The organism is Vibrio sp. Vb2880 (assembly GCF_033337975.1).
Lineage (GTDB): Bacteria > Pseudomonadota > Gammaproteobacteria > Enterobacterales > Vibrionaceae > Vibrio > Vibrio alginolyticus.
This window is the reverse complement of sequence record NZ_JAWORT010000012.1, coordinates 1-115,343: the sequence shown is the minus strand read 5'-3', so window position 1 is coordinate 115,343 and position 115,343 is coordinate 1. Positions and strand designations below refer to the sequence as shown.

The window sequence follows — 115,343 nt, the reverse complement described above, 5'->3', positions numbered from 1 at the left end:
AGTGGCATCTATCATGATTGCAGCTGCGTTTGCTTCATTCTTTACAGGTGTAACAGAACCACTTGAATTTGCATTCATGTTCCTTGCTCCAGGACTGTACGTTCTTCACGCAGCGCTGACTGGTCTATCAGTTTATATCGCGGCATCAATGCAGTGGATTGCAGGTTTCGGTTTCTCTGCTGGTTTAGTCGACTTAGTATTGTCGACTCGTAACCCGCTAGCGGTAAACTGGTACATGCTCATTGTACAAGGTCTTGGTTTCTTTGCGGTTTACTACTTCGTGTTCCGTACCGTGATTGTTAAGTTTGGCCTTAAAACACCGGGACGTGAAGATGATGAAGAAGCTTCATCTAACGTGGCTGGATCAAGCAATTCTTCAGAGCTTGCTCGTCAGTACTTGAAAGCACTTGGCGGTCATGACAACCTAAGTTCTATCGATGCCTGTATTACTCGTTTGCGCCTTTCTGTGAAAGATATGAGCGTTATCAATGAGAAAACTCTGAAAGATCTTGGAGCTATGGGAGTTGTGAAGCTAGGTACAAACAACCTACAAGTTATCCTTGGTCCACTAGCAGAGATTGTTGCTGGTGAGATGAAGAATGTATCTAAAGATGAAGACTTAAGTGGTGTTCAGCTACCAGCTTAACTGTTTAATAGTGGTGTGATTGTTTGTTATTGGTATTGCAAACAATTGATACTACAACATCGCAAAAGGCCTCCGCAGGAGGCCTTTTTTCGTTTAGGCCCTTTGAATCTGCTTTGCTTTCACGCTAACTCGATAAATATTGTCGTTTTAGAGCGAGTTCTTGTTGTCTAATTGCTTAGAATTGTGGATCATTAGGAACAATGTACTCTGTGAAACCATACTTGGATACAGGGTTCCGTTTTCTCTGACAATACTAATATTTTTGAGGTGCTATAGATGAGTGAAGCTGATGCTCGTCCATCAAACTTTATTCGCCAGATCATTGATAAAGATCTAGCGGATGGTAAACACACTAGCGTGCATACTCGATTCCCGCCGGAGCCAAATGGCTACCTGCATATCGGTCATGCTAAGTCTATCTGTTTGAACTTCGGTATTGCTCAGGACTACCAGGGTCAATGTAATCTGCGTTTCGACGATACAAACCCTGAAAAAGAAGACATCGAATACGTTGAGTCTATCAAGAAAGATGTAAACTGGTTGGGCTTTGAGTGGAGTGGTGAAGTATGTTACTCATCAAACTACTTCGATAAGCTTTACGAATATGCAATTGAATTGATTAACAAAGGCTTAGCGTACGTAGATGAGCTAAGTCCAGAGCAAATTCGTGAATACCGCGGCACACTAAAGGCGCCAGGTAAACCAAGTCCATACCGTGACCGTTCTGTTGAAGAGAACTTGGCGTTGTTTGAAAAAATGCGCGCTGGTGAATTTGAAGAAGGTAAAGCGTGTCTTCGTGCTAAAATCGACATGGGTTCTTCATTCATGGTCATGCGCGATCCAGTTTTATACCGAGTGCGTTTTGCTACGCACCACCAAACTGGTGATAAGTGGTGCATTTACCCAATGTACGACTTTACGCACTGTATTTCTGATGCATTAGAAGGCATTACGCACTCTATTTGTACGCTTGAATTCATGGATAACCGTCGTCTGTACGATTGGGTTCTAGACAACATCACGATCGAAAGCCGTCCACATCAATACGAGTTCAGTCGTTTAAACCTTGAATACACAGTGATGTCTAAGCGTAAGCTTAACCAGCTAGTTACTGAAAAACTGGTTAATGGTTGGGATGATCCACGTATGCCGACTGTCTCAGGTCTGCGTCGTCGTGGCTTCACACCTGCATCTATTCGTGAGTTTTGTAAGCGTATTGGTGTAACGAAGCAAGAAAATATGATCGAGTTTAGTTCATTAGAATCTTGTATTCGTGATGACCTAAACGAGAACGCTCCGCGTGCAATGGCTGTACTGGATCCTGTTAAAGTTGTTATCGAAAACTTTGAAGCAGGCGCAGTAGAAAACTTGACAGTTGCCAACCACCCAAATAAACCTGAAATGGGCGTGCGTGAAGTGCCATTCACGCGTGAATTGTGGATTGAGCGTGAAGACTTCCGTGAAGAAGCGAACAAAAAGTACAAGCGTTTAGTGCTAGGTAAAGAAGTTCGTTTACGTGGTGCTTACGTGATCAAAGCTGAGCGCGTTGAAAAAGATGCCGAAGGCAACATCACAACGATCTTCTGTTCTTACGATGCAGATACGCTAGGTAAAAACCCAGCAGATGGTCGTAAAGTGAAAGGCGTTATTCATTGGGTGTCAGCTGATAAAGCTCTTCCAGCGGAAATTCGTCTGTACGATCGTTTATTTACGGTGCCAAACCCAGGCGCAGCGGAAGATTTTGCTTCTACTATCAACCCTGAATCATTAGTTGTGATCAATGGCTTCGTCGAGCCTAGCCTAGCTTCTGCAGAAGCAGAAAAAGGTTACCAGTTTGAACGTATGGGTTACTTCTGTGCAGACTCGAAAGACTCTTCAGCAGATAATCTAGTATTCAACCGCACGGTTGGTCTACGTGATACCTGGGCAAAAATTGAGAATCAATAATCTCAATTAATGCTGAGAACGATGAAAAAATGCCAGCAAACGCTGGCATTTTTTATACCTAATCCCACAGAGTGCTATATAGATGTGCAAAACTGTGGAGAAAAAAGATGGGTGTTTAGTAGCTTTTGTTCTGTAACCAAAGTACTGACGTCTAAGGTACTGACTTCTAGAAACAAAAAACGCCAGCATGTGCTGACGTTTACTTTTTAAATTAACAAACCCTTATTTTTTCGGTTTGTGTGCATCTGGATTGTCTTTACAACCACCATCGCTACACTTGCCGTACAAGTATAAGCTGTGGTTTGTTAGTGTGACATTGTACTTAGCTGCAATCTCTTTTTGACGTTCTTCAATAAGATCGTCAGAAAATTCAATTACCTCACCACAGTCTAGGCACACTAGGTGGTCGTGGTGATGTTGAGTCGATAATTCGAAGACTGACTTTCCACCTTCAAAGTGGTGACGAGTTACAATACCAGCATCGTCGAACTGGTTTAGAACTCGGTAAACAGTTGCTAGGCCAATTTCTTCACCTAGATCAATCAACTTTTTGTACAAATCTTCAGCACTGATGTGCTGGCAGTCTGGCTGCTGAAGTACTTCTAGAATTTTTAGCCTCGGAAGGGTTACTTTTAAACCCGCATCCTTCAGCGCCTGATTATTATCTGACATATACTTTCCCGTTGGATCATCTGCAGCGATTTAACAGAATTCAATCTTCCTACCATTATAGGATAAGCGTTCGGAACATTAAACCACGAACTTCAAAGGGTTAATAGAATCTTTTTGTAAATTAGAAACAGGTCCATTATATTACAGCTCTGACCAGTTACAATTGTGTAACATTAAGCTTGGAGAGGGCAGGGATAGCGATGAATAGGCGACTAGCGAAGATATACAAACCAGGAATTGTAAAGTTCGCACTCAATATTTGGCCTCCTTTTTGGGGGGCGGGTATTAAAATCTTACATATTTCTCAAGACTTCCGTACTGTAAAGGTACGTTTAAAGCTTCGCTGGTGGAATAAAAATGCCAATCGCACCCAATATGGCGGCAGTATTTTCTCTTTAACTGATCCTATTTACTCGTTGATGCTGATGGGGATTCTACGAGAGGAATATTATGTGTGGGATAAAGAGGCAAGCATTAACTTTATTAAGCCGGGGCAAAGTGATTTGTTTGCAGAATTTGAGGTCACTGAAGGGATGCTGGAAAACATTTATCAAATGACACGGAATGGAGAAAAGTGTTTTCCTGAGTTTATTACTCATGTAAAAGATAAACAGGGGAATGTGGTTTCAGAGGTTCAACGCAAGCTTTATGTAAGAAAGAAACCTCAGTATCGCGAAGAGGAAGTACTTACCGATGCTGTGTGACAATACATACAAAAAGACCTCCAAGTGGAGGTCTTTGCATCATTCAATTTGATTAGCCTTCTAGCTCAGCTAAACACATCTCTTCATAGATCTGTTTAACCCAGCTTTCAACACGCTCGTCAGTCAATTCTGGTTGGCGGTCTTCATCAATACATAGACCTACGAATTGGCTTTCGTCACCTTCAACAAGTGCTTTAGACGCTTCAAATTCGTAGCCTTCTGTCGAGGTATGGCCAAGAATTGTGCCGCCTTTAGATTCAACGATATCACGGACTGTGCCCATCGCGTCACAGAAGTATTCTGCGTAGTCTTCTTGGTCGCCACAGCCAAAGATAGCCACTAGCTTAGTAGAGAAGTCGATTTGCTCAAGCTCAGGGAAGAAGTCATCCCAATCACATTGTGCTTCGCCGTAGTACCAAGTTGGGATACCTAGAAGAAGAAGATCGAAGTTATCAATGTCTTCTTTGCTGCTTTTCGCGATGTCTTGAACGTGAACTAGATGTTTACCTAGTTGCTTTTGAATCATCTTTGCAACGGCTTCAGTATTACCTGTGTCGCTACCGAAGAAGATACCTACACTTGCCATAGAGTCTATACCTTTACATTGTTTGTTATTGGCGATGCTACTAAGGGTTTAACCTAACCCTGAGCCTTCCCAAGTTAGCTGAATTACACCTTTTGCAATAAAGCCAGCACAGCCTAGGAAAAGGACTAACCACACAATACGACGACCAAAAACAGGTACATTGCCTTGCTTTAGCACATCTTTTATCGCCATCCCGATGAAAAAAAAGATAGCAGCAAAAAGAAGATCGAGTCCAATAGACTCGAGCATATCCATATAGTCGTAAAGCATTTTAGCCCTTCATGCCGAAAAATCTTGGGCGCACTATACCACTGTTAAACGGTAAAGTTAATGCACTACAAGAAGGGTTATTTCAATAATCTAGTGTTGCTTTTCGAATTTGTTAACTCGAAATGTATTTTCGAATGACTCTCATTACTTCTGTCGGTTTCTCAGCGTGTAACCAGTGACCAGTGCCAGCGATAATGTGTGCTTTAGCATGGTTAAATTGTCGTTTCACTGCCGGCTGATGTTCTGGCATTAAGTAGTCAGAGTCGCCGCCTTTGATAAATAAAGTTGGGATATCTGTTGGTGTGATTTCTTGCCAGCCAATAATTTGGTCATAATTCTCAAAAAGGCTCGGTACGTTAAACCGCCAATCCATCTTATCGCCATTTTTGTACAGTGATTTAGAGAGAAATTGTCTTACACCATCGAGTTCAATATGTTGAGCTAGGATATCCATGGCTTGCTGTCGATTTGCTGGTTTTTCATTAATAACAGCATGTAAGCCGTTAAAAACATTATCGTGACGGTTCGTAGTGTAGGCTACAGGCGCCATGTCGAGAACGACTAACTGCTTGACTACATTTGGAGCAATGTCCACAAGAGCCATCGCGACTTTTCCGCCCATGGAGTGACCAATAACAATAGATGGCTCAACGTTTAAGTGCTGAAGGAGCTGAGCCACATCTTTTGCCATATCGGTATAGTTATGGACTTCGGAGTGGAAAGAGAGGCCGTGATTTCTCAGATCAATACTGATCACCGTGTGATCTTTAATAAGATCGCGGGCGAGTAGACCCAGATTACTTAAACTACCAAACAATCCGTGAATCAAAACAACTGTTTGGCCTTGGCCTTCCTGCTTATAGTTGAGTAATGCTGACATTTTATCTTATTCGTGATGGGTTTAACGTGGAGTATCCGCGTGGATCTCGTTATAATCCCCCAGAGTTTAAACATTGAGAATGTGAAAAGCGAATGAAAACAATTGAGGTTGATGAGGATCTATACCGTTATATAGCTAGTCAAACTAAGCATATCGGTGAAAGCGCCTCGGATATTTTGCGACGCCTTTTAAACCTTGATGGTCAGTTGCAGGAAGCTAAAGCCGCGCCTGTAGTAGAGAAGCCACAAGGGATTGTAGTAAGTAAAGATGCGGGTAAAACGGAATCTGTTGATGTAGTGAAAGAAATGCGTTCGCTGCTTATTTCTGATGAGTTTGCCGGTCTAAAAAAAGCGATTGATCGCTTTATGTTGGTATTATCGACCTTACATAAATTGAATCCAGAAGGTTTCGCCCAGGCTACGAATGTAAAAGGACGCAAACGCGTGTACTTTGCAGATAATGAAGAAACCTTGCTAGCAAACGGTAATACGACCAAGCCAAAAGCCATTCCTGGCACACCGTTTTGGGTTATCACGAATAACAATACAAGTCGTAAAAGACAGATGGTTGAACAAGTGATGGCACACATGGGGTTCCAACCTGACTTAATAGAAAAAGTAACAGGTTCAATCTAAGAAACCTGATAGAAGCCTCATAATGCGTCGCAGTGAGCGGATATTATGAGGCTTTTTTAATTTTATTTGTATTGAAAGAAAGGATGTCAAACATGGCTATGCACCCTCGTGCTGGGCAAAAAGCGCAGCAGGAAGATCTTCACAATATCCCAGCACTCGTTGCTAACTACTTCTTACTTCAACCAGACGCGGCAAACGCAGAACACAAAGTTCAATTTGGTACTTCTGGCCACCGCGGTACTGCAGACAAGCACACTTTTAACGAAAACCACATTTTAGCGATCGCTCAAGCGGTAGCAGAAGTTCGTTCTGAGCAAGGCACAATTGGCCCGTTGTTTGTGGGTAAAGACACGCATGCGCTATCTGAGCCTGCTTTCTCAAGTGTGATTGAAGTACTGATTGCAAATGGTGTGAAAGTGATTGTCCAACAAGACAACGGTTACACGCCAACACCGGGTATTTCACACGCGATTCTGACTTACAACATCAAACACGATGAAAAAGCAGACGGTATCGTTATTACTCCATCACATAACCCACCACAAGACGGCGGTATCAAATACAATCCGACACATGGTGGTCCTGCAGAAGCTGAGTTGACTCAAGCTATCGAAGATCGTGCGAACGAACTGATTGCTGAAGGTTTACAAGGTGTGAAACGCCTACCACTAGCAGAAGCAAAAGCATCGGATCTGTTTGTAGAGATGGACTTGGTGAAGCCATACATCGATGACCTGGTGAACGTTATCGATATGGAAGCAATCCAAAAGGCGAACCTGAAGATTGGTGTAGATCCATTGGGTGGCAGCGGTATCGATTACTGGCGTCAAATTGGTCAGGCATACAACCTAGACCTAACGCTAGTAAGTGAATCGATCGATCCTTCTTTCCAATTCATGTCGCTAGATAAAGACGGCGTTGTGCGTATGGACTGTTCTTCTCCTTACGCAATGGCGGGTCTATTGGCACTGAAAGACGAATACGATTTAGCATTTGGTAACGATCCTGACTACGACCGTCACGGTATCGTTACGCCAAAAGGTTTGATGAACCCGAACCACTTCTTAGCCGTTTGTATTGACTACTTGTACCGTCATCGTGACGCGTGGGGTAAAGACGTCGCTGTTGGTAAAACACTAGTTTCAAGTGCGCTGATTGACCGTGTTGTTGCGGATCTAGGTCGTGAGCTATGTGAAGTGCCTGTTGGTTTCAAATGGTTTGTAGACGGTCTGTACACTGGTAAGTTTGGTTTCGGCGGCGAAGAAAGTGCTGGTGCGTCTTTCCTTCGTAAAGATGGCACACCTTGGTCAACAGACAAAGATGGCATCTTGCTATGCCTTCTAGCAGCAGAGATCACTGCGGTAACGGGTAAGAACCCTCAAGATTACTATGAAGAGCTAGCGGCGAAGCACGGTGAGTCGAAGTACAACCGTATTCAAGCTGTAGCAAATGGCCCACAAAAAGACGTATTGAAGAAGTTGTCACCAGAAATGGTTGCGGCTGAAACTCTAGCAGGTGATGCGATCACTGCTCGTCTAACGCATGCACCAGGCAATGGTGCTGCGATTGGTGGCCTTAAAGTAACGACGGCTAACGGTTGGTTCGCTGCTCGTCCATCAGGCACAGAGGACATCTACAAGATTTACTGTGAAAGCTTCAAAGGTGAAGAACATCTGAAACAAATCGAAGCTGAAGCACAAGAGATCGTTAATCAAGTGTTTGCAGCCGCTGGTTTGTAAAACATCCAATGGTCAATGTATCTAGCAAAGGGTTGATGTGAAAACATCAACCCTTTCATGTTTAAGTGCCCCGAACCGCTTTATCTCCGGGCCATGAATCTGGTACCACAAACCAGAATTGACCGTCTTCCGTTTGTGCGTGTATGAATCGATCTAAAGGCTTTTCAATAGGTTGAGAGAAATCGTCTGTACCGGTCGCCCAGCATGGTTTATGTAAATGATAAAGGGGTTTACCAATTAAATCCCATTGACGTTGATAGCACCAGTAACCACTAATCTGACTTGGATTTAATTCATAACCCAAGCACTCCTTAGGAGTTGGCTCTGGAGTAAACGGATTAATATAGAGTCGTCCTTGCATCATTAGGCGCTCTTCTGGAGAGTCGTTTAAAGGAATTATTTTTTGAAATTCCGGGCGATCGCTCATTTTCAGCTGATGCGTGAGCATTCTATCCAATTTTACATGTAACTGGTCGTGAGCATTCGGGCCATACCAAATGCCGTTGTAAAGAAGATAAAACTTAATCGCCACTTCCCAATGTTCTATCTGATTTGATTCTGTATTCCTCAACACTAAATCGACAGCACCAATGGTCTTACCTTCCGCGTCGTTTAACTGAATTTCTTCGGCAATAATCTGATATCGTTCTGAATTAGAAAGAGCCGCAGTGCATAGGTGCTGATATAAAAAACCCAGTCTCGGATTACCATTGTATTGTTCTGAGCTATTCAAAGGTTTGACCGAGATATCTTCTAAGGTTGCAAACGGAGGGGTTAACTTGAAAAGCGGAGGTGAAGTGGCGATCCATTGGTAAAAGCGTTGCAGTTGGTTCATCCGTATCCCTAAATTTATGGTGAGGCGACAAGCTTTGTTATTGTAACTAAATTTGCTTTTGAGGGTAGGGTGGCTAGCATCGATATTAGGGTTCGAGATACACTTTAAAGACCTAAATGATATCAAGGTGCCAGATGTCAAAACGTTGTTGTATCAACTAGGTTGCATTCTTTCGTCTGATTCCATCAAGAGGTTATTTAGGTTTACATGCGCTAGAAATTGGAAGTAATAATGAATAACTTAAAGCTAGAACAGATTCTTAATGACAAACTGTCACCGCAGTTAATTAAAGATTACGCACCAAATGGGTTACAGGTAGAAGGGAAATCAGCGGTAAAGCGTGTTATCACTGGCGTAACCGCCTCTCAAGCCTTAATCGATAAAGCGATTGAGCTTAATGCAGACGCATTGCTTGTTCATCATGGCTATTTTTGGAAAGGTGAGCCTGAGCCAATTCGTGGCATGAAAGGTAAACGAATTCGTAGTCTGATCAAAAACGATATCAACTTATATGGTTATCACCTTCCTCTAGATATTCATCCAGAGCTAGGCAACAACGCTGAATTAGCTCGCTTACTTGAAATCGAAGTAGAAGGTGGGCTTGAAGGGCACCCTCAGTCAGTTGTTATGTTTGGGCGCTTGAAAAAGCCGATGTCTGGTGTTGAATTTGCGAGTAAGATCAACCAAGTTCTTGATAGAGAGCCTCTGCATATCGCTCCAGAGAATACCGATAAGATGATTGAGACAGTCGGCTGGTGCACTGGTGGAGGGCAGGATTTCATTGAACTTGCTGTACAGCACGGGCTGGATGCATTTATCTCTGGAGAAATTTCAGAGCGCACCACTTATACCGCTCGTGAAATGGACATTCATTACTTTGCTGCAGGTCATCATGCTACTGAGCGTTATGGTGTTCAGGCCTTAGGCAAATGGCTAGCGGATGAATATGGCCTACATGTGGAGTTTATCGATATTGATAATCCGGTTTAGCGTTCTCCATTAATAACGTTAAACGCAAAAAAGAAAAAAGGGTTGAGACGAAAATCTCAACCCTTTTGTTTGTCTATCTTCGTACTAAAAGATCATTCACGTTCGTGAAGTGGAGAAAACTCACGTTGTGTTTCGCCAGTGTATAGCTGACGAGGACGACCGATGCGGTTCAGTGGATCGCTGTGCATTTCGTTCCAGTGAGCAATCCAGCCGATGGTACGAGAAATCGCGAAGATAACCGTAAACATAGAAACTGGAATACCAATCGCTTTAAGAATGATACCTGAGTAGAAGTCTACGTTCGGGTACAGCTTCTTAGACACGAAGTACTCATCAGAAAGCGCAATGCGCTCAAGTTCCATTGCAACGTCTAGCAGAGGGTCTTGAATGTTTAGCTCTTTGAGAACTTCATGACACGTTTCGCGCATTACTGTCGCACGTGGGTCGTAGTTCTTGTAAACGCGGTGACCAAAGCCCATTAAGCGGAATGGGTCATCTTTGTCTTTCGCGCGGTCTACATATTCAGGGATGTTATCGACGCTGCCAATCTCTTCTAGCATTCTCAAGCAGGCTTCGTTTGCACCACCGTGAGCAGGTCCCCAAAGGGATGCAATACCAGCGGCAATACATGCAAATGGGTTCGCACCAGAAGAGCCAGCTAGGCGTACAGTTGATGTCGACGCATTCTGTTCGTGATCCGCGTGTAGAGTGAAAATCTTATCCATCGCACGGGCAACCACAGGATTTACTTCATACTCTTCGCAAGGGTTTGCGAACATCATATGCAAGAAGTTCTCAGCGTAGCTAAGGTCGTTACGAGGGTAAATAAATGGCTGACCGATAGAGTATTTGTAACACATCGCCGCCAGTGTTGGCATTTTTGACAGCAGACGGTACGCTGCAATTTCGCGGTGTTCGTCGTTGTTAATGTCAAGAGAGTCGTGATAGAAGGCTGCAAGTGCTCCAACTACACCACACATTACCGCCATTGGGTGAGCATCGCGTCTGAAGCCATGGAAAAAGCTTGCGATTTGCTCGTGTACCATTGTGTGACGAGTAACGGTCGTTTTGAATTGCTCGTATTGTTCTCGGGTAGGGGCTTCACCATAAAGAAGGATGTAACATACTTCTAAGTAATCTGCGTTATTGGCTAATTGATCAATCGGGAAACCGCGGTGCAAAAGAATACCTTTGCCGCCATCGATGTACGTGATTGATGATTCACAAGATGCAGTGGCAAGAAAACCTGGGTCAAAAGTAAAGTAACCATTGGCTCCCAGCTTACGAACGTCAATTACAGGTGTACCTAGCGTACCGTCCATAATTGGCAGTTCGATTGGCGCTTGACCTTCAACATGAAGGGTCGCTTTCTTATCCGCCATAACAATCTCCTTTGTTTATTATTTAATCCGTCCAGGATGTTTATGTGCCATTTTTGTACTGTTGTTAAAGCTTAAAGTCAATTTTTCTCCATCTTTGTGTGCACTTGTTATGATTTTTCTCATGAAAATCGTTAAAAATCTGTTCTATGTAGCATAATTTGTTACACCAATTGTATTAGAATGTTGCTCGCCGTATATTGGCAAAGAAAATTTTAGTTAAATCCTTATAAATTCGGGGCTAGAAACAAAGAGTGAGGTTTGTTGCTGGATTCCGTTTGTTAACAACTTGTTTACAATTATCTGAGTGGTTACTCGCGATATTTGTTAAATAGATGTTAACTTTTGTACGTTTGGAAGCTGAAATTGGTTATAACAATAAATGCTCAATGGAGCTGAGTGAGCAAGCCCGTGAAAGAAAGAAAGTCAAGACCTGTTAATTTAGATTTACAGACCATCCACTTTCCTATCACAGCAATCGCATCCATCCTACACCGTGTGTCTGGGGTAATTACGTTTGTTGCGGTGGGTATATTACTGTGGTTACTATCCATTTCTCTGTCATCCCCAATGGGTTTTATGGAAGCCGCTGACATCGTCGATAGCTTCTTCGTAAAATTCATCCTGTGGGGAATTCTTACTGCACTTGCCTACCACATCGCAGGTGGTATCCGTCACTTATTGATGGATCTAGGTCACTTTGAAGAACTAGATTCAGGCACGATGAGCGCTAAAGTCGCGTTTGGTGCAACAGCAGTATTATCATTATTGGCGGGGATCTTGGTATGGTAAAACACGTATCTTCATTTGGTCGTAATGGTGTACACGATTTCCTACTAATTCGTGCAACTGCAATCATTATGACGCTATACACGATTTATCTGATTAGCTTCTGTGCATTTTCAGATATCTCTTACGCATCTTGGACCCAATTCTTTGGTGGTACCTTCACTAAAGTATTCACCATGTTGGCACTTGTCTCGATCCTGATTCACGCTTGGGTTGGTTTGTGGCAAGTATTAACTGATTACATTAAGTGCGCGAAACTACGTGGCGCACTACAACTTGGTGTTATTGCCGTGCTATTCGGCTATGTCTTCTCTGGTCTATTTATTCTGTGGGGTGCGTAAGTGTCTATTCCAGTTCGTGAGTTTGATGCCGTAGTAATCGGCGCTGGTGGTGCAGGTATGCGCGCTGCACTACAAATTTCAGAGCAAGGCCTATCATGTGCTTTGTTGTCAAAAGTATTTCCAACACGTTCTCATACTGTGTCTGCACAGGGCGGCATTACCGTTGCTCTGGGTAACTCGCACAAAGACGATTGGCAATGGCACATGTACGATACCGTTAAAGGTTCCGACTACATCGGTGACCAGAACGCGATTGAATACATGTGTAAAAATGGTCCTGAGTCAGTTATCGAGCTTGAAAAAATGGGTCTTCCATTCTCTCGTTTTGATAACGGTACCATATACCAACGTCCATTCGGTGGCCAATCTAAAGAGTTTGGTGGTGAGCAGGCTGCTCGTACAGCCGCTGCTGCAGACCGTACTGGTCACGCACTTCTTCACACGCTTTACCAGCAAAACGTAAAACACAAAACAACCATCTTCTCGGAGTGGTACGCTTTGGATCTTGTGAAAAACCAAGACGGCGCAATCATGGGTTGTACTGCGATTTGTATGGAAACGGGTGAAATCTGTTACTTCAAATCGAAAGCAACCATTCTAGCTACAGGTGGTGCAGGTCGTATTTACGCATCGACCACTAACGCGCACATCAACACGGGTGATGGCGTTGGTATGGCACTTCGCGCAGGCGTTCCAATGCAAGACATGGAAATGTGGCAGTTCCACCCAACAGGTATTGCTGGCGCGGGTGTTCTAGTGACGGAAGGTTGTCGTGGTGAAGGTGGTTACCTTCTAAATAAAGATGGTGAACGCTTCATGGAGCGCTACGCACCAAACGCGAAAGACCTTGCTGGTCGTGACGTGGTTGCTCGTTCAATGATGATTGAAATTCGTGAAGGCCGCGGCTGTGATGGTCCTTGGGGTCCACATATCAAGTTGAAACTTGATCACCTTGGTAAAGAAGTACTTGAATCACGTCTACCAGGTATCTGTGAACTGTCTCGTACATTTGCACACGTTGACCCAGTGAAAGAGCCAATTCCAGTAATTCCAACTTGTCACTACATGATGGGTGGTGTACCTACTCAAGTCTCTGGCCAAGCAATTAAGCAGAAGGCCGACGGTAGCGAGATGGAAGTACAAGGCCTTTACGCATGTGGTGAGATTGCTTCTGTATCGGTACACGGTGCTAACCGTCTGGGCGGCAACTCATTACTAGACTTGGTCGTATTTGGTCGTGCTACTGGCTTGCACCTTGGCGAAACGCTAGCAGCGCAAGCAGAAGCTCGTCCTGCAACAGAATCTGATATTGAAGCGTCTCTAGCGCGTACTATGCGTTGGGAAAACAGCACTGGTGGTGAAGATCCAGTTCAGATTCGTAAAGACCTACAAGCATGCATGCAAAACAGCTTCTCGGTATTCCGTGAAGGCGATGCGATGGCAACCGGTCTAGAAGAGTTGAAAGTGATTCGCGAACGTTTGAAAGATGCGCATCTAGCGGACAAGTCTTCAGAGTTCAACACGCAGCGTATTGAGTGTCTAGAACTTGATAACCTGATGGAAACCGCGTTTTCAACTGCCGTTGCAGCAAACTACCGTACAGAGAGTCGTGGCGCACATGCTCGTTTCGATTTCCCTGAGCGTGATGATGAGAACTGGCTATGCCACTCTATCTACAATCCGGAAACAGAAGCGATGACTAAGCGTGATGTGAACATGACGCCAACGCATCGTGAAGCTTTCCCGCCGAAAGTACGTACATACTAAAGGGAGGATACGACTATGAAATTAAACTTCTCTTTATACCGTTACAATCCGGATGTGGATACCAAGCCTTACATGAAAGAGTATACCCTTGAGGTAGACGAAGGCTCAGACATGATGGTGCTTGATGCATTGATTCTGCTAAAAGAGCAAGATCCAAGCATCGCGTTCCGTCGCTCATGCCGTGAAGGGGTATGTGGTTCTGATGGTTTGAATATGAATGGTAAAAACGGCCTAGCGTGTATCACACCGTTATCTGCTCTACAAGGCGATAAGATAGTTATTCGTCCACTACCAGGGTTACCTGTCGTGCGCGATCTTATCGTTGACATGACGCAGTTCTATGATAACTATGCGAAAGTTAAACCATTCTTGATTGATGATGGTGCATTACCACCATCACGTGAGAACCTACAATCGCCTGATGATCGTGCGCATTTAGATGGATTGTACGAATGTATCATGTGTGCATGTTGTACAACGTCTTGCCCATCATTCTGGTGGAACCCTGATAAATTCATCGGCCCAGCTGGTCTTCTCGCAGCGTACCGTTGGCTAATTGATAGCCGCGATACGGCAACAGATGAACGTTTGTCTGATCTTGATGATGCATTTAGCGTTTTTCGTTGCCATGGCATCATGAATTGTGTAAGTGTTTGTCCTAAGGGATTAAATCCGACGAAAGCCATCGGTCACATTAAGTCGATGTTGGTTAATCGTTCGGTTTAATTTACTCGCTCTTAGGAATGTCGCAGTGTTGCGGATCACCCGATATGACCGCTTCACTGCTTCAGTAATATTCGAGTAAAGAATACAAAAATTGCCGACCGTATTTTTAGTCGGCTCTTATAGCTCGGCAAAGACCGAAGCAAACGTGAAAACTACTGGTTAAGGGAAAATATGCACAACGGCGTGATGAAGGCATGGCTCGAGTCTTCACACTTGGCTGGCGCCAATGCAACGTATGTAGAGGACCTCTACGAACTGTATCTAAGTGATCCCGATCTGGTAAGTGAGGAGTGGAAACGTGTTTTTGAAGGCTTGCCTAAGCCATCAGAAGAAGTGGCAGAACAACCACATTCACGTGTCCGTGACTACTTCCGACGACTCGCTAGAGAAACAAAGCATTACAATGTCCAAGTTAGTGACCCAGATGTCGATGCAAAACAAGTAAAAGTTCTACAGCTAATCAACGCATACCGTTTCCGCGGGCATGAAGCTGCAGAATTAGACCCACTAGGTCTATGGCAACGCCCAACAGTGGCGGAGTTAGACCCTGCTTTTCATAATCTTACCGAAGATGACTTCGAAGAAACTTTCAACGTAGGTTCTTTTGCTGTTGGGCAAGAAACCATGAAGTTGAAAGATATCTATGAAGCCCTCAACAAAACTTATTGCGGTTCCATCGGTGCTGAATACATGCACATGACTGACACAGAGCAAAAGCGTTGGATTCAGCAACGCCTTGAGTCTGTCGTAGGCCAGCCATCATTCAACAAAGATGAGAAGCGCACATTCCTAGAAGAGCTAACAGCCGCTGAAGGTTTGGAGCGTTACCTCGGGGCGAAATTCCCAGGTGCAAAACGTTTCTCTTTAGAAGGTGGTGATGCGCTGATTCCGATGACGAAAGAGTTGATCCGTCATGCGGGTACAAGTGGAATGCGTGAAGTGGTTATCGGTATGGCTCACCGCGGTCGTTTGAACATGCTGGTGAACGTACTTGGTAAGAAACCTCAAGACCTGTTTGATGAGTTCGCCGGTAAACACGACGAAACTTGGGGTACGGGTGATGTGAAATATCACCAAGGTTTCTCTGCTGATTTTGCGACTCCTGGCGGTGATGTTCACTTAGCACTTGCATTTAACCCGTCGCACCTAGAAATCGTAAACCCAGTAGTCATGGGCTCAGTTCGAGCACGTCAAGATCGCTTGGGTGATAATCAAGGTAGCAAAGTGCTTCCTATCACCATCCACGGTGATTCTGCAATCGCTGGTCAGGGTGTGGTTGCCGAAACGTTCAACATGTCTCTTGCTCGTGGGTTCCAAGTTGGTGGTACGGTACGTATCGTCATCAACAACCAAGTAGGCTTTACGACGTCTAATCCTCGTGACACGCGTTCTACGATGTACTGTACCGATATCGCGAAGATGGTGCAGGCGCCAATTTTCCATGTAAATGCAGATGACCCAGAAGCAGTTGCTTTTGTTACTCGCATTGCATTGGATTACCGTAACGAGTTCAAGCGCGATGTCGTGATTGATCTTGTATGTTACCGTCGCCACGGCCACAATGAGGCGGATGAGCCAAATGCGACTCAGCCTTTGATGTACCAGAAAATCAAAAAGCATCCTACACCACGCAAATTGTATGCAGATGTTCTGATCGATAAAAATGAATCAGATATCGAGACAGCGACTCAGTTAGTCAATGAGTATCGCGATGCATTAGATCGCGGTGAAGTGGTTGTTAAAGAATGGCGTCCAATGGCGTTGCACTCTGTAGACTGGTCCCCTTACTTAGGGCACGAATGGGATATGGAGTGGGATTCAAAATACGACAAGACACGCCTTATTGAGCTAGGCAATCGTCTGTGTCAGTACCCAGAAAGCCATAAACTGCAAAGCCGTGTTAATAAGCTATACAACGATCGTCTAGCAATGATGACCGGTGAAAAAGCCATTGACTGGGGTATGGCTGAAACATTGGCGTATGCTACATTGGTTGACGATGGCAAGCGTATTCGTCTTTCTGGTCAGGACTCGGGTCGTGGTACTTTCTTCCACCGTCACTCGGTTCTTCATAACCAAACCGATGCAAGCACTTACATTCCATTAGCGAATATTCATGACAACCAAGGGCCATTCCAAGTCTTTGACTCAGTATTGTCAGAAGAAGCAGTGTTGGCGTTTGAATACGGTTACGCAACAGCCGAACCAGGTGGTTTAACTATCTGGGAAGCACAGTTTGGTGATTTTGCCAACGGTGCACAAGTTGTTATCGACCAGTTTATCTCGTCAGGCGAGCAAAAGTGGGCGCGTTTGTGCGGTCTTACTATGCTTCTACCTCATGGTTATGAAGGTCAAGGTCCTGAGCACTCATCTGCACGTTTAGAGCGTTACCTTCAGCTTTGTGCTGAGCAAAATATGCAGGTTGTGGTTCCTTCAACACCGGCTCAGGTGTACCACATGATTCGTCGTCAGGTTGTACGCCCAATGCGTCGACCTCTCATTGTTATGTCACCGAAATCTTTGCTGCGCCACCCTCTATGTACTTCAACGATTGAAGACTTGGCGGATGGTACATTCCAATCTGCAATTCCAGAAGTAGATGATTTAGAACCAAGCAAAGTGAAACGTGTCGTGTTCTGTGCTGGTAAGGTTTACTTTGACCTACTAGAGCAGCGCCGTAACAACGAGCAAGACGATGTTGCTATCGTGCGTATTGAACAGCTTTACCCATTCCCAATGGAAGAAGTACAAGCAGCAATTGCTCAATACACTAACGTTGAAGACTTCGTGTGGTGTCAGGAAGAACCTCAGAACCAAGGTGCTTGGTACTGTAGCCAACATAACTTCCGTGCCGCTATTCCTGCAGGTGCAAATCTTAAATACGCAGGTCGCCCAGCTTCTGCTTCGCCAGCAGTTGGCTACATGTCGGTGCACTTGAAACAACAAAAAGCGTTGGTTGAAGACGCTCTGAACGTGAACTCAAAAACTTCGAATTAAGAACTAGAAGTTAAAGGAAGAAACAGATATGACAATTGAAATTCTGGTTCCAGATTTACCTGAATCAGTTGCTGATGCAACCGTGGCGACATGGCACAAACAACCAGGCGACGCAGTAGAGCGTGACGAGGTTTTGGTTGACATCGAAACAGACAAAGTTGTGCTAGAAGTTCCAGCTCCGGAAGCTGGCGTTTTAGAAGCTATTGTTGAAGCAGAAGGTGCGACAGTACTTTCTAAACAAATCATTGCTAAATTGAAGCCAGGCGCAGTTGCAGGTGAACCAACTGCAGACAAAACAGAAGGTACTGAAGCATCTCCTGATAAGCGTCACAAAGCTGCGCTTAGCGAAGAAAGTAATGACGCATTAAGCCCAGCAGTGCGCCGTTTGTTGGCTGAACATGGCTTAGAAGCAAGCCAAGTGAAAGGCACTGGTGTTGGTGGTCGTATTACGCGTGAAGATATTGAAGCGCATCTTGCGAACGCTAAATCTGCGTCAAAAGAAGACTCGCCAGCAGTGGTTGACGTGCCGGCAGCGGCTCGCAGTCAGAAGCGTGTTCCAATGACTCGCCTTCGTAAGACAGTCGCTAACCGTCTGCTAGAAGCGAAGAACAACACGGCAATGCTAACGACGTTTAACGAAGTGAACATGAAACCAATCATGGACCTTCGTAAGCAGTACAAAGATCAGTTCGAAGAGCGTCACGGTATTCGTTTGGGCTTCATGTCTTTCTACGTGAAAGCAGTAACAGAAGCGCTTAAGCGTTACCCAGAAGTAAATGCTTCGATTGATGGCGATGACATTGTTTACCACAACTACTTCGACATTAGCATGGCGGTATCAACTCCACGTGGTCTAGTTACACCTGTCCTAAAAGACTGTGACAAGCTTGGTTTCGCTGATGTTGAAAAAGGCATCAAAGAGCTGGCTATTAAAGGTCGTGATGGCAAGCTAACGGTAGACGAGCTAATGGGCGGTAACTTCACTATCACAAACGGTGGTGTGTTCGGTTCACTAATGTCTACACCAATCATCAACCCACCTCAATCAGCGATTCTTGGTATGCATAAGATCCAAGAGCGTCCGATGGCAGTGGATGGCAAAGTTGAAATCTTGCCGATGATGTACCTAGCGTTATCTTACGATCACCGCCTAATTGATGGTCGTGAATCAGTTGGCTTCCTAGTAACGATTAAAGAGTTACTAGAGGACCCAGCACGTCTCCTATTAGACGTTTAATATCGCTAAAACGTCTAGTTATCGTAGGTAGCTAGACGTTAAAAATTTCAATGGCTAGACTAGCTCAACGTTTGGCCTTCATTTTAATCCTTCAGTAAGAGTACTCGTTATGAAGGATTGATTTGAGAAGACCCTACAGACGTACAAGCAGCCAAGACTGCAGCGTTATGGAAATAATAAATCCCTTAAGGGAAAAACAAACGGAATATCGAAATGAATTTGCATGAATACCAAGCCAAACAGCTGTTTGCAGAATTCGGTTTGCCTGTGCCAGAAGGCTACGCGTGTGATACACCACAAGAAGCTTTTGAAGCCGCAGGCCGTATCAGTACAGCCAAGAAAGTAGTTAAATGTCAGGTTCACGCTGGTGGCCGTGGTAAAGCGGGTGGCGTAGAGCTACACGATACAAAAGAAGGCGTTAAAGAGTTTGCACAGAAGTGGTTAGGTAAAAACCTAGTAACTTACCAAACAGACGCAAATGGTCAGCCAGTAACAAAAATCCTTGTTGAAGAAGCTTCAAATATTGCGAACGAACTATACCTAGGTGCGGTAGTTGACCGTGCTAGCCGTAAGATCGTTTTCATGGCTTCTACCGAAGGTGGTGTGGAAATTGAAAAAGTTGCGGAAGAAACGCCGGAACTCATCCACAAAGCAGCAATTGACCCACTAGTAGGTCCACAAGCTTACCAAGGTCGTGAGCTAGCGTTCAAACTTGGTCTTGAAGGCGACCAAATCAAACAATTCGTTAAGATCTTTATGGGTCTTGGCACTATGTTCTCCCAGTACGATCTTGCTCTGCTAGAGATCAACCCACTTGTGATTACTGGCGAAGGCAACTTGCTATGTCTTGACGGTAAGATCAACATCGACTCAAACGCACTGTATCGTCAGCCTAAGCTTCGTGAAATGCATGATCCTTCACAAGAAGATGAGCGTGAAGCACACGCAGCTCAGTGGGAGCTGAACTACGTAGCACTAGACGGTAACGTTGGCTGTATGGTTAACGGTGCAGGCCTAGCAATGGGTACGATGGATATCGTAAACCTACACGGCGGCAAACCAGCTAACTTCTTAGATGTAGGTGGCGGCGCGACGAAAGAGCGTGTTGCTGAAGCATTCAAGATCATCCTATCTGATGACAATGTGAAAGCGGTACTTGTTAACATCTTCGGTGGTATTGTACGTTGTGACATGATCGCAGAAGGTATTATCGGTGCGGTTAAAGAGGTAGGCGTAAGCGTACCTGTTGTTGTTCGTCTTGAAGGTACTAACGCTGACCTAGGTCGCGAAGTTCTTGCTAATTCTGATGTTGATATCATTGCTGCTGAGTCGCTAACTGATGCTGCTCAGAAAGTTGTTGCTGCTGCGGAGGCTAAATAATGTCTGTATTAATTAACAAAGACACTAAAGTAATCTGTCAGGGGTTCACTGGTGGTCAAGGTACTTTCCACTCAGAGCAAGCTATCGCATACGGTACGCAAATGGTTGGTGGTGTGTCTCCAGGTAAAGGCGGCCAAACTCACCTAGGTCTTCCTGTATTCAACACAGTTCGTGAAGCAGTAGAAGCGACTGGTGCAACAGCGACAGTCATCTACGTACCAGCACCTTTCTGTAAAGATGCAATCCTAGAAGCGATTGACGCGGGTATCGAGCTAATCGTAACGATTACTGAAGGTATCCCTACTACAGATATGATCGACGTGAAAGTGAAGCTAGAAGAAACTGGCGTTCGCATGATCGGTCCTAACTGTCCGGGTGTTATCACTCCTGATGAGTGTAAGATCGGTATCATGCCTGGTCACATTCACAAGAAAGGCAAAGTAGGTATCGTATCTCGTAGCGGTACTCTAACTTACGAAGCAGTTAAACAAACCACTGACGAAGGTTTCGGCCAGTCTACTTGTGTTGGTATCGGTGGTGACCCAATCCCGGGTTCAAACTTCATTGATATCCTAAAACTGTTCCAAGAAGACCCTGAGACAGAAGCGATCGTTATGATCGGTGAGATCGGTGGTACTGCAGAAGAAGAAGCAGCAGCATACATTAAAGAAAATGTAACGAAGCCAGTGGTTTCTTACATTGCTGGTGTAACTGCACCTCCTGGTAAGCGTATGGGCCATGCTGGTGCGATTATCTCTGGTGGTAAAGGTACTGCTGAAGACAAATTTGCTGCACTAGAAGCGGCTGGCGTTAAAACTGTGAAATCTCTAGCAGAGATCGGCCAAGGTCTACGTGAAGTGACGGGTTGGTAATCGACCACACTACTTAATAAGTATTAAAAAGCCTGCGACTTCGCAGGCTTTTCTTTTTCCGTTCCCGTGGGTTTATGTTTGTTGTTAGCAAGGTCTTTCGCGTTTAATACTCAATGCGATTATGCTTTGCTTTTAATCAGCTGGCTCAGCATAAATAAGGATGTTGCGCTGATCACTACGGAAGGGCCGGCCGGTGTATCGAAGTGCCATGATAGGCTAAGCCCCATCAGTACTGCCACTGAGCCAATAATAGATGCGAACAATGCCATTTGCTCTGGTGATGAAGAGACTTTACGTGCTGTTGCTGCTGGGATAATTAGGAGCGAAGTCATGATCAACGCGCCAACGAACTTCATACCTACTGCGATTACTACACCCACCATTAGCATTAACACCAATCTAACTAAGTCTGTATTCACGCCCTCAACAGCGGCAAGTTCTTCACTAACAGTGCTAGAAAGCAGTGGGCGCCAGAAGACGTACAAACACGCACTTACCGCAACAACACCTGCGTAAATAAACATCAGATCTTGTGGAGAGACGGCAAGTAAGTCCCCAAATAGGTAGCTCATTAAATCGACGCGCACGTTTTCCAAAAAGCTAACCGATACTAAACCGATAGAGAGTGCACTGTGTGCCAAGATACCTAACAACGTGTCTGTAGCCACAAGTTGTTGCTTTTGCAGAGTGACAAGCAAAACGGCCAGAGCTAAACAGCAGACGAGTAGCGCAAGGTAGAGATTTACGTCGAGCAAGAAGCCCAGCGCTAGGCCCATTAACGATGCATGAGCTAGGGTATCTCCGAAGTAAGCCATTTTACGCCAAACGACAAATGACCCAAGTGGACCGGCAATGATCGCGATACCAATACCAGCAAGAATAGAAGGTAGGAGAAACTCAATCATGATGGTGATGTCCGTGTTTATGGTGGGAGCATGATGTCGCATCACCGCTTACTGGCGTTCCGGATAAATCGTGATGATGGTGCTCATGGTCGTGATGATAAAACGCGAGAGACTCTCTCGCAGCATTGCCAAATAGTGCGATGTAAGAAGGGTGCTGAGTAATAGTGGCAGGTGAACCTGAGCAGCAAACATGGTGATGCAGACAAATAACATCGTCCGTTTTCGCCATCACTAAATGTAAGTCATGCGACACCATAAATACGCCACAATCAAAGCGGTGACGAATGCTCTCAATTAAGTCATAGAGATCGATTTGACCTTGGATATCCACACCCTGAGCTGGTTCGTCTAATACCAACAGCTGAGGACGCTGAAGCAGAGCGCGCGCCAGTAACACTCGTTGGTTTTCACCACCGGATAAGCGATGCATATTACTATTAAGTAAATGTTCAGCGCCAACAAGCCGTAATGCATCAATGCACTCCTGCTTACTGTATTTTCCTGCTAAATTTAGGAAGCGGGTTACATTCAATGGAAGGGAGTCATTGAGCTTCAACTTTTGAGGAACGTAACCAATTTTCAGTTTTCTTTGTCGGTTCAACTTGCCGCTAGTCGGCTTTTGAAGACCTAAGATAACTTTGACTAACGTTGATTTTCCCGCTCCATTGGGACCAATTAGGGTAGTTATTTTGCCCTTTTCTAATTCCATACTAATGTTATCGAGAACTCTGCGGCCATCGAACTCGACGCATAACTGCTCAAGATGGACTAAGGAAGACATGAATGAAACTCATTTGCAAATCAATAATGTTATAATGTAACATTATCTCACTTTCCACGCCATATCCCAAGTAAAACTATGAAAAGAGCATTAATTCTTGCTGCCTCAGCAATGTTAACACTGCCAGCACAGGCGGTAACGGTACTGACGAGTATCAAACCTATTCAGTTGTTAGTAACAGAGCTTACTCAAGGAGTAACTACACCAGACGTGCTATTGCAGTCTAACACATCACCCCATGACTATGCTTTGCGTCCATCGGATGTTAAAAAGGTCGCTTCGGCTGATTTGGTTATCTGGTACGGACATGATCTTGAACCGTTTCTAGAGAAAGTTGTTTCGGATAGATCGAATACTTTGACTATTAGTCAAATTCCAAATCTAGAATTGCGTGAATTTGATAGTGAGCACAACCATGACCATGATGGGCACGATCATGGCTCACATGATCCGCACTTTTGGCTAGGTGTAAGCCAAGCACAACAAGTGGCCAAGGCTGTTGTGAATCAACTTGTATCACTTGATCCGGAAAATGCAGCTCAATATCAAGCGAACCTCAAAAAGTTTGAACTCGAGCTAAAAGACACTGACCAACAGATAAAGCAGAAGCTGGCACCAGTAAAAAACAAAGGTTACTTTGTATTCCATGATGCTTACGGTTATTTCGAAGATCGTTATGAACTAAATCAAATGGGGCATTTTACTGTGAGCCCAGAACGCAAGCCAGGAGCGAAGACCTTAATTCAAATTCGTCAAAAGCTAAGTGGTGGAGATGTGGCTTGTGTATTTTCTGAACCTCAGTTTACCCCGGCTGTCGTTCAGAGCGTAATGAGAGGCAGTGATGTCGCTAAAGGCGAGCTTGACCCGTTAGGGAGTACAATTGAAGCAAAACCTGGCAGTTACTTTACTTTTCTCAACAATATGGCGAATAGTTTTGAGCAATGCTTGAACAAAAAGTCAGATTAAGTGCTGTCGTAATGTAGGAGTAGTCTTTTTAACGTGATCCAGTAGTAAGAATTACAACCTTTGGTAAGGCGAGCCTTTTCTCAGAAAGTAATTGAGATATCATTACCAATAATTATCAGCTCAAAATAACCGTATCAATCCATGTTTTACAAACGATGAACGGTCACTTTCAGAGCACAAATTGATACAAAAGGTTTTCGTCTTGCTACGCCAATTAGCCCTTGCTCTGTTGGGCTTTGTCTTATCCTACCAAGCATTTGCGCTTCATAATGCAAATGCAATCTTTTACCCTTTGCCAACTCAGGCAAAGGGTACTTTTATCGCGGCTAAAAAGTTGTTCTTGGGTGAAAAGGGCGGTTTGTGGATTCATGACGTACACGGGAGAGTCCTGTTTTACGATGGTCAAACTATATTGCCTAAATCAGGTAGCTTCCTACAAACGTCGGCCAAGCAGTTGGCCTATCATAAAGGTGCTTTTTGGACCTTTATTGAAAATGAGGTCTATCGAACTTATCCAAATCAGGAGCGACGTTTAGTCTTTAGTTTAAATCCAGGCTCACAAATAAGAAAAATAGGGTCTTCAAAGAACTATATTTGGGTGAGTGATGGCGCGCATTTCTATACCTACAATATCGACACTAGCGAGTTAAACTCTTTCTCTCTATTGCAGCTCTATCAACATAGTAATAATAGCTACGTTTACATTAATGATGCGGTGCTAGTTGAAACGAAGTGGGCACTAGCAACGACTTCCGGCTTCTATCTTTCTGAAGGTGATAAGTTTGACCATGTCGCTGCCTCAGGTCAAAACTACATTGAGAAAGTCTATTATTCACACACGCGAAGAGAAATTTTGATAGGTACATTGCGTGGCGCTTTAATTTTCAACATTTACCAGCCTGATAAAGAAGTGATTAGAATTGGCGGCTCACATGTTTTGACATTCGCAGAGACAAATCAAGAGTATTGGGTGGGGACAGAGCATGGCCTTTATTTGTACTCATTTTTTTCAGGTGAGGTCACCGAAGTCGCGCCTGCAAGTTTTCTTGAGTTAGAGTTAGATAACACGAAGATTTATTCGTTGTTGAGCGACAATATGGGAGGGATGTGGATTGCGACTAACCAAGGTATTCGTTATTACTCGCTATCTAGTAAAAAATTTGAACGAGTGACCTTTAGTAGTTATGACTCACACACCCTGTCAGGACGAATTCGGCAAACTATTGAAGGTCCTGATGGTGCGCTTTGGTTTGCTGATGACCGAAAGGTTTATCGTTCAGGAAAGAGTGGGATTAACCAAGTCTTAGAGTTGGAGTCGCAGATCAATGAATTTGCGTTTCAAAACGGCATGCTTTGGCTTGCAACCTCAAAAGGGCTGGAAATATTTGAGCTAAATGGTCTCAACAAGATTACATTTCCTTATTTACAGGTTATGGCTGGACATGCAGTAGAGCATGTGACCGTTGATGGTGATGACCGTCTTTGGGTATCAAGCGGATACCATCTTTACAATGTTGATACTGCTGCACAAAGCGTACGAAACTTTGGAAGTGAGTGGCTAGTAAGTCAGTATTTGCCTGCTAAGGTTACGCGCCTATATGATACTGAAGATGCCCTATTAATAGGCACCGATCATGGCGTATACCAATACAGTAATGACAACATCCAGTTTATCCGTTTTTCAGAAAAGTTTGGTGAATCATTAGACATGACCACGGCGGTTGATGGCAGCCAGTGGTTTGCTTCATCTTATGGTGTGTTTAAAACAGATACACGAAGCGATGAAAAACGTGTTGTTGAAATGAGTGAGCCCAACGCCAGACCTGCTTGCTTGATCAGAGACAGGCAAGGTGTATGGTTAGCTTCCTCTGTTGGTTTAAGCTATTACCACCTTTCGGGTGAGTTAGTGAAACATTACTCATCGTCATCAGGCTTAATGAACAATGAGTTCCTCCCTGGTATTTGTAGCGTTATACAGCAGACAGAAATTGGTGAGCGAGAGCTTGTTCTGGGGTCGAAGTACGGACTCGTAAAAGCAGAAGCATCCAAGCTGCTTGTATCTAATCCCCCAGAGTCTAAGTTTATTGTTAGCCAAGTTGTGCTTGAAAATGAAGTTCTGCAAGTTGGTAGTGCCGATCTGAATGGGATCACACTGCCATATGGATCTTCGCTGAGTTTTTTATTCGGTGTGATGCCAAAACCAGACAGTCAAAATTTGTACTATCGATTGAACAACGATGACCCATGGCAAACGTTAGAGGGGGGCCAACTGACACTCGAGCACCTTAGTTCCGGTGAATATCACTTGCAGGTCAGTAATGAGTCTCAAGTTGCCGCTGGAGTCGTTGGTTTAGAATCTCACTTTATCGTCCTTCATCCTTGGTATCTATCGCGATTTGCTATTTTAGGCTTTGTCGTAGCTAGTATTGCGGTCGTCGCATTACTTGTTTTCTGGCGCTCTCGCTACGTTGTACAGGCTAACCGTGATCTAGCAGCTCAAGTGACTCTCAAAACGAATCAGTTAAGACATCAAAGTAGAGTGTTGCTTACGAGCAACCAGCAATTACGTAAACAGATTCAAGTTAGAAACCTACTCGTAGACCATGTAGCTCTATCCATAAAATCAAGCGTCGACTTTATTGTGGCGAAACTACCTATGCCTCTCGATACTGCGACGGAGGATCATTTGGCTAAAACGAATTGGCAGTTAAATGAACTCAAAAGCGTTCCAAGTGATGTAAGTGGTGGGAGTCAGAACTACAACTTGAGTCAGATAACTCAGTCAGTGGTTGATGTATGGCAAGATGACTTTGCAAAAGCGGGTATTTTGGTAGAGCTAGAAGATGAGAGTAAGCAGAGCCGGGTTGCTCTGGAAAGCTTTAATCTTGATGTTATTTTCAATAGCATTTTTGCCAATATCATCAAGCGCTCTTTCCGGGGTCAAACGGTTAGAATTATGCTAGAAAAGGGGCATGATATTGTGTCATTGAGCTTTCTTGATTACGGGACGCAATTACCTAATAAAGTCGCGACTGGGCTTCCATCTAACTTAAATCACTCTGAGTTGAGTATTGACCACCTTGCCCAACTAGTGACAACGAGTGGTGGTTATTTGGCTGTCTTCTCTTCTGATGCTCAGAACAAAGTCGAGATCACATGGCCATCTGCGAAGGAAAGGAGTTATTTGGATGAACCGCAGCAAGAATTCAATCCTGTAACTATTGCAGAAGATCAAGTCACACCAGAGAAAGAGTGGTTGCAAAAAGTCTATCAATTAGTGGCAGAGCATTACCATGATCCTGAATTTGGCACTGCGTCAGCCGCTAAAATGCTGTATATGTCTGAACGTTCTTTGCAGAGACGTTTTAAATCTGCCTCGTCAAGAACGTTAAAAGACTATGTCACAGAGGTTCGTTTGGAAACGGCGTGTGAACAGTTATTGGCGGGTGAGAAAATCAGTGAAGTCGCCTTTAACTGTGGCTTTAATGATCCATCTTACTTTAGCCAAAAGTTTAAGCTACATTTTGGTTTGCCCCCGTCCAAGTTTGCTTTGACTCAAGAAAGCCAAGAAATTAACTAGAAAACCTTCATTATACGCTCCCTAGTTAATAGTTAAGATGCTGGGGAGCTGCTTACAGTGCTCTATTATTGCTGCAGTTGCTAACGCAGTAAGTTTCATTGTTTCTTCATCACATCTAGCCTACAAATCCATTCTCAACACGTAAGCACGATCACGTTCTATCTGTTAGTCGCGATGTTCATAGCAATAAGCATAAATGGCTTCAAGAGAATGATTTACTTATAGTTGCGACAAATAAATGACAGTTGTATTGCTGTATCAAAAGAGCGTTGTTCATTTGGGTGAATGATGGCATGCGACATTCGTGAAAACGAAAACTGTGTTGAAAAGATGGATAAGGTAAAGAAGTTTTGAAAGAGGTGAAAAAAATATCGTGGTATAGCCGGGGGGACTATACCACGGGTGTCAAGGACACCTTCGCTTGCTGCCGGAGTGACATGTTGCTATGCCACCTCTGGAATTTATTAGAGAGGTTGCCCTCTCGATGGAGTAACTATACGAGAGGTTACTTATTTTTCTTATAAAAATAACGCCATGTTTATATGAGAAAAGCGACAATGTTTGGTTTTTTAATTAAACCATTGTTTTAATTTGAATTTTTTGTTTTCTGTCTTGGTTTGTGACATTTTTGTTTCGTTAGGTGTCATTTTTAATTGTTAATTTTGACGTAAATAACGAGAGGAAATTTACGAAGTTAACGTTTGAAAGCGTGAAAACATTTACGGAATCTTTGATTTCACACAAGGATTGAAGGGGTATAGGGGAGTAATATTGGCAACCTAAACTTATTAAATAATAATATTTCTCATTAGCAATACTCTTAAGGGCCACTATGAAGTTATCAGAGATTAATCCTGGCGATACGGTGACGATTCGGTTGTTAGATGGTCTTTCATCAGATATCAGAAAGAAACTCATGGTAATGGGGCTGCTTCCCAATACAGAAGTCAAAGTGATTCGACGTGCGCCAATGGGCGATCCTTTACAAGTCGAAGTCCGTGGTGTGTCTGTCGCATTGCGAGAAACAATTGCTCAGAAAATTGAAGTGGAGCGAGTGTAATGCAATATCAAGTGCTAACCGTAGGTAACCCTAATAGTGGTAAAACGACGCTATTTAATGGTTTAACTGGCGCAAAACAGCAAGTTGGTAACTGGGCAGGCGTCACGGTTGAAAAGAAAACGGGACAATTCAAGCATGCTGGGGATGAGTTTTTGCTCACTGACCTTCCGGGTATTTACTCATTAGACAGTGGTAATGATAGTAATAGTATTGATGAATCCATCGCATCGCGTGCGGTTCTAACTCATCCTGCTGATCTCATTATTAACGTGGTGGATGCTACAAGTTTAGAGCGCAGCTTATATATGACGCTGCAACTTCGCGAACTTGGTCGCCCTATGATTGTTGTCCTCAACAAGATGGATGCGCTAAAGCGTGAACGTCAGATGATTAACGTTGCAGAGCTTGAGAAAACGTTAGGTTGTCCGGTTGTCAGTTTATCTGCAACCAATAAAACTCAAGTGGCAGAGTTTAAAGAAAAGCTTCATAAATCCATCGTTCAAGGAGTGCCACTTAAGGAATTGTCTTTGCATTACGGTGAGAGGATGGAGTCGGCAATTCAAACGGTTTCCGCACTTTTTAACGACCAAACCGTCGCTCATCGTGCACTAGCGATTCGTGCGCTTGAAAAAGACACAATGGTGCTCAATAGTCTTTCTGATATTGATAGAAGCAAAGTATTGGAAGTCATTACGACGTTAGATTTGGATATCGATTTGCATGTCGCGGATACTAAGTACACGCATCTGCATGAACAGTGTAAAAAAGTTCGCCGAAGCGAAGGCAAGTTAAGTCGTAGTGTGACTGAAAGACTCGACCAGTTTATTTTGAACAAGTGGATTGGAATTCCTTTCTTCTTTGTTGTTATGTACCTGATGTTTATGTTCTCGATTAACATCGGTAGTGCATTTATCGACTTTTTTGACATTGGTGTGGGCGCATTGTTGGTTGATGGTGGGCATCACTTGTTAGACGGTCATTTGCCTGTGTGGTTAGTGACGGTTCTTGCTGATGGTATCGGTGGTGGTATCCAGACAGTTGCAACCTTCATTCCGGTTATCGCGTGTTTGTACCTCTTCCTAGCGGTACTTGAGAGCTCAGGTTACATGGCTCGTGCAGCATTCGTACTAGATAAAGTGATGCAGAAGATCGGCCTACCGGGCAAAGCATTTGTACCGTTGGTTCTTGGTTTTGGCTGTAACGTTCCGTCAATCATGGCAACTCGCACTCTAGACCAAGAACGTGAGCGTAAACTTGCTGCATCTATGGCGCCATTTATGTCATGCGGTGCTCGTCTGCCTGTATACGCACTATTCGCTGCGGCATTTTTCCCTGGTTCTGGTCAGAACATTGTATTCGCACTTTACCTACTTGGTATTGTAGCAGCGATCTTCACAGGTCTTTTCCTTAAGCACACGCTTTACCCAGGTAGCAGTGACAGCCTAGTAATGGAAATGCCTGATTACGAACTTCCGACGCTACAAAACGTGGTGATCAAAACTTGGCAAAAGCTAAAGCGCTTTGTACTTGGTGCAGGTAAAACCATCGTGATCGTTGTTGCTATTCTGAGTTTCTTCAACTCATTGGGTACTGATGGCAGTTTTGGTAATGAAGACAGCGAAAACTCGGTGCTTTCTAAAGCTGCGCAAGTTGTAACTCCAGTATTCGCGCCAATCGGTGTTCAAGAAGATAACTGGCCAGCGACGGTTGGTATCATTACCGGTATCTTCGCAAAAGAGGCGGTAGTTGGTACGCTTAACAGTCTATACACCACGCCAAGTGACGGTGAAGACGCAGAATTTGATCTAATGGGCAGCCTAGAAGAGGCAGTAATGAGTATCCCTGAAAACTTAGCCGGTTTGAGCTACTCAGATCCACTAGGCATTGAAGTGGGTGACTTAACTGACTCAAATGCCGTTGCCGAAGAACAAGAAGTCGATGCTTCTATCTTCGGTAACATTAAATCGCAGTTTGCTTCTGGCAATGCCGCATTTGCTTACCTAATCTTTATCCTACTGTACACTCCTTGTGTGGCGGCGATGGGGGCTTACGTACGTGAGTTTGGTCATAAGTTCGCACGCTTTATCGCGGTTTGGACAATGGGCTTGGCTTACCTATGTGCGACGTTCTACAACCAATTGACGCATTTCGCAGATAGCCCAGTAACAAGTGGTATTTGGATGGCTGTGATCGTAGCTATCTTCTTTGGCACATACCGTGTGTTCAAACAAGTTGGTAAGAAACAAAACGGTGCATTAGAGGCGCAAATAGCATGATTTTAAAAGAGCTTTATCAATACATTGCAGACAAAGGAACCGTCTCCCAGTCAGATCTGGCTAAACAGTTTGGGATGAGTGAAGATGGCGCCGACGCGATGTTAAACGTGTGGATTAAGAAGGGCAAAATTAGCCGCTTAGTTGACACTAATAAAGCTCATGACGTGACTCGTGTTCGCTACTCAGTGACTAAACAAGATGGTTTGTCTCTGACAGTCACCATGTAGCGACTATCAAAATTAGTCACCTAAAAATTATCACGTAAAAACGACAAAGCCGCATCAGCAATGATGCGGCTTTTCTTTTGCTGGTTATTGTTTGTGAATACAGCGAAATTAATGCTCTTCAGAGTGTTTAGTCGCGCCTAACCCTAGGAACTTCAAACCAAGACTTAAAACTAAAATCGAAATAGGTAATGTTAAGATCGTCCAATCTAAGCTGTTGAAGTTAATCAGCACGAGCTCTAAGAATTTCACAAACAAGATCACGATGATGACTTCAGCCAAAATGTTTTTTAGATGGCCGATGTTTGGGGTTCTGATCCAATGCAAAACCGACTGCTCTTGTGTTTTCGCTTTAGCTTTGTTGGAAATAAATAGTGTGTAGATGCCGTGAGCAAAGATGAACAAAACTAGTGCGACAAGAAACGTATCCAGTGACTTGATCAAATAAGCGATCGCGATGTCTGCTTTATCTAAATGTGCGAGTGCTTCTGGAGGTGTTTGATTGAGAATGAAGACCGCAAATGCCGAATAGGTTTTTGCTGCACCCATAAGAAAAAGCAAGAATGAAGCAGCCATAGAACAGATGATGGCGATCCAGCTGACGTATCGGAATGTGTTGAAGACTTGTTTCATGATGACCCTCTCTAACTGAGCTGGTAGTCTAAACAAGTTTTATTTTAGTGATAATCCCAGAAAAATGAGAAAGATTGTTACAAATACGTATTAATCTTTCTCTGTCTATTTCAGCCGTATTCAAAGGCGAATTATTTTCGCTTACAGTGCTTATGCTTTTTGGAAAATAGAGCTCAGTGATAACACGTTCTTAATACGACCAAGCAATTCGTTTTGCTCTTCTTCTGTACGGAATTCACCTTTGGTATTACCCCAAACCGGTCCCGGCCATGCTATGTCATCTTTGAAGCGAGCGATATGGTGAATGTGCAGTTGCGGCACCATGTTACCTAGTGCACCGAGGTTTAACTTGTCTGGACGGAATGTTGCTTCCAGTGCTTGGCTTACCGCTTGAGACTCTAGCAAAAACTGTTGCTGTTCTTTCATTGGCAAGTGGTGAAGCTCTTTTAGGTTTGCACGTTTTGGTACCAAGATAACCCATGGCACAGCATTGTCTTTATGCAGAAGCGCCACACACAGAGGGAAGTGGCCGATAACGGTGGTGTCTTTTGCCAGTTGAGGGTGCAGTTCAAAACTCATTATGTTGTCCGATTTGAATTGAATGACATCAGTATACGCCAGATAAAACAAAAGGTTGACGCTTTCACGTCAACCTTTGTCATCATTTAGCTTGTGCTACTTAAGCTACCTACGTAAAAGCGGATTACATACGCTCTAGAGTATCAATACCTAGTAGAGACAGACCTTGCTTGATGGTCTTCGCTGTTAGCGCTGCTAGTTTCAGACGGCTTTGTTTCACAGCTTCGTCTTCAGCAACTAGGATAGGGCACGCTTCGTAGAAACTAGAGAACTGACCTGCTAGTTCGAATAGGTAGCTACACATGATGTGCGGTTGGCCTTCGCGAGCGACAGATTGAACCGCTTCTTCGAACTGCATAAGTTTAGCAATAAGTGCTTTCTCTTTCTCATCAGTGATTTTGATGTCACCTTGGAGAGTGTCCATAGCAACACCAGCTTTAGCGAAAATAGAAGCTACGCGAGTGTATGCATATTGCATGTATGGTGCTGTGTTACCTTCAAACGCTAACATGTTGTCCCAATCGAACACGTAGTCCGTGGTACGGTGTTTAGATAAGTCAGAGTATTTAACCGCTGCCATTGCAACTGTTTTAGAGATCTTCTCTTTTTCTTCCGCATCTAGTTCAGGGTTTTTAGATTCGATCAGTTGTGCTGCACGAACTTCTGCTTCATCTAGAAGGTCGGCAAGACGAACGGTACCACCCGCACGAGTCTTGAATGGCTTACCATCTTTACCAAGCATCATGCCGAACGCGTGGTGCTCAAGAGATACTGACTCTGGTACGTAGCCTGCTTTACGAACAATTGTCCAAGCTTGCATTAGGTGCTGGTGTTGACGTGAGTCGATGAAGTAAAGCACACGGTCTGCGCTTAGCTCTTCATAACGATATTTTGCACATGCGATGTCTGTTGTTGTGTATAGGAAACCGCCATCGCGTTTTTGAACGATAACGCCCATTGGTTCGCCATCTTTGTTCTTGTATTCATCTAGGAATACAACTTGCGCGCCATCATCTTCAACGGCAAGACCTTGTTCTTTTAGGTCTGCAACGATCTTAGGAAGCATGTCGTTGTACATGCTCTCGCCCATCACGTCGTCACGAGTCAGTGACACGTTTAGACGGTCGTAGTTGCGCTGGTTTTGGATCATGGTTACATCAACGAGTTTTTTCCACATTTCTGCACAGTACTCGTCACCGCTTTGCAGTTTCACAACGTAGTTTCGCGCCTTTACTGCGAAGTCTTCATCTTCATCGTACAGCTTTTTCGATTCGCGGTAGAAGCCTTCAAGGTCCGCAAGTTCCATAGAAACTTCGCCAGACTCTTGTTGTACACGCTCAAGGTTTGCGATGAGCATACCGAACTGAGTACCCCAGTCGCCGATGTGGTTCGCACGGATCACTTTGTGACCTAGGAACTCAAGAGTACGTACTACCGCATCACCGATGATGGTTGAACGTAGGTGACCAACGTGCATTTCTTTAGCAACGTTTGGTGCAGAGTAGTCAGCAACGATAGTTTGAGCTTCGTCTGCTGCAACGCCAAGACGTGAGTCAGCCAGCGCTGCTTCCGCTTGTTTTGCTAGGAACTCTTCGCTTAGGAAAATGTTGATGAAACCAGGACCAGCGATTTCTGTCTTGCTTGCAATACCATCTAGGTCTAGAACATCCAGTACTTTCTGTGCAAATTCTCGTGGGTTAGTACCCAGTTTTTTAGCAACGCCCATTACGCCGTTTGCTTGGTAGTCACCAAATTGTGGCTTTGCTGATTGGCGTACTGCCGCAGGACTGCCTGCAGGTGCGCCAGCGGCTTCTAGAGCCTGAGATACTTTGTCATTAATAAGTGCTTGGATATTCACACGCGTTTCCTTCAATTCAAGGACGAAGAACTCGGCGAAGTAAGTGCCGAGTTCTGTTGGAGTTCACAAAAATGGGGCTAATGATAACAACTTTATTGCTTTTCATACAGAGAGGAATTGGGGAAATTTATACTTTTTCGATTGAATGGAAATGTGGTTTGGTTTGCGTTTACTATTGCGCTCAGAGTAATGAGATAAATCGCCCCAAAAGAGAACCACAATGACGACTCAACTAGTTGAAAAACGCCTAGCGCCTAAATTGATGATCCAAGATCTGGATGCATTTATGGCGAAGATTGAAGAGCTTGCATCCCTGTTAAAACTGGATCTGAGCTTTGCTCAAGCTGACCATATTGCGCTGCGAATTAATGATACTGAAACAGCAAAAGCCGCGCATGAAGCATGGAATCAATACGGTAAGGTGATTTCACAAGCGAAAATCAACGGTCGCCCAATCATCGTTATCGAATTCGATAAAGCGTTGGAAAGTCGTGGCTGGAAGATTGAGTGTCTGGAACTGCCATACCCTGCGGAAGGCAAAATCTACCCAATTGAAAGCTGGGAACATGTGGAGTTTGTGATTCCGTCTCATGCCGAAACCGCAGATGAGTTTCTTGCTGATTTGAAACACACTTACCCAGCGTTTGGGGCGCGTTTTAATGAGTTGGAAGAGCTGGGTGTGAAGATCAAACTGTCGAGCCCGAAAGGGGATGGCGAACGCTTGAATAACCCAACGGTGGCGTTTAAGTACCAAGACATTTGTATCAAACTGCACCCGCATTCACTTAAGCGTATTGTGGAGTCTGAGCAGGCGTAACTTGCTTTACGTCGTGCGCTGTTAGTCAGAGGGGTCACTTAAACTCACAGTGTGCGGATATGAGATTCCTGATCTCGCTTAAGCTCGTCGGAATGACGCGCTTGAGTTGTTTGCGTTTGGTTAAGTGATGCGTACTAATTAGCTTTCATGCTCATGCTCATGCTCATGCTCATGCCTCATTTACGTCATTCCCGAAAGCGACGAAGGAGCGTAGTCGGGAATCTCTTACAAGCACTTCAATAAAACATCCACCGACAGATAAAAAACGCGTAACGAAAAGACAATGCCTTCTCAAATTACGCGTTTTTAGCAGCTAGCAATCAGCTGCGAATTTAAAGAATAACCGTCTTATTGCCGTAAACAAAGACGTGGTCATTGATCACTTTATTCAAAGCCTTACTCAATACGTTCTTCTCTACATCCCGTCCCGCTTGCGCCATATCTTGGGCATTGAATGTATGGTCGACAGGAATTACGTCTTGCTTGATGATCGGCCCTTCATCTAAATCATTAGTCACGAAGTGTGCTGTTGCACCGATGATTTTCACACCGCGATCGTAAGCTTGTTGATATGGCTTCGCGCCAATAAAAGCAGGTAAGAAGCTGTGATGAATATTAATGATTTTGTGGTGGTATTTCTCAACAAACGTCGGCGTCAATACGCGCATGTATTTAGCTAGCACCAAAAAGTCAGCATCGTATTGATCGATCACTTCTAGCATCTTCTGCTCGTGTTCTTCACGGCTAAGGTTTTCATGGGTCACATGGTGGTAAGGAATGTCGAAGCGTTCAGTGAGAGTTTGCAGTTTGTCGTAATTCCCCACCACAGCGGCGATCTCAACATCTAGGCTTCCATCGTAGGTTTTCATCAGAATATCGCCTAAACAATGCGCTTCTTTTGTGACGAGAATGACGATGCGCTTACGGCGAGAGCCAACCAATTTACGCTTAGCACCTTGCGGGAGAGCTTGGTCCAAGTCGGCAAGAAACGTTTGATCGTTGAAGTATCCCTCCAGCTCCGTCCTCATGAAAAAGTGGCCACTGGTATTATCAACAAATTCGTTATTGTGAACGATGTTGAGTTGGTGCTTGTAACAGATATTAGTAATTTTCGAGATGAGACCCGGGGCGTCAGAACAGTGGGTCAACAGTGTTTTCTTTTCCATAAATCAGGTACTTCCATGCATTAATATTTTAGCGTACGAATTTGTTATTATTCCCTGGCGGGTGTAACTGTACTGCCATGTTTCACCATAAATAATCTATTCTTACGTTGGTTTCAACAAAATATCCGCGTGTCGCCGCAAGCTGGTCAGATTGTGGGCTGATGTCACTCCTATTCCTCTGATATACTCTCGATAATTTTTCAAACTCAATACCAAGCATGATCGCAAAAACTTTTTCCTCTGATGGCGCGTTAGGTAAGGCCATTCCTGGCTTTCAAGCTCGTCAGCCACAAATCGATATGGCGGAAGCCGTCAGCAGTGCGATCAAAGATCAAACCCAGTTGGTGGTGGAGGCAGGAACCGGAACCGGTAAGACCTTCGCATACCTAGTCCCTGCGCTGTTGAGCGGTAAAAAAGTGATCATCAGTACAGGCTCGAAAAACTTGCAAGAGCAGTTGTACCATCGTGACTTACCGCTCATGGTCAATGCGCTTGGTTTTTATGGCCAAGTGGCGTTATTAAAAGGGCGTTCTAATTATCTGTGTTTGGATCGTTTGAGCCGCCAAATGGTCGAAAGCCACACTAATGAATCTGACCCGACGTTATTAACTCAACTGGTTAAAGTGCGTACTTGGTCATCAGAAACCAAAACAGGTGACCTTGGTGATTGTGATGATCTGCCAGAAGACAGCATGATCATTCCGACTATCACCTCAACCAATGATAACTGTTTAGGTAAAGAGTGTCCGAGCTACACCGATTGCTTTGTATTGAAAGCGCGTAAGCGAGCCATGGATTCCGACATTGTTGTGGTGAACCATCACTTATTTCTTGCTGATTTAGCGATCAAAGAGACAGGATTTGGTGAACTGATTCCAGAAGCCGATGTGTTTATTTTTGATGAAGCTCATCAGTTGCCAGATATTGCGAGCGAATATTTCGGCCAGTCAGTTTCAAGCCGCCAAATTCACGATCTTGCCAAAGACATTGAAATAGCCTATCGCACCGAAGCCAAAGATATGCGTCAATTGCAAAAAGTGGGCGACAAACTCATGCAAAGCGCAATGGACATGCGGATTGTATTGGGTGAGCCAGGCTTTCGTGGCAACTGGCGTGAGGCGTTGCAATCAGGTTCTATTAAGCGAGAATTATTGCGCTTAACTGATAGCCTCGAATTGGCGATTGATGTACTCAAAATAGCTTTAGGGCGCAGTCAATTACTGGATACGGCCTTTGAACGAGCCAATTTGATCAAAGGCCGTATAGACCGGGTATGTGATGTCGATATTACCGGTTACTCATACTGGTACGATACCTCACCTCGTCATTTCGCTCTGCACATTACGCCTCTTTCTGTCGCGGACAAGTTCCATGAGCAAATAGAGATTAAACAAGGCGCGTGGATTTTCACGTCAGCAACCTTAGCCGTATCGGGCGATTTCAAGCACTTTACTGAGCGCCTTGGCCTCAAGCCTACAAAGCAATTTTCTCTGCCGTCCCCCTTTGATTATCAAAAACAAGCGCGCCTTTGTGTGCCAAGGTATTTGCCAGAGCCAAACAGTAACGGCTTAGCGGATAAGTTAGTCCGAATGCTTGCTCCGGTGATTGAAGAAAATGATGGTCGCTGCTTCTTTTTATGTACCTCGCACAGCATGATGCGTGAACTAGGTGAGAAGTTCCGAGAAGTACTTGAGCTGCCTGTGTTAATGCAAGGGGAGATGAGTAAGCAGAAAACCTTGGCGGAGTTTATGGAACTGGGTAACGCTTTACTCGTGGCGACAGGCGCCTTCTGGGAAGGGATTGATGTTAGAGGTGATGCGCTGAGCTGTGTTATTATCGACAAATTACCGTTTACCGCCCCTGACGATCCGTTACTCAAAGCCCGTATCGAGGATTGTCGATTACGTGGCGGTGAACCATTTGCTGAAGTACAAATCCCGGATGCAGTGATTACGTTAAAGCAGGGAGTCGGGCGATTAATTCGAGATCAGAAGGATCACGGTGCGTTGATCATTTGTGATAATCGCCTCGTCACGCGAGACTATGGTGGTATTTTCCTCGGAAGCCTACCACCTATCCCAAGGACGCGAGACTTAGATGGAATCAAAGCATTCCTGAAAGCAGAACAATCTGTCACAGACGCAAGTGCTGAGGCATAACCCAATAAATGAAAGTTGTAGAGAGTTAAATGAGCGCAAAAATTCTTGCTATCGATACAGCGACTGAAAACTGTTCAGTTGCGTTGTTGGCTAATGATCAAGTGATTTCACGTAGCGCGGTTGCACCACGCGATCACACCAAAAAAGTACTGCCAATGGTTGATGAAGTACTCAAAGAAGCTGGCCTGACTCTACAAGAGCTGGATGCGTTAGCGTTTGGACGTGGTCCAGGTAGCTTTACTGGCGTTCGTATCGGTATTGGTATCGCACAAGGTTTGGCGTTCGGTGCTGACTTACCTATGATCGGCGTTTCAACGCTGGCTGCAATGGCTCAAGGTAGCTATCGCTTACATGGTGTGACCGATGTCGCTGTGGCCATTGATGCACGTATGGGTGAAGTTTACTGGGCACGTTACACTCGCCAAGCAAACGGTGAGTGGGCAGGGATGGATGCAGAGTGCGTAATTCCACCAGCACGTCTCGTTGAAGAAGCACAAGCAGACGACAAAACGTGGACGACAGCAGGTACTGGTTGGGATGCTTACCAAGAAGTATTAGCAGGCCTACCGTTTAATTTGACGCATGGTGACGTTCTGTACCCTGATTCACAAGACATCGTGATTCTTGCTGAACAAGAATTTAAAAAGGGTAATACCGTGCCGGTCGAAGATTCGAGCCCTGTTTATTTACGTGATAATGTGACATGGAAAAAACTTCCTGGTCGCGAATAGTCCGTTTTTCATTAACCTGACAAAAAGCAGGGCGTTTGCCCTGTATTTTTATGGAGTGCTATGGCGTCGATTAATGGCTTGCCTCCTTCTTTGATTCCTGGTGCAAATCGCACTAATAAAGCCAGTCAAAAGAAGCAGGTAAATAAATCACAAACAAAGCAGCCTGTAGGTCAGCCTTCAAAGGTTGCTAACGCCGTGGCGCACTCCATAAAACACGTGGATGAGTCCCAAATTCACCGAGCTCAAGTGCAATATGACCTTCCTGAAGGGGGCGCACGTAAAGCAATGGAGCAGTACATGGATGTCATGAATCGAGCTAAAAAAGAGGAACTGGCTCAATTACTTGGTGTCGATATTTACGTGTGAGATCTCCCCAGCTTGGGGTTACTAATATTGAAAGGTGGTTTATGAAGGTTTTTGGACGGTTTTTTCTCGCATTATTTGCTACGGTTGGTTTGTCTGCGTGTAGCTCGTTGCCAGAGGAGCTAAATGCAAGCACAGAATTGGTCGTTACAGACTATAAAGCTTTTGCTGAGTCTCAGGGGCAAGTGAGTGAAGATGTTCGCCTTGGTGGAATCATCGCTAAAGTGGATAACTTTAAAGATAAAACGCGTCTAGAGATTGTAAACCTTCCTATCAGTAAGTCTGGTAAACCTGATATTGATGAAGAGCCTACGGGGCGTTTTGTCGCCTATTTTGATGGCTATTTAGAGCCTGTCGCCTTTAGTGAAGGCCGTTTGGTGACGGTTGTAGGCAAAGGAGCAGGGGAAGAAGAAGGAAAGATCGGTGAGCACGGTTACATCTTCCCGGTAATTAAGGGGGAAGGGTACCGTTTATGGAAAATTGAAGAACGTGTACGCATGTATGACTCGCCAACCTACTTTTACCCATGTTACTCGATTAACTGCCGCATGTGGCGTAATGATTTCCCACAAGACGGTAAAGTGATAAAACAGGTCAAATAATCTGCGATGCATGAGCGTCAATTCGAGCTTCCTGCCGGCAAAATGGCAGCCCTTGAGATAGGGAACGAGAAAACGGCTGACTTGTCAGTCGTTTTTCTTCATGGGTGGTTAGATAATGCGGGCAGCTTTAAAGCGCTCATGGAGCAGTTGAATCAACTTAATCCTCACTTACACCTCCTCGCCATCGATCATTTTGGTCACGGTTTATCGAGTCATAAATCTCACGATAATTATTACCCCTTTCACGACTATATTGCCGATTTGTATCAGTTTTTGGATGAATTATCACCAAACAGACTGATATTAGTAGGGCATTCACTTGGTGCTTTAATCGCAAGTTGCTATAGTGCTGCGTTTCCAGAGCAGGTCGAAGCTCTTGTGCAAATTGAGGGGGCAGGACCTCTTAATGAAGAGCCTACTAACAGTTTGCCTCGTCTTCGCGATGGCGTTTTAAGTCGAATAAGACAGCAAAACAAGCCAGAGCGAGCCATTGCCTCCTTCGATCTGGCGTTAAAATTACGCATGCAAGCCAACCAATTAACCGCTGAGCAGCTTCTACCGATAGTCGAGCGTGGAACAGAGCAGCGAGGAGATAAATGGTATTGGCGGCATGACGCCAAGTTAAAATGTGCGTCGCTTTACCGAATGGCGCAAGCGCATGCTAACTCGATTACCAGCCAAATACGTTGTCCTCATTTGATTGTATTAGGCGATCAAGGATTTCAGAATTTACCATCTAACCAAGCTGATTGGGGAGAGAACCCACCGCAAGTGGTGTCTGTCAAGGGTGGTCATCACTGTCATTTAGAGCAAATACTCGAGGTCGCAACGCGAATTCTTGGTGTAGTTAACAAAATTTAAACAAGTGTTTGAGAGTTGCGTGCTCAAGCACGTTCGCTGTGCTGTAATAGCTTTCAAAATAAAAAGGACGCTATTTTTTAGCCAGTTATAAACGAGGAGTAACATCGTGGATAAACCATGGCTTTCACGTTATCCAAGTGACGTACCTGAAACCATTAATCCAGAGCAATATGAGTCTTTGGTAGAAATGTTTGAACAGTCTGTACAAAAATATGCAGACCAACCAGCATTCATGAACATGGGCTCGGTTATGACCTTCCGTAAATTGGAAGAGCGTAGTCGCGCATTCGCAGCGTATCTGCAAAACGAGTTAAAACTGCAAAAGGGTGACCGCGTTGCTCTGATGATGCCAAACTTACTGCAATACCCAGTAGCATTATTTGGTATTTTGCGTGCAGGTTGTATCGCCGTAAACGTTAACCCACTTTACACTCCTCGTGAACTTGAACACCAATTGAATGACTCAGGTGCGACGACGATTGTGATTGTGTCTAACTTTGCGAACACGCTAGAACAAATCGTCGATAAAACACCAGTCAAACACGTAGTGTTAACCAGTCTTGGTCAAATGCTGCCACGAGCGAAAGGTACGATTGTCGATTTTGTCGTGAAGTACGTTAAGGGCATGGTGCCTAAGTACGATTTACCTGGTGCAATCTCAATGCGTCAGGCTCTACGTAAAGGTCGTCGTCTACAATACGTTAAACCGTTTATGTCTGGGGATGACATTGCATTCCTGCAATATACGGGGGGGACGACAGGTGTCGCGAAAGGCGCGATTCTGACTCACCGCAACATGATTGCGAACGTTCTACAGGCAAAAGGCGCGTACGGACCGGTTTTATCTCCGGGGCGTGAATTAGTCGTAACAGCATTACCGCTGTATCACGTATTTGCTCTTACCGTAAACTGTCTGCTGTTTGTCGAAATGGGTGGTCGTAACTTACTTATTACCAACCCTAGAGATATTCCAGGGTTCGTGAAAGAGCTACAAAAGCATCCGTTTACTGCGATTACGGGCGTGAATACCTTATTTAATGCATTGGTCAACAATGAAGACTTCCACGAGTTGGATTTCAGTAATCTACGTTTAGCCGTTGGCGGCGGCATGGCAGTGCAGCGCTCAGTGGCAGAAAGATGGCAAAAGACCACGGGTTGCTATTTGCTCGAAGGTTACGGTCTAACAGAGTGTTCTCCGTTGGTGGCGGCATATCCGCATGATCTTGTTGAATACAATGGCTCTATTGGTCTGCCGGTACCATCAACAGAAGTTCGTATCGTGGACGAAGAAGGCAACGCTCTTGCGAATACTGAAACTGGTGAACTTCAAGTTCGTGGTCCTCAGGTTATGCAAGGTTACTGGCAACGACCTGAAGCAACGAAAGATACGATTAACGAAGACGGCTGGCTATCAACTGGCGACATCGTTAAGTTCGATGACGAAGGCTTCCTGCATATCGTTGACCGTAAGAAAGACATGATCTTAGTATCAGGCTTTAATGTTTACCCGAATGAAATTGAAGACGTTGTAGCACTACACGGCAAAGTACTTGAAGTTGCTGCTATTGGTCAGCCGCATGAAGTGTCTGGTGAATTAGTGAAGATTTATGTCGTGAAACGCGATCCGAGCTTGACCAAAGACGAAGTGATCGCGCATTGTCGAGAACACCTAACTGGCTACAAAGTTCCGAAGTTGGTTGAATTCCGCGAAGACTTACCTAAAACCAATGTCGGTAAGATCTTGCGTCGTGTTTTACGCGAAGAGAATGACGCTGAACTTGCGAAGAAAAGCGCATAAGCCGATTTCGTCGAGTCGAGAGATTTAAAAAATGATAGAATGCCAGCGTTTTGCTGGCATTTTTTATAGCGAGAAGTATGTGAATTATCAAATTATTACTAAAAACAAAGACCTAGAAGAGGTTTGCACTCATGCCCGAGAGGCAGACGTAGTGATGCTGGATACCGAATTCGTTCGTATTCGCACTTTCTACCCGCAGTTAGGTCTGATTCAGCTTTTCGATGGTAATCGCCTCTCGCTGATTGATCCGACTGAATTAACGGATATGACGCCGTTTGTAGCGCTATTAAAAGATACTTCTGTGCTAAAAGTGCTGCACGCATGTGGTGAAGATTTAGAAGTTTTCCAAAACGCTTTTGGTTGTACACCACTCCCTATGGTGGATACGCAGCTGATGGCCGCTTTTCTCGGTCACGGCCTATCGACAGGCTTCGCATCGCTGGTGGAAGAATATTTAGGCGTAGAGCTCGACAAAAGTGAATCACGTACCGACTGGATGGCTCGTCCACTGACACAAAAGCAATTAGATTATGCTGCCGCAGATGTTCATTACTTGTTACCGTTATACGAAAAGCTGTTCGATAAGGTGACGCAAGCAGGTTGGTGGGAAGCTGTACAGCAAGAAAGTGATTTACTCGTTTCGAAACGTATTCGCGTAACCAATGAAGAGAATGCCTACCTTGATATTAAGGGCGCTTGGCAATTAAAACCTTCTGAGCTGGCGATTTTAAAGCCATTGGCGACGTGGCGTTATCGTGAAGCAATCAAACGAGATTTAGCGCTGAACTTTATCTTCAAAGAAGGTGATCTATTAACGGTCGCTCGTCTTGGTTTAACGAACTTTAAGAAGATGGAAGCAGAAGATATTGATATCCGAGCGATTAACCGCCATGGCGCGAAGATTGCCGCGATTGTTAAACAAGCGAAGCAAACACCTTCTGAAGAGTATCCTGCGAAAATTGAGCGTTTAATGGACTATCCGGGTTACAAGCAGGTCTTCAAAAATATGAAAGACTTGGTGAAATCGGCTTCGCAGAAGTCAGGTTTAGCCACGGAGTTCCTTGCCTCTAAAAAGCAGATCAATCAGTTGATCAGTTGGGTTTGGAAAAAAGATCGTGACCCAGAAGTATTGCCTGATTTGATGCAAGGGTGGCGTTTGGATTTACTCGGCGACAAGATGAACAAAGCATTAAAGTAATGAAAGATGAAAAAGGTTGGCCTCGATGCCAACCTTTTTCGTTCTAATTAGAGCATTCGTCTTGCGAGAGAAACTGATTACTTTTCTTCGTCTGGTAGCTTCACATTCAGCTCAAGAACTGAGATATCGTCGTCTTTGTGCTCAAATGTTAAGTCAACCATATTTGGATCAATTGCCACGTACTTGCTGATCACCTTCAAGATGTCTTCTTTTAATTGAGGCAAGTAAGACGGCGCAGGATCATTTTGGCTGCGGCGCTCTGCGACAATGATTTGCAAACGTTCTTTAGCTAGATTCGCAGAAGTTTTCTTCTGTGGACGGAAAAATTCTAATAATGACATGTCTAGCCTCCAAAGAGTCGTTTAAAGAGTCCTTTCTTCTCCTCAGTAAGGAAACGAAATTCAACCTGATTGCCTAATAAGCGATCAACGGTGTCAGAATAAGCCATACCCGCATCGGTGTTATCGTCAAAAGTGACTGGCACACCTTTGTTTGACGCGTTAAGCACGGCTTGGCTTTCTGGAATCACGCCCAGTAGTGGAATATGTAAGATCTCCTCTACGTCTTCAACGCTTAGCATTTCGCCTTGAGTGACGCGAGATGGGTTGTAGCGAGTCAGTAGAAGGTGCTGTTTTACTGGCTCTAGCCCTTGTTCTGCACGCAGTGACTTGGAATCTAAAATACCGAGAATGCGGTCAGAGTCACGCACAGAAGAGACTTCTGGGTTCGTTGTGACAATGGCTTCATCGGCATAGTACAAGGCCATTAACGCGCCTTGCTCGATACCTGCTGGTGAATCACAAATAATGAAATCAAAGCCCATTTCATCAAGTTCGCCGAATACGCGCTGAACACCATCTTTTGTCAGTGCGTCTTTATCACGAGTTTGAGAAGCAGGAAGAATAAATAGGTTGTCCGTGCGCTTATCTTTGATCAGCGCTTGGTTTAATGTCGCTTCGCCGTTAATGACGTTTACAAAGTCATACACGACGCGGCGCTCACAGCCCATGATTAGATCGAGGTTACGCAAACCGATGTCAAAATCGATCACCGCGGTCTTTTTTCCCTTAAGAGCTAGACCAGAGGCGATGGCTGCGCTTGAAGTGGTTTTACCAACGCCACCTTTACCAGACGTTACTACAATAATGCGTGCCATTTTTTTTCCTTTTTAGATTAAATCGCGAGAACTTCTAAATGTAATGATTCATCGGCTTTACTGATCATTACTTTCTTTTGCCAGTACTCGCTTTCAATTTGATCGCTTAACCAGTAGTCACCCGCAATGGATACCAGTTCTGCTTGTAAATCGTGGCAAATAATACGCGCTTCCTGCTGACCACTTGCTCCTGCAATCGCACGACCTCGAAGTGTGCCATGGATATGAATAGAGCCGTCAGCAATGACTTCAGCACCTGCACTTACGTGCGCTAGCACCACCAAATCACCATCTTTTGCGTAGATCTGTTGTCCTGAGCGGACAGGCGTACGAACTACTTTCGTTGGTGCCATTTTGGCAGGTGCTTGGCTTGGCGATTTGCTCGCCGACATAATGGCGAAGCCAGCTTCGGAAGCAAGGTTTTGTACACGCTTGTCTTTACAGCCCGTTACACCGACCGGAATAAAACCGGCATCTGAGATGCCTTGTTTAAGCTTAGGGAAATCAATGTCGCCTTGTACTTTTGCTATATTGATTACCAAAGGCGCGGATGCAAAAAAAGAAGGTGCTTGAGAAACTTTTTCTTGCAAAAATTCGACAGTCTTTGCGATCTCATTGTCAGAAAGGTGTAAAACTGACAATGTAAAACTGCTACCTTTAAGGTCTGGTGAATGGGTCATCGTGGACTTCTTGCCTTTATTGAAAGAGCGTTGCCTTAAACTAGGTATGTCATGTTATATTTCATCCTTTGACGCAGCAAGTTCTCTCGTGGGCAAATAGGTGAATTAATCTCAAATTTGCTATTAAGTTTGCGAGAATTTGACGTTTTCAACCTAATCCGCACTCAACGCGGCTAAATCAGCATAAAAGGCGTGTCATGCTTTGTTCTATTTATAAAAGCTCGAAAAAAGAAGGTACTTATCTCTATATTCCGAAAAAGGATGATTTTTCACAGGTTCCTGACACCTTAATGCAGATGTTCGGTAAGCCTATCGCTGTCATGACGATTAAACTTGATGGCCGTAAATTGGCACAAGTTGATATCGAAAAAGTGAAGGCTTCATTACAAAATGATGGCTTCTTTCTTCAGGTTCCACCGCCGCCGGAGAACCTATTAGAAAAGTACAAAGAACAAAAAGCCCAGCAGAAAGGCGAATAACGTCATCGTTTTTCATCTGGGATTTCTGCCTTGCTCAAGGAGGGCAATATGAAAAAAATACTGGCTACCATGCTTAGCGTTGGTATGTGTACCTCGGCTTTTGCAAGTAGCGAGGGTTTTGATGAATACTTGAATAAGCTGCGTGCTGAAGCTCGTGATAAAGGTATCTCAGAGCAGGTCATTAGTGCTGCTTTTGCTAATGTTGAGTACAAGCCCCGAGCAGTAAAAGCGGACCGAAACCAACCAGAAAAGAAACTGACATTGGATGAGTACATTCCTCGCGCGGTGCCTGAATGGAAGGTGAAGCAAGCCAGACAACTCTACAAAGAGCATTACACTGAGCTAAAGCGTATAGGCGATGAGTACGGTGTCCACCCGCGCTTTATTGTGGCACTTTGGGGAGTTGAAAGTAACTTTGGTAAGTTTACCGGCAACTTTAAAGTGATTGATGCACTATCCACAATGGCATTTGAAGGCCGTCGTGAAGAGTTTTTCCGTAAAGAGGCCATGTCGGCACTGCAGATCCTCGATCAAGGCCATATTGAGCTAGAGAACTTTAAAGGCTCATGGGCTGGTGCGATGGGTCAATGCCAGTTTATGCCAAGCTCTTTCCTTCGTTTTGCTGCTGACGGCAACGGTGATGGTAAAAAAGACATATGGCAATCTGAAGCGGACGTGTTTGCATCAACCGCTAACTATTTGAGCAAGTCTGGTTGGGATGATAAATATACCTGGGGTCGCCAAGTTAAGGTTCCTAAAAATATTGATCGCAGCCTGGAAGGGCGCACGGCTGAAAAAGGCAAATACCTTCAAGAGTGGAGCCAATTAGGTATCACAAAATATGACGGTAGCCCGTTGCCAAAACTGGATGAAGACATCAAAGCATGGTTGATCATGCCGGACGACGAGAATGGTCGTACGTATCTGGTTTACAATAACTACAACGTATTGATGAAGTGGAACCGCTCTTACTACTTCGCACTTGCTGTGAGCCACTTGGCTGACCGCATTAAATACTGATCTGCCACAAACAATTCGGCATCCAGTCTTCAATACAAGGGCTCTTCGGAGCCCTTTGTTTTTTCTATAACCAAATCGAGGTAAAGCGTGTTATCTGAACGTGCCGCACAAATGGTGATTTTCTCCGCTCTTCTTAAACACAAAAGCTTCACAGCTGCTGCAAAGAGCTTAGGCGTGTCGGTGTCTCATGTGAGTAAACAGTTGAGTCAGTTAGAAGCGTCTCTTGGTATCAAGCTTGTTCAACGCACTACGCGAAGCTTTACGCCGACAGAGGCAGGGAAAACCTTTTTTCATCACTGTGAGCAAGTGGTACAAGCGGTGAGCAGCGCCACATTAGAGATGGAAACCCAGCGGGATGAAGTGGCAGGTTTGGTACGTCTTGGGTTGTCGCAATCATTTGGTACCTTACACATTATTCCAGCGATTCAAGAGTTACGCGAACTGTATCCTCAACTTCAAGTGGAAGTACATCTGTTTGACTATAAGGTCGATATGTTAGCCGAAGGGCTCGATTTATGGGTAACCAACAACGAGCATTTGCCTGAAGGTTACATTGCGCAGCGTTTGACGGATTGCCAGTTTGTTGTTGCGGCATCGCCAGATTACTTATTGAAACATGACACGCCAACAGAACCGGATGACCTATCTGCTCACAACTGCCTCATATACAGAAGCTGGGAGCGTGACTATACGGGGTGGGCGTTTACCAAAGATCAGCAAGAATTGAACGTAAAAGTCTCGGGTAACTATTCAGTGGATCTGGCAGAAGCCGTCCGGGACGCGGCTATTGCAGGTTGGGGTATTGCCTACCTTGCCACTTACTTGCTGGGTGATGAGTTCAGAACGGGTAAGTTAATACAGCTGTTACCTGACTGGAAAGCCAGCCAGTCGATGCCGTTTTATGCGGTATACCCAAGCCGCCAACATATGCCAAAAAAAATATCCGCAGTGATTAACTTTATCAAACAGAAGATCGGCAACCCTTGTCATTGGGACCAACGTTTGGCGCCTTACATCTCTATTCCTAAATAACAGGATCAATGACGTTGTAGAACGACACATAAGGTGATTCACTTCACAAAAATTTTTCCTGAATCAGAAACATATTTTCCATATGGAAATAATTAAAATAAGCAAACGTTTATCTTCAATAAATTCAATTGGTTATTTTGTTGGTCAGTTATTGGTCGCTTAAACTTTTCACACTGTTAACATCCTCAACTTGCAGCATTTTGAGTCCGCTATACAATCCGGTGCCTTCCATATCCCCCTTCTGTCGGATTCATTTTATGAACTCAATTATTGGTATCGTAGCCATACTATTCCTAGCATGGCTACTTTCTACAAATAGAAAAAATATAAAGCTGAGAACGGTGTCGTTTGCGTTTGCTTTGCAGGTACTGTTTGCGTTGTTGGTTTTATATGTACCAGCAGGAAGAGATGCGCTGAATTCAGTGAGCAGTGTTGTGTCGAATTTGATCAACTATGGTCAAGAGGGCATTGCGTTTTTATTCGGTAATTTGGCGACAGGGGGCTTCACCTTTGCGATCAATGTTCTGGGTATCATCGTTTTCTTCTCCTCTCTTATCTCAGGTCTTTATCACATTGGTGTGATGCCAAAAATCATTAACTTTATCGGTGGTGGTATTCAAAAGCTGCTAGGTATCGGTCGTGCTGAGTCTTTGTCTGCTACGGCGAATATCTTTGTTGGCACCATTGAAGCACCATTAATGGTAAAGCCTTACCTAAAACACATGACTGACTCGCAGTTCTTTGCAGTTATGACAGGTGGTTTAGCGTCAGTTGCTGGCGGAACGTTGGTTGGTTACGCATCACTGGGTGTCGACCTCAATTATCTTATTGCTGCTGCATTTATGTCGGCACCTGCCGGCTTGTTGATGGCAAAAATTTTAATGCCAGAAGATACGGATAAAGCAGCAGATATCGACATTAGCCAAGTTGAAATTCCACGTGCAACCAACGTAGTAGAAGCATTAGCCGATGGTGCCATGGCGGGTGTACGCATTGCTGTATCGGTCGGTGGTACGTTACTGGCGTTTATTAGTGTCATTGCAATGCTAAACGGCATGTTAGGCTGGATAGGTGATCTGATTGGGACACCATTAAGTTTTGAGCTCATCCTAGGTTTTGTGTTTGCGCCAGTCGCTTGGTTGTTGGGTATACCATGGCAAGAAGCAACCACAGCAGGCTCGCTGATTGGTAACAAGATTGTGGTGAATGAGTTCGTCGCTTTCATCCAGCTTGCAGAAGTGAAGTCTCAACTTAGTGAACACTCACAAGCAATCGTGACGTTTGCTTTGTGTGGTTTTGCAAATATCTCAAGCATGGCGATGCTGATTGGTGGGTTGGGCTCTTTGGTACCAGAAAAGCGTGCATTTGTCTCTAAGCATGGTTTCCGTGCGATTATCGCTGGTGTCATGGCGAACTTAATGAGCGCTTCTATTGCGGGCGTGATTTTAAGTCTGTAATTGAAATAGATATCAACAATTAGCAAAAAGGCTCCTTGCGGAGCCTTTTTCGTATCTGAAGTTTTACGTTATTTGTCTGTGTGGAACTGTTCGCAAGCGAGCATCGTGTTCTCAATTAAACTTGCGACGGTCATTGGGCCAACGCCACCAGGAACAGGAGTAATAAAGCTCGCACTTTCACGTGCTTTGTCGTATTCCACGTCGCCAACTAGTTTGCCTGAATCAAGACGGTTAATACCGACATCGACCACCACTGCGCCTTTTTTAATCCACTCACCAGGGATGAAGTTAGGCTTACCAACCGCCACCACGACAACGTCAGCTTGACGCACATGACTCTCTAGGTCTTTGGTAAAACGGTGACATGTTGTTGTTGTGCAGCCCGCAAGCAGCAGCTCAAGTGTCATTGGACGACCAACAATGTTTGATGCGCCAACCACAACCGCATGTTTACCACGTAGCTCAATGTTGTAACGGTCGAGTAGGGTAATTATGCCCTTTGGCGTGCAAGAGCGAAGCTTTGGAATACGTTGCGCAAGACGGCCAACGTTATAAGGGTGGAAGCCATCCACGTCCTTCTCTGGGTGAATGCGCTCTAAAACATGTGTTGTGTCTATGCCCGCAGGAAGGGGTAATTGCACTAGAATGCCGTCAATTTCATCATCGTTGTTTAATTCATCAATCAGAGCTAGTAACTCTTCTTCTGAGCTAGACGCAGGAAGGTCAAAAGACTTAGAAACAAACCCAACTTCTTCACATGCGCGGCGTTTGCTACCGACATAAACCTGAGAAGCAGGATCTTCACCAACTAGAACCACTGCTAAACCAGGAGCACGTAGCCCAGCTTCAACACGTGCTTTAACACGTGCAGCCACTTCGGATCGAACAGTTTGGGAAATGAGAGTTCCGTCTATATTTTGAGCAGTCATGACTTTCCTTATAAATTAAGAAGGCAGATTATCTGCGGCGCATTGTCGCAGAATTTCTTATTAACATCCATACGCAAACGTTTGCTTTGTGGTGTTTTTGAACATTAAGCGTTTTAATGGACTTTTTTTAGGCATTCAGATCAGAATGTTATGAAAACCCGTTGATTTACCCGTTTGAACTCGTATAATCCTGTCCCTGTAGCGCGCCCTTAGCTCAGCTGGATAGAGCACGTCCCTTCTAAGGATGTGGTCATTGGTTCGAATCCAATAGGGCGTGCCATTTATTCAAAAGCCCCGATAACTCTTTGAGTTGTCGGGGCTTTGTCGTTTTTAGGTTTTTGGCTGTAATTGCCACTCTATCTACAACTTTTGAATGGCATTCTAGCCATTGCAATTTCTAGCAATTAATATGGACGCATATTAATTACCTTTCGTTAACCTTTATGCCTGCCACTTCTAACTTTTATGACCGACACGCCGACTCTTTCGCGAAGCAATACACATCGATCCAGTTTGAGGATGTCCACGCGAGTTGGAGAGTCTTCTGGCCCCAGGCTGGAGATCGTGTGTTAGATGTTGGCGCGGGCTCTGGTCGAGACGCGAAATGGATGGCTGAGCATGGGTGTGAAGTTGTTGCGATTGAGCCTGCTCAAGCACTTCTAAGTCTTGGTAAGTCTTACTGTGGCGATTCCGTTACTTGGCTTGAAGATGCATTACCTAAGCTTGAGAAAACCATTAATCTTGGCTTTCGCTTCGATTTAATTCTTGTCAGTGCGGTATGGATGCATCTTGCGCCTACGCACCGTGAACGTGCATTTCGCAAACTTGCAAATTTGTTAGCGCCTAATGGTCGATTGGTGATTAGCCTTCGTCACGGTGACTTTTCTGACGGTCGTAAAGCTTATCCCGTATCGGTTGAAGAGCTCGAAAAGTTTGCAAAGAATAGCGCTTTAATGGTGAGAAACGTATCTCTCGATGACGATCAGTTAAAGCGAACGGGTGTATCTTGGCAAACTGTAGTGATGTCTTTGCCTGATGATGGTTCCGGTGATCTGAATAAGGTTCGCCACATTATCGTCAATGATTCCAAATCGGCTACCTATAAGCTCGCACTACTACGTACTTTACTACGTATTGCAGACGCTCATTCTGGTGCAGTGGTTGATCGCAGCGAAGGTAAAGTTGCAATCCCATTAGGATTAGTTGGCTTATATTGGATTCGTCAATTTAAGCGTTTAATCGATAAAGAGAACATCCAGCAAAGCTCGAACTCGTCTAAAGGGCTAGGTTTTATAAAGCCCGATGGCTGGGGCAGACTTTCCCATTTAAGTCCTGATGATCTTGCTATAGGCACGACATTTTTTGGTGAAGATGCAGTGGCGCTTGATAAAGCGATAAAAGACAGCTTAAAAACCATAAAAGATGGTCCCGTCACTTTTACCTATCAAGGTGATAAATCAAACCCTTACTTTGAAATGATTCGTTCAGCTAAGAAGCCAAAACGTTCAATTGTTGTGGATAGCGAGTTCCTCGAAGGTTATGGGCTGTTTGTGTTGGATGAAAGCCTTTGGGATTGTTTTCGATTGTATAACTCTTGGATTGAGCCGCTGGTGGTCAACCAATGGATTATGGAAATGCAACGATTTCGGTCTAATCAAGAGCGGGGTATTCCACTGCAAACGTATCATGATTGTTTGGTCTGGATTGATAAAGACCATGATACGCGAGTCGTGCGAAAGAGAATTGAACAGTTGAAGCTCAGCCATTGCGACATTGTCAGTGTATGGAGTGGAAGCAAATTACGAAATGAGTATCACGTTGATCACTGTTTGCCATTTGTTTATTGGCCCAACAATGATAAGTGGAACTTACTACCAACATCTAAGGTTGAAAACCTAAACAAGCGTGATCGTATTCCTGCTAGCTATCGATTAAACGCATCCAAGCCGCGAATTTTGGATTGGTGGCAGTTAGCTTGGGGAGAGACGGATAATTTGAGTCGGACGTTTTTTACCGAGGCTTCATTGTCGCTACCTAATGTGCCTGCATCTTGTCAAGATTTTGAGCATGTCTTTGAAGCGATGGGATTACAAATTCGTGGTGTTAAAAGTCGCCTTTGTATCGCGGAATGGTAATGTCTTGTTTGCCGTTACAGCGTGATATATGAACCTGATAGGCAACCAACAAAAAAGCGCTGGTTAACCAGCGCTTTGCATTTACTAAGGGCATTACATCTTTTTAAAGATGATGGAGGTGTTGATGCCGCCAAAGGCGAAGTTGTTACTCATCAAATATTTCACGTCCAGCTCTCGGCCTTGTCCGGCGATGTAGTCTAAATCGCCACATTGCTCGTCGAGGTTTTCTAGGTTGAGCGTTGGGTTAAACCAACCTGTGTGCATCATTTCTAAACCTAGCCACGCTTCAATCGCGCCACAGGCGCCTAGTGTGTGGCCAAAGTAGCTCTTGAGTGAACTGATTGGCACTTTGCCCAGAGCATTCGCTGTTGCGTTGCTTTCCGCAATATCGCCGCGGTCGGTGGCAGTGCCGTGAGCAGATACATAGTCGATCTTCTCAGAAGGAATGCCCGCGTTTTGCAAAGCCATTTCCATACAGATTTGCATGGTTTCCATCTGTGGTTGAGTGACGTGTGCGGCATCACAGTTGCTGGCAAAACCGATGATTTCTGCATAGATTTTCGCGCCACGAGCGACGGCGTGTTCGTACTCTTCCAGAACTAGCGTTCCCGCACCTTCACCAATCACCAAACCATCGCGATCGGAGTCATAAGGTCTTGGTGTGCTTTTCGGGTCTTCATTCTTCAGACTGGTGGCAAAAAGGGTATCGAAGACCGCGGATTCCGTTGGGCACAATTCTTCAGCGCCACCAGCAACCATGACCGTTTGGTAGCCGTGCTTGATCGCTTCGTAGGCGTAGCCGATTGCTTGGCTGCCAGAGGTACATGCACTGCTGGTTGGGATCACTCGGCCTTTCAAACCGAAAAATAGACCAACGTTCACTGCCGTGGTATGCGGCATCATTTGCACGTAAGTCGTTGCGGTGATCGCTTTAGTGGTTTTCTCATTCAGCATGACACCAAATGCGCCGATTGCGTCAGTACTGCCTGTTGATGAGCCGTATGCGATACCCGTTTGACCATTGGTGAGTACGTCGTTACCAATCAAACCTGCTTGGCTTAGTGCGTTTTCTGTTGCGACGGTCGCCAATTTGGAAACACGCCCCATGCCGCGTACTTGCTTGCGCTTGTAGTGCTTTGGCAGTTCAAAATCTAAAATTGGTGCCGCGAGCTTGGTGTTCAAACCATCATACTGTTCGTAAGAAGGCATGTATTGCGTCGCGTTCTGGCAGTCACGCAGTTTTGGTTCGACAGATTGCCAATCGTTACCAAACGCAGTCACGCCTGACATTCCGGTTACAACAACTCGACGGCTCATACTAGGCCTCCGTTTACCGAAATGACTTGGCGAGTTACATAGCCTGCGATGTCAGACATAAGGTAACTGACTAAACCAGCAACTTCTTCTGGCTCTCCCATGCGGCGCAAAGGAATTTGCGGCATCGCATGTTCTTTCACGTGTTCGTCTACCATACCTGTGTCGATAAGCCCTGGAGCAACGCAGTTGACGGTGATTTTGCGTTTTGCCAGTTCAAGCGCGAGTGATTTTGTTGCACCAATTACGCCCGCTTTCGCTGCGCTGTAGTTAGTTTGACCACGATTCCCCATTAGGCCAGAGACTGATGCAAGCGTAACAATTCGGCCGCCTTTGCGCTTTTGCACCATTGGCATAACACAAGGGTGAAGAACGTTGTAGAAGCTATCTAAGTTGGTATGAATCACACCATCCCATTCTTCTTCGGTCATCGCAGGGAAAGCGGTATCTTTTGTGATACCAGCGTTGTTCACGACGCCATAGTAAGCGCCGTGTTCGGCGATATCGGCTTCTAGCTTCTCACGACAATCTGCACGGTCACTGATGTCGAATTGGATAAGACGACCGCTACCACCATGCTGTTCGATGGTGTTTAGGGTGTCTTGCGCGCCTTGTTGATCGCCCATGTAATGGACAATGACTTGGAAACCATCTTTGGCTAATTGAACGGCAATGGCTTTACCGATGCCTTTGCTGGCACCTGTAACGAGGACTTGTCGGGTCATTGTTGACTCCTGATTTTCATTTCTTGTAATTTTTCTTCTGATGGAACGTAAACGTTCAATTGGCAAGTCGCTACAACAGTTCCTTGTAGCTCAATACGGGCTGAAAAAACCGCCATACCGTTATCTTCCATAACTTTTTCAGCATACACATCGAGCACCTGTCCGCGAGAAAACGTATCGCATTCAGACGTGTATCGACGGCTACCAAGCAAAAAGCCAATCGGTGGCGCTTGTTCTTTCATTAATGCGTGGTAACCAGACCACGCCGCGACAGATTGCGCCATAAACTCAATGCCAACGTAAGCTGGCACAGTTTGAGAGGCCGAGTCGAAGAACGGGTTGTGTTCTGCGATATCAACCTGGCAGTGAATCGTATCTTGTTGAACATCCAAAGCACGATCGACCAAGATCATTGGTTTGTCGTGTGGCAAAAGTTGTTCGATGGGAGGAAGTTTAGTCATGAGCGTAACCAAAAATAAGACTAATATTATTGCCACCAAAAGCAAAAGAGTTGCTGAGAATCGCTTTGTTACCCAGTTTGGTTGGCGTCTCAACTAACGATATATGGATATCGTCTGCTTTGGTTTCGCAGTGTTGTATTGGCAAATCAAGGTTGTACTTGAGAATATGCCAAGTGATCGCGGCTTCCGTTGCACTTGCTGCGCCTAATGTGTGTCCGGTAAGTGGCTTTGTCGAGCTTACGGGAACGGAGTCTCCAAAGCAGCGATGAATGGCTTTGCTTTCCATCGCATCGTTTAACGGCGTTGCTGTGCCATGCGCGTTGATGTAACCAATGTCTTGCGCTGTAAGTCCTGCATTGGCCAACGCTTTTTTCATCGCTTCTTCTGCGCCTAACCCTTCTGGATGTGGTGCGGAAATATGGTGTGCGTCTGAGCTGTCGCCAGCTCCGAGAAGAGCAACGGGCGCAGGTGTTTTGCTTAGCAACATTAATGCTGCGGCTTCGCCGATATTGATGCCGTTGCGATGTTGATCAAACGGCTTACAAAGGCTATCGGATAGAGCTTCTAGACCGTTAAAGCCGTTTAGTGTTAGCCGACAAATGGTATCTACACCACCCACAATAACCGCATCAACAATGCCAGAGCGAATCAGGCGTTGCGCGGTTAAAAAGACACGACCACTAGAAGAACAGGCGGTTGAAACTGAGTAATGTGGGCCGCTCAAATCAAAGTAGGCGGCAATAAAATCGCTGCAGTTGCCAAGCTCTTGTTTGGTGTAATGGTAGTCGGCAGGAAAATTACCCTTTGCCAGCTTTTCACCAAATGCGATTTCGCCATCTGAAATGCCAGATGTGCTGGTGCCGATCACGACTGCGATACGGTCACGGCCATATTTAGCAATGGCGTCACGCACGTCGCCTTCGATTTGCTGCAAAGCCGAAAGTGCGAGGCGGTTGTTTCTCGTATCAAACTGGCTGAGTGCGGGTGGTAATTGCGGTAACGTCTGTGCGATTCGACCGATTACTGTTTGGCGGCCTGAAATTAAAATATCTCGGTCAACCACCATGTTGGATGGCTTCGCTCCCGATAAACACTGGTGGATGAGCGCGTCATCTTGCCCCATGGCAGAGTGAAAGCCACAGGCCTGAATATACAAAGGTTGAGAAGAGCGAATAGGCATATTGTTATTCTAAATTTTTCTTAATTAATCTGATGTTGCAGTGTTTGAATAGAAATTGAAAACTGATGTTTGAGGTGATGAAAATCAATCTTACCCTCTAACTTGTTAGAAGAGCTGTATTGAATCTCAATGATCTTTTCACCGTCGCTATCAAAGATGGCGCGAGAATTATTTTTATCAATAATTCGCCACCTTACCTCATTTAACGACCCTTCCCAAGCGGAACTCGGCCAGAGCGTGATCATCAGGTTAAATAATACCTGTTCTGGCTGCGGTAGCGAACCTTGTAAACCGTTGAGCACTTCGGTTTGAATTTGTTCTCCATCGTAAGACAGTGAGAGTACTCTCGTCCCCCAGGATGAGAAGCCTGCCAGCACCACTTCGTTGTTGATCACTTGCAGTTGTACCGGAAGTTGCTCAGATTTGGTTTTACCATCTATTGCCCAAGAAGCCGTAATTAACTGACTGGCAGACAACTGATAGCCCAAGCTTGCGGGAGTGGGCAAGCTAACTTGGGTGTGCTCGGCAATGTCGACCTGAGGCGTCGATTGGTGAGGGACCAAGCTGCATGCACTTAAAAACAGGCTCAGTGCGAATAACGTCGCGCAGCGAAAGGCGTGATTGAAAATCATGACGTCGTTTCCTCTGTTTTAATTGCAATCGGAGAGAGCAGCCAAGCGACAAAAATACCACTTAACACCGTAATGCCAAAACTGTGAATCGCGTGAGTTTGGCTGAGTGACAGCAATCCAAATGACAACACAGTGGTCATTGCCGAAAGGGTGATCGCCAATAGTGTGCTCACACTGCGGGCTTTCTCGGCAAAGAACAGAGTGTAATCGATCCCTATACCAAGAATGAGCACCAAGCCAAGCAAGTTGAACAGGTTTAATGTTGTTCCCATCGCGACAGCAGTTGCAAGACCGCAGGCGCAAGCAATCAATGAGGGCAGTAAAACTCGGCAACTGTGTTGCAGACCGTACCGCTTGATTAATACCAGAAAGATCACAGCACTGGCGGCTGCCAATAGCTCCATGATTTTGATTCGGTATTCACCAAATAGGGTGGATATTTCTTCAGCTTTGTTTAGGTAGACAACATCAGACTGTGATTTGGCAAATGCCTTAACAACGGCGGAGTCTTGCAATTGTTTTAACACCACTACCGTTGCCGATTTTCCTTTAATTTTACCCAAATGGAGAAAACGCACAGGCGCTGATACTGGGTTTTGCAAGTACTGATCAACCGTGACAGGGATAAAGTCGGCGTCCATTTTCGGCTTTTTATTTAAGCCCAGTCCGGATGCAAGTGGGCTGGATTGTGTTGCGTAAAGATCGCGAATCAATTGATAGTCTTGTTGCTGACGCTCCACTGAGCTCAAGTAGCGACTCAGACTCTGGTAGCTTTCGATGGTGCTGTCCGCTTTCCACGCTTCTAATGTTGGCGTTAAAGACTCCAGCTTTTTCATTAGGTTTTCGTCATCGTCGGCGGTAACGACCAACATTTGCTGCGAAGATTGCATGCCACTGAGCGTCGTAATCAAGGTTTCTTGCTGCTTGAGATCTTTCGGCATCGTTTGCAGCAGACGAATGTCGTCATCGTAGTTCAATTGCAGCAAGAAAATGCCACTCGCAACCACACATAACATCGGTAATCCGACTTTAATTCGAGGTTGATTCCAAAGCGTTAACCATTTCGCCAACAATGATTGTCCCGGTAAAGTCGAAATGGTGCGCGATGGGTTACGAGCCAGTATCGGATACCAAGCCACCACGGTGATGTAAGCGGCAATCAGACCAATGGATGAAAACAGCGCAAGCTGCTGCAAACCAGGAAACGGCGCCACTAACATGCCCAAATAGCCGATCAAACTGGTGATTAAGCCAAGTGTGATCGCTATGAAAATATGCTTTAACCCTTGCTCGCTATCCCATTCATTTCCCGCCGCAAGGCGTTCGGTTAGGTAGTGGAATGCGTAGTCGATAGACACGCCGATTAAACTTGCGCCAAACACTAAGCTGAACAGATGGACTTTTCCAAAAATCCACGTCGTAACGGACAACGCAACGAGCAAACCAATGGTGATGGAAAGCAGTGCCAGAGACAGTGGCATCACACTACGAAAGACCAACACGAACAATGCAATGATACCGAGCAGAGAGAACACACCGATGGTACTGATCTCCGATTTGGCACTTTGCGTACCAAAGTCGGCGTAAAATAGAACGCCTGTATGTGAGACTTCAGCGCCATATTTCTGCGCGACGCTGTGTTCTAGCGCTTGAATATCAGGGACTGCAAGCTGCCCAGTTAGGCTATAAGGCGAGTCTTTTAGTTCGGCAGTAATAAGCAAGTATTGAGCATCGTCTTTTTCGACGGACAGATAGCCGTTATCCAATCGGAAAGAGGACGATTGCTGGGTAACTTGGCTTAAATAATCACGAAATAGCAAGAAAGGATCATTTTGTAACTCTTGCCCAGTCACCCCAGAAAACGGGTTGTACAGAGACTGAATCACATGCTGCACTTGCTGTTCTGGATTTTGGCTTAAACGCTCTCGTTGTTCAGGCGTCAGCAATTGGAAGCGGTGCTTAAAGTAGTAACTTGCCCAAGCTTGCTGTTCTTGAGGTGAGATCTTTCCCACCACATCGCGAAAATGATTACTTTGGCGTAACCCCTTATCAAATTCAGCGGCCGCTGCAAAAAGGGCATTTTTGTCCGGTGCTGTGATCACGAAAATGACTTTGTCGCTCATACTTGCCGAGACCGACTCAAAGGCTTGCTCAGCCACCGGGTTTTGTTGGTTCTTCGGCAGCAGTTTTAAAATGTTGGTCTCAATCGGAGATTCTGCACTCCAAACCCATTGTTTGAGTAGCAACGCGCCCGCTAAAACAACGAGATTGAGCCAAACCAGAGCAAAGGTGTGAGTGCCGAGACTGAGTTTAGAAACGGAATTGAGCGTCTTCGGCATCCGTGAGTTCCTGAGGTAGAGAGGTCTGGTTCGTAAACGTGATTTCGGTCTTATCGCCACGCAGCTCTTGTAGGGTTAGGCGATCAATGTGCGTTTTACCGGAAAGGGTGATGGCTTTAAACACCGCATTTAATGGCGACTGTTTTGGCACTAAAACGAGCTGCCACTGATTGTTCTCAACTGAAAAATCGAGTGTGAATTGTTCTTGCAGTGTAGAAGTATCCCCGTGGAACACGGATAAAAACACATGGCTAAAGTAGAACGCCATTGGGTTTTCTTCTGCAGAGATCGTTTTCGGAGCTTGGTCGGCAAAAGTCTGACGAAGTTTGTTTTCCGTCAATACCAAATTGACTGCGAAAGGTTCAGTTTGTTGCCACAACAAGCCATGTGTTTTGCTCAGTGTGAACTGACCTTTAGAGGTTAAAGGTTGACTAAACATTTCCAGATGACGCTGCTGCGTAAAATCTCCGCGTACGATTTCATGCTGAGACAACTGCTGTTGAAGCGACGCCAAATCCGTTACGTTTGCTGTCGGTGTGGCCAATGCTGGAACAGAAAATATCAACAAAAAAGAGAGTAACCACTTTTGCATTAGTTCAGGCTCCCATGGTTGTGCCATTGCTCTACTTTATCTAAAAAGACTGCTGGAGACACAAAGCACATCTCTTGCTTTTCAATGGATACGGCGACTTGCGTTGTATGCGCTTTGGACATACGTTGATTCGTTTCGGCGTCGTAAATCACGTAATCCACACGCAAGCGGTTTTCCCACTCAGTGAGTTGCGCGGTAATACGAATGGTGTGATTAAACGGAATCGCCTTCACGTATTTAACGCGCGTGTCGATGATCGGCCACATGTACCCAGAGTCTTGCATATCGCGATAGCTGTATTGGATCTTCTCCATCAGCACACGACGCGCTTCTTCAAAATATCGAAAGAAGTTGCCGTGATAAATCACGCCCATTGGGTCAGCATCTTGAAAAGAGGTGACCATAGTCACCTCCGCTTCTAATGGGTAGAGAACCTGCTCTTGCATTATACCTCCGCGTAGAGTGGCCAATGACGTTGCTGAATGCGTTCAATGAAATGGCGCAAATCTTGTTCCAATGGGCGATCTTCAATCACAAATTCAAACTCGCTCAGTACGGCGTCACGAATTACTCGCAAACTCTGACTCATGTGGTGTTCGTCCAATTCGTTATGACGGCGACGAATCTCAACCGATTGAACGCTTGCTAGGAGTGAAGCCGCAGCAACTTGCTCTGTTAACTCAAGTACGCGTAAGCAATCACGAGCCGCAATGGTGCCCATGCTCACTTTGTCTTGGTTGTGACATTCGGTTGAGCGAGAAAAAACGCTTGCTGGCATGGTGTTTTTCAACGCCTCTGCCGTCCAAGCTGAGATACCAATCTGAACCGCTTTAAAGCCGTGGTTGATCGGTTTACGCTCGCCTTCTGCACCGGTTAAGTTAAACGGCAGGCCGTTATTGAACTTGTAATCCATCAGTTGCGCCATCTGACGGTCCAGCAAATCAGCTAAGTTGGCAATGTTCACTTTCAACGTATCCATCGCCATTGCGATATGACCACCGTAGAAGTGACCGCCGTGCAGAACGCGCTCATTGTCGCCATCGATAATTGGATTGTCGTTGGCACTATTTAGTTCATTCTCAATCAATTGACGTAGCCAAGGCAGTGAGTCTTGCACCATGCCAATCACGTGTGGCGCACAACGCAGCGAGTAACGATCTTGCAGTCGGTCGCTATTGCGTGGCGGACGTTCAGCATTGAGATCATCACGCAGCCAAGCCGCAACTTGCTGTTGACCAGGGTGAGGTTTTACCGCAAACAACGCTTCATCAAAGTGGAAATCGTTACCTTGCATACCCACAGAGACCATTGCCGTAATCTTGGTGCAAAGCTGCGCTAGGTATTCTGCGCGTTTGTAGGCAAGACAGGCGAGGGCAGTCATCACGGATGTACCGTTCATTAACGCCAAACCTTCTTTTGGTTTTAGGCGAATTGGCTCAATGCCCAGCTCTGCGAACACTTCTTGTGTTGGTCGCACATCGCCTTTGTAAAGCACTTCACGCTCGCCAATCAAGGTCGCCGCTAGGTAAGAAAGAGGCGTTAAATCGCCGCTTGCGCCCACCGAGCCTTCTTGTGGAATACGCGGCGCAATGTCGTGGTTGATAAGCGTAACGATTTGGGTCAACAGATCGTGAGACACGCCAGATACGCCCTGCGACAATGAACATAAACGTGTTGCCAACACCGCACGAGCTTGCTCATGAGAAAGGATTTGACCTAAGCCACAGCCATGGAAGCGCGTAAGGTGCAACGGAAGTTCATCCACAAGAGCGGGTGGAATCGCCACAGTGCATGAATCGCCGTAACCTGTAGTCACGCCGTAAATAACGCCTTCTTCTTTCAGTAATCGTTCCAGAAACGCCACGCCACGATCAATTTTCGCGGTAAATTCTGGCGAGGTGTTCATGTTTGCCTTTGCACCTTGAGCAATGGCAACGACATCTTCGATGGTTAAAGATTGGGCACCAAAAGTGATGTTGTGATTATTGTTGTTTGTCATGTGGCTGATTACTTAAAGTCCAGAAGTTAAAAAAGTTGTACCACTGTAACGGCGCTTGCAGTGTGTGGTGTTCTAATCTTTGTGCGTACTGTTGAACAACGTGTTCTAGTGCGTGCTGACGCTCCTTGCGCGGTAGCGTGATTTGGTCACTAAAGTGTTCAAAGTACACATTAAAATGCGGAGTGTTTGCTTCATCGTCGCGTAGGCCGAAGAGTAGGTAAACCGGCGCTTTTAATACCGATGCTAGCATGAATGGGCCTTGCGGGAATGGTGCGGGTTTACCAAGAAAATCTGCCCAAACGACCCGATTTTCTTTACTGGTGGAAGTGCGATCGCCAACGATCACCACCCATTCGCCTTGCTCGATTTTTTGTTGAAGCAGAATCGCGGTGTCTGGTCCCATTGAGCTGACTTGAATCAGATTCAGTTCCGAATTTGGGTTTACCGCCTTCATTACCGCATTAAATTGTTCAGCGTGTTGGGTAAATACCAAGGCATTGATTTTGACATGAGAGTGTCGACGACCAAGCGCGCGGCAGAGTTCGATATTGCCAAGGTGCGAGCCTAAAATGAGCACGCCTTGTTTTTTCTGCGCCATCTCTTCGAAATGATGCTGGCCGTGAATGGTTAGGTTATCGACGTTAAAGTCACCTTGCCATGCTGCCAGTTTGTCGAGCATGGTACGCCCAAAAGAAAGCAGATGATGATAGCTGTCCAACTGCTTTGGCAGTGCGATGTTCTGCTGCGCTGCGTAGTGCTGTAAGTTGTTCAGGTAAATCTCAGACGCTTCGCGGGCAGATTGACCCGTGAAGTGATAGTAGCGCATGACTAGCTTTAAAATCAGGTCGAACGCTTTTCTGCCGAACAAGCGGTAAACCGCGAGTAAGGTTTTGATGCCTAAAATCGTGCCTTGTTCTTTTCGTTTCGACCAGTGGGCATTGCTGTCGTCTGTATGACGGCGCTTTCGGGCGAGTAGCGAAGGAATGCGCGGCAACATGCCAAAAAATAGGCGAGTGTGCATCCAGCTTATCTTGACGTTATCCCACAATGCGTCGAAGTGGGAAATGCCACCTTCAGGGTAGATCACGCGCGTTGGAACAAAATCAATATCGACGCCTTCCCAGTACATTCGCACCAGAATTTCGATATCAAAATCCATGCGTTTGCCGATGCTGTACTTGTTCAACACGGCGACCGTTTTCGCCATTGGGTAGGCGCGAAAACCGCACATGCTGTCTTTGATAGATAGTGACAAGGTTTCTATCCACACCCACACGTGCGTAGCGTAGCGACCATACAAACGGGATTTAGGTACGCTCTCGTCGTATATCGGTTGGCCCGAAATCAGGTTATCTGGTTTTGTTTCGCTGGCGCTGAGCAATTTCGGCAATGCTTCTAGGTCGTGTTGACCGTCTGCGTCGATTTGAATGGCGTGCGTAAAACCAAGTTGGTGAGCTTGATGTAGGCCTGCCATCACAGCGCCACCTTTGCCTTGGTTTTCTCTCAAACTAATCAGTTTTATCAGTCCTTGCTTGCTCAAAGCAGAAAGCGCTTGTTTGGTGTCTTCATTGCTGCCGTCGTCAACGGCCAGCACTGGCAAAGCGAAAGAGGATAACGACGCAACCACGTCTGCAATTGTGCTGCCGTGGTTGTAGCAAGGAATTAAAAAGCAGGGGCGATAATCACTCACGTGACTCACCCAGTTTCATTTTTCCTGACGAGTGAGTCACCAAGGTTTCACCGTTTGTCGATGTGTACTTAAAGGTCAATTTCTCGCGCTCATTGTCCCAAGATAGTGAGAGGCAAACGTCGGCGTTTGGCAGAATCGGCTCTTGAAATTTGATGACTTCCATTCCTTTAAATACCTTGGGAGTATTCAAATATTGAACGGCGTAGAACAGCGCCCAATCAATTTGAGTGACGCCGGGTAAAAGAGGGAAGTGATTGAAATGACCTTGGAAATCTAAGATGTCAGCATCCACTCGCAGCGACAGCTCCGCGGTATGGTCACTCACTTCAATATTCTGAATAGTTGGTTTTCTTTTTTCCATGTTACTAGCTTTATTGGAATAGTTTTTCAATTTCAGCAACTTGGCGTTTGCCTTGGCTGTTCAATGGAATTTCGTCGACCACTCGGAATTTTCTCGGGATAGCGATCGGTTCTAGCCAATTGCGCAGTGCCTTGCGAAGCTCAAGCCAAAATTTGCCTTTACCAAGTTCATTAAGCACATCGCTGCCTTGATCGTTAAGTACGATGATCGAGACTAACGTGAGGCGACCAGATTCTTCCATTGGGATCACCACGCTTTCTTGAACCCACGGCAATTGCTCTAAACGTTTTTCCACTTCGACAAGGGAAATACGCTTTTCTTCGACTTTGACGATTCGGTCAGTGCGTCCACGCAATTCAAAAGAAATACTATCATGGAAATAGCATTCATCCGCAGTTTGGTACCAAGTGTTTTCATCAATGTGTGGCGAGCGGAGCTTTAAACAATTTTCATGGTTAAGCTCGGCTTCAACACCAGGGAATAACGTCCAGGGAGTGCTAGCTTCGTGCTGCTGACGGTAAGCAATGCCGCCGGTTTCTGTGCTGCCAAACACTTCAATAGGAAGTGACCCAAACAACTCCTGGCTGTGCTGCGCCGCTTGGTTTGGCAAGGGGCCACCAGAAGAAAATACACACCGAATCGCAACCGGATCGTGCTCTTCACTGAGTCGTTTAAGTAACGCAGGGCTACTTACTAGCGTGGTGTCAGCATCGGCGTGATGGACAATTTGCTCTGGGAACTCTAGGTTGTGTGCTGAAAATGGACGTGCAGAGCACAAAGGCCACAATACGCGGAACAGCAAGCCGTAAATGTGTTGATGAGAAACGGTGCTTTCAACGCGTGTGTTGGCAACTGTGTCGCCCCATAGGTTATCTAGAATAGAAACTTCGATATCGAGCTGTTTAAGCGTTTTTGCAATGGCTTTTGGTGTGCCGCTTGAACCCGAAGTGAATAGCGTTACCGGTATTTCCGCTAGGTTTAATTCTCGCCAAAAATAAGGTTGTTTGGCCTCTGGCTCGTTAATCACGGTGGTTTCTAGCAATGATTGAGCTTCGATCAAAAGCGAGCTCACCAGTTCTGGAACCGAGACATCGGCATCATGCAGCAACAAATCGTAGTGCTCACTGAGCTCTTTGAGTGCTTCTGGTTGGTAATTACCAGGTAATACAATGGATTTTCCTGCATAACAACAAGCAAAAAAGCCAACGGCAAACAGGTAGCTGTTGCCAAAACACAACGCAATGTTTTGCGTTGGTTGGGTTTCTAACTGCTGAGCAAGTGTTGCGACGTGCTGCTGGAAATCACCCCACGTGATAACCGTGTCGCGCTCGTAAGAGACTGGGGATTGCTCAGACCTCTCTGCGATGAACAAGGTCGCTAGGGAGGTAAAGCTCGAATACGTTGTATTCATACGATTAGTGTTCCTTTCGAACAAATTGACGCACGATCCATTCTCCAGCGAACAAGCCACCAGCAAGTAAGTAGCTGATGAGGCCGTTATAAAGCGTCCATATTTTTACTGGTAGGAAACAGGTATAGAGTGCAACAGCAGCGTTGAGCGTAAAAAAGGCGCACCAAACCATCGTCACTTTGCGAGTGTAAGTCACGCCACTAGCCGGAAGGTCGGGTTCTTGCAAGCGAGCAAGCCTCTCTATGATCGATTGCGGCTGTTTTAAGCTCAGTCCAAATACACACAGCATACATACATTGACAACGACAGGGTAAAACTGAAGCCACCCATGTTGTTTAAACACCATGCCAAGCGTAATTAGGACAATGCCAACAGCGCCCGTAACGAGCGCCAAGAACTTAAACTCTTTTAGTGGGGTCTTATTTGCGACGAAAACACGCAAAAGTAACGCAGCAATTAACAAGCCCCCAACTAAGTTCAAGCCAAATTTATCTATACCGAAATAGACGGCGAAGGGGTAGGCAAACAGTACAATTGCAGACAGACCAGTCAGCAATTGGCGCATTAACTTTCCTTCAATAACTCAGTAACAGCGTTAACCACATCGTCGACGGTTCTTACTGTACTAAATTCTGCCGGCTTGATTTTTTTGCCAGTGACATTCTGTAGGTGTACGACCAAATCAACGGCGTCAATGCTATCAAGATCGAGATCTTGGTATAAGTGCGCATCTGATTGAATGTCGGCTGCATCAATTTCGAACAGCTCAACAAGCGCATCTTTAACTTGTTCAAATACTTGATCTTTATTTACATCAGTCATGAATATACCTACAACTTATTCATTAGTTTGAGAAGAAACGTATTTCGCTAGATTTGCTACAGACGCAAAGTGTTCGCGCGTATTTGAGTCGTCGGCATCAATAACGATGTTGTATTGTTTTTTTATTGCGAGTCCAAGCTCAAGCGCGTCGATAGAATCTAAGCCAAGTCCATCACCAAAAAGTGGTGCATCCGTTTCAATATCATCTACGGTTAAATCTTCAAGGTTTAAAGCATCAATAATAAGTTGCTTAATGTCGTTGTGTAACTGTTCCACTGGGACCTGCTTATTAATAAAAGTTTTCTGGAAAAATGTTTTCAGCTAGGTGCTGTTGTAAGCGTCGCGCCGCTATTGTCGGCGACGTAGTTTGCTTTATAAAGGGGGTAATCTCAACTTTATCCTTAACTTCAACCCTGAAAAAGGGCTTTGTTGCCGGTACTTGATACCATTTTTTCTCTTTTGTGAGGAAACTTGGCGTTACCGTAATATGGACAACTCTTAAATCTCGTTCTGTTCTTACCGCAATTTGTGCTGCACCGCGTTGTAATTTCGGCTCTACACCTGGTGTTGTTCTTGTTCCTTCAGGAAATATAAGCAACACGTTGCCTTTGTTAAATCGTTCATCACAAAGTGCTAATAAATCATCCGGTGCTTCATTGGGAATATATCCGGCTGCTTTTACGATGTGCTTCATAAAAGGATTCGACCATATTGCCGATTTTACTAAACAGTCGCAGCGATTTAATTGTGAAGCAATGAGAACGTAATCGATTAAACTAGGGTGGTTGGCAACAATTAAACAATTACGATCTTGTTGAAGAATATCGGCACCAATAATTTGATAATCGATTGCGCCACTTAGCTTCATCAATTTACAAAATGTGTTGAATGAATATCGAATCGCACCCTGAACTTTATATTCGCGTTCCGTTTGGTCTGAAACAAAAATACGAATGGTCGGAATAACAATGAAACTCAGTACTAAACCACCTAACCCAAATACTGAAAAACAAAAGCCTGTTGCTAGCACACGCCAATACTGATTTAAGCGAGTCATTTTTTGTGCCATTCCCAAGCTTGTTGCGGAGCGAAAATAGTCCACTGGCTTTTATCTAACAAGTATTGTTGCAAAAATACTAAACCTTGAGGAAGAGGATGACCGGAACGTTCTGCGTTTATGGAGCTTTGTATCGCGAACTTGTCTCCATGAGAAAGTATCAAGCCAAGTCCAAACCCTTTGTATTGTTGGTTTTCATATTCTAAGTAAGAGTCAGGCATAGGCTCATCAAAATCAATAAGCAGTACTTTTTTGTCAGGATTGTCGGACAAAAACAGCCATGCTTCTAATATTGCGCTTTGGAATGTGTTTTCTGCCGCAGCGATAGAAGTTAGGGGAATGGGTTGTTTAGTTGCGATAGTGGCAAGCCCTGCGGCGGTATTGTGCACCGATTGAGAAAAAGCCATCGGAGACGCCTCTTCTCCATTAATTATATCTTCAACTAGTGCGACGCTGCGATGCAGTTCACCATGACGGCTTGAAAATACAAGGTAATCAACTTGATGTTGATTAAGCATTTCGATTGCAGTTTGTACCGCCAGTTTACTGAGTGGGCTCATTCTTCTGCGCATCATCGCAGGAATATTTGCAACATTGATTTTGCCATCTTCTGGCCATTTTATCTCTGTTGCCCATTGTTTCCATTCATTGGATTCGGATAAACCGAATGAATTCGCTGTCCACGCATCAATATTGAACGAAATGTTGATCTTCGAGTTTGGCATATTGGGTTAAATTGTTTATTTTACAGCTCGATACAAATTGGGGTTGACCCAAATTCACAATAAAAAAGGAAATTATCATGTCGCGTTTTAAGCTGTATGTCTCGTTATTATTAACTTTGCTTCTTGTTGGTTGTGGACGAGTACAACCTGTAATGAATGTGGAGGATACTCCAGTTGCTTATGATCTTCAAAATAAACAAGTAAAAATGGCCATAGTGCAATCAGCAACTAACCGAGGCTGGACGATCGAAGAAGTAAGCCCTGGTGTTCTTATTGCAAAAATCCACGTTCGTAAACACTCTGCAGAAGTAAAAATCCCATACAATAATAAATATTACTCAATTATTTATCTCAACTCAGTAAATCTCAAAGCAAGTGATGGCAAAATCCACCGCAATTACAATCGTTGGGTAAACAACTTGAATGTTGATATTCAGCGAGCTATTGCATTGTTGGGCAATCAATCTCAACAATAAAACTATTAATTGCAGTTAGGTTTTTCCGTGTTAAATCAAAATAATGACCCTTTTAATGCTTTTGAAGCGAAGACAGAAGCTCAGAAGTTATCTTTTGCACCAATCGTGTTCCAGACCGCCAAAACGCTTCGAGATTTAGGTATTTTAGCCGCTTTAGACAGCGCTGGCGCTCAAGGCATGAGTGCCACAGATATTGCCGAGAAAACGGGAGTATCAGAATATGGTGTTAAAGTACTGTTGGATATGGCGATTAGTGCGCATATTGTTTTATGGGAACGACCTAACTATTCGCTTGCAAACCTTGGTTTTTACCTTCTTCATGATGGTATGACGAATGCAAACATGGATTTTACGGCAGATGTTTGTTACGCCGCGATGATGCATTTGACGGAAGCAATTCAAGAAGGTAAACCGTCAGGTTTGAAAGAGTTGGGCAATTGGGAGACCATTTATCAAGGTCTATCGACGTTACCAGAACAAGCCAAACAGAGCTGGTTTAAGTTCGATCATTTCTATTCGGATCGCTCGTTCCCACTTCTGCTTAAAGAAGTATTTGCAAGCAAGCCAAAGCATCTTGTGGATATTGGCGGAAATACGGGAAAATGGGCGATTCAGTGTTGTAAACATGACCCTGACGTTCAAGTGACGATTGTTGATTTACCACAGCAATTAGAAGTAGCGATGAAGAATGTTTCAGAAAACCAGTTCGTCGAGCGTGTACGTCCATACCCTGCAAACATGCTGGATAAAGCACAAACATTGCCTGGACACGCTGACGTATGGTGGATGAGCCAGTTCTTGGATTGCTTTTCCCCAATTGAGATCCTCAATATCCTTAAAAAAGTTAAAGCCCAGTTAACGAAGGGAGATACTATTTACGTATTGGAGCTGTTTTGGGATGCTCAAAAATACGCGGGAGCTTCCTATAGCCTTAATGCCACTTCTCTTTATTTTACCTGTTTAGCTAACGGTAATAGTCGCTTTTATCGCAGTGATGATTTCTTAGAAATTGTCGAAGCGGCAGGTTTATCTGTCGTTGAAAGAACCGACAATATTGGCCTTGGTCATACCTTATTAAAACTACAAGCAAACTAAATTCAGAATGAAAACAGAGCTCAAGCAAGTTGTTGTCGTAGGAGCGGGGCCATCAGGTTCAACCGTTTCTGCGTTATTAAAATCGCGTGGCATAGATGTTGTTGTCTTAGAAAAAGCGACTTTTCCACGTTTTTCCATAGGAGAAAGCCTACTCCCTGCATGTATGGAAGTTGTTGAACAAGCAGGAATGACTCATGCAGTAAAGCAGTTTGGTTTCCAGTATAAAGATGGTGCTGCATTTCGTCGTAATGGCGTATACACCCAGTTCGACTTTACAAACAAATACACACCAGGACCGGGCACGACGTTTCAGGTTCAACGTGCCAACTTTGATAAAGTATTGGCAGATAGCGCTGAAGAGCAAGGCGTAGAGATTCGCTATCAGCATGAGCTGCTCAACCTAGTGTTTGAAGGGAAAAAGTCTCGATTAGAAGTGCTCGACTCAAATAAGAAGGCTTATCAAATCGAAGCAGATTTTGTGTTGGATGCAAGTGGCTTTGGGCGTGTTTTGCCACGCTTGTTGGAGCTAGAAGAACCTTCTTGTCTTCCGCCTAGAAAAGCGATCTTTACCCATATCGAAGATCATATCTCTCCCCAAGAGCCGGAATACGATCGCAACAAAATTTTAATTTCAGTTCATCCTGAAAATCACGACGTATGGTACTGGCTAATCCCATTCTCTAATGGTACTTGTTCGTTTGGTGTGGTGGGTGAGCCAGAATTTTTCGAACAATACCCAGAAGATAAGATTGCAGCGTTGCAGCAGTTAGCCAATGAAGAGCCGGGTTTGGCTTCTTTGTTGCGAAATGCGAATTACCCGAATCCAGCAGGCGAGTTGGGTGGCTATTCTGCTAACGTCAAACGTTTAGCGACAGAGCACTACGCGTTGCTTGGTAATGCAGGTGAGTTTCTTGATCCTGTATTTTCATCGGGTGTCACTATCGCCATGAAATCGGCCGAGTTTGCAGCGGACTGCGTGGTTCGTCAGCTGAATGGTGAAAAGGTTGATTGGCAAGAAGAGTACTCGCAACGCTTAATGGTGGGAGTGAACACATTCCGCACTTATGTGGAAGGCTGGTACAACGGCACGTTGCAAGATGTGATTTTCTATCAAAACCCGAACCCACGTATTAAACAGATGATTAGTGCGATTTTGGCTGGATATGCTTGGGATACGAATAATCCTTACGTAAAACAAAGTGAGCAGCGTTTGTCGACGCTTGCAGAACTGGTTCGGGAAGCTGAACTGTAAGAATATACATTCGCTTATCCGAGAATCAGTAAACCTAGGTCTTACCAAAAAATTGGTAAGACCTTTTTAATGCCTCTTTACTTTTACTTCTAGCGTGTTGGAGACACATTGACCACTTACATCGGTGTGTATCGAATTTGAGAATTTTTATGGTGACATTGATCACATCTAGAATTCGTGTTGCTGATATTTATATTAAATTTGTAGGAAATGGATTACATTCTGGGAGTGTTCCCTACATCTGGCTTCGTTGTGAAAACGGTTTATAAGCAACTGTATAAGTTAGTAAAGTTCCAAAAACTACACCAAAAAAAAGACAAGTTTCTTACCAAATCAATTCGCTTGGTGAGTTCGAGCCATCGACTACGCCAAACGCTTCCTCTACTTTCTAAAATTGTCGAAGAACATGACGCATCAACGGTCTCTTCGATTGCAGATCCCGAGAACGCGGTAGCGTGGGGAGGGAAAGTTTCTCCAGAGTTCAAATCTAAAGTCATCCGTATTAGTAAAGAGCTAAAGATCAATCCTAATCATCTTATGGCGTGCATGGCATTTGAAACTGCTGAAACTTTCAGTCCAAGCATCAAAAATGGTTCCGGAAGCGGGGCTACAGGGTTAATTCAATTTATGCCCTCTACCGCAGAGTCATTAGGAGTGAACACAAAGACTCTTGCGAGAATGAGCGCGCTTGAACAACTTGACTATGTGAAAGCGTACTATTGGCCCTATCGAAATAAAATTAATAGCTTAGAAGATGCTTACATGGCCATTCTCTACCCTGCTGCGATTGGTAAACCGCCGTCTTTCGTTTTGTTCAGACAAGGCTCAATTGCCTATCGACAGAATGCAGGTATCGACCGCCACAAAACGGGGAAAATCACGCTTAATGATGTTTCCTACAAAGTGAGGAAAAAATTAGAAAAAGGTTTGCAGCCCAATTTCCTGGGCTAAGATTGTGTCATGTTCCTAGTTTTTCGCGCATGAATCCTTCTGTTACTTCACGGGGATTCTGATACACTACGCGCCCATTTCCTCTGTTGAGACCTTTCTATGCCATTTTCTAAGCTTGGTTTAAGCGCATCGATTGCTGATGCAGTAAAAGCGCTAGGTTATGAAAAACCCACTTCTATCCAACAAAAAGCCATTCCAATCGTATTGCGTGGCCGCAATTTAATTGCAGCAGCGCAAACGGGCACAGGTAAAACGGCCAGTTTTGTTCTGCCAATCTTAGAAAAGCTTAGTCGAGGCGAAACGCAACGTAAAAAACGCGCTCGTGCGATTATCCTAACGCCAACACGCGAACTTGCGCTTCAGGTTCATCAAAGTATTGAAGCTTATGGTAAAAACTTACCATTACGCTCAATGGCGATGTTTGGTGGTGTGGATTATGCACCACAAAAACAAGCCTTGATCGAGGGGGTCGATATTGTGGTAAGCACGCCTGGGCGCTTGATTGATCTGTACGGTCAACGCGCGATTCACTTTGATGAAGTGGAAATGCTAGTGCTTGATGAAGCCGACAAAATGTTGGATATGGGATTCATCGATGCGATCGACAAAATCGTCGACTGTATGCCAGAACATGTGCAAAGTTTGCTGTTCTCAGCGACGTTATCTAACCCTGTTCGTGACTTGGCGAAAAATGCGATTATTGATCCTGAAGAGATCACGATTGCAAAGCACAGTGCCTCAAAATCAAATATTAAACAGTGGATCACGACCGTCGATAAAGACATGAAGTCGTCGCTGTTAAGTCACTTGCTTAAAGAAAATGACTGGTCGCAAGTACTGGTATTTATTGAAACTAAACACGGCGCAGCCAAACTGGTAAGCCAACTTGAGAAACGTGGCATTGTGGCAGAAGCATTCCACAGTGGCCGTAATCAGCGTGTTCGCCAGGAATTAATAGAAAAGTTTAAAGCGGGTGAAATCCAGTACTTAGTCGCAACCGGCGTTGCTGCGCGCGGTATTGATATTGATAATCTGCCAGTTGTCATCAACTACGATTTACCTTACCCAGCGGATGAGTATGTACATCGTATTGGTCGTACAGGTCGTGCTGGCGCGAAAGGTGAGGCGATATCACTGGTTTCAAAAGACGACTTTAAGAACCTCTGCATGATTGAAAGTCGTTTAGGGCACTTGCTAGAGCGAGTGGAAATTGAAGGTTTTGCGCCAAGAAAGCCAGTACCAATTTCAATTTTAAATTACGTGCCTAAGAATAAACGTAAACCGCACGATAAGCGCGAATCAAAATAGCCAGTTTATCCCATGATCTAAAAGCCGCATTCTTGCGGCTTTTTGCGTTTTAAGGCATCCAATTATGTAGCCATCGCGACGGTTTCTATTCGGTAATGAGGAAAAAAGTTAATCAGTGTCATACGCTTAACACGTAAAGTGAATCAAGGTGCGTTAAGCTTTTGTCAATTATCTGTCCGCAGGTTTGCACAAGGTAAGGAATGGGCGCAAACTTTTTTGCTTGCTAATGAATGCATAATAAGATGGGGCACAAATGAAAACAGGTGATAAGCAATTCGCCGTTATTGGTCTTGGCCGATTTGGTTTGGCAGTGTGTAAAGAGTTACAAGATTCAGGCGCTCAAGTTTTAGCCGTTGACATCAACGAAGACAGAGTTAAAGAAGCCGCCAGTTTTGTTAGTCAGGCGGTTGTGGCTAACTGTACTCACGAAGAGACGGTTGCTGAGCTCAAACTTGATGATTACGACATGGTGATGATTGCCATCGGAGCGGATGTCAATGCCAGTATTCTTGCGACATTGATTGCTAAAGAGGCGGGAGTAAAGTCAGTATGGGTTAAAGCCAACGACCGCTTCCAAGCTCGTGTTCTGCAAAAAATTGGCGCAGACCACATTATCATGCCTGAGCGTGACATGGGGATACGTGTCGCGCGTAAAATGCTCGATAAACGGGTTCTTGAGTTCCACCCATTAGGCAGTGGCTTAGCTATGACGGAGTTTGTGATTGGCTCTCGTTGGATGGGTAAGACACTAAGTGATTTGGCTCTGTGCAAAGTCGATGGCGTGCAAGTGCTAGGGTTTAAACGGGGCCCAGAAATTACCAAGGCACCTGACCTTAATACCACACTAGAAATTGGTGACCTAATTATTGTGGTCGGCCCTCAAGATGCGCTCGCAAATAAATTAAAATCGCTATGACGTATTTTCATCAGAAAGGTGTTTTTTACGCACCAGATGGTAAACAAGAGAAAGCGAAAGGCAATGAACCGCGAATTATATTGCTCAGTTTTCTCGGTGTTTTACTGCCTTCTGCGGTATTGCTAACCTTGCCAGTATTTTCTGTTACGGGCCTGTCGATAACGGATGCTTTGTTTACCGCAACGTCCGCTATTAGTGTGACAGGGCTTGGTGTTGTCGATACTGGGCAACACTTTACGCTTGCGGGTAAAATCTTGCTGATGTTTTTAATGCAAATCGGTGGGTTGGGGCAGATGACTTTGTCGGCGGTCTTACTCTATATGTTCGGCGTGCGTTTGAGTTTGCGTCAACAAGCGCTGGCGAAAGAAGCATTAGGGCAAGATCGGCAAGTCAATCTAAACCGACTAGTAAAGCGGATTGTTGTTTTCGCGCTTGTTGCAGAAACGGTCGGGTTTATTTTTCTCTCTATCCGCTGGGTCCCTGAAATGGGCTGGCAGACTGGTATGTTTTACGCCTTGTTTCATGCAATTTCTGCATTTAACAACGCTGGGTTCGCGCTGTTTTCTGACAGTATGATGAGCTTTGTGAATGATCCGTTGGTTATCTTTACACTGGCGGGGCTATTCATTTTTGGCGGGCTTGGTTTTACTGTTGTGGGTGACATCTGGCTAAACTGGCGCAAAGGTTTCCACTTTTTGCATCTTCACACCAAAATCATGCTGATTGCGACACCGATATTGCTCTTAGTCGGAACGATGATGTTTTGGTTACTTGAGCGAAGCAACCCAAACACAATGGCGTCTTTACCTGCAACAGGGCAATGGTTGGCGGCATTCTTTCAATCTGCGAGTGCGCGAACGGCAGGGTTTAATAGTGTTGACTTGGCGTTGTTTACCCAGCCGGCCTTACTGGTCATGATTGTTCTGATGTTAATTGGAGCGGGTTCCACCTCAACGGGGGGCGGTATTAAAGTTTCCACATTTGCTGTTGCGTTTATGGCTACGTGGACCTTTTTACGCCAAAAGAAACATGTGGTTATGTTTAAGCGAACCATAAATTGGCAAACTGTGACTAAGTCATTGGCAATTATCGTTGTGAGCGGAGCCATCCTGACAAGCGCAATGTTTTTATTGATGCTTACCGAGAAGGCCAGCTTTGATAAGGTTATGTTTGAAACCATTTCCGCATTTGCCACAGTGGGGCTCACCGCCGGTTTGACTGCGGAACTTTCTGAACCTGGTAAATACATTATGATCGTGGTGATGATCATTGGTCGTATTGGGCCGCTCACGCTTGCCTACATGTTGGCACGTCCTGAACCTACCTTGGTCAAATACCCAGAAGACGCCGTTCTTACAGGTTAATATAGCGTTAAACAATGGCCGCGCGACCATTACGAGCATTGATTAATAGCAGTGCTCGTACATTTATAGAATATGTGGAATGTTGCCCAGTTTTACCTACAAATTCGTAGAAGTTCATTTCTTCTTCCTTTCGTTTCGATACTATTCATTCACTCAATTTATATTCTCAGAAGCTACGCTCATAACAGCGTTTTGGAATCCGACGCTTTTGTAGTGTGACACCAAACTACGTCGTGTTATCTGAGCGAATTGATACCAGCCTTCGTCAATAGTCACTCAGTCTTACTCTATGCCCATAGGGTTACTTTGTGCTTGTTGTGCTTGGTATTAATTAACGAATCGAAAAGATGGAGTCGTACTTTGAAATTCAACACACTCGCCATGGCTATGCTAACTGCGCTTCTTGCAGGGAAGAGCATGGCAACTACTCCGCCATCACCGGTTTGGCATACTATTGCGTTGAGCGATGGTAGCTCCAGTGAGGCAATTCTACGTGGAACGGCAGATTTCCACTGGTTTGAAGATAAGCAGGGCAATGCCTTACTTCAGGAAGACGGCGTTTGGTTTTTCGCGCAGATTCAGCGCGAGTCAGACACGCCAATATTGATCTCGACAGGTGTGGTGAAAACGCAGTCGAGTGAGCCACCTGAGTCGGCGAGGTTTCGCCCGGATTTACAAGTTAAACCGCAATTATCTTCTCTAAAAACCATTGAACCGATGGCACGAAAAAACCTACTGCGTTCGGCGCAAGGTTACCAGGCGATGAGCAGTTCAACGGTGAAGCAGCAGCCCCTATTGGTTGTGCAAGTTTCGTTTGATGACCAAGCAATGGTGCATGATTTTGAGCAACGCGTATTTAATACCAATGGTCAAAGCGTTGTGGATTACTTTGATAAAAACTCTCAAGGTAAATTCAAAGTTGTTCCTGCACTTGAGAGTTACGGCACCGCCAATGACGGTGTGATAGATGTGACTGTGGCACAAAGCCACCCTAACTGTCACTCTAGTTCGACTGATAAAACATGCACCGCCAAGTTGAATGCGGTTTTCACCGAGGCTTATCAAAAACTGGATCCATACTTTAATCTTTCGGCCTACGACAGCAATCAAAATGGTACCGTAGAACCGTCAGAACTCTCTGTCATGTTTATTTTTGCGGGGGGCGATCGTTCAACAGGGGTTCTCAACCGTCCTGCTATTTGGCCGCACAAATTCTCTCACGATGATGTCACACTAGATGGTAAAAAGATCACAGACTATTGTGTGTTCGCTGACTATCAAGTTGATCATCAAGCGACCTTGGGCGTGATCGTACACGAGCTTGGCCACTTAATGCTTGGCTTACCGGATTTGTACGCAAGGAACAGTGATGCCTCGATCGGCTCTTGGGGCGTGATGGGTGGCGGTTCATGGGCGCAGAAACCGGGAGATTCATACGCTGGTGACACTCCGGTGAACATGAGTGCATGGAGCAAACACGCTGCTGGTTTTGTTGTACCAACGGTAACTCATGAAAGTCCAGCGCCTATTTCTGTGAACAACGACGATGTCAAGCTGGTGTATCTCGACCCGTACTTGAAAGAGTTTGGCCCACGTGTTTACTTGGAAAATCGCACCTTTAGCGGTTACGACCGAGCATTGGCGGCTGAAGGTATCCTGGCGACGTCGGTCAATGTCCAGAACCGCTTTAATGATGTTGGCGCGATGCAGGTTCAAATCATGCAGGCTGATGGTCTGAATGAGTTAGAAAATGATGGTAGGAGTGACGCTGACGATTTGTACCCTAATGGTGGCGATGTCATTTCAGATACATCGACCCCGGGTCTGAGAGCGATCACAGGGTTTGATACTGGGGTTCGTATTTCCAACATTGCCAGCAACACCAACGGCGGTAGCTTTTCTCTTGAGCATACAAACGAACCAAATAAATCAGCATGGCTGAACTCTCTTCATCAAGGTTATGTGTACGCGAGTGGGAGTAACACTCTGGCGGTGTCACTGGACTTGAATAGTGATACAGAGCTTGATGGCCTTCAACTTTACGCGCAAAGAGATAGCGCTCAAAGTGACATGATTTATCGAGTTTGGCGATTCCCATTTTCTGGAAACATTGGCTATCGATTAATATTGAATCAAAACAACGCTGAGCTTTTACAGCAAGGTAACTTCCAAAAGTCATCTCGAATTTTATTCCCTCAATCAAGCCAATTGAGTGCGGGTCAGCATTTATTGGTCGTTGAATTGGAAGGCGGTCAATTTGATGCAAACTTTGACTTCGGCCGCTTGCTAAAAACTGAAAAAGCCTCCCTACCTGTAATGTGGACTGGTGATTACAGTGAGATTGGCACGTTTGGTCTAGAAAAAGCCGGGTTCTCTTATATTCCGTTTGCAGCATTATTAAATGTGGATGCGAGCAACTTGGTTGAAGCGAAATCTGATTCGTTACAAACCAATAAAAATACGCCAATCAAACTGAACCTGATGGACAATGATTTCATGGCGGTAGGGTATCAGTTCAATGTGGACATTGTGCAGAAGCCTGAGCACGGCACCATCTCTGGCAACCAGTACCAACCTGAAGCTAACTTCGTTGGTCTGGACACTTTCCAATATCGTTTGTTGTCGGTTGATGGTGCGTACTCATCTTCAATCGTGAATGTGCAGGTGGAAGTGCTTGGCAGCAACGAAGCGCCAGTGGCCGTGATTGATGTTGATAATAAAGACATGACGGTTGGGCAGCGAGTCACGTTGTCTGCGTTAAATAGTACGGATGCTGATGGTGACGTGTTGAGTTATAAATGGGAGCAGTTGGCTGGCACTTCAGTTTCTCTTGGCAATGCAACCAGTGTTAGCACAAGCTTTACGGTGCCTCAAGGTGCAAAAGCGGGTGAGGTTCTGACATTCCGTTTAACCGTGACTGATCCTAGTAATGAAACGTCCAGTGCTACCGTCGATTTAACCATGAAAAACGCAGCGCCACTTACGCTTGCAGATACGGCGACCGTTGCCGTTGGTGAAAGTATTCTGATTGATGCAGCGAGCAATGATTCGGATGTGAACGGCGATAAACTGGTTGTAGAAAGCGTACAGAACGTAACGGGTGTGGGAAGTGCGAGTGTAGAGAATGGCAAAATCCGTTTTCAAGCACCGGATAGCCCTACTGACGGCATCAAGCTGCAATATACGGTTTCAGACGGTCATGGTGCCACTGCTACGGGGGAAGTTATCGTGACGGTTGTTGCTTCTTTGAAGACAACGACATTCAAGAACTCTGAAGGTAGCGGCAGTGTTTCTTATTGGGCTTTGATGTTACTTGCAACATTAGGCTGGCGACGTCGCGTCTAAAACGGTATTGAATTGCGGTATAAGCCACTCACATTGAGTGGCTTATTTTTTATCTGATCTATTTTGGTTTCGTTCTCATTGTCTTATGAGATGTGTTTCTCATTATTTTTAAAGCGATTTTTCTACTCTGCGGTTACCCTAGGGGCCGATTTTTATGAACTAAGGATGTTATATGTCTACCGAGGGCTTTTCTGTTTCGGAAATATGCCGAGAAGCGGCAGTGATGGTCAGAAGGAATCTACTCGCAATTGTTATTGCTTGTATTCCGTTGATTATCGTGCACTCAATTTTTGCTTTTATGTATCCTGAAATGACGGGGCAAGATCAAGCGAACGTTCAAGAAGGCAATGTCGCAGGATTTTATTTCGTCACAATTATTTTGTACCCACTTGTTGCCGCTATGGCGGCTGTGCGTGTGCATCGAATTTATTTAGCCGGCGATTACATGCACTCTGCGTTGGATGTATTTCGTTTGTCAGCTCGAGAATTCCGTTTCATAGGCTGGTGGATACTGTTTGGACTGATGATGATGCTCGTTATTGGTATCCCGATCTTTGTGTTGTCGTTTATCTACATTGCAGAAAGTGGTGAAGCCGACTTTGTTGCTATGGCTATTATCACAACGATTGCAAGCATTCCTGGCTATTGGGTAATGGCGCGATGGTCATTTGTGTTGCCAGCGACTGCAATGGATCATCAACCGCGCAGTTTGCGTCGTTCGTGGAACCAGAGCAGAGCATACAACAAACAAGTATTCATTTTGATGGGACTAATTCCATTGGGTGCGGGCTTGCTCAGTCAGCTGATCTTTAGCCACTTTACGAATCTCTTTATGTTGAGCCTCGTCGGTGTGGCCTATGGTATTTTTGGCGCGTACCAGCTGGCATTGTTATCGTTGAGCTATAAAACGGTAGTGGATATCGAACGCGCTCGTTTTGATACGCCATCACAGCCACCAAAAACGGGTGAAGAATTTTCCGCTTAACCCTTTGATCGTTTTTACATGCTACCTCCGTTTAGGAGACGGTCTGCGGCAGGTTGATACCTTCCTGCCGCTTTCGCGTTATTCACGCAAAATACCCATGCCCATTTCATGGCTGAATGAAAGGGACATTCACACGTATACTCACAACAGTACTTCTTTTTATTAAGGAACCCTACATGTCCATTTGGCAACGGGTCAATTTCACCCATCGCTTTAGTCAATTACCGTCAGCGTTCTATACGTTGGTCGAGCCACAACCCTTGGACAACACTCGCTGGGTCGCTTGGAATGGTGAGTTTGCACAGCAGTTTGGTTTACCAGAAGAGCAAAACGATGAGTTATTGGCGGTTTTTTCTGGGCTAAGTGAATTCGAACAATTTCGTCCTCTTGCGATGAAATATGCAGGCCATCAGTTTGGCGTTTACAACCCAGATTTGGGCGATGGACGTGGATTACTGTTGGCAGAAATTGAGCATCAGGATGGTACTTGGTTTGATCTTCACCTCAAAGGTGCAGGGCTAACGCCTTACTCGCGAATGGGGGATGGGCGAGCGGTATTACGCTCAACTATCCGTGAGTACTTGTGCAGTGAAGCCATGGCGGGCCTTGGGGTTCCCACGACACGTGCTCTCGGTATGATGGTCAGTGATACACCTGTTTATCGAGAAAAAACGGAATCGGGCGCTTTGTTACTTCGAATGGCTGAAACCCATGTTCGATTCGGTCACTTTGAGCATTTCTTTTACACCAACCAGTTAGCAGAGCAGAAGCTGTTGGCGGATAAGGTGATTGAGTGGCACTTTGCTGATTGTGCATCGGCGGAGAAACCATATGCCGCGATGTTTGACGCCATCGTGACTAAAACAGCCGAGATGATCGCATATTGGCAAGCTTTTGGTTTTGCGCATGGTGTGATGAATACCGATAACATGTCAATTCTTGGGCAAACTTTTGATTATGGTCCGTTTGGCTTTCTTGATGATTATGAGCCGGGATACATTTGTAATCATTCAGACTACCAGGGTCGTTACGCATTTGATCAACAGCCTAGAATTGCGCTTTGGAACCTGTCAGCACTGGCGCATGCGCTATCGCCACTCGTTGAACGAGAAGATTTAGAATCGTCGTTGAGTCAATTTGAAGTTCATTTAAGCCAGCAGTTCAGCCGCCTCATGCGTGAAAAGTTGGGCTTAAAAACCAAGATAGCGGAAGATGGGCGTTTGTTTGAAGCTATGTTTGAGCTTCTTCACCAGAACAAAACGGACTACACTCGCTTCTTCAGAACGCTTTCAAACCTTGATAATGCGCCTTCCCAAGCCGTAATCGATTTATTTCTCGACCGAGAAGCTGCGCGAGCTTGGCTTGATCTGTACTTAGCTCGGTGTGAGCTAGAGGTTGATGAACTAGGGGGCCTGATTTCAACCGAACAGCGTTGCAAACAGATGCGTCAAGCCAATCCCAAATACATCTTGCGTAACTACTTGGCTCAGTTGGCGATTGATAAAGCGGAAGAAGGGGACTTTAGCGAATTACACCGATTGGCCGAACTGTTAAAACGCCCATTTGATGAGCAACCCGAGTTTGATGATTATGCGAAATTGCCGCCGGAATGGGGGAAGAAAATGGAGATAAGCTGTTCTTCATAAATGGGTCATTTCCCACCCATTTATATCTTTTTCTTGGGTGGAATTCACTCGTTACACTTCGGATTCATGTTAACGGGCTTTGTTAATTTATTGAAATATATATAAATTTTAACATGGTCCATTAATTGCTCTTTGTTGAACATCCGTACCCATCGCCTAACACCTAGTTACTCATGGACGGGATGGGATGTGATTCAACAAGGAGAATAATAATGTTTAAGCCTCTAACTCTACTATCTGTCTCTGCACTTGCTGTTACCAGTTTTAATGCTGCCGCAAATTGTGACCCGGGTGAAACGGTCATCAAGTTTAGCCATGTAACGAATGCGGACAAACACCCTAAAGGCATCGCGGCTTCGTTACTTGAAAAGCGCGTCAACGAAGAGATGAACGGTAAAGTCTGTATGCAGGTGTTTCCTAACTCAACACTTTATGATGATGACAAAGTGTTGGAAGCGCTACTGAATGGTGATGTTCAACTCGCTGCTCCTTCTCTTTCTAAGTTTGAGAAATTCACCAAGAAGTACCGCCTTTTCGATCTCCCTTTCTTGTTCGATGATGTCGACGCGGTTGACCGTTTCCAAAACTCGGAAGCGGGTGAAAAGCTGAAAAATTCAATGAAACGTCGTGGCCTACAAGGCATTGCGTTTTGGCATAACGGCATGAAGCAAATGTCAGCCAACAAGCCGCTCATTTCTCCAACTGATGCTGAAGGACTTAAGTTCCGTGTTCAAGCGTCTGATGTACTCGTTGCTCAGTTTGAGCAGCTAGGTGCTAACCCACAAAAAATGTCGTTCAAAGAAGTTTACGGCGGCTTGCAAACTAAGGTTATTGATGGTCAAGAAAATACTTGGTCAAACATTTACGGCAAAAAATTCTTCGAAGTTCAAGATGGCATTACGGAAACGAACCACGGAATTCTGGATTACTTAGTTGTGACGTCAAACGACTTCTGGAAAAACCTACCAGATGATCAGCGCGAGCAGTTAAACACCATTATTCAAGAGGTAACTGCTCAGCGTAATGCTGAGTCAACCAAAGTAAACCTTGCGAATAAGAACAATATCATCGAAGCCGGTGGTGTGGTTCGTACTCTAACGCCAGAACAGCGCCAAGAGTGGGTCACTGCACTTCAACCAGTATGGAAGAAGTTCGAAAAAGACATTGGTTCTGACCTAATCGAAGCCGCTTTGGCGTCTAACCAAAAATAATAACACCTAGCACATTTAGCCCTCTCAAACTGAGGGGGCTCTTTCCCCCTACAGACGACGTGATGTAATTATGGAACAGACTTTTTTTGCCAAGGCTGGACGAATCACTGATGCCATTGAAGAGACTTTGATTGCTTTCTTCTTGGGTGCCATGACCTTGCTGACCTTTGCCAATGTCATCTTTCGTTATGTCTTTAACGACAATATTCTTTGGGCGCTTGAGCTCACCGTTTTCATGTTCGCATGGATGGTGTTGGTTGGTGCATCTTATGGTGTGAAAAAACACTTTCATATTGGTGTCGATGTCATTATTAACATCGTTCCGGAAGGTAAACGAAAAGCCCTGGCGCTTTTTGCAGCAATGTGTTGCTTAGCCTTCTCTATTTTGCTGTTAATTGGCGCTTGGAACTACTGGTATCCGTTCGCTACTGACCGAGCGTGGTATGAAACGGACGATATTCCGATGCCTGAAATACTCCAGTTCATGGCCGACTGGCTAAATGAGGGAGAGCGTTATGAAAAGCTGCCACGTTTTATTCCTTACTTCGCTTTGCCACTTGGAATGGCGCTACTAACGTTTAGATTTGTTCAAGTCACGTGGCAAATCGCTACTGGTAAGCTCGATCGCTTGATTGCAGGACATGAAGCGGAGGAAGAGCTCGAATCTCTTAAAGCTGAGATGAGTGACGCTGAAGACGTAATGGCTCCAAAGGCCTCGCAAGACGCTAAAAACAAGGAGCAATAAGCCATGGATATCTTATTTCTATTTTTGATGGTAATTGGCTTTATGCTGGTTGGCGTGCCAATTGCTATTTCGCTGGGCCTTTCCAGTGTTCTTTTCCTTTTAATGCATTCGGATGCCTCTTTAGCGTCAGTCGCTCAAACGCTGTTTAATGCATTCGCGGGCCACTACACGCTATTGGCTATTCCATTCTTTATATTGGCTTCAAGCTTTATGTCGACGGGTGGCGTAGCAAAGCGGATCATTCGTTTCGCCATTGCCATTGTAGGCTGGTTCCGCGGCGGTTTGGCGATGGCTTCGGTTGTAGCGTGTATGATGTTTGCCGCGTTGTCAGGTTCCTCACCTGCAACGGTTGTTGCCATAGGTAGTATTGTTATCGCAGGCATGATCAAAAACGGTTACTCAAAAGAGTTTGCCTCTGGGGTAATTTGTAACGCAGGTACGCTAGGGATTTTGATCCCACCTTCGATTGTGATGGTGGTGTATGCAGCCGCAACGGATGTGTCAGTTGGACGTATGTTCCTTGGTGGTGTGATTCCCGGTTTGCTGGCGGGTGTCATGTTGATGATCGCGATTTACATTGCCGCGAGAATCAAGAACCTTCCAAAGCAACCTTTTGTCGGTTGGAAAGAAACTTTTGATGCCGCCAAGGATGCAAGCTGGGGCTTGTTGTTGGTCGTCATCATTCTTGGTGGTATCTATGGCGGTATCTTTACGCCGACAGAAGCCGCTGCGGTTGCTGCTGTGTACTCATTCTTTATTGCTAACTTTGTATACAAAGACATGGGGCCATTTGCAGACAAGAAAAACACTAAACCTGCGCTCGTTAAAATCTTCCAAACCTTTGTTCATAAAGACACGAAACACACCCTGTATGAAGCGGGCAAACTCACCATCATGCTGCTGTTCATCATTGCTAATGCCTTAATTTTGAAGCATGTTTTAACGGAAGAACGCATCCCGCAAATGATCACCGAGTCGATGCTCTCGGCTGGTCTCGGACCCATCACTTTCTTGATTGTGGTGAACGTCTTGTTGCTGATTGGTGGTCAGTTCATGGAGCCATCAGGCTTGTTGATCATTGTTGCGCCGCTCGTGTTCCCAATTGCGATTGCATTAGGTATAGACCCAATTCATTTGGGCATAATGATGGTGGTGAATATGGAGATAGGAATGATAACGCCGCCCGTGGGTCTTAACTTATTTGTGACCGCTGGTGTTGCCAAAATGTCGATGATGAACGTAGTGAAGGCAGCATTACCCTGGGTTGGAGTGATGTTCTTGTTCCTAATTATCGTCACATATGTACCATGGGTATCGACTTGGTTGCCTACTACCTTGATGGGGCCGGAGATCATTACCAAGTAATGGAAGCCAGAAAGTAGAAAGAGGTGTGAGAATTCACACCTCTTCATCTATTGATTTGTAACAAGTTTTGCGCGGGTCTGAATTAATTCGACGTTCATAGTGTCGCCACCTCTTTTTATTTTTACGACGCTCTTCACCGAGTCTTCTCTCTTCTTGATAGCAACCGTCTACGAGCACGGTATCTGTAACAATCGGTATTCTCACTTTTTCGTTCATATCTGTAACAACCATGATAAACCTGTTGTTAAAAATTATGATTCAAGTTGAATATAATGCCAATTATCTGAACGTGTTTTATTTGTAAAGGTCTTTATTTATTTGGTAACGCTGCATCTTGTCGTAAAGGGTTTTTCTTGGCACATTTAATTGGCACATTGTCTGTTTAATACTACCGTTGTTTTCTAATAAAGCGCCTTCAATGGCTGCTCTCTCAAACTCCGCCACTTGCTCTGCAAGGCTTGAGGAAGACTTAGCAACTGGGTTCGATTCTCCCAACTGAATTAACTTACCCAATAGTACAAAACGTTCTGCAGCATTTCTGAGTTCTCGAACATTACCAGGCCAGTCATGGCTCATCAGTTGCGCTAGATCTTGGGGTGACAAACTAGGTGAGCTTTTGCCATAACGTGAAGCTGCTACCAACAGAAAGTGGTGAAAGAGGGCGGGAATGTCTTCTTTTCGTTCGCGTAGTGGCGGGAGATCCAAGGTCACGACATTGAGCCGATAATAGAGGTCCTGACGGAAAGTACCTTCTTCAGCTGCGTGTTTTAAATCGACCTTTGTTGCGGCAATCACTCGAATATCTAAAGGCAATAATTCATTGGAACCGACACGCTCAATCACGCGCTCTTGTAATACCCTCAATAAACGAATTTGGGCTTGGATAGGCATCGACTCGATCTCATCCAAGAAAAGTGTGCCGCCTTGTGCAAACTCAAATTTACCGATACGACGGCTTTCGGCGCCAGTGAATGCGCCTTTTTCATGGCCGTAGAGTTCACTCTCAATTAAGTTCTCTGGAACCGCTCCACAATTTACGGCGACAAAGTTTTGGTTCCGGCGAGAGCTTTGCTCATGTAAAGAACGAGCGATTAACTCTTTCCCTGTACCGGTTTCACCAAACAATAAAATATCGGCGTCGGTATCGGCGATTTGGGTGATGGTCTCTCGTAATATTTGGATGCTAGAGGTTTCACCAATAACTCGTGGACCAAGGGTTTTACTGGCTTTAAGTGACAGGCGCAGTTTTTCATTTTCATTGGTTAGTTTGCGCTTCTCAATCGCCCGCTTAACCGTTTCAACCAAATGCTCTGGCGCAAAAGGTTTCTCAATAAAGTCGTAAGCGCCTTGATGAAGGGCTTGCACTGCCATGGAAATATCACCGTGTCCAGTGATCATGATGACGGGTAAGTTTGCATCGCGTTGAGTCAAAGTTGTTAGCATATCCATACCAGAAATGCCCGGTAAACAGATATCAGTGACCACGACGCCAGCTTCTTCTCCTTGCTGCATCGCTATTAAAGCCGATTCTGCATCCACAAAAAACTTGGCGTCGATATCCGCCAGTTCAAAGGTCTGTTCTATAGCGATTCTGAGATCGGCCTCATCATCAATAAAAAACACCTGACACATGATCTTATCCTTTTGATGGTTCAGTGTTGTAAGAAGTGATAGGTAAACACAATGAGAATCGAGCGCCGCCTTGTTCTCGATTATGGGCACATAATTTTCCATTCATACTGGCTAAGATTTGTTGCGAGATAGAGAGACCCAAACCTAAACCGTTCAGTTTAGTGGTTAGAAACGGCTCACATAAATCAGAAAGTGAGAAAGAGCCAAGTCCTGGGCCATTATCATCAACATGAATCCAAACTAAATCAGTGTGCTCATCGTGTTCTACAGATAATTCTACCTGTTTGTCTTGTTGTTCTTTGAGTGCTTCTATCGCATTAGTCAGTAAATTGACCAACACTTGCTCCAGTTGAATAATATTGATCTGCACTTCAACATCATGCTCTGGCAAATTTGTTTCTAACGTGACGCGCCCTGATTTAAATGCGGGCTTCATCAGTTCTTTTACAGAGGCTATCACAGGGAACAATCGAGATTGAGCCAACTCGTCACCACTGGTTTTTTTGGCGAAAGAGCGAAGTTGCTGACTGATATTTGCCATACGGTCAGTGAGAGCAGAAATGCGAGTGAGATTATCTTCCACTCGCTCATATTTTTCTTTTTTTAGAAACAGCTTGCCGTTCTCCGCAAAGCTACGAATTGCCGCAAGTGGATTATTCAGTTCGTGGCTGATACTGGCCGACATTTGTCCTAACACCGCGAGTTTCGCTGCTTGCACCAATTCGTCTTGAGTAACGCGTAAAGTTTGCTCGGTATCGATACGCTGTGCGATCTCCGCTTGCAACTCGGCAGTCCGTGCCATGACTTGATATTCCAACTTTTGATTGGCTTCTTGTTGAATTCGTTCAAGTTGCAAGTGACGCTGTTGACGGTGATAGATAAGCTGACCAATTAAAAACAAAACCATGAATGCTAGAGTGAGTACAAAGATGTAACCCATGGTGAACCAAACGATCGACTGTTTAGGAGACAGCACACGAATAGTCAGTTTGAGTTCGGGAAGGGGCAGCGAAGAGACCACCAAGGTTCCTTTATTGTATGGGTAACCCTGTTTAAGCTCAGAATGCACCTCGTCCAAACTACCCACTAATCCAAGCGTTTCAATTGGCGCATCAAGATATTGTTGGCTTGCCCAAACTTGCTTTTTCTCTTTTTTTGTCAGTGGTTGTAAGCTTTTGAGTAGCCATTCACTTCGGCTACTCATGAAAACAATTCCGTATGGGTCGCTGGCGACAAAAACACTGTTAGGTTGCTGCCAGTTGTCCTCTATCTTACTTAGGTCCATCTTCACCACGACGACACCAAGTACACCGCCAGCGTATACGATGGGATAAGAATAGTAGTAGCCACGTTTACCAGATGTTGAGCCCAGTGCGTAGTATTGGCTTCTTTTGCCTACAATGGCTTGTTTGAAATAAGGGCGAAATGCAAAATTTCGCCCGATAAAGGAGCGCTCTTTACGCCAGTTGCTGGCTGCGATCGTTGTACCCCATTGATCGATTAAGTACGTATCCGCTGCTTCAATCACGCCATTAACGGATTCTAAATACCGATTAGTGATTTCCAGTTGCGCACTGTTGTTGGGGTGCAGAAGCGCTTGATAAAGAGGATCATCTTTAGCTAGAAGATTTGGGATATGGGCGTACTTATCGAGTTTATTTTTTATATGGCCAGAAAACTGCTCCAGCTGTGATTGGTGTTTATCAAGTAGAGATTGATAACTGGTCTGCCAAACCCATTGGCCACCGATAATTGCGCACAGGAAATAGAAAGCAAAAAATGTCAGCAGAATCCGTTTTTTTTGCGACATCCTTACACTCCTTACAACTTCCTTTGGTCACGTAAGAAAATGTTAATAGTTTGTAGGAAGGATTAGGGATTTAGTTTTCAACTCTGTGGAGTAAAACAAGAGCAAGATCTCTTTTTAGGCTTTTCGATAAAAAAACCGGTCGATTCTCTTGAAAAAGTCGCTATTGTCCCCATTCTAGATATGCTGGCGATGCTTAGACGGTGTCTGAATCGCATTTTTGAAGAAAAAATGGGTCAGCATTCGAGAATTTAGCGCAGACAATGTCCACATAGTGGCTATTGGCTCGACAGGGTTGCGACAGATCGCTAGAATGTCGCGTCTAAAAATTCTGTCCTGAGGCTAATAGGAGATACCTTTGGTTATTTTATCGAAGATATCACTGATTAGTCCGGTACTGACAACCAGTATCGATACTCGATTTTAAATTAGGTGTTCGGACAGAACACTACACAAGGATGAAGCGTAAGCTCCTCTGAGTTTCGCTCATACGCTCGGAAAACCGAGCCACTTTAGAGGTTTATATATAATGCAAGTTACTGTTGAAACGCTAGAGGGCCTAGAGCGCCGTCTAAACATTACTGTTCCAGCTGCAAACATCGAAGACGCTGTAACAGCTGAACTACGCAACATCGCTAAAAACCGTCGTTTCGATGGTTTCCGTAAGGGTAAAGTGCCTCTAAAAATGGTTGCTAAGATGTACGGCAAAGCAGTACGTCAAGACGTTCTTGGTGAAGTAATGCAACGCCACTTCATCGAAGCTATCGTTAAAGAGAAAATCAACCCAGCTGGCGCTCCAACTTTCGCTCCTGTAGAGAACAAAGAAGGTTCAGACCTAGTTTTCACTGCAACTTTTGAAGTTTACCCAGAAGTTGAGCTTAAAGGCCTAGAGAGCATCACTGTTGAAAAACCACTAACAGAAGTTAAAGATGCAGACGTAGAAGAGATGATCGATACTCTACGTAAGCAACAAGCAACTTGGGTTGAAGTTGAAGAAGCAGCAGAAGATGGCAAACGCGTAAGCATCGACTTCGTTGGTTCTATCGACGGTGAAGAGTTCGAAGGCGGTAAAGCTGAGAACTTCCCTCTAGAAATGGGTGCTGGTCGCATGATCCCTGGTTTCGAAGACGGTATCGCAGGTAAAACTGCTGGTATGGAATTCGACATCGACGTGACTTTCCCAGAAGATTACCACGCTGAAAACCTAAAAGGTAAAGCAGCTAAGTTCGCAATCAAAGTGAACAAAGTTGAAGCTCGTGAACTACCAGAACTAAACGACGAGTTCGTTGCTAAGTTCGGTGTTGTTGAAGGTGGTGTTGAAGCACTTAAAGCTGAAGTTCGTAAGAACATGGAACGCGAACTTAAGCAAGCTGTTAAGAACCGCATCAAAGAGCAAGCGATTGACGGTCTAGTTGAGCAAAACGACATCAACGTACCATCAGCGCTTATCGAGCAAGAAATCCAAGTTCTACGTCAACAAGCTGCACAACGCTTCGGTGGTAACCCAGAAGCTGCTGCTCAGCTTCCACGTGAACTGTTCGAAGAACAAGCTAAACGTCGCGTAGTTGTTGGTCTTCTACTAGGTGAAGTAATCAAATCTGAAGAGCTAAAAGCGGACGACGAGAAAGTTAAAGCGCTAATCGAAGAAATGGCTACTGCATACGAAGATCCATCAGAAGTTATTGCTTACTACGAGCAAAACGAAGAAATGATGAACAACATGCGCAACGTAGCTCTAGAAGAGCAAGCAATCGACGCGATCATCGCTAAAGCACAGGTTTCTGAGAAAGAAGTAGGCTTCAACGAGCTACTTAACCAACAACAACCTGCTGCTTAATAAGCAATATCTTGCGTAGAAGGTTGACTTAACGTTAACTATTCTGCTAACAATGGTCCGTATGATAGTCATCATCCGGGCCATTTATTTTAGGGACATAAGAATATGAGCTACCAAGAAAAAAATGCAATGTCGCCAATTATGGACGCGCTAGTACCAATGGTGGTTGAACAAACTTCCCGAGGCGAACGCTCTTACGACATCTACTCACGTCTGCTGAAAGAGCGCGTGATTTTTTTAACGGGTCAAGTGGAAGACCACATGGCAAACCTTGTCGTGGCTCAGCTACTTTTCCTAGAATCTGAAAATCCAGATAAAGATATTTTCCTATACATCAACTCACCAGGCGGCAGCGTAACAGCAGGTATGTCTATTTACGACACCATGCAGTTCATTAAGCCAAATGTGAGCACAGTATGTATGGGTCAAGCATGTTCAATGGGTGCCTTCCTGCTTGCAGGTGGTGCGCCAGGTAAGCGTTATGTACTGCCTAACTCACGTGTAATGATCCACCAACCATTGGGTGGTTTCCAGGGTCAAGCTTCTGATATCCAAATCCATGCTCAGGAAATCCTGACGATTAAACAGAAGCTAAACAAGTTGTTAGCAGAACATACAGGCCAACCTCTTGAAGTCATTGAGCGCGATACTGATCGTGATAACTTCATGTCATCAGAGCAGGCTGTGGAATACGGTATCGTGGATGCAGTGTTAAGCCACCGTGGCGAGTAATTTGCCAGCGCATTTTGGCAAAAATTGATATACACTCATTCATGAAGAGTAAAGGCTAAGAGGTTAGCGAATGACAGATAAAAGCAAAGAAAGTGGCAGCGGTAAATTGCTGTACTGTTCTTTCTGCGGCAAAAGTCAGCACGAAGTTCGCAAGCTAATCGCAGGTCCGTCAGTGTACATTTGCGACGAATGTGTCGACTTATGTAACGATATTATTCGCGAAGAAATCAAGGATGTTCTCCCTAAGAAAGAATCTGAAGCGTTACCAACGCCAAAACAGATCCGTGAACACCTTGATGACTATGTGATCGGGCAAGATTACGCGAAAAAAGTGCTCGCAGTTGCGGTATATAACCACTACAAGCGTTTACGCAATGGTGATACAACGAGCGAAGGTGTGGAGCTTGGTAAGAGTAACATCCTTCTAATTGGTCCTACAGGTAGTGGCAAAACACTACTTGCGGAGACATTAGCTCGATTCTTGGATGTGCCATTTACAATGGCAGACGCGACGACACTAACCGAAGCCGGTTACGTAGGTGAAGACGTTGAAAACATCATCCAAAAGCTTCTGCAAAAATGTGATTACGATGTAGCTAAAGCGGAACGCGGCATCGTTTACATTGATGAAATTGATAAGATTTCACGCAAAGCTGAAAACCCATCTATTACGCGTGACGTATCTGGTGAAGGTGTTCAGCAGGCGCTACTAAAACTTATCGAAGGTACGGTTGCATCGGTTCCACCTCAAGGTGGTCGTAAGCATCCTCAGCAAGAATTCCTACAAGTGGACACATCTAAGATCCTGTTCATCTGTGGTGGTGCTTTTGCTGGCTTAGACAAAGTGATTGAGCAGCGTGTTGCAACAGGTACAGGTATTGGTTTTGGTGCTGAAGTTCGTTCGAAGAATGAATCGAAGACGGTAGGTGAGCTATTTACTCAAGTTGAACCTGAAGACTTAGTGAAGTACGGCCTCATTCCAGAATTCATTGGTCGTCTACCTGTAACAACAACACTGACTGAGCTTGATGAAGAAGCGTTGATTCAGATCCTATGTGAACCGAAGAACGCACTGACCAAGCAATATGCAGCATTGTTTGAGCTAGAAAACGCCGAACTTGAATTCCGTGAAGATGCGCTGCGCGCTATCGCGAAAAAAGCAATGGAGCGTAAAACAGGTGCTCGTGGCTTACGCTCGATTCTTGAAGGCGTGCTACTTGAAACCATGTACGAATTACCATCTGCAACAGACGTTAGTAAAGTCGTGATTGATGAGTCCGTCATTAATGGCGAGTCAGAGCCACTGCTTATTTACAGTAACGCAGACAATCAGGCAGCTGGAGCAGAGTAAATTCAGCCATAATTAAAAAGGAGGTAAGTAATTACCTCCTTTTTTTATTTCTCTTATTGAATCCAAACAATTAGCCCCCATATACTGCCTTAAGTAATACGTTAAACGTGAAAGCGGAAGAGAGAATTATATGAACTTGGAACGTTCCGAGCGTATCGAGATCCCGGTACTACCTCTACGTGACGTAGTGGTCTACCCACACATGGTTATTCCATTGTTTGTTGGTCGTGAGAAATCGATTAGCTGTCTAGAAACGGCGATGGAAACCAACAAACAAGTTCTTCTTGTGGCACAAAAGCAAGCGGATACTGACGAGCCTACGGTTGACGACCTATTTGACGTAGGTACGGTAGCCACCATTCTCCAGCTCTTGAAGCTTCCGGATGGCACAGTAAAAGTATTGGTCGAAGGCCAGCAGCGAGCAAAAATCAATCACTTTAAAGAGAGTGACTTCTTCCTAGCAGAAGCTGAATTTGTTGTTACGCCAGAATTGGATGAGCGTGAGCAAGAAGTGATTGTTCGCAGCGCGATTAATCAGTTTGAAGGGTTCATTAAGCTAAACAAGAAGATTCCACCAGAAGTGCTAACGTCACTTAATGGTATCGACGAAGCCGCACGCTTAGCGGATACCATTGCGGCTCATATGCCGTTAAAGTTGGTGGATAAGCAGCAAGTGCTTGAAATTGTTGACGTTACTGAGCGTCTGGAATTCCTGATGGGCCAGATGGAATCAGAGATCGACTTGCTGCAAGTTGAAAAACGAATTCGTGGTCGCGTTAAAAAGCAAATGGAAAAATCTCAGCGTGAGTACTATCTGAATGAGCAAATGAAAGCGATTCAGAAAGAACTTGGTGAGATGGAAGACGCACCAGACGAGTTCGAAACGCTACAGAAGAAGATTGACGAATCAAAAATGCCTCAAGAAGCACGTGAAAAGACAGAGCAAGAGCTGCAAAAGCTTAAGATGATGTCTCCAATGTCTGCTGAAGCAACAGTGGTTCGTAGCTACATCGATTGGATGGTCAGCGTTCCTTGGGCTAAGCGCTCAAAAGTTAAGAAAAACTTAGCGAAAGCAGAAGAGGTTCTTAATGAAGATCACTACGGTCTAGAACGCGTCAAAGAACGTATCCTTGAATACCTGGCGGTTCAAAACCGTATCAACAAGCTAAAAGGTCCTATCCTTTGTCTTGTTGGTCCTCCTGGTGTAGGTAAAACGTCTCTTGGTCGTTCAATTGCTTCAGCTACAGGCCGTAAGTATGTTCGTATGGCGTTGGGTGGTGTGCGTGATGAAGCGGAAATTCGTGGTCATCGTCGTACTTATATCGGCTCATTACCAGGCAAATTGATCCAGAAGATGTCGAAGGTTGGTGTGAAGAACCCGCTGTTCTTATTGGACGAAATCGACAAAATGTCTTCCGATATGCGTGGTGATCCGGCATCGGCTCTACTAGAAGTACTTGACCCTGAACAGAATAACTCGTTCAACGATCACTACCTAGAAGTGGATTACGATCTCTCTGACGTTATGTTTGTTGCGACATCGAACTCGATGAACATCCCGGGTCCATTGTTAGACCGTATGGAAGTTATTCGTTTATCTGGTTACACCGAAGACGAGAAGCTGAACATTGCAAAACGTCACCTTGTTGATAAACAAGTGAAGCGTAATGGCTTGAAAGCGGATGAGATCGTCATTGAAGATTCTGCAATTATTGGCATCATTCGTTACTATACGCGTGAAGCGGGTGTCCGTAACTTAGAGCGTGAGATTTCTAAGATCTGCCGTAAAGCAGTGAAGAACATCTTGTTGGATAAGGACATCAAGTCAGTAACGGTAACGATGGACAACCTAAAAGAGTACTTGGGTGTTCAACGTTTCGATTACGGTAAAGCGGATGAAAGTAACCGAATTGGTCAAGTAACTGGCCTAGCTTGGACAGAAGTGGGTGGCGATCTATTAACGATTGAAACTCAATCAATGCCAGGTAAAGGTAAGCTGACACAAACGGGTTCTCTTGGTGATGTGATGCAAGAGTCTATCCAAGCAGCAATGACAGTGGTTCGCTCTCGTGCAGAAAAGCTAGGTATCAATACTGACTTCTACGAGAAGAAAGATATTCACGTACACGTACCGGAAGGCGCGACACCAAAAGATGGCCCAAGTGCGGGTACAGCAATGTGTACGGCATTGGTTTCTTCTCTGACAGGCAACCCTGTGAAAGCAGAAGTAGCGATGACGGGTGAAATCACACTGCGTGGTGAGGTTCTACCTATCGGCGGCCTAAAAGAGAAGTTACTTGCGGCACACCGTGGTGGCATTAAGACAGTGCTAATTCCAAAAGATAACGAGCGTGATTTGGAAGAGATTCCTGATAATGTTATCGCTGATCTGGAAGTTATCCCTGTACAGTGGATTGATGAAGTACTGAAAGTCGCACTAGAGCGAGACCCGACGGGCGTTGAGTTTGAGTCTCAAAAATAGTGATGTGTAGCAAAAATAAGTAAAAGTTTACGCTGATAAGCCCAAAAAGGCTTGTCAGCGTTTTTTTTGGGCGCTAAGTTAGTTTCGATAGCTGTCAGCCCTTGATGAATAAGGGGTGGAGCATATTTTCTTAACAATGGAACGAAAGTCATCACAAAAATAATCACAGATGACACAAAGGGGAAATTACAGTGAATAAAACTCAGTTAGTAGAACAAATCGCAGAAAATGCAGATATTTCTAAAGCGTCAGCGGGTCGTGCTCTAGATGCATTCATCGAAGCAGTAAGCGGAACTCTTCAATCTGGTGATCAAGTCGCTCTAGTTGGCTTTGGTACATTCAGCGTTCGCACTCGTGCTGCACGTACTGGTCGTAACCCAAAAACTGGTGAAGAAATCCAAATCGCAGAAGCAAAAGTACCAGCTTTCAAAGCTGGTAAAGCACTGAAAGACGCTTGTAACTAATTACGGCGTTATTTCTGTAACCGGCCATTTGCTTAACTTTTGCTCAAACAATAAGTTTCGAACAAAAATTTACAAACTTCGAGCCGAACTTTCTTAAATTATGCGCATCATACTGATGCGCATTTCTTTTTCTGATATTATTGCGCCATTATTTCTATTAGATAGAAGCAGTAGGCTTCAATTGTGGAGAGCAGTTAAATTATGATGGATCGACTACGCGAAGGCGTGAATAGCATCGCGGTCAAAATTATCCTTGGACTTATCATCCTGTCTTTCGTATTTGCAGGTGTAGGTAGCTACATCGTTGGTGGTAGCAACAACTCTGCAGCGAAAGTCGGTAACACTGAGATTCCTCGTGGTGAGTTCGAGATGGCATACCAAAATGAGCGTAACCGTATGCAAGCTCAGTTGGGTGACTACTTCTCTCAAATGCTGGCTGACCCTGCATATGTTGAATCTTTCCGCAAATCCGTTTTAGATCGAATGATCAATGACGTGTTGCTTGACCAACAAGCTGAAGCTTTGGGTCTGCGAATCAGCGACACTCAAGTGCGTAGCATGATTCTAGACATGCCTCAGTTCCAATCTAATGGTCAGTTTGATCAAGAGATCTATCAAGCTTCTTTGCGTCGTGCAGGCTTTTCGCCAGACTCTTTTGCTGAGTACATGCGTCGTGAATTGGTTCGTGAGCAACTGCTGAATGCGCTACAAAACAGTGAATTTATTCTGCCGGGTGAAGTACAAGCAGAAGGCAAGCTGTTCACTCAAACTCGTGATATTCGCACGATTCAGATCGACTTAGCGGAGTTTGCGAAAAATATTGAATTGACCGACGAAGAAATTCAAGAGTACTACAAAGCAAACCCAGACAACTTTACACGCCCAGAGCAGGTCAAAGTCTCTTACATCGAACTGTCAGCTGAAGCGCTAAAGGAACAAGTTAATGTTTCTGATGCTGAGGTGAAAAAGTACTACGACGAGCACTTAAACAAATACTCTTCAGAAGAGCAACGACGTGTCGCTCACATTCTTGTAGAAGGGGACGATGAAGCAAAAGCGCAAGCTATCCTAGATGAGCTAAACGCGGGTGCAGATTTTGCGACGCTTGCTCAAGAGAAATCTGACGATTTTGGCAGCGCTGAAAACGGTGGTGACCTAGGTTGGATTGAGCGTGATGTGATGGACCCTGCTTTTGAAGAAGCGGCATTCGCACTGAAGAATCCTGGCGATACGTCGGGTCTAGTAAAGTCGGACTTTGGCTATCACATTATCAAGCTTGAAGAGCTAAAAGATTCTGTGGCGAAGCCATTTGAAGAAGTCGCTGCTGAAATCAAACAAGAGATGGTCGACCAACAAGCGATCGATCAATTCTACGAGTTGCAAAATGAGCTTGAGCGCGTAGCGTTTGAATACCCAGACTCATTGTATGATGCTTCTCAAGTGGTTAACCAAGAAGTGAAGACAACGGACTTTATTTCTCAGGTTGATGCACCTGAAGTGCTTCGTAGCCCTGCGGTAATGCAAGCTATCCTAAGCCCTGAAGTTAAAGAAGATGGCCTAAACTCTGAAGCTATCGAAGTTGCGCCTGAGCATATTATCGTTGTTCGTGTTGAAGATGCGCGTGACGAGACAGTTCTTCCACTAGAAGAAGTGAAAGATCAGGTTGTTGCAGAGCTATCTCGTGTTAAAGGTGAGCAAGAAGCGATGGAACTTGGAACACAAGTCGTTGCGGCATTGAAAGAAGGTAAGACGAACGTGCTTGCTGAAAACAATCTTGCCTTTGGTGAACAAGAGACAGTAGATCGTCGTTCTCCGTTGGCAACAACGGTATTCGCGATGGCAAAACCAGTCGATGGTAAACCAGTATACGGTCAGTCTAAAGATCTTGAAGGTAACATCATTATCATCGAGCTTGATGCTGTAAACGCAGAGCTAGATAGTGAGTTAGAAGATCAAGTTGCGATGCAAATGCAGCGTGCATCTTCTCAGCAAGACTTATCATCTGTACTAGCCGTACTGCGTGCAAATACTGACATTGAGTACTTTGTTGTGAGCAACTAAGCACAATTAGTGTAATTTGTATGTTGAATAAAACGGACCGCATAAGCGGTCCGTTTTATTTTTGTCTTTATGAACTTCAATCATCAATAGGCATTACTTAAATTAGTGCGCGTTTAAGTGATAGCGGCCGTTGTGAATTCCGGGTCATCTCAGTTTGTTAAATGCATAACCATATTGCTTTCCATTGCAAACTTGATAGTGACTCGCTCTCGACGACTGTTTTTAGCCTACTATTTTGGAGATTGTATGTTCAATATGAAATGGATTTTGACATTGTGCTTATTTGTTTTTGCACCTTTTAGCATGGCTGCGGATTCAGCCACTGACAAATATGAAGGAATTGAAATTACTGTAAATATCAACACGGCCACTGCTGAAGAAATTGCGACCATGTTGAAAGGTATAGGTGAGAAGAAAGCGCAGAGTATAGTGGACTACCGCGAGGAACATGGCCCTTTTAAAACGGCAGCAGATTTGAAGAGCGTAAAAGGCATAGGTGAAGCGACAGTTAAGAAAAACGAAGACCGCATTTTACTGTAGCTTGATGTATTGCAGATATTGAGTCTGAATTCAGAACAATATCTGTTTCCCTATTACTGCTTTCCCGAACCAGCCCCTCTTTCGTGGTTCGGGATTTTTTATCCGAATAAACGACGGCGAAGGCCTTTTTCCAGTAAAGCCATTACTAACCCACCGAGTGCGCCAAACATATGAGCATCAATAGCAACGTTTGCACCGATAAGCTCAGCAGTACTGCTTGATGGGCCATAGACCTGCTCCCATGCTACTTTGGCGATTAGCCCTCCGACTAACAACACACTGCTTCTTCTACTTTCAAAGACTTCTCTGAGCGCCCAAAATCCAAACAATCCGTGTAATACGCCGGATAAACCCACGTACACCGACATGTTGGTAAACAAATTCAGCGCACCAACACATGCACATAAGATTGAAAAAACGATAAGGAAGTTACGAGTGCTTGGGCGAAAAATAAAAGTAATGATCCACAATCCGGCGAGGTTCATTCCTAAGTGCGCAAAGTTGGTATGTGTGAGATTTCCTGTTACGATTCGCCACCATTCACCATGGCGTATATTGTAGCTGTGCCACTCGGTTAGGCTTGCCATTGGTTCAAATTGAAGTATCAAACAGATCACGCTGATAATACTCAGCAAGGTATAAAGGTTCACTCTATGTCTCGTTATTGTTCTCGTTGTGGAAAATCGCAAAAAGCGTGTATTTGCCAATGGATTGTACCGCTGGCAAGCGAGGTAGAACTTATCATTCTTCAGCACACGAGTGAAGAACATCGTCCGCTTGGTACGGCACGGATTCTCAATTTGAGTTTAGATAACTGTATTTGTTTGATAGGAGAGGACTTTTCTTGTGATGATGTCTTAAATCACTTATTAGCGGATGAGTCATATCAACATTTTGTTCTTTACCCATCAGAAGGGTCACGATGCATTTCTGAAATCACTCAAGCGAGTCATAGTGTATCTAAGAAAATACGTTTGATTTTGCTCGATGGTACGTGGAAAAAAGCGTACAAAATGTGGCAACTCTCAAGCAACTTACATCCACTCCCAACCGTGCAGTTGCCTAAGCAACTACAAGGGCACTACACCATTCGTAAGGCGCCCTCTGAGAATAGCTTATCGACAGTCGAGGCAGGTTATCATTCGCTTCGCTTGCTTGAACCCGATCGAGACTTTACACCGCTTATGCATGCCTTTGAAAATATGATCGAATTCCAAATCGCCCAGATGCCTCCGGGCGTTTTTGAAAAGAATTATTTGAAAGGTTGAGTGTTACTAAAGAACGATGGAAGAGAAAAGTTGGCGGTGTAGCTTTTGTGCGTGACCATCGGTCATTGCAGAAATGTAATCGGCGATGACCCTCATCTTATTGCTTTCGCTCTTCGCCTGACACCACAGCTCTTTTGTATGAACGGGTAGTAAGCGCTCTGGGTCTGCTGTTAACGCTTCAAAAATATCCATAATAATTTGCTGACCCTTATACTCAACGATCTGGACCTGCGGGACTTGGATAACGAAGGTGCTGACAAAGTGCTTGAGTACGTCAAGTGCACGTGCCATCTGTGGTTCTAAACACGCATTCCAAGAAAGTAAAGGGTTATTAAACGGGTCATCCACCGTTTTGATTGAAATGCTGGTCAGTAGCGCGTTAACCATACCACCGATAGCATCTTTCCGCTCATGGTGCTTACCGCTAAATAGCATCTGTCCGATGGAATCGATATGAGCTTCAAACCACGGGTCGCCACAGTCCGCTAATTGACTTGCTGCGCCTTCTTGCCATTGCTGACGTGTCACCATACCAAGTACGATTGCATCTTCTAAATCATGAACACCGTAGGCGATATCATCTGCTAGCTCCATGATTGAGCAATCGATTGATTTAAAACGCGTTTTACTGTGCTCAAACTCCGATTCTGGCGTTGAACGCATCAGACTAAGCAATGCCTTGTCGTTGTCAGAAAGCGGTGCAATTACCCAATCAAATAAGTCTTTATCACAATCATAAATGCCTTTAGCTGGGCTCCAATCTTTTGCTTTTAGTTTACGTTGATGCTCGGCTGGTTGAGGCAATTTGACGGAGCGTGTTTGACTAATGAGGGCAGGGTACTTAATCAAACCAAGCAGTGTGCGGCGTGATAAATTCATTCCGAAATGCTCGGTATAAGGCTCTAACTTAGTGACGATACGAAAGGTTTGGGCGTTCCCCTCGAAGCCGCCATGTTCGCGCATTACGTAGTTTAGAGCGACTTCTCCCCCGTGACCGTATGGAGGATGCCCGATGTCGTGCGCCAAACATAATGAATCAATTAAGCTGTCTGACGGCAATAGATCACGGAACTCTGGTTGTTTTTTCTTTAGTTGGGCGACGATACCAGTCCCGAGTTGCGACGCTTCTAAGGAGTGTGTTAACCGGCTGCGGTGAAAGTCTTCCAAGCTATTGCCGTGTACTTGGGTTTTTGCTTGTAGGCGTCGAAATGCAGCCGAGTGAAGAATGCGCGCTCGGTCTCGTTGGTACGGGCTCCGATGGTCGTCTCGACGGATTTTATGCTCATCATCATGGCGCTCTTGCCATTGCGGGTGTAATTCAAACGACACGATTATCTCCGTAAGCTAACTGATTTCATCTAACGATAATTCGAAACTTGGGGCAAAGGTATTGAGAAAGTAATCCATTTCAGGCGTTCTGCGTTCTTGCAAAGTGACGTCTAAGCGTTTTTTTGCCAGAGCGAACTCATGGTTGCCGGCGCTTAGTTCTTCGAGACATTTTAAATAGGCACAGATGGAATCGGCTTGCTTAACGATTTTTGCGTCCTCTTCGTGAGCAGAGTGAGAAAGAAGATAGGGGGCAAAGTCATCTTGGAACTCTTCCGGTAACATTGAGAGTAATTTTTGCTCCGCTGCCGATTCTATCTTCTTATATTCTTTGGCAATTTCAGGGTTGTAATACTTCACTGGAGTCGGAAGATCACCCGTTAATACTTCACTGGAGTCATGGTACATGGCAAGAATCGCGATGCGTTCTGGATTAAGGTTGCCGCCGAACTTTTTGTTTTTAATGAGGGCAAGGGCATGAGCGACAAAAGCAACTTGTAAGCTATGCTCTGAAACGTTTTCTGGTGAGACGGACCGCATTAAAGGCCAGCGTTGGATCAGCTTCATTCGAGCCAGGTGGGCGAAAAAATGGCTTTCTTTCATGGCTTTCTCCGTTTCTGGTGTAAAAAAGGAACTCACTAGGAGTTCCTCTAAGCATATGAGAGATCAGCACTAATTACTACCAGTGATTCATTACTGGCTGTAGGTTGATAGGAATCTTTCAAAACGTCCAATGGCGATTTCTAGATCTTCAACGTGCGGTAGTGTCACGATGCGGAAGTGGTCTGGTTTTGGCCAGTTAAAGCCGGAACCTTGCACCAGTAAGACTTTCTCTTGTTTTAAGAAATCTAAAACCATCTGTTGATCGTTCTTGATGTTGTACATTTTAGTGTCGATTTTCGGGAAGAGGTACATCGCCCCCTTAGGTTTGACACAAGAAACGCCAGGAATCTGATTGATCAGTTCATACGCTCGGTTGCGCTGCTCTAACAAGCGTCCGCCAGGTAAAATCAGTTCATTGATACTCTGGTATCCACCTAACGCGGTTTGAATGGCATGTTGCATTGGTACGTTTGCACATAAACGCATCGATGAAAGCAGCTCCAAGCCATTCACGTACCCTTGAGCCAGATGTTTAGGCCCCGTTAAGAACATCCAGCCACCACGGAAACCACAAACACGGTAGGCTTTTGAAAGGCCATTGAATGTCATGACTAGCACGTCTTCAGTGAGTGTGGCGACTGAGGTATGTGTTGCACCGTCGTACAACACTTTGTCATAGATCTCATCTGCGAAAATGATCAGTTTGTGCTGGCGTGCTATCTCAATCACTTCAAGTAGGAAGTCACGGCTGTATACCGCACCTGTCGGGTTGTTCGGGTTGATCAGAACAATGCCACGTGTCTTTGGTGTGATTTTCTTTTTGATGTCTTCAAGGTCTGGGTACCAGTCAGCTTCTTCATCACATAGATAATGAACCGGCTTACCACCAGATAGTGCAACTGAAGCTGTCCATAACGGATAGTCTGGTGCTGGGATCAGCATTTCGTCGCCATTGTTTAATAGCGCTTGCATGGCCATTACGATCAACTCAGACACGCCGTTACCTACATACACATCTTCGACATCTAGCGAGCGTATACCTTTACGCTGATAGTGTTGGACCACAGCTTTACGAGCAGAGTAAATACCTTTGGAATCACAATAGCCTTGAGAAGTCGGCAGATTACGAATCACGTCGACTAAAATCTCATCAGGGGCGTCAAAACCAAATGGGGCAGGGTTACCAATGTTTAGCTTTAGGATTTTATGCCCTTCTTCCTCCATGCGCTTAGCATGTTTGAGTACAGGACCCCTAATGTCGTAGCAGACATTGTCGAGTTTTGACGACATCCCGATATTTTGCATTGTTTAATTCCTAAAAATTCGTTAATTTCTTTATTAAAATACAATAATTTGTTTTTTATTAGAATATATATCTGTAAATAATCTGTCTGCTGGTTAAGTTTTGCTCGCTTGCTATCACAGGATTTTGCAAAAGATCGCATACGACCTTGATTTGCTTTGGGTCTAAACTTAGAGTAGCCGTCAGTTACCATTTATCCTCACATACAACGAGGTTGATTTGTCACAGTTCCATCAAGCCGTAAAGAGAATTATCGAGCGAGTTCAGCAATCGGAAGGCAATCAAACACGTCTGGTCGAGCCCCTTAGCGAGAAACCTAATTTCTCATTTATTGATTGGCTTGATGCACAACCACTTTTCCCTAAGTTTTATTGGCAGTCCCGCGATACACGTGAAGAGGTCGTTGCACTAGGGCAATTGCACGCTTTTGTTGAGCCAGGTCCTGCTTATACCATTCTAGGTGAAGGGCAAAGAGTCTGGGGCGGGCGCTCTTTTGATGGACAGCATGAGAAGAATCGTCGCTGTATGCCTTCTTTTTTCTTTTTGCCTCAAATTGAGTTAATTCGTTTTGACCAACAGTGGTCTCTCGCAGTTAATATTTCAGAAGACAAAGCGCGAACTCTAGCTGGGTTGAATAAACTGGTTTGTGAGGTCGCGACCTTAGCTCCAATTTCGTCTCACATCCGCTCTATTGTTCATACGCCAAGTCAGCCTCAATGGAATGAGTTAGTTCATAAGGTTCTGACTGGTATAGAGAATGATGATTTTAAGAAAGTGGTTTTAGCGCGTCGCTCTACCGTGCAGCTTGATAACACATTAAGTGCTGCACAGCTACTTAAAGCAAGTTACTTAAATAACCATCATAGCTTCCATTTCATGCTGAGCTTAGACAGTAAGCACAGTTTTATGGGGTCTACGCCAGAACGTTTGTATTCTCGCGTAGGGCATGAGCTACATACCGAAGCGTTAGCAGGTACGATTGGTCGGGGAGACAATGCCACTCAAGATATGGAGTTGGCGAATTGGTTATCCCAAGACCAAAAGAACCTCAACGAAAACCAGTATGTGGTGGACGACATCATTGATCGTCTATCACCGCATTCTGAAATGGTTGAAGTGGAAGCTGAACCGAGTTTGGTCAGACTACGAAAAGTGCAGCACCTTAAGCGAAATATTCACGCTAGTCTAAGAGCGGGGATAAATGGTGTTCAGTTGTTATCGGCGCTTCAGCCAACAGCGGCGGTTGCTGGCTTACCCCGACAAGAGTCCATGCAGTTTATTCTTGATAATGAGCCCTTTGCACGCGGCTGGTACGCGGGGTCAATGGGTTATATAAGCCATGAACGAGCAGAGTTTTGTGTCGCAATCAGAAGCGCGCTTGTGCTCGGTGATCAAGTACAACTGTTTGCGGGCGCAGGGATTGTGCCTGGTTCTGTGGCAGAACATGAGTGGGCAGAACTTGATAAGAAAATGTCGACGTTACTTACGCTGATTTCTGATCATCCGCCATTGGGAGTCGCATCATGAGTCATGACCAAGCGGTGCTCAATCGAGTTTGGTCAGAAACCATATTGATTGAGCTTCAGCGATTTGGCGTTAAGCATGTTTGTATCGCTCCCGGATCTCGTTCTACTCCTTTAACTTTAGAAGCGGCAGAACAGTCCGACTTTTCCATTCATACTCATTTTGATGAGCGTGGACTGGGCTTTATGGCTCTTGGTTTAGCGAAAGCTACTCAGGAGCCAGTGGCAATTATCGTTACCTCTGGTACGGCAGTGGCGAACCTATTACCGTCGGTTGCCGAAGCCAAACTTACTGGTGAAAAACTGGTGCTGCTGACAGCAGATCGTCCAGTAGAACTTGTCGGCTGTGGTGCAAACCAAGCGATAAATCAATTGGGTATTTTTTCACATCATGTTTCGGCCAGTTTGAATTTACCAAGCCCAAATTTAGCAACGTCGCTTAACTGGTTGCTGACCTCTGTTGACGAAGTGATGTTTACTCAGCAATTGCAGGGTAGTGCTGTTCATATTAATTGTGCATTTCCAGAGCCTTTGTATTCCAACGGCGCAAAAGCGGATTATCAAACCTACTTAGATTCGGTCGCCGGATGGCGAAAAGGAAGCGGCACTTATACTCAGCGTTTTAGCCATTTGTCACAGGCGAACATCCCGCCTTTTTCGGACAAAAAAGGCTTGGTTGTGATTGGCAGCTTACCGCTTGAACAAGCGAAGTCGGCGCAGGCATTTGCACAAAAGATGGGATGGCCAGTACTTGCAGACCCGCAAAGTGGTCTCAGTTCGGATTGGGCGTGTTACGATGTATGGCTTCAACTTCCCGAGTTCGCAAACGAGCTTGAATCTTGTGAACTTATTATCCAATTTGGTAGCCGAATCATCTCCAAACGTTTGAACCAATGGATTGATAAACAAGTATCGAAAAATCAACAAAGTAAAGACGTTCAGTATTGGTATGTCTCACCTTGTATGGACCGGAATAACCAAAATCATCTGGCGCAAATGCACTGGGTTGAGCCTCCTAAAACGTGGGTTTCTCGCATTAGTTTTGAGAAGTCAATATTTGCTGGGTGGGCTGATAGGTTAGCGAATGACGTTAAGCGAGTTCATCAACGTATCGAAGAAGCCTTCCTATCTGATTCAGCGTCTGCCATTGACGAAATTGCGTTGGCAGCAGACATCAACGAGCGCACAAAGAACGTAGATGTTTTCTTGGGTAATAGCTTGTTTGTTCGGCTTGTTGATATGTACGGAAAATTGGATGGTGTAGAGGTTTTCACTAATCGAGGCGCGTCAGGGATTGACGGTTTGTTTGCTGCGGCATCAGGCGTGCAACGGGCAAGAGGTAATCCGTTACTGATGTATATCGGTGACACAGCAGCACTTTATGATCTCAATTCTCTGGCGCTATTTTCTCACAATAAACTGCCGGCGGTACTTGTTATTACCAATAATGACGGCGGTGCGATTTTTGATATGTTGCCAGTACCACCAGAGCGCAGGACGACATATTATCAAATGCCTCATGGTTATCAGTTTGAACACGCGGCAAAGCAGTTTGGTTTGGCGTATTTGCATGTTTCTACACTGGAGCAATTCCAATCATCTGTAAAAGAGCATTTATGTCACGGCCAAGGAACGTTGCTGGTCGAGGTTCAAACCCCATCTAACCAAGCTGCTGAGACACTCAAGGCATTTAATAAGAGTCTGAATGCTTTACTTTGAACGTTTCCCTGTATTAGAAAAACACCAAAGTAGAACGTTGCCCACTTTGGTGTTTTTGCATGGCTTACTCGGTAGCGGTGCCGATTGGCTCGCGTGTTTAAATGCATTACCCGAATATGAGCGTGTTACGGTTGACCTTCCTGGTCATGGGCATAGCCAATCTATTTCTTGCAGCGATCTGAATGATTGCTGCAAACTTCTTGGTTCCACACTATCTTTATTATTTCCCTCACAACAACCACTTATTTTGATTGGTTACTCTATGGGCGGCCGCATTGCGATGCATGGTATTGCCCATCAATGCTTTCCAGATCTCAATATTGCAGGCGCGATTATTGAAGGGGGAAACTTCGGGCTTCAAACTGAGTCAGATAGACAGGCACGATTCGAAAACGATTCGCGCTGGGCAAAGCGTTTCAAAACTGAGCCTCTTGCCTGTGTTTTGAACGATTGGTACCAACAGTTGGTCTTTTCTTCACTAAACCATGAGCAAAGACAAACATTCATTGCGAAGCGAAGTGATAATCTTGGCTCAGCGGTGGCGAATATGTTGATGGCGACATCGTTAGCCAAACAGGCATATTTGTTACCCTCACTGCAAAAGCAGAACATACCAGTGTATTACTTGTGTGGTGAGAAAGACCAAAAATTTAGCCAACTGGCACAACGTAGCGGGTTGGCGTATCGACAAGTTGAAAGCGCTGGTCATAACGTCCATCAAGAGCAGCCCAAACAGTTTGCGATACATACCAAGCAAATAATTCAGTCTCACTTTGGTGAGAGTAACGAGAACAATGGGAATCACCATGGCTAAAACAGTAGGCATTTCTGAAGAAGAACTTTACGCTCCGGTTCAATGGAAAGATTGCGGCGAGAAATACGAGGACATTCATTACCATAAGTCTGAAGATGGTATCGCGAAAATCACCATTGCGCGTCCTCAAGTGCGTAACGCGTTTCGTCCTCAAACGGTAAAAGAGATGATTGATGCGTTGGCAGATGCGCGTTACGACTCTGGTGTTGGCGTGATCATTCTGACAGGTCTAGGTGAAGACGCATTCTGTTCTGGCGGCGACCAGAAGATCCGTGGCGACTATGGCGGCTATAAAGATGACCAAGGTACGCATCACCTAAACGTATTGGACTTCCAACGCGATATTCGTACTTGTCCAAAACCAGTGATCGCATCGGTAGCGGGTTGGGCTGTTGGCGGTGGTCACGTTCTGCACATGATGTGTGACCTAACGATTGCAGCTGACAACGCTCAATTTGGTCAAACAGGCCCTAAAGTGGGTTCATTTGATGGCGGTTGGGGTGCATCTTACATGGCTCGCATCGTAGGCCAAAAGAAAGCTCGCGAAATTTGGTTCCTATGTCGTTTCTACAATGCTCAAGAAGCGGTAGACATGGGCCTAGTAAACACAGTTGTACCACTAGCGGATCTAGAGAAAGAAACCGTTCGTTGGTGTCGTGAAGTACTACAGCACAGCCCAATGGCATTGCGCTGCCTGAAAGCTGCATTAAACGCAGATTGTGATGGTCAAGCGGGTCTGCAAGAGCTAGCGGGTAACGCAACGATGATGTTCTACATGACTGATGAAGGCCAAGAAGGTCGTAACGCCTTTAACGAGAAGCGTCGCCCAGACTTCGATAAATTCCCTCGCAACCCATAATCCGTCTAAATGAGGAGCGTGTTAGCTCCTCTGTTCCTTTTTTCCTGAGCGCCTCGCCCTCTGGGAGGCTGGTGGGATTGCTCGTCAGAACGCTCAAATATACGGCATTACATAGGACTTGAATTATGCGTGAAGCGAAAATTTATCGTTATAGCTTGCCCATGGATAGTGGTGTCATCCTACGTGACAACAAGCTAACCGAACGTGTTGGTTATGTTGTTGCGCTTTCTGAAGGTGACCAAATAGGGTTTGGAGAAGTCGCTCCTCTTCCTAGTTTTAGTTTAGAGAGCACCGAAGATGCGGGTGTTCAGCTACAAGAACAGGCGGAGCGTTGGGTAGCAGAGTTGGATGTGGATTATGCCAATATGTACCCGTCGGTTGCGTTTGGTTTATCGATGGCACAGCTTGAATTAGCTGGTGGCTTACCACAACAAGGTAAATACCAAACAGCGCCACTATGCACTGGCGACCCAGATGAGCTCATTCCAAAGCTGAACGAAATGGAAGGTGAGAAAGTCGCTAAGGTGAAAGTTGGACTTTATGAGCCAATTCGCGATGGCATGCTTGTGAACCTTTTTCTTGAATCAATCCCTCAATTAACGCTTCGACTCGATGCCAATCGCGCTTGGACACCAGAAAAAGCGCAGCAGTTCGCTAAGTACATTGCTCCGTCTCTGCGTCAACGAATCACGTTTCTAGAAGAGCCGTGCCGCTCTCCTGGCGATAGTCTCTCTTTTGCGATTAATACTGGTATTGCTATCGCTTGGGATGAAACATTGCAAGATGCGGTTCGTCGTGAAGATTTCCGTCTTGAAGATCTAACTGGTGTGAAAACGGTCATCATCAAACCCACACTCATTGGTTCAGTGGATTTTTGTATTACACTGATAGAGAAAGCGAAGTCACTGGGGATGAAAGCGGTTATTAGCTCGAGCATTGAATCCAGTCTCGGTTTAACGCAATTAGCGCGCTTTGCCCAATGGCAGCTGCCTGATGAAGTTCCAGGTTTGGATACGATTGGCCTATTCAAAGCTCAGTTAGAGCAAGGCTGGCCTAAGTGTGAACTTCCCGTTTTTCCTCTGAAAGATCAGGAGATTGTGTGGCATTCTGCATAGACAATGTTGCGAAGGCACCGTGGAAATATTGGGCTCAAACGAGCCCTTTTTCTATTGCACTCAAGACACCAACAGAAACATTAAACTGGCAACAACTCTCAGTACGTATTGAGCAATACGCTCACTATTTGAATGACTTGGGCGTAACGCGGGGAGATGTGCTGACTTTGGTAGGTAAAAACCAAGTCGAAACTCTGCTGTTTTATCTTGCCTCCAAACAGTTAGGTGCGCTCGCTGCGCTGACCATGGAACAACCACTAGATAAGTTGCAGGGTAAGCTTGCTACACTTTACAGGCCTGATCAAACTCGGTTTATCTGGTTTTCTCAGGAGTGCGCTTCGACCTTTTCTGAACATGATATACAAAAACTCGAGGCAACATTGCTTTCACCGCCCTTAGTTTCACAACAAGAGCGTGATGCGGTGATTGAAGATGCCTATCACCATGACAGGCTCGCTTCAGTGGTATTTACCTCTGGCTCGACAGGGGAGCCTAAAGCCGTGGTTCATACACATCGACAACACCTTGCTTCAGCAGAAGGCTTGTTGCAAGAGTTCATTTTCACTCAGCAAGATTCTTGGCTATTGTCGCTTCCGCTTTATCACGTCTCTGGATTGGCGATTGTATATCGTTGGCTATATGTCGGAGCGACATTGAAAATCGGTACAGGAAAACTTGTCGAAGATATTCAGGGCGTATCACACGCTTCTTTGGTTGCGACTCAGCTCAAACGGTTATTGGATGATGATGCACATTTGTCATTGACACATGTGCTACTTGGCGGCAGCCACGTTGATCACGAGTTGGCACTACGAGCAACAGGGCAAGGCATTGAGACATGGTTAGGTTATGGGATGACGGAGGCGGCCTCTACCGTTACCGCAAAGAGAATTGACAGCACCAGTAATGCTGGACATGTATTGAAGCACCGTAAGATAAAATTAGTTGACCAACGCATTTTTATTGGCGGTAAGACATTAGCGGCAGGGTATTTCCATCAAGGACATGTTACCCCATTTCTGGATGAGAAAGGCTGGTTTGACAGCAAGGATCTTGGCGAGTGGCAAGGTGATGAATTAAAGATAATCGGCCGTGCCGACAATCAGTTTATCTCTGGTGGTGAGAATATCCATTGTGAAGAGATTGAAGCCGCTTTGAACCAAATTGATGGTGTAGTGCAGAGTATAGTGGTTCCAGTCGAAGACGCGGAGTTTGGTCATAGACCAGTAGCTGTGATTCAGACCAATGGATTGCGCAGCAAGTCGGAGTATGACCAGCACTTGCAATCAAAGTTAGAGAAGTTTAAATGGCCAGTGGAATACCATGTAATGCCAGAAACTCTACTAGAAGGTGGGATCAAAATTTCACGTAAGGCCGTGAAAGAGTGGCTGTTGTCATCACTTCAGCATTAGTCAATTTTGCTATGTATTAGTCATAAAGAGAATTTCGTATCCTTATAACTCTGAATCATAATTATGCTTCTTAGTGGAGAGAAAATGCATAAGGTTCAGGATGGCAAAGCTAGTTTTAATTGCGGCAGTAGCACTACAAATTGGTATCGCGATAAGTAGTGAAGGGCTAGCCCGCTCTCTTGCAGAGCTAACGGCATTTTTGAACGCTATTGCGTTGGTCGTTATATACAAAAATAGCAAACGGGAAATACCGTCCCCTCAACGCGATAAGCAGACCACCAATATCTAAAACAGTAACCAACTTAGAGAAGTGGTCGAAATTAACACCCACAGAGTCACACCAAACAACAGTGGCTTAGCTCCAGCAGACTTTAGTTTTGAAATTGAAATGCTACAACCTATCAAGAACAGACATACAACCAACGCTTGCTTTGCTCCAATGAAAATGCCGTGATAGACCATTTCAAATTGAGGAAAGAAGTCGCTAAATGCGATAGCTGCACAGTACCAAAAAATGAAATAAGGGATAGCTAGTTTTTTCTTTCCATTCTCTTTTTGGCCTCTTGAAAAGATGACGGCACTGATCAAAGCAACAGGAATGATCCATAAAGCGCGCGCGAGTTTCAATGTTGTTGCCGTCGTTAGTGCTTCTTCCCCATAGGCCGAGGCAGCCCCGACAACAGAAGATGTGTCATGAATGGCAATCGCAGCCCATGTGCCAAACGTGTGTTGATCTAGCCCTAAAGCATGTCCAATCACAGGAAACACAAAGAGTGCAATGGAGTTCAGGACAAACACTGTTGCCAGTGCTAATCCAATCTGCTCGTCTTTCGCTTTAATCGCCGGTGCCACAGCAGCAATTGCGCTACCACCACAAATTGCAGTACCTGATGAGATTAAGTAAGCGGTTACTCGCTCCAATTTAATTACCCTGGCAATGAGAGTGCCCATGATCAGTGTGCCTGTAATAGTGGCGATGATCAGGCCGATACCATCCGATGTGACTGTAAGTGCTTGCTCAAAGTTGATGCCAAAGCCTAAGCCAATAATCGAGTAAGACAGCAGCTTTTTAGTAAAAGAAGCGATGGGCAGCTCGGAAGGCACAAAACCAAAACTTGCGAGTAGAAAACCGATAACTAGAGCAATGGGAGAGGAGGCAAGAGGGGTTAGACAAAAAAGTAACGCCAATCCAAACAGGAGGTAGTTTCTATTCAAGGTTTTTATTCGCTGTTGTGAATGAAAGGGAGAGTATATCGCACTGGGTGTGGTCAGTTTGTCTTAATGATTTGAACACATGTTCAGTTATCCTAAACATGTGTTCAAGTGTATTTATCGCCAGTCGCCTCTAAGTTGATGCACTTTATCGAACATTGTTTTTGCCGTTGCTTCATTTGGTGGCACCGGTTGTCCTGCCTCAATTTCTAGCTTTGACCAAAATCGAGTCGGTAAGCCACAGCATGCGTGACCTTTTGCGCGGCTGAAATAGCTTCCCCATAATCCTTTTAGTGCAACAGGTATGACAGGTACTGGGCTACGACGTAGAATGATATCAATACCGCGCATGAATTCATTCATTTCACCATCTGAAGTTAATCTTCCTTCAGGGAAAATACAGACGATATGACCTTCGCTTAGCGCGGCTTCCACATCGTTAAATGCACGTCTGATAGAGCTTCTGTTACTCGCTGAAATTGGAATTACCCCAGTTCGACGTAAAAAGCGCCTTAATGGAGGTAGGTTGGCGTAATCTTCCTCCATCACAAAACGAATCAACCTTGGGCATACTGCACTAAGTAGCAATGCATCCATGTAGCTTACATGATTACATACAATCAATGCCCCACCATGCTCGGGTAGGTTGTGTAGATTCTTATGCTTAACTCGATAGATGGTGTGCGTAAGCATCCACATGACAAAGCGAACTACAAAAATAGGTATTTGCAAAAAGATGTAAGCGGCAACTAAGAAATTTAAAATGGCTAACAATGCAAACAGCTGAGGAATTGTCATCTTGATTACACTTAGGCACACAATACCCAAGACAGCGCTGCCGACCATAAACAGAGAGTTAAAGATGTTGAGCCCTGCGATGACTTGAGCACGTTCGGTTTCCTTTGCTCGATGCTGCATTAATGCGTAAAGAGGCACGATAAACAAACCGCCCGAAGCGCCAATCATCAATAGGTAGAAAAATAATGGCCAAAAAGGCTCATATCTAAAGAAGTCTACAAAGTTATGGAAAATAGGTAGATCATTGGGAATGGAAGTGGCCATTAGGTACCCAAATACCGTAATGCCAAAGGCACCAATTGGCACAATACCGACTTCGATACGATGGTTTGAGATCCAATTGCAAAGTAGCGACCCTAGCGCGATACCAATGGAAAATAGAGCGAGCAAGAAAGACACCGCACTCTCGGTGCCATTTAGGTAAATCTTAGTGAAATTCGGGAATTGTGTTAGATATGCGGCGCCTAAAAACCAAAACCAGCTTATTGCCATTATGCATTGAAAAACAACTCGATCGGATTTGGCGATAGAGAGCGTGTGTTTGGTTTGCTTATATGGTTGCCAACGAAAAGAGAGATTGGGCGCGCTGGCTGCAGCAAAGGGGATTGAGCGGCTCGACAAGTAGCCTAACAATGCGAAGATCACGACACAAAATGCGGCGAGGTATTTTGCGTTGTCTGCAGAGGCTATAATCCCAGCGCCTAAGGTGCCAATAAGGATGGCGATAAAGGTACCAGCTTCAACAAGAGCGTTGCCGGGCACTAATTCTTTAGCATTTAACTTTTGAGGCAAAAGGGCATATTTAACTGGGCCAAAAAATGCTGACTGTGTGCCCATTAAAAACAGTAGCAATAAAAGCACACCATAACTTTCGGTTATGAATCCGATGGCACCTAACAGCATGATGGCTATTTCAAATAGTTTGACCTTACGAATAAACCATGACTTTTCATATTTGTCGGCTAATACGCCAGCGGAAGCAGAGAACAGAAAGAACGGTAGAATGAACAAGCCTGCCGCAAGGTTGATGAACAAATTGCTCGAAATAGGCAGTGCACTGGAGCCAGCGAATGCGACAAACAACAGCAAAACGTTTTTAAAAATATTGTCGTTAAAAGCGCCAAGAAATTGAGTAATGAAATAGGGCAGGAATTTTCTCTGCGTAAGTAAGGACGGCTGTCTGTCGGATGACATGTATAATCCTTTGTTACCAGTTCGTGAGGTAGTTGGAAAGAAGATTACTGATCAACTCTTTGCCATCAATCGGTTCACTAGAGAAAAACTTATCATCAACACTGAGTAAAGTAATGCCATGTACGCCAGACCAAAGGACTCGACTCGCTTGAATCACTTCGGATTCAGTACGATGTGGTGCGATTTGAGCCAATAGTGACTCTAGCATTCCCGTCATACCATCGATACGTTTGGCATGCCATTCCGGAAGTTCTGCTCCATTCATGTTGTGTTCGAACACTAACTGCCAACGGTATGGGTGTTTTTGAGCAAAATCGTGGTAGCAATAAGCGAGTTCAAAAAGCGCTTGATGGGAGTCTTTGCTGTCATTAGTCGCTTTGCGTGCTTCTTGAGATAACTCATCTAAAGTTTGAGCGACAACATGAAGCAACAACAAATTATAATTACCAAAAACATTTACCAATGTGCTTGGCACGTAACCAATCATGTTAGCGATTTTACGAAGACTGAGTTCGTGGTAAGAATTCTCATCTAAAAAGTTTTTGACCGTTGTTAACGTCAAATTCACTAACTCTTCTCGGGTGTGATCGTTTCTGCGCGCCATACTCTCAAACTACTTTATTGAACATCGTTCAATATGATAGTCAGCTACCTATTAACCGTCAACAAGGCAATGTGTCCAAGTGCCCTCAAGGTGTAGGATTCTGAGCTGTGTCACTGATTCTAATTCAAGTAAAACAATCTGGAGTATTAGTGAACTTATTCCATACTTTTTTTACATTGATCAAGCGCCTTCAGCTGAATTGTAAGCAGTGTGAGCAGTCTGCATTTTTGGCAATATTCTGATACATGTCAGCTTCTATAAGCTATTTTCATCAATCGGTATACAGAGTATGATGACTTAAAAATCATCTTTGGCGTGCTACTGTTTGAAACAACGATTGTTTCGTCTTGAAAATGGGGCACTATCTTAGATAGCTAACTTTAAGGATAACGATGAAACGTTTATTTTCTATTGTTGCTTTATTGATGTTTACTGTTGCTGTAGCGCCTATCGCGGAAGCGAAGAAGTTTGGTGGCAGTAAGTCTTTCGGTAAGAGCTACAAAACCGCACCAGCACCGAAACAACAGCAACAAAACACCAATACGGTCGGCAAAGATCAGACGACAAAGTCTTCAAGTAAGAAAGGCCTTATGGGTGGTCTGCTAGGCGGACTTCTGGCTGGTGGTCTACTTGCTGCATTCTTTGGCGGTGCTTTTGAAGGTATCCAGTTTATGGATATCCTAATTATTGGTTTGATTGCCTTTGTCATCTTTAAACTAATGCGCGGTATGCTAGGTGCGAAGCAGGGCAGTATGAACCAGCATCGTCAACAGCCTGCATTTGGTGGCAACGCATCTAAGTTTGAGCAACCAAACATGCAAAACTTTGAGCAACAACCAAACACAAATAATGGTGGCTTTGGTGGTTTTGGCGCTCAAACAGACGTACCACATAACTACCCACCGGGTTTTGACCAAGCAGCGTTCATTAATGGTTCTCGTGAACACTATCGAATCCTGCAAGGTGCGTGGAATCACAACCAGCTAGAAACTATTGAAGAATATGTTTCTCCAAGCTTGTTTGAAGACCTAAAAGCAGAGCGCGCGAAGCTCGACGGTGAGCAGCATACTGACGTAATGTACGTTGATGCGGAGATCGTCCGTGCTGATTACGATGCAAATAAAGCACAGCTTAGTCTGCAGTTTAGCGGTCGTTACCGTGACACAGTAGAAGGTGTTGAAGAAGAAATCGAAGATATCTGGCACCTAGAGCGTGACTTGACTGCGCCTAATGCGCCATGGTTAATCGTTGGTATTCAAGGCTAGTCACCTTTAAACCAATTTAGTCACTAGTAAAAATCCCGCATCCCCTGCGGGATTTTTTGTATCTATCATTTATATTTCTTGTACGTGTTTTTATGCAAACATCACTAATTGAGTCCGTTTGGTAATTTTGCGAGCCCACTTTTTCTAGTAAGTCCTCAAGTGTTTTCCTATTTATATTGAACATTCATATTAAGGCCATACGAACTAACAAAATCAAAATAGCTAGTACATTGTTTGTAGGGTAAAGATCTGCTCCTCAGCCTTTTGTTTGTGGAGTTTCACATGGGGTTGGTTGCTTTAGTGAGATTGAGTATAGGTTATACCAATCGTAGTAAATAACTGGTCATTCTAGCTTGTTAAAATACTCGATAACTGCGCCTTGTTCTCAAGCATTTTCCCTACGCTATTTCTGATCACTTATTTACTGTGATAGGTATTCAATCGAGCAGAGTTTCGGTTAGGAGTGAAAGGTTCGTTGTAGTAGGACTATGCTATCAAGATCCTGAAACGAAAAAAGCCAGCTCAATGAGCTGGCTTCTTCAATATGGTGGAGGGGGACGGATTCGAACCATCGAAGGCAGTGCCGGCAGATTTACAGTCTGCTCCCTTTGGCCACTC

104 protein-coding genes, 1 tRNA gene and 1 pseudogene (1 of these 106 running past the window's edge) are annotated in these 115,343 nt (G+C 44.9%); 63 read left to right on the top strand and 43 right to left on the bottom strand.

What is annotated here, in order from left to right:
* Both nagE and glnS read left to right on the top strand, forming a co-directional pair.
* A protein-coding gene (gene nagE, locus R7M92_RS14630) for an N-acetylglucosamine-specific PTS transporter subunit IIBC (protein WP_005384985.1) crosses the window boundary here: on the top strand, positions 1-646 show its end. The gene continues 848 nt to the left of window position 1, outside the view; 646 of the gene's 1,494 nt are visible here — the last part of the coding sequence; its start codon lies beyond the left edge, outside the window; it ends in the stop codon at positions 644-646.
* Positions 647-922: 276 nt separating this feature from the next.
* The gene (gene glnS, locus R7M92_RS14625) at positions 923-2,593 is read left to right on the top strand and encodes a glutamine--tRNA ligase (protein ID WP_005382124.1); all 1,671 of its coding nucleotides are present in this window, start codon (positions 923-925) and stop codon (positions 2,591-2,593) included.
* A 222-nt stretch (positions 2,594-2,815) separates the two neighbouring features.
* On the opposite strand, the gene fcrX is transcribed toward glnS, so the two are convergent.
* Entirely contained in the window at positions 2,816-3,265 is a 450-nt protein-coding gene (fcrX, locus tag R7M92_RS14620) for a ferric iron uptake transcriptional regulator FcrX (protein WP_005382141.1), read from the bottom strand.
* A 200-nt stretch (positions 3,266-3,465) separates the two neighbouring features.
* On the opposite strand from fcrX, the gene R7M92_RS14615 reads away from it, so the two are divergent.
* On the top strand, positions 3,466-3,969 hold the full coding sequence (locus R7M92_RS14615) for a DUF4442 domain-containing protein (protein WP_005382144.1): 504 nt from the start codon (positions 3,466-3,468) through the stop codon (positions 3,967-3,969).
* A gap of 52 nt (positions 3,970-4,021) precedes the next feature.
* Here R7M92_RS14615 and fldA read toward each other — a convergent pair whose 3' ends face one another.
* From fldA to R7M92_RS14600, 3 genes are all read right to left on the bottom strand, one after another.
* Positions 4,022-4,555: a flavodoxin FldA gene (gene fldA / locus R7M92_RS14610; RefSeq protein ID WP_005382146.1), complete on the bottom strand. Its 534-nt coding sequence runs from the start codon at positions 4,553-4,555 to the stop codon at positions 4,022-4,024.
* A gap of 48 nt (positions 4,556-4,603) precedes the next feature.
* Positions 4,604-4,825, bottom strand: coding sequence for a DUF2788 domain-containing protein (locus R7M92_RS14605; RefSeq protein WP_005393038.1), 222 nt, complete (start codon positions 4,823-4,825; stop codon positions 4,604-4,606).
* Between the two features lie 112 nt (positions 4,826-4,937).
* Positions 4,938-5,705, bottom strand: a complete 768-nt coding sequence (locus tag R7M92_RS14600; protein WP_017819953.1) for an alpha/beta fold hydrolase — start codon at positions 5,703-5,705, stop codon at positions 4,938-4,940.
* Positions 5,706-5,797: 92 nt separating this feature from the next.
* Between R7M92_RS14600 and seqA the strand changes: the two genes are divergently transcribed.
* On the top strand, positions 5,798-6,340 hold the full coding sequence (gene seqA, locus R7M92_RS14595) for a replication initiation negative regulator SeqA (protein WP_005382149.1): 543 nt from the start codon (positions 5,798-5,800) through the stop codon (positions 6,338-6,340).
* Positions 6,341-6,432: 92 nt separating this feature from the next.
* A complete protein-coding gene (pgm, locus tag R7M92_RS14590; protein ID WP_033906916.1) occupies positions 6,433-8,079 on the top strand; it encodes a phosphoglucomutase (alpha-D-glucose-1,6-bisphosphate-dependent) in 1,647 nt (548 codons plus the stop codon).
* 61 nt (positions 8,080-8,140) lie between these two features.
* On the opposite strand, the gene R7M92_RS14585 is transcribed toward pgm, so the two are convergent.
* Positions 8,141-8,914 (bottom strand): DUF1853 family protein, encoded by a 774-nt coding sequence (locus R7M92_RS14585; RefSeq protein ID WP_033906915.1) that lies wholly within the window; start codon positions 8,912-8,914, stop codon positions 8,141-8,143.
* Positions 8,915-9,145: 231 nt separating this feature from the next.
* Here R7M92_RS14585 and R7M92_RS14580 point away from each other — a divergent pair, with 231 nt between their 5' ends.
* Positions 9,146-9,904, top strand: coding sequence for a Nif3-like dinuclear metal center hexameric protein (locus R7M92_RS14580; protein ID WP_033906914.1), 759 nt, complete (start codon positions 9,146-9,148; stop codon positions 9,902-9,904).
* 92 nt (positions 9,905-9,996) lie between these two features.
* Here the strand turns inward: R7M92_RS14580 and R7M92_RS14575 are convergent, their stop codons facing one another.
* Positions 9,997-11,286 carry a citrate synthase gene (locus R7M92_RS14575; protein WP_005382163.1) on the bottom strand — a complete coding sequence of 430 codons (1,290 nt, stop codon included), beginning with the start codon at positions 11,284-11,286 and terminating at the stop codon, positions 9,997-9,999.
* A gap of 396 nt (positions 11,287-11,682) precedes the next feature.
* Here R7M92_RS14575 and sdhC point away from each other — a divergent pair, with 396 nt between their 5' ends.
* From sdhC to sucD, 8 genes are all read left to right on the top strand, one after another.
* A complete protein-coding gene (gene sdhC, locus R7M92_RS14570) occupies positions 11,683-12,075 on the top strand; it encodes a succinate dehydrogenase cytochrome b556 subunit (RefSeq protein WP_017634811.1) in 393 nt (130 codons plus the stop codon).
* Positions 12,069-12,413 carry a succinate dehydrogenase, hydrophobic membrane anchor protein gene (gene sdhD, locus R7M92_RS14565; RefSeq protein WP_005382169.1) on the top strand — a complete coding sequence of 115 codons (345 nt, stop codon included), beginning with the start codon at positions 12,069-12,071 and terminating at the stop codon, positions 12,411-12,413. Before sdhC ends, sdhD begins: the two co-directional genes overlap by 7 nt.
* The gene (gene sdhA, locus R7M92_RS14560) at positions 12,414-14,180 is read left to right on the top strand and encodes a succinate dehydrogenase flavoprotein subunit (RefSeq protein ID WP_005382172.1); all 1,767 of its coding nucleotides are present in this window, start codon (positions 12,414-12,416) and stop codon (positions 14,178-14,180) included.
* Positions 14,181-14,195: 15 nt separating this feature from the next.
* Positions 14,196-14,906 carry a succinate dehydrogenase iron-sulfur subunit gene (locus tag R7M92_RS14555; RefSeq protein ID WP_005382174.1) on the top strand — a complete coding sequence of 237 codons (711 nt, stop codon included), beginning with the start codon at positions 14,196-14,198 and terminating at the stop codon, positions 14,904-14,906.
* A gap of 171 nt (positions 14,907-15,077) precedes the next feature.
* Complete coding sequence (sucA, locus tag R7M92_RS14550) at positions 15,078-17,903, top strand: 2-oxoglutarate dehydrogenase E1 component (protein WP_005382176.1); 2,826 nt, start codon at positions 15,078-15,080, stop codon at positions 17,901-17,903.
* 28 nt (positions 17,904-17,931) lie between these two features.
* Complete coding sequence (gene odhB, locus R7M92_RS14545; RefSeq protein ID WP_005382177.1) at positions 17,932-19,140, top strand: 2-oxoglutarate dehydrogenase complex dihydrolipoyllysine-residue succinyltransferase; 1,209 nt, start codon at positions 17,932-17,934, stop codon at positions 19,138-19,140.
* Positions 19,141-19,353: 213 nt separating this feature from the next.
* On the top strand, positions 19,354-20,520 hold the full coding sequence (sucC, locus tag R7M92_RS14540) for an ADP-forming succinate--CoA ligase subunit beta (RefSeq protein WP_005382179.1): 1,167 nt from the start codon (positions 19,354-19,356) through the stop codon (positions 20,518-20,520).
* Positions 20,520-21,392, top strand: a complete 873-nt coding sequence (gene sucD, locus R7M92_RS14535; protein WP_005382181.1) for a succinate--CoA ligase subunit alpha — start codon at positions 20,520-20,522, stop codon at positions 21,390-21,392. The genes sucC and sucD overlap by 1 nt, the downstream gene beginning before the upstream one ends.
* 119 nt (positions 21,393-21,511) lie before the next feature.
* On the opposite strand, the gene znuB is transcribed toward sucD, so the two are convergent.
* Complete coding sequence (znuB, locus tag R7M92_RS14530; protein ID WP_169628604.1) at positions 21,512-22,297, bottom strand: zinc ABC transporter permease subunit ZnuB; 786 nt, start codon at positions 22,295-22,297, stop codon at positions 21,512-21,514.
* On the bottom strand, positions 22,290-23,078 hold the full coding sequence (gene znuC / locus R7M92_RS14525) for a zinc ABC transporter ATP-binding protein ZnuC (protein WP_005382185.1): 789 nt from the start codon (positions 23,076-23,078) through the stop codon (positions 22,290-22,292). The genes znuB and znuC overlap by 8 nt, the downstream gene beginning before the upstream one ends.
* Positions 23,079-23,156: 78 nt before the next feature.
* Here znuC and znuA point away from each other — a divergent pair, with 78 nt between their 5' ends.
* The 5 genes from znuA to R7M92_RS14500 all read left to right on the top strand — a co-directional run bounded on the left by znuA (position 23,157) and on the right by R7M92_RS14500 (position 31,187).
* Complete coding sequence (gene znuA, locus R7M92_RS14520) at positions 23,157-24,044, top strand: zinc ABC transporter substrate-binding protein ZnuA (RefSeq protein WP_167415070.1); 888 nt, start codon at positions 23,157-23,159, stop codon at positions 24,042-24,044.
* Positions 24,045-24,246: 202 nt separating this feature from the next.
* Positions 24,247-27,624: a helix-turn-helix domain-containing protein gene (locus R7M92_RS14515; RefSeq protein ID WP_318133697.1), complete on the top strand. Its 3,378-nt coding sequence runs from the start codon at positions 24,247-24,249 to the stop codon at positions 27,622-27,624.
* A gap of 832 nt (positions 27,625-28,456) precedes the next feature.
* On the top strand, positions 28,457-28,684 hold the full coding sequence (locus tag R7M92_RS14510) for a FeoA family protein (protein ID WP_005382190.1): 228 nt from the start codon (positions 28,457-28,459) through the stop codon (positions 28,682-28,684).
* On the top strand, positions 28,684-30,960 hold the full coding sequence (feoB, locus tag R7M92_RS14505; protein ID WP_318133695.1) for a Fe(2+) transporter permease subunit FeoB: 2,277 nt from the start codon (positions 28,684-28,686) through the stop codon (positions 30,958-30,960). Before R7M92_RS14510 ends, feoB begins: the two co-directional genes overlap by 1 nt.
* Positions 30,957-31,187 (top strand): FeoC-like transcriptional regulator, encoded by a 231-nt coding sequence (locus tag R7M92_RS14500; RefSeq protein WP_005382192.1) that lies wholly within the window; start codon positions 30,957-30,959, stop codon positions 31,185-31,187. Before feoB ends, R7M92_RS14500 begins: the two co-directional genes overlap by 4 nt.
* A gap of 108 nt (positions 31,188-31,295) precedes the next feature.
* Here the strand turns inward: R7M92_RS14500 and R7M92_RS14495 are convergent, their stop codons facing one another.
* The 3 genes from R7M92_RS14495 to argS all read right to left on the bottom strand — a co-directional run bounded on the left by R7M92_RS14495 (position 31,296) and on the right by argS (position 34,254).
* On the bottom strand, positions 31,296-31,817 hold the full coding sequence (locus R7M92_RS14495) for a YqhA family protein (RefSeq protein ID WP_318133693.1): 522 nt from the start codon (positions 31,815-31,817) through the stop codon (positions 31,296-31,298).
* Between the two features lie 150 nt (positions 31,818-31,967).
* Positions 31,968-32,396 carry an HIT family protein gene (locus R7M92_RS14490; protein ID WP_039841466.1) on the bottom strand — a complete coding sequence of 143 codons (429 nt, stop codon included), beginning with the start codon at positions 32,394-32,396 and terminating at the stop codon, positions 31,968-31,970.
* A gap of 124 nt (positions 32,397-32,520) precedes the next feature.
* A complete protein-coding gene (gene argS, locus R7M92_RS14485; RefSeq protein ID WP_270007228.1) occupies positions 32,521-34,254 on the bottom strand; it encodes an arginine--tRNA ligase in 1,734 nt (577 codons plus the stop codon).
* Positions 34,255-34,474: 220 nt separating this feature from the next.
* On the opposite strand from argS, the gene R7M92_RS14480 reads away from it, so the two are divergent.
* On the top strand, positions 34,475-35,071 hold the full coding sequence (locus R7M92_RS14480) for a VOC family protein (RefSeq protein WP_318133690.1): 597 nt from the start codon (positions 34,475-34,477) through the stop codon (positions 35,069-35,071).
* A 332-nt stretch (positions 35,072-35,403) separates the two neighbouring features.
* On the opposite strand, the gene purU is transcribed toward R7M92_RS14480, so the two are convergent.
* Positions 35,404-36,237, bottom strand: coding sequence for a formyltetrahydrofolate deformylase (gene purU, locus R7M92_RS14475; RefSeq protein WP_005382206.1), 834 nt, complete (start codon positions 36,235-36,237; stop codon positions 35,404-35,406).
* Positions 36,238-36,455: 218 nt separating this feature from the next.
* On the opposite strand from purU, the gene R7M92_RS14470 reads away from it, so the two are divergent.
* From R7M92_RS14470 to rnd, 7 genes are all read left to right on the top strand, one after another.
* Entirely contained in the window at positions 36,456-38,396 is a 1,941-nt protein-coding gene (locus R7M92_RS14470) for an ATP-dependent DNA helicase (RefSeq protein ID WP_025766979.1), read from the top strand.
* 29 nt (positions 38,397-38,425) lie between these two features.
* Positions 38,426-39,127: a tRNA (adenosine(37)-N6)-threonylcarbamoyltransferase complex dimerization subunit type 1 TsaB gene (tsaB, locus tag R7M92_RS14465; protein WP_005382212.1), complete on the top strand. Its 702-nt coding sequence runs from the start codon at positions 38,426-38,428 to the stop codon at positions 39,125-39,127.
* A 60-nt stretch (positions 39,128-39,187) separates the two neighbouring features.
* Positions 39,188-39,493 (top strand): hypothetical protein, encoded by a 306-nt coding sequence (locus R7M92_RS14460; protein WP_047102883.1) that lies wholly within the window; start codon positions 39,188-39,190, stop codon positions 39,491-39,493.
* A gap of 41 nt (positions 39,494-39,534) precedes the next feature.
* Positions 39,535-40,092, top strand: a complete 558-nt coding sequence (locus R7M92_RS14455; protein WP_005382214.1) for a Slp family lipoprotein — start codon at positions 39,535-39,537, stop codon at positions 40,090-40,092.
* Positions 40,093-40,098: 6 nt separating this feature from the next.
* The gene (locus R7M92_RS14450; RefSeq protein ID WP_104975961.1) at positions 40,099-40,953 is read left to right on the top strand and encodes an alpha/beta fold hydrolase; all 855 of its coding nucleotides are present in this window, start codon (positions 40,099-40,101) and stop codon (positions 40,951-40,953) included.
* Positions 40,954-41,059: 106 nt separating this feature from the next.
* On the top strand, positions 41,060-42,751 hold the full coding sequence (fadD, locus tag R7M92_RS14445) for a long-chain-fatty-acid--CoA ligase FadD (protein WP_005382216.1): 1,692 nt from the start codon (positions 41,060-41,062) through the stop codon (positions 42,749-42,751).
* 79 nt (positions 42,752-42,830) lie between these two features.
* On the top strand, positions 42,831-43,949 hold the full coding sequence (gene rnd, locus R7M92_RS14440) for a ribonuclease D (RefSeq protein WP_318133688.1): 1,119 nt from the start codon (positions 42,831-42,833) through the stop codon (positions 43,947-43,949).
* Between the two features lie 77 nt (positions 43,950-44,026).
* Here rnd and minE read toward each other — a convergent pair whose 3' ends face one another.
* From minE to minC, 3 genes are read right to left on the bottom strand one after another with little or no spacing between them, the layout of a single operon-like run.
* Positions 44,027-44,290 carry a cell division topological specificity factor MinE gene (minE, locus tag R7M92_RS14435; protein WP_005388332.1) on the bottom strand — a complete coding sequence of 88 codons (264 nt, stop codon included), beginning with the start codon at positions 44,288-44,290 and terminating at the stop codon, positions 44,027-44,029.
* A 2-nt stretch (positions 44,291-44,292) separates the two neighbouring features.
* A complete protein-coding gene (minD, locus tag R7M92_RS14430; protein WP_005388331.1) occupies positions 44,293-45,105 on the bottom strand; it encodes a septum site-determining protein MinD in 813 nt (270 codons plus the stop codon).
* Positions 45,106-45,122: 17 nt separating this feature from the next.
* Complete coding sequence (gene minC / locus R7M92_RS14425; RefSeq protein ID WP_005382304.1) at positions 45,123-45,785, bottom strand: septum site-determining protein MinC; 663 nt, start codon at positions 45,783-45,785, stop codon at positions 45,123-45,125.
* A 197-nt stretch (positions 45,786-45,982) separates the two neighbouring features.
* Here minC and R7M92_RS14420 point away from each other — a divergent pair, with 197 nt between their 5' ends.
* The 4 genes from R7M92_RS14420 to R7M92_RS14405 all read left to right on the top strand — a co-directional run bounded on the left by R7M92_RS14420 (position 45,983) and on the right by R7M92_RS14405 (position 49,773).
* Positions 45,983-46,264: a YcgL domain-containing protein gene (locus R7M92_RS14420; RefSeq protein ID WP_005382303.1), complete on the top strand. Its 282-nt coding sequence runs from the start codon at positions 45,983-45,985 to the stop codon at positions 46,262-46,264.
* A gap of 48 nt (positions 46,265-46,312) precedes the next feature.
* A complete protein-coding gene (locus R7M92_RS14415) occupies positions 46,313-47,284 on the top strand; it encodes a lytic transglycosylase domain-containing protein (RefSeq protein WP_054578015.1) in 972 nt (323 codons plus the stop codon).
* Positions 47,285-47,371: 87 nt separating this feature from the next.
* Positions 47,372-48,316 (top strand): LysR family transcriptional regulator, encoded by a 945-nt coding sequence (locus tag R7M92_RS14410; RefSeq protein ID WP_017634801.1) that lies wholly within the window; start codon positions 47,372-47,374, stop codon positions 48,314-48,316.
* A gap of 257 nt (positions 48,317-48,573) precedes the next feature.
* Complete coding sequence (locus R7M92_RS14405) at positions 48,574-49,773, top strand: NupC/NupG family nucleoside CNT transporter (protein WP_005382298.1); 1,200 nt, start codon at positions 48,574-48,576, stop codon at positions 49,771-49,773.
* Between the two features lie 68 nt (positions 49,774-49,841).
* On the opposite strand, the gene folD is transcribed toward R7M92_RS14405, so the two are convergent.
* Positions 49,842-50,702 carry a bifunctional methylenetetrahydrofolate dehydrogenase/methenyltetrahydrofolate cyclohydrolase FolD gene (gene folD / locus R7M92_RS14400; protein WP_005382297.1) on the bottom strand — a complete coding sequence of 287 codons (861 nt, stop codon included), beginning with the start codon at positions 50,700-50,702 and terminating at the stop codon, positions 49,842-49,844.
* Positions 50,703-50,905: 203 nt separating this feature from the next.
* Between folD and R7M92_RS14395 the strand changes: the two genes are divergently transcribed.
* Together R7M92_RS14395 and R7M92_RS14390 are read left to right on the top strand one after the other, a co-directional pair.
* Positions 50,906-50,982: transfer RNA gene (locus tag R7M92_RS14395), tRNA-Arg, on the top strand.
* A gap of 163 nt (positions 50,983-51,145) precedes the next feature.
* Positions 51,146-52,837 carry a class I SAM-dependent methyltransferase gene (locus R7M92_RS14390; RefSeq protein ID WP_318133686.1) on the top strand — a complete coding sequence of 564 codons (1,692 nt, stop codon included), beginning with the start codon at positions 51,146-51,148 and terminating at the stop codon, positions 52,835-52,837.
* A gap of 93 nt (positions 52,838-52,930) precedes the next feature.
* On the opposite strand, the gene R7M92_RS14385 is transcribed toward R7M92_RS14390, so the two are convergent.
* The 17 genes from R7M92_RS14385 to R7M92_RS14305 are packed head-to-tail and all read right to left on the bottom strand — an operon-like array spanning position 52,931 to position 68,145.
* The gene (locus R7M92_RS14385) at positions 52,931-54,154 is read right to left on the bottom strand and encodes a beta-ketoacyl-ACP synthase (RefSeq protein ID WP_053307508.1); all 1,224 of its coding nucleotides are present in this window, start codon (positions 54,152-54,154) and stop codon (positions 52,931-52,933) included.
* On the bottom strand, positions 54,151-54,876 hold the full coding sequence (gene fabG, locus R7M92_RS14380) for a 3-oxoacyl-ACP reductase FabG (RefSeq protein ID WP_005388326.1): 726 nt from the start codon (positions 54,874-54,876) through the stop codon (positions 54,151-54,153). Before fabG ends, R7M92_RS14385 begins: the two co-directional genes overlap by 4 nt.
* Positions 54,873-55,337, bottom strand: coding sequence for a hotdog family protein (locus R7M92_RS14375; protein WP_017634799.1), 465 nt, complete (start codon positions 55,335-55,337; stop codon positions 54,873-54,875). Before R7M92_RS14375 ends, fabG begins: the two co-directional genes overlap by 4 nt.
* On the bottom strand, positions 55,330-56,517 hold the full coding sequence (locus R7M92_RS14370) for a beta-ketoacyl-[acyl-carrier-protein] synthase family protein (protein ID WP_262600304.1): 1,188 nt from the start codon (positions 56,515-56,517) through the stop codon (positions 55,330-55,332). Before R7M92_RS14370 ends, R7M92_RS14375 begins: the two co-directional genes overlap by 8 nt.
* 20 nt (positions 56,518-56,537) lie before the next feature.
* Positions 56,538-57,149, bottom strand: coding sequence for a DUF3261 domain-containing protein (locus R7M92_RS14365; protein ID WP_053350454.1), 612 nt, complete (start codon positions 57,147-57,149; stop codon positions 56,538-56,540).
* Positions 57,146-59,488 (bottom strand): MMPL family transporter, encoded by a 2,343-nt coding sequence (locus R7M92_RS14360; protein ID WP_318133684.1) that lies wholly within the window; start codon positions 59,486-59,488, stop codon positions 57,146-57,148. The genes R7M92_RS14365 and R7M92_RS14360 overlap by 4 nt, the downstream gene beginning before the upstream one ends.
* Entirely contained in the window at positions 59,460-60,080 is a 621-nt protein-coding gene (locus R7M92_RS14355) for a LolA family protein (protein WP_273977062.1), read from the bottom strand. Before R7M92_RS14355 ends, R7M92_RS14360 begins: the two co-directional genes overlap by 29 nt.
* Entirely contained in the window at positions 60,080-60,526 is a 447-nt protein-coding gene (locus R7M92_RS14350) for an acyl-CoA thioesterase (protein WP_213893653.1), read from the bottom strand. The genes R7M92_RS14355 and R7M92_RS14350 overlap by 1 nt, the downstream gene beginning before the upstream one ends.
* Positions 60,526-62,079, bottom strand: a complete 1,554-nt coding sequence (gene hutH / locus R7M92_RS14345; RefSeq protein ID WP_213896176.1) for a histidine ammonia-lyase — start codon at positions 62,077-62,079, stop codon at positions 60,526-60,528. The genes R7M92_RS14350 and hutH overlap by 1 nt, the downstream gene beginning before the upstream one ends.
* Positions 62,063-63,769: a glycosyltransferase family 2 protein gene (locus R7M92_RS14340; protein ID WP_318133681.1), complete on the bottom strand. Its 1,707-nt coding sequence runs from the start codon at positions 63,767-63,769 to the stop codon at positions 62,063-62,065. Before R7M92_RS14340 ends, hutH begins: the two co-directional genes overlap by 17 nt.
* Positions 63,762-64,130, bottom strand: a complete 369-nt coding sequence (locus R7M92_RS14335) for a 3-hydroxyacyl-ACP dehydratase (RefSeq protein WP_017634794.1) — start codon at positions 64,128-64,130, stop codon at positions 63,762-63,764. The genes R7M92_RS14340 and R7M92_RS14335 overlap by 8 nt, the downstream gene beginning before the upstream one ends.
* Positions 64,131-64,140: 10 nt before the next feature.
* Positions 64,141-65,541: an AMP-binding protein gene (locus R7M92_RS14330; RefSeq protein WP_318133679.1), complete on the bottom strand. Its 1,401-nt coding sequence runs from the start codon at positions 65,539-65,541 to the stop codon at positions 64,141-64,143.
* A gap of 4 nt (positions 65,542-65,545) precedes the next feature.
* Positions 65,546-66,106, bottom strand: a complete 561-nt coding sequence (locus R7M92_RS14325) for a hypothetical protein (RefSeq protein WP_132936505.1) — start codon at positions 66,104-66,106, stop codon at positions 65,546-65,548.
* The gene (locus R7M92_RS14320; RefSeq protein ID WP_025766966.1) at positions 66,106-66,363 is read right to left on the bottom strand and encodes an acyl carrier protein; all 258 of its coding nucleotides are present in this window, start codon (positions 66,361-66,363) and stop codon (positions 66,106-66,108) included. Before R7M92_RS14320 ends, R7M92_RS14325 begins: the two co-directional genes overlap by 1 nt.
* Before the next feature lie 15 nt (positions 66,364-66,378).
* Positions 66,379-66,639 carry a phosphopantetheine-binding protein gene (locus tag R7M92_RS14315; protein ID WP_005382278.1) on the bottom strand — a complete coding sequence of 87 codons (261 nt, stop codon included), beginning with the start codon at positions 66,637-66,639 and terminating at the stop codon, positions 66,379-66,381.
* 13 nt (positions 66,640-66,652) lie between these two features.
* Positions 66,653-67,420, bottom strand: a complete 768-nt coding sequence (locus tag R7M92_RS14310) for a lysophospholipid acyltransferase family protein (protein ID WP_005388305.1) — start codon at positions 67,418-67,420, stop codon at positions 66,653-66,655.
* Positions 67,417-68,145, bottom strand: coding sequence for a beta-ketoacyl synthase chain length factor (locus R7M92_RS14305; RefSeq protein ID WP_005388301.1), 729 nt, complete (start codon positions 68,143-68,145; stop codon positions 67,417-67,419). Before R7M92_RS14305 ends, R7M92_RS14310 begins: the two co-directional genes overlap by 4 nt.
* A gap of 77 nt (positions 68,146-68,222) precedes the next feature.
* On the opposite strand from R7M92_RS14305, the gene R7M92_RS14300 reads away from it, so the two are divergent.
* From R7M92_RS14300 to R7M92_RS14240, 13 genes are all read left to right on the top strand, one after another.
* A complete protein-coding gene (locus R7M92_RS14300) occupies positions 68,223-68,621 on the top strand; it encodes a hypothetical protein (RefSeq protein WP_005382272.1) in 399 nt (132 codons plus the stop codon).
* 27 nt (positions 68,622-68,648) lie between these two features.
* Positions 68,649-69,716: a class I SAM-dependent methyltransferase gene (locus R7M92_RS14295; RefSeq protein ID WP_005388297.1), complete on the top strand. Its 1,068-nt coding sequence runs from the start codon at positions 68,649-68,651 to the stop codon at positions 69,714-69,716.
* Positions 69,717-69,723: 7 nt separating this feature from the next.
* Positions 69,724-70,968, top strand: a complete 1,245-nt coding sequence (locus tag R7M92_RS14290) for an NAD(P)/FAD-dependent oxidoreductase (protein WP_005388294.1) — start codon at positions 69,724-69,726, stop codon at positions 70,966-70,968.
* Between the two features lie 210 nt (positions 70,969-71,178).
* The gene (locus R7M92_RS14285; RefSeq protein ID WP_017634789.1) at positions 71,179-71,919 is read left to right on the top strand and encodes a transglycosylase SLT domain-containing protein; all 741 of its coding nucleotides are present in this window, start codon (positions 71,179-71,181) and stop codon (positions 71,917-71,919) included.
* A 99-nt stretch (positions 71,920-72,018) separates the two neighbouring features.
* On the top strand, positions 72,019-73,227 hold the full coding sequence (locus R7M92_RS14280; protein ID WP_005382264.1) for a DEAD/DEAH box helicase: 1,209 nt from the start codon (positions 72,019-72,021) through the stop codon (positions 73,225-73,227).
* Positions 73,228-73,480: 253 nt separating this feature from the next.
* Complete coding sequence (locus R7M92_RS14275; RefSeq protein WP_005388291.1) at positions 73,481-74,143, top strand: potassium channel family protein; 663 nt, start codon at positions 73,481-73,483, stop codon at positions 74,141-74,143.
* Entirely contained in the window at positions 74,140-75,507 is a 1,368-nt protein-coding gene (locus R7M92_RS14270) for a TrkH family potassium uptake protein (RefSeq protein WP_025766961.1), read from the top strand. The genes R7M92_RS14275 and R7M92_RS14270 overlap by 4 nt, the downstream gene beginning before the upstream one ends.
* Before the next feature lie 360 nt (positions 75,508-75,867).
* A complete protein-coding gene (locus tag R7M92_RS14265) occupies positions 75,868-78,852 on the top strand; it encodes a M6 family metalloprotease domain-containing protein (protein WP_017819926.1) in 2,985 nt (994 codons plus the stop codon).
* Positions 78,853-79,024: 172 nt separating this feature from the next.
* Complete coding sequence (locus R7M92_RS14260; protein ID WP_104975968.1) at positions 79,025-79,837, top strand: sugar transporter; 813 nt, start codon at positions 79,025-79,027, stop codon at positions 79,835-79,837.
* 176 nt (positions 79,838-80,013) lie between these two features.
* Positions 80,014-81,483: a protein adenylyltransferase SelO gene (locus R7M92_RS14255; RefSeq protein WP_053303268.1), complete on the top strand. Its 1,470-nt coding sequence runs from the start codon at positions 80,014-80,016 to the stop codon at positions 81,481-81,483.
* A 212-nt stretch (positions 81,484-81,695) separates the two neighbouring features.
* Positions 81,696-82,694 carry a TRAP transporter substrate-binding protein gene (locus R7M92_RS14250; protein ID WP_017634784.1) on the top strand — a complete coding sequence of 333 codons (999 nt, stop codon included), beginning with the start codon at positions 81,696-81,698 and terminating at the stop codon, positions 82,692-82,694.
* Between the two features lie 70 nt (positions 82,695-82,764).
* Positions 82,765-83,439: a TRAP transporter small permease gene (locus tag R7M92_RS14245; RefSeq protein ID WP_005384308.1), complete on the top strand. Its 675-nt coding sequence runs from the start codon at positions 82,765-82,767 to the stop codon at positions 83,437-83,439.
* 3 nt (positions 83,440-83,442) lie between these two features.
* Entirely contained in the window at positions 83,443-84,804 is a 1,362-nt protein-coding gene (locus R7M92_RS14240; protein WP_005382255.1) for a TRAP transporter large permease, read from the top strand.
* Between the two features lie 33 nt (positions 84,805-84,837).
* Here R7M92_RS14240 and R7M92_RS14235 read toward each other — a convergent pair whose 3' ends face one another.
* From R7M92_RS14235 to R7M92_RS14225, 3 genes are all read right to left on the bottom strand, one after another.
* Positions 84,838-85,020, bottom strand: coding sequence for a hypothetical protein (locus tag R7M92_RS14235; RefSeq protein ID WP_080276915.1), 183 nt, complete (start codon positions 85,018-85,020; stop codon positions 84,838-84,840).
* 78 nt (positions 85,021-85,098) lie between these two features.
* Positions 85,099-86,436: a sigma-54-dependent transcriptional regulator gene (locus R7M92_RS14230; protein ID WP_005382254.1), complete on the bottom strand. Its 1,338-nt coding sequence runs from the start codon at positions 86,434-86,436 to the stop codon at positions 85,099-85,101.
* A 4-nt stretch (positions 86,437-86,440) separates the two neighbouring features.
* Positions 86,441-88,246, bottom strand: coding sequence for an ATP-binding protein (locus R7M92_RS14225; RefSeq protein ID WP_213962920.1), 1,806 nt, complete (start codon positions 88,244-88,246; stop codon positions 86,441-86,443).
* Positions 88,247-88,285: 39 nt separating this feature from the next.
* Between R7M92_RS14225 and R7M92_RS14220 the strand changes: the two are divergent.
* From R7M92_RS14220 to R7M92_RS14185, 8 genes and pseudogenes are all read left to right on the top strand, one after another.
* Positions 88,286-88,498 (top strand): annotated as a pseudogene (locus R7M92_RS14220) (hypothetical protein).
* Positions 88,499-88,772: 274 nt separating this feature from the next.
* The gene (gene tig / locus R7M92_RS14215) at positions 88,773-90,080 is read left to right on the top strand and encodes a trigger factor (RefSeq protein ID WP_005382251.1); all 1,308 of its coding nucleotides are present in this window, start codon (positions 88,773-88,775) and stop codon (positions 90,078-90,080) included.
* 105 nt (positions 90,081-90,185) lie between these two features.
* A complete protein-coding gene (gene clpP, locus R7M92_RS14210) occupies positions 90,186-90,812 on the top strand; it encodes an ATP-dependent Clp endopeptidase proteolytic subunit ClpP (protein WP_005382347.1) in 627 nt (208 codons plus the stop codon).
* Between the two features lie 70 nt (positions 90,813-90,882).
* The gene (gene clpX, locus R7M92_RS14205) at positions 90,883-92,163 is read left to right on the top strand and encodes an ATP-dependent protease ATP-binding subunit ClpX (RefSeq protein ID WP_005382345.1); all 1,281 of its coding nucleotides are present in this window, start codon (positions 90,883-90,885) and stop codon (positions 92,161-92,163) included.
* Between the two features lie 130 nt (positions 92,164-92,293).
* Positions 92,294-94,645 (top strand): endopeptidase La, encoded by a 2,352-nt coding sequence (lon, locus tag R7M92_RS14200; RefSeq protein WP_005382343.1) that lies wholly within the window; start codon positions 92,294-92,296, stop codon positions 94,643-94,645.
* A 191-nt stretch (positions 94,646-94,836) separates the two neighbouring features.
* Positions 94,837-95,109 (top strand): HU family DNA-binding protein, encoded by a 273-nt coding sequence (locus R7M92_RS14195; protein ID WP_005382341.1) that lies wholly within the window; start codon positions 94,837-94,839, stop codon positions 95,107-95,109.
* Between the two features lie 201 nt (positions 95,110-95,310).
* Complete coding sequence (gene ppiD, locus R7M92_RS14190; protein ID WP_258479537.1) at positions 95,311-97,170, top strand: peptidylprolyl isomerase; 1,860 nt, start codon at positions 95,311-95,313, stop codon at positions 97,168-97,170.
* A gap of 255 nt (positions 97,171-97,425) precedes the next feature.
* Positions 97,426-97,710 carry a ComEA family DNA-binding protein gene (locus tag R7M92_RS14185; RefSeq protein ID WP_031777211.1) on the top strand — a complete coding sequence of 95 codons (285 nt, stop codon included), beginning with the start codon at positions 97,426-97,428 and terminating at the stop codon, positions 97,708-97,710.
* Positions 97,711-97,808: 98 nt separating this feature from the next.
* Here R7M92_RS14185 and rrtA read toward each other — a convergent pair whose 3' ends face one another.
* Positions 97,809-98,360 carry a rhombosortase gene (gene rrtA / locus R7M92_RS14180; protein ID WP_005382331.1) on the bottom strand — a complete coding sequence of 184 codons (552 nt, stop codon included), beginning with the start codon at positions 98,358-98,360 and terminating at the stop codon, positions 97,809-97,811.
* Between the two features lie 3 nt (positions 98,361-98,363).
* Here rrtA and R7M92_RS14175 point away from each other — a divergent pair, with 3 nt between their 5' ends.
* On the top strand, positions 98,364-98,978 hold the full coding sequence (locus tag R7M92_RS14175) for a tRNA-uridine aminocarboxypropyltransferase (protein WP_258479539.1): 615 nt from the start codon (positions 98,364-98,366) through the stop codon (positions 98,976-98,978).
* A 6-nt stretch (positions 98,979-98,984) separates the two neighbouring features.
* On the opposite strand, the gene R7M92_RS14170 is transcribed toward R7M92_RS14175, so the two are convergent.
* The 3 genes from R7M92_RS14170 to R7M92_RS14160 all read right to left on the bottom strand — a co-directional run bounded on the left by R7M92_RS14170 (position 98,985) and on the right by R7M92_RS14160 (position 102,212).
* Entirely contained in the window at positions 98,985-100,307 is a 1,323-nt protein-coding gene (locus R7M92_RS14170) for an anti-phage deoxyguanosine triphosphatase (protein ID WP_258479540.1), read from the bottom strand.
* Positions 100,308-100,322: 15 nt separating this feature from the next.
* Positions 100,323-100,907 carry a 5'-deoxynucleotidase gene (gene yfbR, locus R7M92_RS14165; protein WP_025766954.1) on the bottom strand — a complete coding sequence of 195 codons (585 nt, stop codon included), beginning with the start codon at positions 100,905-100,907 and terminating at the stop codon, positions 100,323-100,325.
* A gap of 90 nt (positions 100,908-100,997) precedes the next feature.
* A complete protein-coding gene (locus tag R7M92_RS14160; RefSeq protein ID WP_005384283.1) occupies positions 100,998-102,212 on the bottom strand; it encodes a pyridoxal phosphate-dependent aminotransferase in 1,215 nt (404 codons plus the stop codon).
* A 217-nt stretch (positions 102,213-102,429) separates the two neighbouring features.
* Between R7M92_RS14160 and R7M92_RS14155 the strand changes: the two genes are divergently transcribed.
* The 7 genes from R7M92_RS14155 to R7M92_RS14125 all read left to right on the top strand — a co-directional run bounded on the left by R7M92_RS14155 (position 102,430) and on the right by R7M92_RS14125 (position 109,941).
* Positions 102,430-103,737 (top strand): isochorismate synthase MenF, encoded by a 1,308-nt coding sequence (locus R7M92_RS14155; protein ID WP_171344887.1) that lies wholly within the window; start codon positions 102,430-102,432, stop codon positions 103,735-103,737.
* Positions 103,734-105,452 (top strand): 2-succinyl-5-enolpyruvyl-6-hydroxy-3-cyclohexene-1-carboxylic-acid synthase, encoded by a 1,719-nt coding sequence (menD, locus tag R7M92_RS14150; RefSeq protein ID WP_318133676.1) that lies wholly within the window; start codon positions 103,734-103,736, stop codon positions 105,450-105,452. The genes R7M92_RS14155 and menD overlap by 4 nt, the downstream gene beginning before the upstream one ends.
* Complete coding sequence (gene menH / locus R7M92_RS14145) at positions 105,439-106,266, top strand: 2-succinyl-6-hydroxy-2,4-cyclohexadiene-1-carboxylate synthase (protein WP_222716718.1); 828 nt, start codon at positions 105,439-105,441, stop codon at positions 106,264-106,266. The genes menD and menH overlap by 14 nt, the downstream gene beginning before the upstream one ends.
* Positions 106,259-107,125, top strand: a complete 867-nt coding sequence (gene menB / locus R7M92_RS14140; protein WP_005382318.1) for a 1,4-dihydroxy-2-naphthoyl-CoA synthase — start codon at positions 106,259-106,261, stop codon at positions 107,123-107,125. Before menH ends, menB begins: the two co-directional genes overlap by 8 nt.
* A 125-nt stretch (positions 107,126-107,250) precedes the next feature.
* Positions 107,251-108,240, top strand: coding sequence for an o-succinylbenzoate synthase (menC, locus tag R7M92_RS14135; protein WP_222716717.1), 990 nt, complete (start codon positions 107,251-107,253; stop codon positions 108,238-108,240).
* Positions 108,225-109,652 (top strand): o-succinylbenzoate--CoA ligase, encoded by a 1,428-nt coding sequence (gene menE / locus R7M92_RS14130; protein WP_222716716.1) that lies wholly within the window; start codon positions 108,225-108,227, stop codon positions 109,650-109,652. Before menC ends, menE begins: the two co-directional genes overlap by 16 nt.
* 100 nt (positions 109,653-109,752) lie before the next feature.
* Positions 109,753-109,941 (top strand): hypothetical protein, encoded by a 189-nt coding sequence (locus R7M92_RS14125; RefSeq protein ID WP_182016593.1) that lies wholly within the window; start codon positions 109,753-109,755, stop codon positions 109,939-109,941.
* On the opposite strand, the gene R7M92_RS14120 is transcribed toward R7M92_RS14125, so the two are convergent.
* The 3 genes from R7M92_RS14120 to R7M92_RS14110 form a co-directional block, all read right to left on the bottom strand.
* Positions 109,938-110,867 carry a YeiH family protein gene (locus tag R7M92_RS14120; RefSeq protein WP_115385833.1) on the bottom strand — a complete coding sequence of 310 codons (930 nt, stop codon included), beginning with the start codon at positions 110,865-110,867 and terminating at the stop codon, positions 109,938-109,940. The two genes, R7M92_RS14125 and R7M92_RS14120, sit on opposite strands and share 4 nt — an antisense overlap.
* Before the next feature lie 114 nt (positions 110,868-110,981).
* Positions 110,982-112,856: an MFS transporter gene (locus R7M92_RS14115; RefSeq protein WP_262592552.1), complete on the bottom strand. Its 1,875-nt coding sequence runs from the start codon at positions 112,854-112,856 to the stop codon at positions 110,982-110,984.
* 13 nt (positions 112,857-112,869) lie between these two features.
* Positions 112,870-113,460, bottom strand: coding sequence for a TetR/AcrR family transcriptional regulator (locus R7M92_RS14110; protein ID WP_005382308.1), 591 nt, complete (start codon positions 113,458-113,460; stop codon positions 112,870-112,872).
* A gap of 392 nt (positions 113,461-113,852) precedes the next feature.
* Here R7M92_RS14110 and R7M92_RS14105 point away from each other — a divergent pair, with 392 nt between their 5' ends.
* Positions 113,853-114,725: a Tim44 domain-containing protein gene (locus tag R7M92_RS14105; RefSeq protein ID WP_318133672.1), complete on the top strand. Its 873-nt coding sequence runs from the start codon at positions 113,853-113,855 to the stop codon at positions 114,723-114,725.
* The last annotated feature ends 618 nt before the right edge of the window (positions 114,726-115,343 follow it).

Bases quoted from the DNA above. Each gene is read 5' to 3' on its own strand.
- R7M92_RS14495 (WP_318133693.1), bottom strand. From the start codon at position 31,817: ATGAAACAAGTCTTCAACACATTCCGATACGTCAGCTGGATCGCCATC.
- clpP (WP_005382347.1), top strand. From the start codon at position 90,186: ATGAGCTACCAAGAAAAAAATGCAATGTCGCCAATTATGGACGCGCTA.
- minE (WP_005388332.1), bottom strand. From the start codon at position 44,290: ATGTCATTATTAGAATTTTTCCGTCCACAGAAGAAAACTTCTGCGAAT.
- R7M92_RS14320 (WP_025766966.1), bottom strand. From the start codon at position 66,363: ATGACTGATGTAAATAAAGATCAAGTATTTGAACAAGTTAAAGATGCG.
- R7M92_RS14110 (WP_005382308.1), bottom strand. From the start codon at position 113,460: ATGGCGCGCAGAAACGATCACACCCGAGAAGAGTTAGTGAATTTGACG.
- R7M92_RS14260 (WP_104975968.1), top strand. From the start codon at position 79,025: ATGTCTACCGAGGGCTTTTCTGTTTCGGAAATATGCCGAGAAGCGGCA.
- R7M92_RS14350 (WP_213893653.1), bottom strand. From the start codon at position 60,526: ATGCAAGAGCAGGTTCTCTACCCATTAGAAGCGGAGGTGACTATGGTC.
- yfbR (WP_025766954.1), bottom strand. From the start codon at position 100,907: ATGAAAGAAAGCCATTTTTTCGCCCACCTGGCTCGAATGAAGCTGATC.
- menB (WP_005382318.1), top strand. From the start codon at position 106,259: ATGGCTAAAACAGTAGGCATTTCTGAAGAAGAACTTTACGCTCCGGTT.
- R7M92_RS14305 (WP_005388301.1), bottom strand. From the start codon at position 68,145: ATGCCAAACTCGAAGATCAACATTTCGTTCAATATTGATGCGTGGACA.
- sucD (WP_005382181.1), top strand. From the start codon at position 20,520: ATGTCTGTATTAATTAACAAAGACACTAAAGTAATCTGTCAGGGGTTC.
- clpX (WP_005382345.1), top strand. From the start codon at position 90,883: ATGACAGATAAAAGCAAAGAAAGTGGCAGCGGTAAATTGCTGTACTGT.
- R7M92_RS14230 (WP_005382254.1), bottom strand. From the start codon at position 86,436: ATGTGTCAGGTGTTTTTTATTGATGATGAGGCCGATCTCAGAATCGCT.
- R7M92_RS14375 (WP_017634799.1), bottom strand. From the start codon at position 55,337: ATGACTAAACTTCCTCCCATCGAACAACTTTTGCCACACGACAAACCA.
- seqA (WP_005382149.1), top strand. From the start codon at position 5,798: ATGAAAACAATTGAGGTTGATGAGGATCTATACCGTTATATAGCTAGT.
- R7M92_RS14585 (WP_033906915.1), bottom strand. From the start codon at position 8,914: ATGAACCAACTGCAACGCTTTTACCAATGGATCGCCACTTCACCTCCG.
- R7M92_RS14310 (WP_005388305.1), bottom strand. From the start codon at position 67,420: ATGACTCGCTTAAATCAGTATTGGCGTGTGCTAGCAACAGGCTTTTGT.
- R7M92_RS14405 (WP_005382298.1), top strand. From the start codon at position 48,574: ATGAACTCAATTATTGGTATCGTAGCCATACTATTCCTAGCATGGCTA.
- R7M92_RS14555 (WP_005382174.1), top strand. From the start codon at position 14,196: ATGAAATTAAACTTCTCTTTATACCGTTACAATCCGGATGTGGATACC.
- R7M92_RS14285 (WP_017634789.1), top strand. From the start codon at position 71,179: ATGGATTACATTCTGGGAGTGTTCCCTACATCTGGCTTCGTTGTGAAA.
- R7M92_RS14490 (WP_039841466.1), bottom strand. From the start codon at position 32,396: ATGAGTTTTGAACTGCACCCTCAACTGGCAAAAGACACCACCGTTATC.
- R7M92_RS14415 (WP_054578015.1), top strand. From the start codon at position 46,313: ATGAAAAAAATACTGGCTACCATGCTTAGCGTTGGTATGTGTACCTCG.
- R7M92_RS14450 (WP_104975961.1), top strand. From the start codon at position 40,099: ATGCATGAGCGTCAATTCGAGCTTCCTGCCGGCAAAATGGCAGCCCTT.
- R7M92_RS14480 (WP_318133690.1), top strand. From the start codon at position 34,475: ATGACGACTCAACTAGTTGAAAAACGCCTAGCGCCTAAATTGATGATC.
- R7M92_RS14360 (WP_318133684.1), bottom strand. From the start codon at position 59,488: ATGCCGAAGACGCTCAATTCCGTTTCTAAACTCAGTCTCGGCACTCAC.
- sdhD (WP_005382169.1), top strand. From the start codon at position 12,069: ATGGTAAAACACGTATCTTCATTTGGTCGTAATGGTGTACACGATTTC.
- menD (WP_318133676.1), top strand. From the start codon at position 103,734: ATGAGTCATGACCAAGCGGTGCTCAATCGAGTTTGGTCAGAAACCATA.
- menC (WP_222716717.1), top strand. From the start codon at position 107,251: ATGCGTGAAGCGAAAATTTATCGTTATAGCTTGCCCATGGATAGTGGT.
- R7M92_RS14385 (WP_053307508.1), bottom strand. From the start codon at position 54,154: ATGAGCCGTCGAGTTGTTGTAACCGGAATGTCAGGCGTGACTGCGTTT.
- znuA (WP_167415070.1), top strand. From the start codon at position 23,157: ATGAAAAGAGCATTAATTCTTGCTGCCTCAGCAATGTTAACACTGCCA.
- R7M92_RS14330 (WP_318133679.1), bottom strand. From the start codon at position 65,541: ATGAATACAACGTATTCGAGCTTTACCTCCCTAGCGACCTTGTTCATC.
- R7M92_RS14420 (WP_005382303.1), top strand. From the start codon at position 45,983: ATGCTTTGTTCTATTTATAAAAGCTCGAAAAAAGAAGGTACTTATCTC.
- pgm (WP_033906916.1), top strand. From the start codon at position 6,433: ATGGCTATGCACCCTCGTGCTGGGCAAAAAGCGCAGCAGGAAGATCTT.
- R7M92_RS14160 (WP_005384283.1), bottom strand. From the start codon at position 102,212: ATGCAAAATATCGGGATGTCGTCAAAACTCGACAATGTCTGCTACGAC.
- znuC (WP_005382185.1), bottom strand. From the start codon at position 23,078: ATGTCTTCCTTAGTCCATCTTGAGCAGTTATGCGTCGAGTTCGATGGC.
- R7M92_RS14365 (WP_053350454.1), bottom strand. From the start codon at position 57,149: ATGATTTTCAATCACGCCTTTCGCTGCGCGACGTTATTCGCACTGAGC.
- R7M92_RS14245 (WP_005384308.1), top strand. From the start codon at position 82,765: ATGGAACAGACTTTTTTTGCCAAGGCTGGACGAATCACTGATGCCATT.
- R7M92_RS14455 (WP_005382214.1), top strand. From the start codon at position 39,535: ATGAAGGTTTTTGGACGGTTTTTTCTCGCATTATTTGCTACGGTTGGT.
- R7M92_RS14280 (WP_005382264.1), top strand. From the start codon at position 72,019: ATGCCATTTTCTAAGCTTGGTTTAAGCGCATCGATTGCTGATGCAGTA.
- R7M92_RS14600 (WP_017819953.1), bottom strand. From the start codon at position 5,705: ATGTCAGCATTACTCAACTATAAGCAGGAAGGCCAAGGCCAAACAGTT.
- R7M92_RS14175 (WP_258479539.1), top strand. From the start codon at position 98,364: ATGTCTCGTTATTGTTCTCGTTGTGGAAAATCGCAAAAAGCGTGTATT.
- R7M92_RS14115 (WP_262592552.1), bottom strand. From the start codon at position 112,856: ATGTCATCCGACAGACAGCCGTCCTTACTTACGCAGAGAAAATTCCTG.
- R7M92_RS14470 (WP_025766979.1), top strand. From the start codon at position 36,456: ATGATCGCAAAAACTTTTTCCTCTGATGGCGCGTTAGGTAAGGCCATT.
- R7M92_RS14580 (WP_033906914.1), top strand. From the start codon at position 9,146: ATGAATAACTTAAAGCTAGAACAGATTCTTAATGACAAACTGTCACCG.
- R7M92_RS14605 (WP_005393038.1), bottom strand. From the start codon at position 4,825: ATGCTTTACGACTATATGGATATGCTCGAGTCTATTGGACTCGATCTT.
- R7M92_RS14575 (WP_005382163.1), bottom strand. From the start codon at position 11,286: ATGGCGGATAAGAAAGCGACCCTTCATGTTGAAGGTCAAGCGCCAATC.
- R7M92_RS14355 (WP_273977062.1), bottom strand. From the start codon at position 60,080: ATGCAAAAGTGGTTACTCTCTTTTTTGTTGATATTTTCTGTTCCAGCA.
- purU (WP_005382206.1), bottom strand. From the start codon at position 36,237: ATGGAAAAGAAAACACTGTTGACCCACTGTTCTGACGCCCCGGGTCTC.
- lon (WP_005382343.1), top strand. From the start codon at position 92,294: ATGAACTTGGAACGTTCCGAGCGTATCGAGATCCCGGTACTACCTCTA.
- fabG (WP_005388326.1), bottom strand. From the start codon at position 54,876: ATGACCCGACAAGTCCTCGTTACAGGTGCCAGCAAAGGCATCGGTAAA.
- R7M92_RS14185 (WP_031777211.1), top strand. From the start codon at position 97,426: ATGAAATGGATTTTGACATTGTGCTTATTTGTTTTTGCACCTTTTAGC.
- fldA (WP_005382146.1), bottom strand. From the start codon at position 4,555: ATGGCAAGTGTAGGTATCTTCTTCGGTAGCGACACAGGTAATACTGAA.
- znuB (WP_169628604.1), bottom strand. From the start codon at position 22,297: ATGATTGAGTTTCTCCTACCTTCTATTCTTGCTGGTATTGGTATCGCG.
- minD (WP_005388331.1), bottom strand. From the start codon at position 45,105: ATGGCACGCATTATTGTAGTAACGTCTGGTAAAGGTGGCGTTGGTAAA.
- R7M92_RS14510 (WP_005382190.1), top strand. From the start codon at position 28,457: ATGAAGTTATCAGAGATTAATCCTGGCGATACGGTGACGATTCGGTTG.
- R7M92_RS14460 (WP_047102883.1), top strand. From the start codon at position 39,188: ATGGCGTCGATTAATGGCTTGCCTCCTTCTTTGATTCCTGGTGCAAAT.
- R7M92_RS14275 (WP_005388291.1), top strand. From the start codon at position 73,481: ATGAAAACAGGTGATAAGCAATTCGCCGTTATTGGTCTTGGCCGATTT.
- R7M92_RS14615 (WP_005382144.1), top strand. From the start codon at position 3,466: ATGAATAGGCGACTAGCGAAGATATACAAACCAGGAATTGTAAAGTTC.
- feoB (WP_318133695.1), top strand. From the start codon at position 28,684: ATGCAATATCAAGTGCTAACCGTAGGTAACCCTAATAGTGGTAAAACG.
- sucC (WP_005382179.1), top strand. From the start codon at position 19,354: ATGAATTTGCATGAATACCAAGCCAAACAGCTGTTTGCAGAATTCGGT.
- R7M92_RS14235 (WP_080276915.1), bottom strand. From the start codon at position 85,020: ATGAACGAAAAAGTGAGAATACCGATTGTTACAGATACCGTGCTCGTA.
- hutH (WP_213896176.1), bottom strand. From the start codon at position 62,079: ATGACAAACAACAATAATCACAACATCACTTTTGGTGCCCAATCTTTA.
- menH (WP_222716718.1), top strand. From the start codon at position 105,439: ATGCTTTACTTTGAACGTTTCCCTGTATTAGAAAAACACCAAAGTAGA.
- folD (WP_005382297.1), bottom strand. From the start codon at position 50,702: ATGACTGCTCAAAATATAGACGGAACTCTCATTTCCCAAACTGTTCGA.
- R7M92_RS14255 (WP_053303268.1), top strand. From the start codon at position 80,014: ATGTCCATTTGGCAACGGGTCAATTTCACCCATCGCTTTAGTCAATTA.
- R7M92_RS14500 (WP_005382192.1), top strand. From the start codon at position 30,957: ATGATTTTAAAAGAGCTTTATCAATACATTGCAGACAAAGGAACCGTC.
- R7M92_RS14240 (WP_005382255.1), top strand. From the start codon at position 83,443: ATGGATATCTTATTTCTATTTTTGATGGTAATTGGCTTTATGCTGGTT.
- R7M92_RS14225 (WP_213962920.1), bottom strand. From the start codon at position 88,246: ATGTCGCAAAAAAAACGGATTCTGCTGACATTTTTTGCTTTCTATTTC.
- R7M92_RS14250 (WP_017634784.1), top strand. From the start codon at position 81,696: ATGTTTAAGCCTCTAACTCTACTATCTGTCTCTGCACTTGCTGTTACC.
- R7M92_RS14290 (WP_005388294.1), top strand. From the start codon at position 69,724: ATGAAAACAGAGCTCAAGCAAGTTGTTGTCGTAGGAGCGGGGCCATCA.
- tsaB (WP_005382212.1), top strand. From the start codon at position 38,426: ATGAGCGCAAAAATTCTTGCTATCGATACAGCGACTGAAAACTGTTCA.
- tig (WP_005382251.1), top strand. From the start codon at position 88,773: ATGCAAGTTACTGTTGAAACGCTAGAGGGCCTAGAGCGCCGTCTAAAC.
- R7M92_RS14370 (WP_262600304.1), bottom strand. From the start codon at position 56,517: ATGCCTATTCGCTCTTCTCAACCTTTGTATATTCAGGCCTGTGGCTTT.
- odhB (WP_005382177.1), top strand. From the start codon at position 17,932: ATGACAATTGAAATTCTGGTTCCAGATTTACCTGAATCAGTTGCTGAT.
- R7M92_RS14325 (WP_132936505.1), bottom strand. From the start codon at position 66,106: ATGCGCCAATTGCTGACTGGTCTGTCTGCAATTGTACTGTTTGCCTAC.
- sucA (WP_005382176.1), top strand. From the start codon at position 15,078: ATGCACAACGGCGTGATGAAGGCATGGCTCGAGTCTTCACACTTGGCT.
- R7M92_RS14270 (WP_025766961.1), top strand. From the start codon at position 74,140: ATGACGTATTTTCATCAGAAAGGTGTTTTTTACGCACCAGATGGTAAA.
- R7M92_RS14105 (WP_318133672.1), top strand. From the start codon at position 113,853: ATGAAACGTTTATTTTCTATTGTTGCTTTATTGATGTTTACTGTTGCT.
- R7M92_RS14300 (WP_005382272.1), top strand. From the start codon at position 68,223: ATGTCGCGTTTTAAGCTGTATGTCTCGTTATTATTAACTTTGCTTCTT.
- R7M92_RS14390 (WP_318133686.1), top strand. From the start codon at position 51,146: ATGCCTGCCACTTCTAACTTTTATGACCGACACGCCGACTCTTTCGCG.
- glnS (WP_005382124.1), top strand. From the start codon at position 923: ATGAGTGAAGCTGATGCTCGTCCATCAAACTTTATTCGCCAGATCATT.
- fcrX (WP_005382141.1), bottom strand. From the start codon at position 3,265: ATGTCAGATAATAATCAGGCGCTGAAGGATGCGGGTTTAAAAGTAACC.
- minC (WP_005382304.1), bottom strand. From the start codon at position 45,785: ATGACCCATTCACCAGACCTTAAAGGTAGCAGTTTTACATTGTCAGTT.
- R7M92_RS14125 (WP_182016593.1), top strand. From the start codon at position 109,753: ATGGCAAAGCTAGTTTTAATTGCGGCAGTAGCACTACAAATTGGTATC.
- ppiD (WP_258479537.1), top strand. From the start codon at position 95,311: ATGATGGATCGACTACGCGAAGGCGTGAATAGCATCGCGGTCAAAATT.
- R7M92_RS14335 (WP_017634794.1), bottom strand. From the start codon at position 64,130: ATGGAAAAAAGAAAACCAACTATTCAGAATATTGAAGTGAGTGACCAT.